Annotated in this window: 104 protein-coding genes (1 of these 104 cut by a window edge); 42 read left to right on the top strand and 62 right to left on the bottom strand. The window is 43.5% G+C overall.

Features of this window, described 5'->3' with window-relative positions; all coding sequences use genetic code 11:
• Positions 1-66 precede the first annotated feature (66 nt).
• The 7 genes from cysC to ACQ76V_RS04635 form a co-directional block, all read right to left on the bottom strand.
• Entirely contained in the window at positions 67-600 is a 534-nt protein-coding gene (gene cysC / locus ACQ76V_RS04665; protein WP_440999317.1) for an adenylyl-sulfate kinase, read from the bottom strand.
• 195 nt (positions 601-795) lie between these two features.
• Entirely contained in the window at positions 796-1026 is a 231-nt protein-coding gene (locus ACQ76V_RS04660; RefSeq protein WP_440999316.1) for a four helix bundle protein, read from the bottom strand.
• A gap of 103 nt (positions 1027-1129) precedes the next feature.
• On the bottom strand, positions 1130-1900 hold the full coding sequence (cysQ, locus tag ACQ76V_RS04655; RefSeq protein WP_440999315.1) for a 3'(2'),5'-bisphosphate nucleotidase CysQ: 771 nt from the start codon (positions 1898-1900) through the stop codon (positions 1130-1132).
• A 177-nt stretch (positions 1901-2077) separates the two neighbouring features.
• Complete coding sequence (locus ACQ76V_RS04650) at positions 2078-3847, bottom strand: SLC13 family permease (protein ID WP_440999314.1); 1770 nt, start codon at positions 3845-3847, stop codon at positions 2078-2080.
• A gap of 313 nt (positions 3848-4160) precedes the next feature.
• Positions 4161-5972, bottom strand: coding sequence for an SLC13 family permease (locus tag ACQ76V_RS04645; RefSeq protein WP_440999313.1), 1812 nt, complete (start codon positions 5970-5972; stop codon positions 4161-4163).
• Positions 5973-6278: 306 nt separating this feature from the next.
• Positions 6279-8336: a ComEA family DNA-binding protein gene (locus ACQ76V_RS04640; RefSeq protein WP_440999312.1), complete on the bottom strand. Its 2058-nt coding sequence runs from the start codon at positions 8334-8336 to the stop codon at positions 6279-6281.
• On the bottom strand, positions 8336-9181 hold the full coding sequence (locus tag ACQ76V_RS04635; RefSeq protein ID WP_440999311.1) for a hypothetical protein: 846 nt from the start codon (positions 9179-9181) through the stop codon (positions 8336-8338). The genes ACQ76V_RS04640 and ACQ76V_RS04635 overlap by 1 nt, the downstream gene beginning before the upstream one ends.
• Positions 9182-9226: 45 nt before the next feature.
• Here ACQ76V_RS04635 and ACQ76V_RS04630 point away from each other — a divergent pair, with 45 nt between their 5' ends.
• The 5 genes from ACQ76V_RS04630 to ACQ76V_RS04610 all read left to right on the top strand — a co-directional run bounded on the left by ACQ76V_RS04630 (position 9227) and on the right by ACQ76V_RS04610 (position 13916).
• On the top strand, positions 9227-10138 hold the full coding sequence (locus ACQ76V_RS04630; protein ID WP_440999310.1) for a DUF4835 family protein: 912 nt from the start codon (positions 9227-9229) through the stop codon (positions 10136-10138).
• Positions 10139-10300: 162 nt separating this feature from the next.
• Positions 10301-11071 (top strand): electron transfer flavoprotein subunit beta/FixA family protein, encoded by a 771-nt coding sequence (locus ACQ76V_RS04625; RefSeq protein WP_440999309.1) that lies wholly within the window; start codon positions 10301-10303, stop codon positions 11069-11071.
• Positions 11072-11162: 91 nt separating this feature from the next.
• Positions 11163-12137 carry an electron transfer flavoprotein subunit alpha/FixB family protein gene (locus tag ACQ76V_RS04620; protein WP_440999308.1) on the top strand — a complete coding sequence of 325 codons (975 nt, stop codon included), beginning with the start codon at positions 11163-11165 and terminating at the stop codon, positions 12135-12137.
• 77 nt (positions 12138-12214) lie between these two features.
• Complete coding sequence (locus tag ACQ76V_RS04615; protein ID WP_440999307.1) at positions 12215-13543, top strand: FAD-dependent oxidoreductase; 1329 nt, start codon at positions 12215-12217, stop codon at positions 13541-13543.
• A gap of 70 nt (positions 13544-13613) precedes the next feature.
• Positions 13614-13916, top strand: coding sequence for a ferredoxin family protein (locus ACQ76V_RS04610; protein WP_440999306.1), 303 nt, complete (start codon positions 13614-13616; stop codon positions 13914-13916).
• Positions 13917-14041: 125 nt separating this feature from the next.
• Here ACQ76V_RS04610 and ACQ76V_RS04605 read toward each other — a convergent pair whose 3' ends face one another.
• Entirely contained in the window at positions 14042-14398 is a 357-nt protein-coding gene (locus tag ACQ76V_RS04605) for a carboxypeptidase-like regulatory domain-containing protein (protein ID WP_440999305.1), read from the bottom strand.
• 299 nt (positions 14399-14697) lie between these two features.
• On the opposite strand from ACQ76V_RS04605, the gene ACQ76V_RS04600 reads away from it, so the two are divergent.
• Complete coding sequence (locus tag ACQ76V_RS04600) at positions 14698-15882, top strand: acyl-CoA dehydrogenase family protein (RefSeq protein ID WP_440999304.1); 1185 nt, start codon at positions 14698-14700, stop codon at positions 15880-15882.
• 121 nt (positions 15883-16003) lie between these two features.
• On the top strand, positions 16004-17221 hold the full coding sequence (locus tag ACQ76V_RS04595) for an acyl-CoA dehydrogenase (RefSeq protein WP_440999303.1): 1218 nt from the start codon (positions 16004-16006) through the stop codon (positions 17219-17221).
• 99 nt (positions 17222-17320) lie between these two features.
• Here the strand turns inward: ACQ76V_RS04595 and ACQ76V_RS04590 are convergent, their stop codons facing one another.
• From ACQ76V_RS04590 to ACQ76V_RS04550, 9 genes are all read right to left on the bottom strand, one after another.
• Positions 17321-19282 (bottom strand): heavy metal translocating P-type ATPase, encoded by a 1962-nt coding sequence (locus ACQ76V_RS04590; RefSeq protein ID WP_440999302.1) that lies wholly within the window; start codon positions 19280-19282, stop codon positions 17321-17323.
• A 19-nt stretch (positions 19283-19301) separates the two neighbouring features.
• On the bottom strand, positions 19302-19529 hold the full coding sequence (locus ACQ76V_RS04585; protein WP_440999301.1) for a heavy-metal-associated domain-containing protein: 228 nt from the start codon (positions 19527-19529) through the stop codon (positions 19302-19304).
• Between the two features lie 35 nt (positions 19530-19564).
• Positions 19565-20167, bottom strand: a complete 603-nt coding sequence (locus ACQ76V_RS04580) for a DUF6448 family protein (RefSeq protein ID WP_440999300.1) — start codon at positions 20165-20167, stop codon at positions 19565-19567.
• A 133-nt stretch (positions 20168-20300) separates the two neighbouring features.
• On the bottom strand, positions 20301-21047 hold the full coding sequence (locus ACQ76V_RS04575; protein WP_440999299.1) for a Crp/Fnr family transcriptional regulator: 747 nt from the start codon (positions 21045-21047) through the stop codon (positions 20301-20303).
• Between the two features lie 24 nt (positions 21048-21071).
• Positions 21072-21860: an undecaprenyl-diphosphate phosphatase gene (locus tag ACQ76V_RS04570; protein WP_440999298.1), complete on the bottom strand. Its 789-nt coding sequence runs from the start codon at positions 21858-21860 to the stop codon at positions 21072-21074.
• A gap of 55 nt (positions 21861-21915) precedes the next feature.
• Complete coding sequence (locus ACQ76V_RS04565) at positions 21916-22344, bottom strand: hypothetical protein (RefSeq protein WP_440999297.1); 429 nt, start codon at positions 22342-22344, stop codon at positions 21916-21918.
• A gap of 116 nt (positions 22345-22460) precedes the next feature.
• Positions 22461-22973, bottom strand: coding sequence for a PH domain-containing protein (locus ACQ76V_RS04560; protein WP_440999296.1), 513 nt, complete (start codon positions 22971-22973; stop codon positions 22461-22463).
• Positions 22963-23994: an Atu2307/SP_0267 family LLM class monooxygenase gene (locus ACQ76V_RS04555; RefSeq protein WP_440999295.1), complete on the bottom strand. Its 1032-nt coding sequence runs from the start codon at positions 23992-23994 to the stop codon at positions 22963-22965. Before ACQ76V_RS04555 ends, ACQ76V_RS04560 begins: the two co-directional genes overlap by 11 nt.
• Before the next feature lie 172 nt (positions 23995-24166).
• A complete protein-coding gene (locus tag ACQ76V_RS04550; RefSeq protein WP_440999294.1) occupies positions 24167-25456 on the bottom strand; it encodes a rhodanese-like domain-containing protein in 1290 nt (429 codons plus the stop codon).
• Positions 25457-25630: 174 nt separating this feature from the next.
• Between ACQ76V_RS04550 and ACQ76V_RS04545 the strand changes: the two genes are divergently transcribed.
• From ACQ76V_RS04545 to ACQ76V_RS04495, 11 genes are all read left to right on the top strand, one after another.
• On the top strand, positions 25631-26677 hold the full coding sequence (locus ACQ76V_RS04545; RefSeq protein ID WP_440999293.1) for an acyl-CoA thioesterase: 1047 nt from the start codon (positions 25631-25633) through the stop codon (positions 26675-26677).
• Between the two features lie 3 nt (positions 26678-26680).
• Positions 26681-27367: a response regulator transcription factor gene (locus ACQ76V_RS04540; RefSeq protein WP_440999292.1), complete on the top strand. Its 687-nt coding sequence runs from the start codon at positions 26681-26683 to the stop codon at positions 27365-27367.
• Entirely contained in the window at positions 27354-28673 is a 1320-nt protein-coding gene (locus ACQ76V_RS04535; protein WP_440999291.1) for a sensor histidine kinase, read from the top strand. The genes ACQ76V_RS04540 and ACQ76V_RS04535 overlap by 14 nt, the downstream gene beginning before the upstream one ends.
• Before the next feature lie 273 nt (positions 28674-28946).
• Positions 28947-30185 (top strand): TolC family protein, encoded by a 1239-nt coding sequence (locus tag ACQ76V_RS04530; protein WP_440999290.1) that lies wholly within the window; start codon positions 28947-28949, stop codon positions 30183-30185.
• Between the two features lie 15 nt (positions 30186-30200).
• Positions 30201-31430 (top strand): efflux RND transporter periplasmic adaptor subunit, encoded by a 1230-nt coding sequence (locus ACQ76V_RS04525; protein WP_440999289.1) that lies wholly within the window; start codon positions 30201-30203, stop codon positions 31428-31430.
• 18 nt (positions 31431-31448) lie between these two features.
• Positions 31449-34538: an efflux RND transporter permease subunit gene (locus ACQ76V_RS04520; protein ID WP_440999288.1), complete on the top strand. Its 3090-nt coding sequence runs from the start codon at positions 31449-31451 to the stop codon at positions 34536-34538.
• An 18-nt stretch (positions 34539-34556) separates the two neighbouring features.
• The gene (locus ACQ76V_RS04515; protein ID WP_440999287.1) at positions 34557-35063 is read left to right on the top strand and encodes a hypothetical protein; all 507 of its coding nucleotides are present in this window, start codon (positions 34557-34559) and stop codon (positions 35061-35063) included.
• A gap of 155 nt (positions 35064-35218) precedes the next feature.
• Complete coding sequence (locus ACQ76V_RS04510) at positions 35219-36538, top strand: TolC family protein (protein ID WP_440999286.1); 1320 nt, start codon at positions 35219-35221, stop codon at positions 36536-36538.
• Between the two features lie 2 nt (positions 36539-36540).
• Positions 36541-37653 carry an efflux RND transporter periplasmic adaptor subunit gene (locus tag ACQ76V_RS04505; RefSeq protein WP_440999285.1) on the top strand — a complete coding sequence of 371 codons (1113 nt, stop codon included), beginning with the start codon at positions 36541-36543 and terminating at the stop codon, positions 37651-37653.
• An 18-nt stretch (positions 37654-37671) separates the two neighbouring features.
• Entirely contained in the window at positions 37672-40398 is a 2727-nt protein-coding gene (locus ACQ76V_RS04500; RefSeq protein ID WP_440999284.1) for an efflux RND transporter permease subunit, read from the top strand.
• A gap of 10 nt (positions 40399-40408) precedes the next feature.
• A complete protein-coding gene (locus tag ACQ76V_RS04495; RefSeq protein ID WP_440999283.1) occupies positions 40409-40765 on the top strand; it encodes an efflux RND transporter permease subunit in 357 nt (118 codons plus the stop codon).
• A 397-nt stretch (positions 40766-41162) separates the two neighbouring features.
• Here the strand turns inward: ACQ76V_RS04495 and ACQ76V_RS04490 are convergent, their stop codons facing one another.
• A complete protein-coding gene (locus ACQ76V_RS04490) occupies positions 41163-41771 on the bottom strand; it encodes a TetR/AcrR family transcriptional regulator (RefSeq protein ID WP_440999282.1) in 609 nt (202 codons plus the stop codon).
• 201 nt (positions 41772-41972) lie between these two features.
• Between ACQ76V_RS04490 and ACQ76V_RS04485 the strand changes: the two genes are divergently transcribed.
• The 3 genes from ACQ76V_RS04485 to ACQ76V_RS04475 all read left to right on the top strand — a co-directional run bounded on the left by ACQ76V_RS04485 (position 41973) and on the right by ACQ76V_RS04475 (position 45195).
• A complete protein-coding gene (locus ACQ76V_RS04485) occupies positions 41973-42344 on the top strand; it encodes a hypothetical protein (RefSeq protein ID WP_440999281.1) in 372 nt (123 codons plus the stop codon).
• A 111-nt stretch (positions 42345-42455) separates the two neighbouring features.
• Positions 42456-44723, top strand: a complete 2268-nt coding sequence (locus ACQ76V_RS04480; protein WP_440999280.1) for a TonB-dependent receptor — start codon at positions 42456-42458, stop codon at positions 44721-44723.
• An 88-nt stretch (positions 44724-44811) separates the two neighbouring features.
• Positions 44812-45195: a hypothetical protein gene (locus ACQ76V_RS04475; RefSeq protein ID WP_440999279.1), complete on the top strand. Its 384-nt coding sequence runs from the start codon at positions 44812-44814 to the stop codon at positions 45193-45195.
• Positions 45196-45279: 84 nt separating this feature from the next.
• Here the strand turns inward: ACQ76V_RS04475 and ACQ76V_RS04470 are convergent, their stop codons facing one another.
• From ACQ76V_RS04470 to ACQ76V_RS04420, 11 genes are all read right to left on the bottom strand, one after another.
• Complete coding sequence (locus ACQ76V_RS04470; protein WP_095607170.1) at positions 45280-45735, bottom strand: plastocyanin/azurin family copper-binding protein; 456 nt, start codon at positions 45733-45735, stop codon at positions 45280-45282.
• A gap of 35 nt (positions 45736-45770) precedes the next feature.
• Positions 45771-46253 (bottom strand): cupredoxin domain-containing protein, encoded by a 483-nt coding sequence (locus tag ACQ76V_RS04465; RefSeq protein WP_440999278.1) that lies wholly within the window; start codon positions 46251-46253, stop codon positions 45771-45773.
• Positions 46253-46867 carry an SCO family protein gene (locus ACQ76V_RS04460; RefSeq protein WP_440999277.1) on the bottom strand — a complete coding sequence of 205 codons (615 nt, stop codon included), beginning with the start codon at positions 46865-46867 and terminating at the stop codon, positions 46253-46255. The genes ACQ76V_RS04465 and ACQ76V_RS04460 overlap by 1 nt, the downstream gene beginning before the upstream one ends.
• Entirely contained in the window at positions 46867-47661 is a 795-nt protein-coding gene (locus ACQ76V_RS04455) for a formylglycine-generating enzyme family protein (protein WP_440999276.1), read from the bottom strand. Before ACQ76V_RS04455 ends, ACQ76V_RS04460 begins: the two co-directional genes overlap by 1 nt.
• A gap of 40 nt (positions 47662-47701) precedes the next feature.
• Entirely contained in the window at positions 47702-48835 is a 1134-nt protein-coding gene (locus ACQ76V_RS04450; RefSeq protein WP_440999275.1) for a multicopper oxidase domain-containing protein, read from the bottom strand.
• Between the two features lie 227 nt (positions 48836-49062).
• Positions 49063-49809, bottom strand: coding sequence for a DUF2249 domain-containing protein (locus tag ACQ76V_RS04445; RefSeq protein WP_440999274.1), 747 nt, complete (start codon positions 49807-49809; stop codon positions 49063-49065).
• Positions 49810-49967: 158 nt separating this feature from the next.
• A complete protein-coding gene (locus ACQ76V_RS04440) occupies positions 49968-50237 on the bottom strand; it encodes a DUF488 domain-containing protein (RefSeq protein WP_440999273.1) in 270 nt (89 codons plus the stop codon).
• Positions 50238-50305: 68 nt separating this feature from the next.
• Positions 50306-51130: a phosphosulfolactate synthase gene (locus ACQ76V_RS04435; protein WP_440999272.1), complete on the bottom strand. Its 825-nt coding sequence runs from the start codon at positions 51128-51130 to the stop codon at positions 50306-50308.
• Between the two features lie 65 nt (positions 51131-51195).
• Entirely contained in the window at positions 51196-52563 is a 1368-nt protein-coding gene (locus ACQ76V_RS04430; RefSeq protein WP_440999271.1) for an MmgE/PrpD family protein, read from the bottom strand.
• Between the two features lie 119 nt (positions 52564-52682).
• Positions 52683-53312: a helix-turn-helix transcriptional regulator gene (locus ACQ76V_RS04425; protein WP_440999270.1), complete on the bottom strand. Its 630-nt coding sequence runs from the start codon at positions 53310-53312 to the stop codon at positions 52683-52685.
• A gap of 32 nt (positions 53313-53344) precedes the next feature.
• Complete coding sequence (locus ACQ76V_RS04420) at positions 53345-54100, bottom strand: hypothetical protein (RefSeq protein WP_440999269.1); 756 nt, start codon at positions 54098-54100, stop codon at positions 53345-53347.
• Positions 54101-54268: 168 nt separating this feature from the next.
• Between ACQ76V_RS04420 and ACQ76V_RS04415 the strand changes: the two genes are divergently transcribed.
• The 7 genes from ACQ76V_RS04415 (at position 54269) to ACQ76V_RS04385 (ending at position 58072) form a co-directional block, all read left to right on the top strand.
• Positions 54269-54625: a ferredoxin family protein gene (locus ACQ76V_RS04415; RefSeq protein WP_095607180.1), complete on the top strand. Its 357-nt coding sequence runs from the start codon at positions 54269-54271 to the stop codon at positions 54623-54625.
• A gap of 76 nt (positions 54626-54701) precedes the next feature.
• Positions 54702-54944: a DUF2249 domain-containing protein gene (locus tag ACQ76V_RS04410; protein ID WP_440999268.1), complete on the top strand. Its 243-nt coding sequence runs from the start codon at positions 54702-54704 to the stop codon at positions 54942-54944.
• Between the two features lie 6 nt (positions 54945-54950).
• Complete coding sequence (locus tag ACQ76V_RS04405) at positions 54951-55277, top strand: metal-sulfur cluster assembly factor (RefSeq protein ID WP_440999267.1); 327 nt, start codon at positions 54951-54953, stop codon at positions 55275-55277.
• A 12-nt stretch (positions 55278-55289) separates the two neighbouring features.
• Complete coding sequence (locus ACQ76V_RS04400) at positions 55290-56399, top strand: hypothetical protein (RefSeq protein ID WP_440999266.1); 1110 nt, start codon at positions 55290-55292, stop codon at positions 56397-56399.
• Positions 56400-56412: 13 nt separating this feature from the next.
• A complete protein-coding gene (locus tag ACQ76V_RS04395) occupies positions 56413-56850 on the top strand; it encodes an OsmC family protein (RefSeq protein ID WP_440999265.1) in 438 nt (145 codons plus the stop codon).
• Positions 56851-56917: 67 nt separating this feature from the next.
• A complete protein-coding gene (locus ACQ76V_RS04390; protein WP_440999264.1) occupies positions 56918-57484 on the top strand; it encodes a plastocyanin/azurin family copper-binding protein in 567 nt (188 codons plus the stop codon).
• A gap of 96 nt (positions 57485-57580) precedes the next feature.
• Complete coding sequence (locus ACQ76V_RS04385) at positions 57581-58072, top strand: DUF4149 domain-containing protein (protein ID WP_440999263.1); 492 nt, start codon at positions 57581-57583, stop codon at positions 58070-58072.
• A 53-nt stretch (positions 58073-58125) separates the two neighbouring features.
• Here ACQ76V_RS04385 and ACQ76V_RS04380 read toward each other — a convergent pair whose 3' ends face one another.
• From ACQ76V_RS04380 to ACQ76V_RS04345, 8 genes are all read right to left on the bottom strand, one after another.
• The gene (locus ACQ76V_RS04380) at positions 58126-58533 is read right to left on the bottom strand and encodes a cbb3-type cytochrome c oxidase subunit I (RefSeq protein ID WP_440999262.1); all 408 of its coding nucleotides are present in this window, start codon (positions 58531-58533) and stop codon (positions 58126-58128) included.
• Positions 58534-58667: 134 nt separating this feature from the next.
• The gene (locus ACQ76V_RS04375) at positions 58668-59129 is read right to left on the bottom strand and encodes a hypothetical protein (protein ID WP_440999261.1); all 462 of its coding nucleotides are present in this window, start codon (positions 59127-59129) and stop codon (positions 58668-58670) included.
• Positions 59117-59338, bottom strand: coding sequence for a DUF3565 domain-containing protein (locus tag ACQ76V_RS04370; protein ID WP_440999260.1), 222 nt, complete (start codon positions 59336-59338; stop codon positions 59117-59119). The genes ACQ76V_RS04375 and ACQ76V_RS04370 overlap by 13 nt, the downstream gene beginning before the upstream one ends.
• Positions 59339-59343: 5 nt before the next feature.
• Positions 59344-59799 (bottom strand): hypothetical protein, encoded by a 456-nt coding sequence (locus ACQ76V_RS04365; RefSeq protein ID WP_440999259.1) that lies wholly within the window; start codon positions 59797-59799, stop codon positions 59344-59346.
• Positions 59796-59993, bottom strand: a complete 198-nt coding sequence (locus ACQ76V_RS04360; RefSeq protein WP_440999258.1) for an acetyltransferase — start codon at positions 59991-59993, stop codon at positions 59796-59798. Before ACQ76V_RS04360 ends, ACQ76V_RS04365 begins: the two co-directional genes overlap by 4 nt.
• Positions 59983-60381 carry a group III truncated hemoglobin gene (locus ACQ76V_RS04355; protein ID WP_440999257.1) on the bottom strand — a complete coding sequence of 133 codons (399 nt, stop codon included), beginning with the start codon at positions 60379-60381 and terminating at the stop codon, positions 59983-59985. Before ACQ76V_RS04355 ends, ACQ76V_RS04360 begins: the two co-directional genes overlap by 11 nt.
• 8 nt (positions 60382-60389) lie before the next feature.
• On the bottom strand, positions 60390-61640 hold the full coding sequence (locus tag ACQ76V_RS04350; RefSeq protein ID WP_440999256.1) for a hypothetical protein: 1251 nt from the start codon (positions 61638-61640) through the stop codon (positions 60390-60392).
• A gap of 30 nt (positions 61641-61670) precedes the next feature.
• Entirely contained in the window at positions 61671-63758 is a 2088-nt protein-coding gene (locus ACQ76V_RS04345) for an acetate--CoA ligase family protein (protein ID WP_440999255.1), read from the bottom strand.
• 117 nt (positions 63759-63875) lie between these two features.
• Between ACQ76V_RS04345 and ACQ76V_RS04340 the strand changes: the two genes are divergently transcribed.
• Positions 63876-65279: a tryptophanase gene (locus tag ACQ76V_RS04340; protein WP_440999254.1), complete on the top strand. Its 1404-nt coding sequence runs from the start codon at positions 63876-63878 to the stop codon at positions 65277-65279.
• Between the two features lie 520 nt (positions 65280-65799).
• Here ACQ76V_RS04340 and ACQ76V_RS04335 read toward each other — a convergent pair.
• The 18 genes from ACQ76V_RS04335 to ACQ76V_RS04250 form a co-directional block, all read right to left on the bottom strand.
• Positions 65800-67188 carry a tyrosine phenol-lyase gene (locus ACQ76V_RS04335; protein WP_440999253.1) on the bottom strand — a complete coding sequence of 463 codons (1389 nt, stop codon included), beginning with the start codon at positions 67186-67188 and terminating at the stop codon, positions 65800-65802.
• A gap of 32 nt (positions 67189-67220) precedes the next feature.
• Complete coding sequence (locus ACQ76V_RS04330) at positions 67221-69035, bottom strand: hypothetical protein (protein ID WP_440999252.1); 1815 nt, start codon at positions 69033-69035, stop codon at positions 67221-67223.
• A gap of 83 nt (positions 69036-69118) precedes the next feature.
• Positions 69119-69838, bottom strand: coding sequence for an iron-sulfur cluster repair di-iron protein (gene ric, locus ACQ76V_RS04325; protein ID WP_440999251.1), 720 nt, complete (start codon positions 69836-69838; stop codon positions 69119-69121).
• 80 nt (positions 69839-69918) lie between these two features.
• A complete protein-coding gene (locus tag ACQ76V_RS04320; protein ID WP_440999250.1) occupies positions 69919-70956 on the bottom strand; it encodes a COX15/CtaA family protein in 1038 nt (345 codons plus the stop codon).
• A gap of 156 nt (positions 70957-71112) precedes the next feature.
• Positions 71113-73770 carry a pyruvate, phosphate dikinase gene (gene ppdK, locus ACQ76V_RS04315; RefSeq protein ID WP_440999249.1) on the bottom strand — a complete coding sequence of 886 codons (2658 nt, stop codon included), beginning with the start codon at positions 73768-73770 and terminating at the stop codon, positions 71113-71115.
• A gap of 13 nt (positions 73771-73783) precedes the next feature.
• Positions 73784-75160, bottom strand: coding sequence for an oxygen-independent coproporphyrinogen III oxidase (hemN, locus tag ACQ76V_RS04310; RefSeq protein WP_440999248.1), 1377 nt, complete (start codon positions 75158-75160; stop codon positions 73784-73786).
• A 265-nt stretch (positions 75161-75425) separates the two neighbouring features.
• Positions 75426-76217 carry an ABC transporter permease subunit gene (locus ACQ76V_RS04305; protein ID WP_440999247.1) on the bottom strand — a complete coding sequence of 264 codons (792 nt, stop codon included), beginning with the start codon at positions 76215-76217 and terminating at the stop codon, positions 75426-75428.
• On the bottom strand, positions 76214-76924 hold the full coding sequence (locus ACQ76V_RS04300; protein WP_440999246.1) for an ABC transporter ATP-binding protein: 711 nt from the start codon (positions 76922-76924) through the stop codon (positions 76214-76216). Before ACQ76V_RS04300 ends, ACQ76V_RS04305 begins: the two co-directional genes overlap by 4 nt.
• Positions 76921-78168, bottom strand: a complete 1248-nt coding sequence (gene nosD, locus ACQ76V_RS04295; protein WP_440999245.1) for a nitrous oxide reductase family maturation protein NosD — start codon at positions 78166-78168, stop codon at positions 76921-76923. Before nosD ends, ACQ76V_RS04300 begins: the two co-directional genes overlap by 4 nt.
• 48 nt (positions 78169-78216) lie before the next feature.
• The gene (locus ACQ76V_RS04290) at positions 78217-78666 is read right to left on the bottom strand and encodes a nitrous oxide reductase accessory protein NosL (protein ID WP_440999244.1); all 450 of its coding nucleotides are present in this window, start codon (positions 78664-78666) and stop codon (positions 78217-78219) included.
• A gap of 17 nt (positions 78667-78683) precedes the next feature.
• Positions 78684-79253, bottom strand: a complete 570-nt coding sequence (locus ACQ76V_RS04285; RefSeq protein ID WP_440999243.1) for a hypothetical protein — start codon at positions 79251-79253, stop codon at positions 78684-78686.
• Positions 79254-79335: 82 nt separating this feature from the next.
• Entirely contained in the window at positions 79336-81312 is a 1977-nt protein-coding gene (gene nosZ, locus ACQ76V_RS04280) for a Sec-dependent nitrous-oxide reductase (RefSeq protein ID WP_440999242.1), read from the bottom strand.
• A gap of 37 nt (positions 81313-81349) precedes the next feature.
• A complete protein-coding gene (locus tag ACQ76V_RS04275) occupies positions 81350-81823 on the bottom strand; it encodes a c-type cytochrome (protein ID WP_440999241.1) in 474 nt (157 codons plus the stop codon).
• A 211-nt stretch (positions 81824-82034) separates the two neighbouring features.
• Complete coding sequence (locus ACQ76V_RS04270) at positions 82035-82487, bottom strand: RrF2 family transcriptional regulator (protein WP_440999240.1); 453 nt, start codon at positions 82485-82487, stop codon at positions 82035-82037.
• A gap of 129 nt (positions 82488-82616) precedes the next feature.
• Positions 82617-83624, bottom strand: coding sequence for a dTDP-glucose 4,6-dehydratase (gene rfbB / locus ACQ76V_RS04265; RefSeq protein ID WP_440999239.1), 1008 nt, complete (start codon positions 83622-83624; stop codon positions 82617-82619).
• Positions 83624-84169 carry a dTDP-4-dehydrorhamnose 3,5-epimerase gene (gene rfbC, locus ACQ76V_RS04260; protein ID WP_440999238.1) on the bottom strand — a complete coding sequence of 182 codons (546 nt, stop codon included), beginning with the start codon at positions 84167-84169 and terminating at the stop codon, positions 83624-83626. Before rfbC ends, rfbB begins: the two co-directional genes overlap by 1 nt.
• A 56-nt stretch (positions 84170-84225) precedes the next feature.
• The gene (rfbD, locus tag ACQ76V_RS04255; RefSeq protein ID WP_440999237.1) at positions 84226-85098 is read right to left on the bottom strand and encodes a dTDP-4-dehydrorhamnose reductase; all 873 of its coding nucleotides are present in this window, start codon (positions 85096-85098) and stop codon (positions 84226-84228) included.
• The gene (locus tag ACQ76V_RS04250; RefSeq protein WP_440999236.1) at positions 85098-85802 is read right to left on the bottom strand and encodes a sugar phosphate nucleotidyltransferase; all 705 of its coding nucleotides are present in this window, start codon (positions 85800-85802) and stop codon (positions 85098-85100) included. Before ACQ76V_RS04250 ends, rfbD begins: the two co-directional genes overlap by 1 nt.
• A 248-nt stretch (positions 85803-86050) precedes the next feature.
• On the opposite strand from ACQ76V_RS04250, the gene ACQ76V_RS04245 reads away from it, so the two are divergent.
• From ACQ76V_RS04245 to ACQ76V_RS04215, 7 genes are all read left to right on the top strand, one after another.
• Entirely contained in the window at positions 86051-91222 is a 5172-nt protein-coding gene (locus ACQ76V_RS04245) for an invasin domain 3-containing protein (RefSeq protein ID WP_440999235.1), read from the top strand.
• A 190-nt stretch (positions 91223-91412) separates the two neighbouring features.
• Positions 91413-91934, top strand: a complete 522-nt coding sequence (locus ACQ76V_RS04240; RefSeq protein ID WP_440999234.1) for a hypothetical protein — start codon at positions 91413-91415, stop codon at positions 91932-91934.
• 4 nt (positions 91935-91938) lie between these two features.
• Complete coding sequence (locus ACQ76V_RS04235) at positions 91939-92541, top strand: hypothetical protein (protein WP_440999233.1); 603 nt, start codon at positions 91939-91941, stop codon at positions 92539-92541.
• Positions 92534-93070, top strand: a complete 537-nt coding sequence (locus ACQ76V_RS04230) for a hypothetical protein (RefSeq protein ID WP_440999232.1) — start codon at positions 92534-92536, stop codon at positions 93068-93070. Before ACQ76V_RS04235 ends, ACQ76V_RS04230 begins: the two co-directional genes overlap by 8 nt.
• Positions 93071-93830: 760 nt before the next feature.
• Positions 93831-94385 carry a DUF4402 domain-containing protein gene (locus tag ACQ76V_RS04225; RefSeq protein WP_440999231.1) on the top strand — a complete coding sequence of 185 codons (555 nt, stop codon included), beginning with the start codon at positions 93831-93833 and terminating at the stop codon, positions 94383-94385.
• A gap of 111 nt (positions 94386-94496) precedes the next feature.
• Entirely contained in the window at positions 94497-95345 is an 849-nt protein-coding gene (locus ACQ76V_RS04220; protein WP_440999230.1) for a hypothetical protein, read from the top strand.
• Positions 95342-99061, top strand: coding sequence for an SPOR domain-containing protein (locus ACQ76V_RS04215; RefSeq protein WP_440999229.1), 3720 nt, complete (start codon positions 95342-95344; stop codon positions 99059-99061). Before ACQ76V_RS04220 ends, ACQ76V_RS04215 begins: the two co-directional genes overlap by 4 nt.
• Positions 99062-99142: 81 nt before the next feature.
• Here the strand turns inward: ACQ76V_RS04215 and ACQ76V_RS04210 are convergent, their stop codons facing one another.
• The 5 genes from ACQ76V_RS04210 to alaS form a co-directional block, all read right to left on the bottom strand.
• On the bottom strand, positions 99143-99547 hold the full coding sequence (locus ACQ76V_RS04210) for a hypothetical protein (RefSeq protein ID WP_440999228.1): 405 nt from the start codon (positions 99545-99547) through the stop codon (positions 99143-99145).
• A gap of 326 nt (positions 99548-99873) precedes the next feature.
• Positions 99874-101127, bottom strand: coding sequence for a pyruvate dehydrogenase complex dihydrolipoamide acetyltransferase (locus ACQ76V_RS04205; RefSeq protein WP_440999227.1), 1254 nt, complete (start codon positions 101125-101127; stop codon positions 99874-99876).
• 142 nt (positions 101128-101269) lie between these two features.
• Positions 101270-102253 (bottom strand): pyruvate dehydrogenase complex E1 component subunit beta, encoded by a 984-nt coding sequence (locus ACQ76V_RS04200; protein WP_440999226.1) that lies wholly within the window; start codon positions 102251-102253, stop codon positions 101270-101272.
• A gap of 53 nt (positions 102254-102306) precedes the next feature.
• Positions 102307-103413, bottom strand: coding sequence for a pyruvate dehydrogenase (acetyl-transferring) E1 component subunit alpha (pdhA, locus tag ACQ76V_RS04195; protein WP_440999225.1), 1107 nt, complete (start codon positions 103411-103413; stop codon positions 102307-102309).
• Between the two features lie 104 nt (positions 103414-103517).
• Positions 103518-106187 (bottom strand): alanine--tRNA ligase, encoded by a 2670-nt coding sequence (gene alaS / locus ACQ76V_RS04190; RefSeq protein WP_440999224.1) that lies wholly within the window; start codon positions 106185-106187, stop codon positions 103518-103520.
• Between the two features lie 167 nt (positions 106188-106354).
• On the opposite strand from alaS, the gene ACQ76V_RS04185 reads away from it, so the two are divergent.
• Positions 106355-106930 carry a DUF502 domain-containing protein gene (locus tag ACQ76V_RS04185; protein ID WP_440999223.1) on the top strand — a complete coding sequence of 192 codons (576 nt, stop codon included), beginning with the start codon at positions 106355-106357 and terminating at the stop codon, positions 106928-106930.
• Between the two features lie 34 nt (positions 106931-106964).
• Here the strand turns inward: ACQ76V_RS04185 and ACQ76V_RS04180 are convergent, their stop codons facing one another.
• Together ACQ76V_RS04180 and ACQ76V_RS04175 are read right to left on the bottom strand one after the other, a co-directional pair.
• Positions 106965-107891 carry an FAD-binding oxidoreductase gene (locus ACQ76V_RS04180; RefSeq protein WP_440999222.1) on the bottom strand — a complete coding sequence of 309 codons (927 nt, stop codon included), beginning with the start codon at positions 107889-107891 and terminating at the stop codon, positions 106965-106967.
• A 254-nt stretch (positions 107892-108145) separates the two neighbouring features.
• The gene (locus ACQ76V_RS04175) at positions 108146-108508 is read right to left on the bottom strand and encodes a response regulator (RefSeq protein ID WP_440999221.1); all 363 of its coding nucleotides are present in this window, start codon (positions 108506-108508) and stop codon (positions 108146-108148) included.
• A gap of 223 nt (positions 108509-108731) precedes the next feature.
• Here ACQ76V_RS04175 and ACQ76V_RS04170 point away from each other — a divergent pair, with 223 nt between their 5' ends.
• The 5 genes from ACQ76V_RS04170 to ACQ76V_RS04150 form a co-directional block, all read left to right on the top strand.
• Complete coding sequence (locus tag ACQ76V_RS04170; protein WP_440999220.1) at positions 108732-109505, top strand: hypothetical protein; 774 nt, start codon at positions 108732-108734, stop codon at positions 109503-109505.
• Positions 109506-109576: 71 nt separating this feature from the next.
• Positions 109577-110263 carry an RNA polymerase sigma factor gene (locus ACQ76V_RS04165; RefSeq protein WP_440999219.1) on the top strand — a complete coding sequence of 229 codons (687 nt, stop codon included), beginning with the start codon at positions 109577-109579 and terminating at the stop codon, positions 110261-110263.
• A gap of 72 nt (positions 110264-110335) precedes the next feature.
• Positions 110336-111793: a DUF5666 domain-containing protein gene (locus tag ACQ76V_RS04160; protein WP_440999218.1), complete on the top strand. Its 1458-nt coding sequence runs from the start codon at positions 110336-110338 to the stop codon at positions 111791-111793.
• A gap of 11 nt (positions 111794-111804) precedes the next feature.
• Complete coding sequence (locus tag ACQ76V_RS04155) at positions 111805-112767, top strand: FecR family protein (protein WP_440999217.1); 963 nt, start codon at positions 111805-111807, stop codon at positions 112765-112767.
• A 3-nt stretch (positions 112768-112770) separates the two neighbouring features.
• Positions 112771-115343: the 5' portion of a TonB-dependent receptor gene (locus tag ACQ76V_RS04150; RefSeq protein WP_440999216.1), read on the top strand. The gene runs 73 nt beyond the window's last position; the window shows 2573 of its 2646 coding nt (coding positions 1-2573); its start codon is at positions 112771-112773; its stop codon lies off the right edge, out of view.

Below are 115343 nucleotides of genomic sequence, written 5' to 3'. Positions count from 1 at the left end.
ATGTTGTTTTTGTGTCAAACGAAAGCGGATTAAAGTACAAAATTTTAAATCCAAAGACTATCCGGTTTAGCTACTTCCTTGCTTCCGCAGGTAATCAAATACTTGCTCAACGCCTTCTTCAGGAGTAATATCAGTCGTATCAATGCTCAGCTCTGGGTTTTCCGGTTCTTCATAGGGATCGCTGATGCCGGTAAAGTTATCAATCTCCCCATTTCGTGCTTTTTCGTATAGCCCCTTCACATCACGCTCTTCGCAAACCTCCAGCGGGGTAGAAATGTGAATTTCGGTAAAATCTTGACACATATCGCGGACAACATCACGGGCATCCTGGTAGGGGGAGATAAACGAGGCCACCACAAATACCCCATGCTTCTGTAACAGACTGGCGATAAAGCCCACACGCTTTACGTGGTCATCCCGCTCTTTTTTTGAAAATCCCGTTTTGGGAAATACCTCCCGAACGGCATCCCCATCCAGGTGCTCCACCTCGTAACCCTGCGATTTTAACTGCGCATATACTTTTTCTGATATAGTACTCTTGCCCGATCCGGATAACCCCGTAAACCAAAGGACGGTGGGCTTTAAATTCGCTTCGCTCATAGTATTAAGTAAAAAGTTTTAAGTATTTTTTTTATACAGAGGCAGACGACAAATGACGGACGACCGCCTATCGTATTGCCTTTTAAAATGCATTAAGTTTTGCAAAGAGTTCAGTCCCCAACTCCTCAAACTTATTCAACAATTCAGAATCAGAGTGAATATAATCTCGCTTCTGAAGCAATCGAATACAAGCTATTACTTCAATATGTAATCTAATAGCATAGAGAGAAATCGTTTCTGTTCTGCATTAGTTTGGCCGGTAGAACCCTCGGCAATATTCAAGGCAATAGAAGTAGATGCTCTTCGAAGTTGGCTATTCAAATTAAATTTTTCTCTATCCGGTAATTCATGCGCTATTTCATAAGATAAGTCATTAAACTCCATCGCCAACTCCCATACTTCAAGTTTCTCAAATTTATAAGTCATTGTTTTCAGGCCTTAATTGAATTAGATTTTAGACGGTCACCCGTCTTTATAGCAAGACCACTTTGGTCAGGGAATACTTACAACCTAATTCAACGCTCAACACTCAAAATTCAACATTGCCCTCCAACCCAATCAAAAAACTACCATTCTTCAGGTCCGGCTTATTGTACGTCAGGGGCGATTCGTGAACTCCTTCCCGCGCCGAGTAGCGATACACCGCGTCCCCGGCGGCCACATCCCACTCCATGGTCGGCCCCATCCGAGGGTAAATATCCGCTTTGCCTTCAGCCACTAAACAAAATTTGATTGAGCTTCCGGCCGGAATGGTTTCTTTAACGGTCAGTCCTTTTTCTTTGAGCTGTTCCACCAGTTTATCCGAACCATGCGACCGACTTTGAACAGCTGTCAGCTCATCATCTTTACTGCTGGCCGATGAAAATATTCGCTCCGGAGCATCGGTTCCAACTTGTTTAAATGCCCCTTTTCCCTTCTCCGCATAATAGGTCGTTTCCTTATCAGGTACATATACAACACCTAATGACGGAACCCCCTCATCTATTAGCGCAATATTAACCGTAAACTCCCCATTCTTTTTGATAAATTCCTTGGTTCCATCCAGCGGATCGACAATCCAGAACGTATTCCAATGTTTACGTTCTTCGTAGTCCGGAATTCCTGACTCTTCGGAAATGATAGGCGTATCAGGGTCCAGTTCTTTTAGCGCATCAACAATAATATGGTGCGATGCTAAATCAGCCTTGGTAAGCGGAGAATCATCGTCCTTTCGACTGATCTCCACATCCTGGGCATCATGATAAATCTTGAGCATCGCCTGCCCGGCTTTCTTCGCTATTCCAATAATTTCTTTAAGCATAATCAATTTATATTTATTGGGAGTGCAACTCCCTCTTAACTTTTCAATAAAAAATATAGATCCTGAAACAAGTTCAGGTTAACACATTTAGCAAACGGTTTCTAACAATCAACATCCCCCCCGTCATCCATCGTCCGCCACTCTGGAACTTTGTCACTTAGTTACTTAATTACCATCCTAAAACGGCCAAATTTGTGGCACCAAAAATATAGTAATCGCCGCAATGATCAAATTCAAAGGCAGACCAATCTTGGTAAAATCTGTGAATTTATATCCCCCGGGACCATAGACCATTAAATTTGTTTGATAGCCAATGGGAGTAGAAAAGCTGGCTGAGGCAGCCATGATAATCGTCATCACAAATGGCATATAGCTGACCCCAAAAGAGGCCGCCATTGAAATCGCGATGGGGAAGATTAGGACCGCCGCCGCATTATTCGTGACCATCTCCGTGAGCATCCATGTAGCCAGGTATATTCCCGCCAGTGCCAAATAAGGACTACCATCAGCGTATCCTAAAAACCATTCCGCTAACACCGTTGCTCCACCGGTATATTGCAGGGCACTGCCAATCCCCAGGCTGGCCGCGATAACCAACAACACCGACCAGTCAATATAGTCTTTGGCCGTAGGGGCCCGTACACATCCGGTTCCCACCATGAGTCCGGCCGCCAAAAATGACGCCTGAAACATTGAAAGCCATCCAAAAGCTACCGTTGAAATCATGACCCCAAGAACTCCCCACGCAATACCGGACCTTTCATAGTTGGGAGGACTTGAATCACTGATACCGCTCGTTAAATAGTAATCGCTGGAATTTCTATACTGTTCCAAAAAATTGGGGTGAGCCTCCAGCAGTAGCGTATCACCGGTCTTCAGGCGAATATCACCGACTTTTTCCTTAATTCGTTCTCCATTCCGGGATACCGCCAAAACAACGGCATCGTAAATATTGCGAAACCGGCCTTTCTTAATAGTCATACCATTGACCGGATGTGAAGGAGATACCACGGCCTCAATCATCAGCCGCTCACGACGGGAGGAATTAAGTTTAAATATCTGATCGGTGGCGGGCTTTAATCCCTTTATCTGTTGCAAATCCACAATAGAATTAACAATGCCCGTAAAAATGAGACGGTCTCCAGCCTGCAGCTGCTGCTCCGGATCAACCGCAGCAATGATGTGGTCTTGTCGATAGATTTCCACCAGGTATAATCCTGGCAGGTGCCGCAGCCCCGCTTCTTCAACCGTTTTTCCCGGCAGCGGACTCCCGTCCTCAACAATCATCTCAATCGTATATTCCCGGGGATCTTTGAACGTATCAAAACCGGACCCGCGATCCGGCAACAGTTTCTTGGCAAAGATCGTCAGATATAAGAAACCAACGATGGCAGCCGGTACCCCTATCAACCCCGGCTCAAAAATGCCAATGGTATTTGTAGAAGCTTCATCTATCAATAAACCGTTAACAATGAGGTTGGTGCTGGTTCCAATGAGCGTACAGGTTCCTCCCAGAATTGCGGCATAACTAAGAGGAATTAATATTTTTGATGCGGGAATTTGATTCTTGCGCGCCCAGTCTTCCAATGCGGGAATAAATGACGCCACAACCGGCGTATTATTTAGAAAAGCACTGACCACCATCACCGGTGCCATAATGCGAACCTGCGCCCTCCTGATACTTTTAGCTTTTCCAATAATCGTGTTAACAACAAACTGGATGGCACCTGTCTCCTTCATTCCCGCTGCTACCACATAGAGTGCTGCTACGGTTAACATACCTTGATTAGAAAATCCAACAAGCGCCTCTTCGGCCGGTACTACCTGGCTCACTATCAATATCGTCAAGCCCCCAATAAATACAATATCAACCGATAAACGGGTGGTTATCAACAGGGTTAGACAAAGTAAGATAATGGCTATAACCGTCCAGCCAGCCAGGGTCATAAATACTACACTCTTGTTCGAGGATATATTTGTAGATCAAAGAAAACGATTTATCCCATGTTTTCAAATTCAAGAAAGGTATTGTATTGCGTGACATGAGCTTATCTATTAGAGCTTCTACCCATCGCAACACGGCCGTACCCTTCAAAACGATAGTGTCATAGAAAGCGTGGCGGCGAGATGGTATTTAATATTTCGTTACGATGCTCTGTGTCGTAACGAAATAATAGTTGACCAACTGACATCCGTCCTCAGACATCACACGTAGAAACACTTTTTCCAACGTTCGACATTTGAAGGTGACTCTATATCCCTACATCGGCCAAACAAACGGTATCAAAATGATGAGAACCATCCATAACGTAATTTGCAAGAGAAAACCTACTTTAAAGAAATCGGTAAATTTATAATTACCGGGACCATACACCATCAAGTTCGTTTGATATCCGATAGGCGTTATCAACGACATGGATGCCGCCAGCGTTATCCCAATGACCAATCCGCGGGCCTCAATACCTTGTGTTTCTGCCACCGATAATGCGATGGGAAACATGAGCGCTACCGCACCGTTATTCGTAATAAACTCTGTTAAAACAACGGTAATAATAACTACTCCCGCCAATGTTGCTCGGGGCCCATATGCACTTGTCAATTCAACCATCCCTTCCCCAATAATGACTGCTGCTCCACTCACTTCCATTGCTTTGCCGAGTCCCAACGCCGCTCCAATGACAATTAAAACAGTCCAGTCAATCGACTTTCGAGCCTCACCTGCTTCAATAACGTTAAAAGTTAAGAGTACAGCCACCCCTAAAATACCGGCCAATGCGATATGAAGCACCCCGCTTGCAACTAAACCAATAACGCCAAATAATACCGCTACCGAAATATATAAATCTTTGCCGCCGGGTCGCTCCTCCATTATTTCTTCGGGATCTCCGGGAGCTTCCCCCCCCGCTTCACTGGTTAAGAAAAAGTCTTCGGTATCTTCATGCGCGCCCCGGAAACCACGTCCTGTATCCAGCAAAAGAACATCTCCGGGATGCAATACAAATTTACCCAGGGGCTGATCGATTCGTTGTCCCCTGCGACGAACACCGGTAACAGCCGCCCCAAAACGTTCCAACAAATGGGCTTCACCGACGGTTGCTCCTACTAAGCGCGATCCCTCTTTTACTACTACCTGATGAAGCTCACGATTTTTTTCATTTCGTCTGATGGTACGCGGTGGCTGATAGGCTAACTTCAATCCCGGGTATCCTTCAAGCTCGGGCGTTTTTGCCGCAATGCCCCCTTGTGCCGCATAAAAAAGGTGATCCCCGGCACGCAGCTTTTCCTCATCCGGGACCGGAGCAATTTCTTGTTCATTCCGATTTATTCGCGACAAATAAAATCCTGAAATCGTTGATAACCCTGCTTCTGAAACTGTTTTTCCCACCACATCCGATCCATCTGTAATCTCCAACTCGACCAACAACTTTCGGTTCTGCTCTTCCTGATAGCGAATATCACGACGGGCCGGAGTAAGTTTCGGTGAAACTACTACCAAATACACTAAGCCCACTATAGCACAGGGGACACCGACCCAGGCCAGCTCAAAAAATGAAAATCCTTTAAAACCATGACTCTCTAATAATCCATGGGTGATCAAGTTTGTGCTGGTCCCGATTAAGGTACAGAGTCCGCCTAATATAGCTGCATACGAAAGAGGCATGAGCAGTTTTGATACGGGAATGTGATGTTTTTTTGCCCAGCTCCGTATGGCCGGTATCCCCATAGCCACAATTGGGGTATTATTCAGAAAGGCAGAATACATTGAAACGCTGGGACACAGACGCAATAGAATTCGCTGCACACTTCGAGTTTCGTTACCCAATATAAAATTACTGGCCCTATCCAGCGCCCCACTTTCACGCAGCGCAGCCCCTATTATGTATAAACTTCCTAATGCCAGCAGGGTGGTATTGCCAAATCCAAGGAAAGCCTCCTCCAGACTCATTACCCCGGTGACTGTTACAATGGCCAGCCCAGTCAACAATACAGCATCCGGGCTCCATAGATCTATCGCCAATGCCACAAACGTAAGCACCAGCACTACTAATATTATTAATATATCTACACTCATTTGTTGAACTGTTTACCCTCAGGGTTGGAAAAAGCTGTAATCCAATATAAGATAGAAGAACTCTTTAGATATACTATTGATTTTTTTGTGGGGAATAACCTGTACGGCGCTTTATAACCTTTTCTTTCCAAAAAGGTTGTCCTACTCCCCGCACCCAATGTTCTTGGAACCGCCACTTTAAAACAAGATAAAATAGTTACCATTGCAAATATAAATAATAGAGGTCTGCAATACATCGCGAGAAAAAGCATAATCACTGACGTCGAAGAGCAGCCCGGATTAAAAAAACTATCACACGCACCCATACTAAAACCGCACTCTTGCTTGAATCCCCATCTCACTTCGGCGGTCTCCTTCAATCTGATTTAGCCCACTGCCAATAAGCTGGGTATCTTCATATACGGTAATACCGAATTTGGCCCAAAGCTCCAAAAAATCGAACGGCTCGTAATTCAAAAGCACATACATTCGCTGTCCCTTATCAAATAACGATTGACTGGAAAACACATACAGCAGATCATTTTCGAACTGGTACACCCGCGTGGCAAAACTTTCGGTATCAAACACCGAAAGCCGCGTATCGAGCCTAAGCTGATCATTAATCCGCAAACGCAGATCTTGATACAGCAAATAACCAAGCTCCATATCTTCTCCGGCTTGCCGGCTGCGGACGAGCTCACCGCGCGATCGTAATCGTACGTTCGGATTCACCCAGTATTCGAGGTTTGCTCGAAAACTGCTACGCTGCGCATCCCCCAGCCTGCGCTGACTTCGACCAAAAGAATCCAATACCTCATATTCATCATCTTCAATTTCACTGCGCAACTGAACATAAAAATTAAAATTGCTGGTAAAATCTATCTCTGCCTTAGCCAACCAGTCGAACCCCTGTGTAGGCTGATTGGTGCCAAAGCGAGCACCAGGAAATCGAAACTGATCAATATACGCACTAAGTGTTACCTTCTGGCCAATAACGTGACGCATACCCAAATATACTCCTTCTTCGTTCTTTGGCTGACCGGATACCTCCCCAAATCCATTTCCCAAAATAGATTGAAACTCTTTCTGGTACTTTCGAAAGGCCAGCGCTATATCCGTATCCTTTCCAAGACTACTTTCAACGCCGGTAATCAGACCATAACCGCCATTTTCACTTTGGGCTATCTCTCCAAAAACAACCGCCGGTCCGGCTAAAAAAGTAAAATCCAAACCGTAGGCATAATTCGACATTCCCTCAAAATCGAACTTCGCATACGGTTGATTACTGGCTGCAATATATCGGTCAAAGGTCGTTTGGTAACCGGTAGCTCCAATAATGCCAAAAGGGAGCTCCATCTGAAGATGTCCGCCATAAAGCGTTTGTCCCAGATTATCCTTTTGTAAAAACTCGTTTTCGGTACGATGATAACCATCGGTTCCCGGGAAACGGGTCGTATCAGTACTGATTTCACTGGCACTGCGTCGACGACTGGAATAAAATCCGGTAAACTGGAGTTTGTTTCCATATGTGACTGCCCCACCGCGATAGTAGTTGGTTTCCTGCGCCGAGGAATACGGCTTAATCCCTCGGCCATTACGACTCACAGCGCCCACTACAGTGCTTCCTTTACCAAAAGCGGCACCGCTCCAAAGCACTAATCCCTGACCAAAAGCAAGGCTATAATCTCCACCCACCAACATCTGTAGATGACCATTGTTTTCAAGCGCCACATGCCAGGTACGATGATCAAATTGAAAGGGGCCCACTAATTCTTCTCCGGGATCTTTTTCCTGTGTCAAATTTACCGAGAGATGATCACTTTGGTATCCCATCCGTTGGTAATATTTTCCGGGACTCCCAATATATCCACCTTCCTGCGGGGGTTGTTGATACCCTTCTCCTTCGTAGAGTTCCCGTTGAAACCGCGAAAACATCTGAAACTCTCCACCAGATGTCCAGTAACGCGGATCACCGTAAACCGTTTTCCCTAATTCCAGGCCACTACCCACGGTTACATAGGGCCGTACTTGTTCCAGTGTTACTCGTCCGATGCCCGATACCTCATCCAACTCCTCAATAGTTTCAAATGGTTTTACCTTAGATCGGTATTCAATGATGGCTCGGGCAAGCTTAAGATTTAAGCCCGGTATCTGAAGCAATGCATTTACACTGGTATTATTAATGTTGATAGGGTTTTCAGCCAATTCCTGTAGAAACTGCGTCATCTGTTCGCTGTCAAACTCGGTATTCCCGGGATCAAAATTTTCAATTGCATTTTCGAGATCATCCTGCACCTCCGATCGGGTAGAGTCCTCTTGTTGTGCCAACACAACTATTGGCAGGAGAAGAACACATCCCAATATAAATAGTACCCTACTGCGCATTACCAAGTAATTTTAAAATCGATAGCGGGGCTGTATCCCAACACTCTATTTTCATGACGTTGAACAGCAATATTGACCGCCCAGAAATCTCTGCTGTATCCAAATCCCCCAGAAAATGTAAGGGGTTCAGTGGTAACACCTGCCCGTCCCATCAGGTTTTCAATAATTGATACCTCCACCCCACCCCGATATGAAATAGGAAACTGCACATCCTTGACTACATCGCTGGTAAACAATGCGATATCGGATAATTGATATGACAAGCCAATACTAAGCTCCCTGGGCAACTTTTCATTATTTTTTGATCCATATTCCGGCTGATTAATATTCGTGGCCTTGGCTCCAATCCATAAATCAGATATAATGGGAGCCGCCAATCCTATATCAACGCCAAACGCCCCGGCCGATCCGTACCCACCCCCAAACGCAACGTGGCTATAGTTAAGGATAGCCCCAAAATGAAATCCGGCAAATGAATGCTTATATCCAAGTCGCAACTTGTTTTCATTGAAAAGGTCATCTCCATAGCGATGTGCACCCACTCCCACAACGCCAAAGTTTATAGGGTATGATCCCGCAAAGGCCATATCCGAAATCTCAGCAAGACCAAAATAACGGATGCTAAAAAACGATACCGATCGTTCATTCTCCGACATCAAGGCTGGGTTGCCAAACATGGACCAAGCAGTACCCTGCAAGGCCGATGTTGTTTGGCCAACGGCTAACTCTCTTGCTCCTATTACTGTTTGTGCCTGAAGCAATGTACCGATGCCACTTACCGTCAGAAATGCTACGCTTAATATTATGAGCTTAAATCTGTGTAAATCGAATAGCTTTTGTATCATATGATAAAGTCTCTCTGATGGTTTTAAGTAATCTATAAATTCAAAATGAAAATTTCCTCTTTAAATTGGGTTACTGGATTTTTGGTGGTAATTCTACTCACAATTTGTGCTTCCCAGCCATTGTCTGCACAGGAATTAAATGCTCAGGTTACCCTAAACAAAAGCCAAATTAGCAGTACATCCCTGGATTATCTGGATAACCTCCCCCGGCAAATCGAGGAGTATATCAATCAGTTTGATTGGACCAATGCCAATTTCAGTGAAAATGAGCGCATTAATATATCCATCCAGATTAATTTATTATCAGTTGAGAATTACAATTTCGAGGCGCAAATTATTGTTCGCTCCCAGCGACCTATTTATAATACTACTCGCGGCACAGTAATCTTTCTATTTAATGATGAGCAATGGAATTTTGAATATCCTCCCAACCGAACCTTTCTTCATGACGAGCTACAATTTGATCCGCTTACAAGCTTGCTGGATTTTTACGCTTATATCCTTATAGGGTATGATTTTGACACCTTTGAAGAACTTGGAGGCACGCAATACTATCAACGGGCACAAAATATAGTCTCCCTTGCGCAATCTACTTCCGCTATCGGGTGGTCGCGCAGCAGCAATCAAACAAACAGAGCCCAGTTGCTTTCCAACCTACTACAAAATAATTATGAATCATTAAGGGCTGCCCTCTATCAATACCACAGAAAAGGGCTTGATCAGTTCTTGGATAATCCCGAAGAGGCCCGTGATCAAATTTTATCAGCATTAGAAAAAATACAGCAAGCACAGCGTAAAACGTCTGCAAACCTTCTTTTTGATATCTTTTTCAATACCAAATATCGCGAAATAGCGTCCATTTTTGAAGATGCCGCCCCACAAGTACGACTGGAAGCTTACAATTTACTCTCGAATGTTGATCAAAGTCACCTCAGCGAATACCAGAAGCTGCAATAACTTTTCAGCTTTAACATTGCTATTTAAGACTTCATACACTTTTTTATGATAAGTCTTTGTATTAGCGCGGCTACCCGCTGAATATTTAATCTCAGGTTTTGTATATTCTCGACCTAATGAGTTAAAATCTTTATCCATTCTAACCGAAAATATTTTCTTTGTATGAAATTTTACGTCTGTATTAAACAAGTCCCCGATGTGGATGCTCCCATCCAAATTAAAGACGGCAACCTGATCCAAGACACCGACCGCATGGTACTTAATGCCTACGATGCTTCGGCCGTGGAAGAAGCACTTGTTCTTGCCGAAGAACACGACGGTGAAGTGGAAGTCGTTTTGGTTGGACCTGATAAAGCCAAAGAAACCATCCGTAAAGCACTGGCTATGGGAGCCGATAAAGCCACGCATATTACTACTGAAGATGATGTTGCGTACGATTCGGCAGTATATGCCAAAATTCTGGCCACCTTTTTTAAAGATAAGGAATACGACGTACTATCCTGCGGCAAGCAGTCGCAAGACACTGATGCCGGGTTGGCAGGCAGTATGATTGCGCAACATCTCGACCTGCCCTACGCAACGAACGCGGTGGGACTGTCCGTTGAAGACAGCGAGCTTGTCGTAAAACGTCAAGGCGATTCCGGTCAAGAGATAATCGGACTTCCCCAACCCTGTCTGGTAACCTGCTCAAATGATATGAATGAGCCGCGTATTCCCAGCCTCAAAGGTATTATGCAGTCCAAGCGCAAGCCGATGGAAACGCTCTCCCTTTCGGATATGAATCTGGACGAATCGGATCTTTCTGCAAAAACAAAAGTAACCGGTTACATGGAAAAGCCGGAACGCGAACCGGGGCAAAAGTTTGAGGGAGAGCCCGATGAACTGGCCCAGAAAGTAGCACAACTGCTCGACGAAGAAGCAAATGTTATTTAGTGAGTATTGAGTAAAAAGTAATAAGTGAGAATTACTCGTTACTCATCACTCGTTCACCAAGAATTTAGACTGAAAAACAACCAATTTTACAATGAGTACTCTACTAACCCACATCGCCATAAGTGACGGAAAAATTAAAAGAGCATCGCTGGAAGTATTGTCGCACATGACCCAACTGGCCGAGGCTAATGGACATACCTCCGAAGCCGTAATTATTGATACCGAAGCTTCGGACTACGTTGATAAAGTACAAAAATATGGAGCTTCCAAAGTTTATACGGTCACAGATCCCATTTTTGAAAACCACAGAAACACTCCACTCCTTAAGGCACTTTCGAAGGTGATGGATGAAGCCGATCCCTTTGTTTTCGGCTTTGGATCAACAGAAGGCACCAAAGATATTTTAGGTGCCCTGGCAGCTAATACTGATGCAGCTGTGCTCTCGGATGTTTCGGAATTTGAGCTTACCGATAACGGTATTAAAGCTACACGCCCGGTAATGGCAGCCAAGATTTTATCTGACAATAAAGCAAGTGGCGATAACATTCTGGTGTCTGTCCGGTCCGGCTCTTATGATTTGAATGAATCTCCCACAGACGCCGAGGTGGTAAACATCGATTTCAGCTTTGATGAAAGTGATCTCAAAGCAACACTTCGTGAAATTATCGGTGCATCGGGCGATAAAATTGATCTATCCGAAGCCGAAACCATTGTAGCGGCGGGACGCGGGGCCAAGGATGATGAAGGACAAGAGTTAGTCAACGAATTAGCATCAGTCTTAAATGCTGCACTTGGTGCTTCCCGTGCTCTAACCGAAGCCGGTATTATGGATCCCAGCCTGCAAATTGGACAGACCGGAAAAGTCGTTTCTCCACAACTTTATATTGCTGTGGGAATTTCAGGTGCTATCCAACACGTAGCAGGTATGGCCAACAGTAAAGTGATTGTTGCCATTAATAAAGATCCCGATGCTCCTATTTTTGATATTGCGGATTACGGAATTGTCGGCGACCTATACAAGGTGTTACCACCTTTTATTGAAGAACTAAAAAAGATCAAAGGATAGAAATTTCAAGTTTTAAATGTTGAATTGTGAATGAACATAGCAATTCAACATTCAAAATTAATCATTCAATATTTATTATGATGGACGAAAAGTTTGACTGTATTATTGTGGGGGCGGGTATTGCCGGATTAGCAGCTGCGATGATATTAGCCCGCAATAACATGAAGTTTCTACTCATCGAAAAAGGTGAATTTGCCGGATCAAAAAATGTTTCGGGCGGGGTGCTCTGGGGCAGTGACCTGGCGAAGCTTGTCCCCGAGTACTGGAAGGAAGAAGACGGCGGCTGGGAGCGATTCATCAACCATCGCCGACTCACCTTTATGGATGAACAGTCAACCTTCTCGGTCGATTTTAAATCATCACACTTCAACGAAACACCCTATTCCGGGGTTGTAGTGCTGCGTTCAAAGTTCGATCGCTGGCTGGCCGGAAAGGTTCAGGAAGAGATCGACAACAGCGACTATGCAATGGAATCGTTCATCGCAACCAATATTAAGGTGGATGAAATCCTGATGGAAGATGACAAAGCCGTTGGTATTCGCACCGGTGAAGAAGAATTTCATGCCGATAGTGTGATCATCTCGGAAGGCGTCAACAATCTTCTTACGCGTCAGGTTGGGCTGCAGGATGACTACGTGCCGGCCGATCACATGTTAACTGGCATCAAAGAAGTCATCCGCTACGATCAAAAAGTGCTGGAAGATCGTTTTCAATTGAATGGACTCAGCGGCATGTCGAATGAGTTTGTGGGATATGCCACCGATGGTGTTGAGGGAGGAGGTTTTCTATACACCAATCGTGATACCATTTCGCTCGGCTTGGTGGCAGGCATCAAGGACATGCGCGAGAAAGAAAAAAGTCCCCATGACCTGTTAAATACTTTTAAAGAACACCCTGTTATCCAAGATACAATTAAGGGCGGGGAAGTCGTCGAATATTCTGCACATGTGGTTTCTTCAGGCGATAAGCGCGCAATGCCAAAAGAGGTTTATAAAGATGGTGTACTGTTATGCGGTGAAGCAGCTAACTTGCTGATGAATGCCGGGAAGGCTATTCAGGGTATGGATTATGCTATGCGATCGGGTATTCTGGGTGCAGAAACGATTGTTAAAGCCAAAGATCGCGGTGACTATTCGAGCAATACCTTGAAAGAATATAAAAGGGCGCTCGAGGAAAGCTACGTTATGAAAGATATTAACAGCTTTCAGGATGCTGTGCACATGCTTCATAATCCTACAATGTATCAGGATGTACCCAACCTAATATGCGATTTCGGGCGCAAGTTCTTTACCATCGATAACGAACCAACAAAGAAATCACGTGAGCTCATGAAGGAGTCTATTAAAGAGCACTCATCGTACTGGGACCTGATAAAAATCGGTTTTAAAGGAGCGAAATCGTTATAATTCAAAATGTCATATTGAATGTATTTCAGAATGACACGCGCTAATTAATGGCAAGTCATTATTTAATATTATGAAATTAATGGATCTTACAGAGCGATTAGGACTGGTCAGCTACCGCAACCAGGCAAAATCGGATATCAAGCCACATATTGAGGTGGATACCGATATCTGTAATTCAACCTGTCCGCATAAATGCACCACCTATGTTTGTCCCGCTAACTGCTATACGATGGATGAGGACGGACAAGTACATTTTCAGGTTGAGGATTGTATTGAATGTGGCACGTGCATGTATGCCTGCGATCAGGGGGCGGTAGACTGGAATTATCCCGATCCCGAAATCGGTCGTGGCGTGACGTGGAATTTCGGATAGTTTTTATTGCTAATTTCGGCGTTATATTGAAAACGGAGATGAAGTTAAAGCAGCTTGAATAAAAAAGGCCATCAATAAAAAAACTGATGGCCTTTAATCATTTTCTTAGGATTTTCGGTCTTTACTTACTCCTCATAATATTCTGATGGTTCCATTTCAATCGTAATGGTTTCTCCATCTTCACTAACCATCACACTGCTCTCCCAGGCCTGATAGCCATCAGTTTGTGCCATCACCGTGTATGTGCCTGCACTAAGTCCTTCAAAACTGAAATTACCATCAGTATCCGTTGTTGTATCCATATCTTCACCATCCAACATCACTTGCACTCCTTCTAAGGGCTGCTGGGTAGTTACATCGATCACCTGTCCTGATAATGTCACTTCTTCAGGCTGATCTTGAGCAATAGCCTCATTAGCAACTAACGTCATTCCTATTATTAGAATAAGCGCTGTAAAAAGGATCTTTTTATTAAATGTCATAACGTCCTCACTTTTTTCTTAATGAAATTTTATTGACTTGAATGAGTCAACTTTCAACATATTTAACTTGATCCTGCAACTCTTTGTTCCGTAATAACGATATATAAATAACTGTTTTTTATGTACTTAACTTTTAAAATAGTAGTGTGCCCATTAAAACCTTATTAGAATTAAATTCTGTTATCTATTTCTAATTACTGGTTTTATTAACAGCATCCATCTGCTCTTTTTTGTAAAATGCTTAACTAATTTTTTTCTATTTTAAGAAAAAGAAAATTCCAATCTATTTATTCCAGCTTATGAGTACTGAACTATTACAGGGAGCTACTGAGCTCAGTTTTGAACTTTCCGAAGAACAGCAACTGATTCGTAACAGTATCAAAGATTTTGTTGAGCGCCATGTCAAACCTGGTGTTAAAGAGCGTGATGCCAGCAAAAAATTTCCGCATGATCTTGTAAAAAAGTTAGCAGAACAAGGCTTTATGGGTATGGTCCATCCCGAAAAATTTGGCGGAGGCGGTGTGGGACACGTCAGCTTTTGCCTTGCTATTGAAGAAATTGCCCGCTGGGATGCTTCTCTGGCTTTAACAGTAGCCTCACATACTTCCCTGGGCTCCGGACATATTGCCCTGGCAGGAAATGAATCCCAAAAAGAAAAATATTTGACGCCCTTGGCCAAAGGAGAAAAACTGGGAGCCTGGTGCCTTACGGAACCCGGATCAGGCAGTGATGCTTCGGGCATGAAAACGACTGCAATAAAAAATGGAGACAAATATATTCTCAATGGCTCCAAGATTTTTATTACACAAGGCTCGGTTGGTGATATTTATGTAGTATTGGCCAAAACGGATCCCGAGAAAGGAACCAAAGGTATTAGTGCTTTTATTGTTGAAGGGAAATGGGACGGCGTGGAACCCGGCGGAAAAATGGAAAAGCTTGGTATGAACTCCAGCGATACCACAGAAGTGGTTTTTGAAGACGTGGAGGTACCGGAAGAAAATCTGCTGGGCGAACTTGGAAAAGGCTTTACTGACACGATGAAAGTACTTGACGGTGGACGCATTGGAATTGGTGCCCTGTCGGTTGGAATTGCACGCGGAGCCCTTGAGGAGTCGATGAAATATTCCGGAGAACGCAAGCAGTTTGGTTCTCCTATCGGGGACTTTCAGGCGATCGAGAACAAGATAGCAAACATGGCTACCGAAGTAGATGCCGCTCGCATGCTGGTCCACCGTGCGGCCTGGCTTAAAGACCAAGGCAAACCATTCACCAAAGAAGTTTCAATGGCGAAGCTATTTGCCTCAGAACTGGCCGTTCGTGCTGCTGATGAAGCGGTGCAAATTCACGGCGGTTATGGTTATATCAAGGAATATCACGTGGAGCGTTTTATGCGTGATGCTAAGCTGATGACCATTGGCGAAGGCACCTCCGAAGTACAACGGATGATTATCGCCCGTGAACTCAAAAAAGAGTTCTGGCGATAACCAATATTGAAAGTTAGTAAGTGAAAGGTTGAATGGTTGATACTTTTAACTTACAACCTGCAACTTTCAACCATATCACTTACCTTCGATAAAAGAAAATATCATAGAAAACAATTATCCCATGGCCAGTAACAGCTTTAACATTGACGACCCTTTTCAATTTGAATCTGAACTCTCTGAAGATGATCGCATGATCATGGAGACAGCTCGCGATTATGCGCAGAGCCAATTAGAGCCACGAGCACTAAAAGGGAATCAAGAAGAATATTTTGACAAAGATATCGCCACTGAAATGGGCGATTTGGGACTGCTCGGTTCGTATTTACCACCGAAGTATGGCGGCGTGGATGCCAGCCAAACGGCCTACGGACTCATTGCCCGTGAAGTAGAACGCGTTGATTCGGGCTATCGCTCGTTTATGTCGGTGCAGTCGTCGCTGGTAATGCTGCCTATTTTTGAATTCGGAACCGAAGAGCAGAAAGAACGTTTTCTGCCAAAATTAGCCACAGGTGAACTTATCGGTTGTTTTGGTCTTACTGAGCCGGATCACGGTTCCGATCCTGGTTCAATGAGTACCACTGCAATTAAAACGGATGACGGATGGATTTTAAACGGGGCCAAAATGTGGATTACCAATTCTCCGATTGCAGATGTAGGCATCGTGTGGGCCAAAGCCAAACAAAACAAAGACGACGAAGGAGAAATCCGTGGATTTATTGTGACCAAGGATATGGATGGTTACAGCGCACCGGCTACGAAACATAAAATGTCGCTACGTGCTTCGGAGACCGGAGAAATGGTTTTTGAGGATGTCTTTGTTCCTGATGAAAATGCTTTTCCTGATATCCGCGGGCTCAAAGGGCCGTTTACCTGTCTGAATTCTGCGCGATACGGCATTGCCTGGGGCACGGTTGGAGCGGCCGAATTCTGTTACCAGAAAGCACGAGAATATGTACTCGACCGTAAGCAGTTTGGCTACCCTATCGGGGCAAACCAGTTACCACAGACCAAGCTGGCCAACATGCTAACCGAAATTACCCAAATGCAGCTTTTGGCATGGCGGCTGGGTAAGCTAAAAGATGAGGGACGAGCTCATCACTCGATGGTATCACTGGCCAAGCGCAATAACTGCGGTACTGCGTTAGAAATAGCTCGAATATCAAGAGATATGCACGGGGCTAACGGTATCACCGGCGAATATCGCGTGATCCATCATGTAATGAATCTTGAATCCGTTAACACTTACGAAGGCACCTATGATATCCACGGCTTGATTCTGGGACGTGAAATTACTGATATCCAATCGTTTGTACCACGTGGTAATGATATGCCGGAATAATATTCTTCAGAAAAAATTTTCTGAACTTTAAAGCCTGTCAGTCCTTATAAACTGACAGGCTTTTTTCATTATTAATAACCGAGCTATTATGATTTAACTTTATATCCACCGCAATCGCATTCCGTTCAGGATAACCGCCATGACCGAGAGCTCATGAATCAACATTCCCCCTGCCATATGCACTGAGCCTAAAAACACCCCTGTCAGCAATGCTGCTACCGTAACAAGCGCTACTACCACATTTTGACGAATATTGCGCAGCGTCTTTTTAGATAGATTAAGAGCCTCCGGAATTTTCAACAGGTCGTCACTCATCAATGCTAAATCCGCCGTTTCAATTGCTACATCCGTACCTGCCACGCCCATGGCTATGCCCAAATCAGCAGTCGCCAGTGCCGGAGCATCATTGATGCCATCTCCGGTCATGGCAACTTTATGTCCTTCTTTTTGAAGTTTCTTAACCACCTCCAATTTATCTTCAGGTAGCATGCCGGCATGCACTTCATCAATTCCTGCGGCTTCAGCGACATGACATGCCGTACCAGAAGCATCCCCGGTTATCATCAACAGACGTTCGACTCCAAAATTCCGCAATTCTTGCACCATCTGTTCAGCATTGGAACGCAACGTATCCATAATGCCCAAGGCTCCAATTAACTCCCCGTTAACGGCAACCAGCACTACCGTTCTGCCAAATTCTGCCAGCTTCTCTATTTCTGCTTCAGCCTGATCATCAATGACAACTCCTTGTTCTTTGATAAACTCCGTTTGTCCAACCAGAATGTGATTTGACTGATATTCTGCTTCGATCCCCTTTCCGGTGTGAGCAGTAAACCGATCGGCTTCCAATACCTCAGAACTATTATCGGTAGCAGCTAAAATGGCATCGGCCAACGGATGTTCTGAAACTGATTCCGCTATTGCAGCCCAAGACAAGATATCTTGCTCTACATCGGAACATGATTCTTTTTCATTTTTATCAGGATTTTTTGAGCTGGCCGACAATGATTCACCTTCGAACGTTCCTCCCGCTATAACGGCAACCGGCTTAAAGTTCAACACATCTGTTACTTTTGGATTTCCTTCGGTAAGTGTCCCGGTTTTATCAAGGGCTATCGCCGTAATATTTCCGGCATTTTCAAGATACTCTCCTCCTTTGATGAGGATACCTTTCTTCGCGGCGCGACCTATGCCCGAAATAATTGAGATAGGCGTAGAAATGACAAGTGCACCGGGACAGCCAATGACCAGCAGCGTGAGGGCCAGCTCAAGATTGTGTGTTATTGCAAATGAAATTACACTTAATGCTACGATGCCCGGCGTGTACCAGATAGCAAATTGCTCAATAAATCGTTGTGTGGGTGCCTTTTCCTCCTGTGCTTCCTCTACCCGTCGGATAATTTTAGCAAGAGTCGTATCAACACCGGCATGGGTGGCACGCACTTGGATGCTCCCATTTCGGTTGATGGTCCCGGCATACACCTCGTCACCTCTCTGCTTTTCGGCCGGCATAGATTCTCCTGTGACCATGCTTTCATCTACCGTAGTGTGTCCGCTTTCCACAATACCATCCACCGGAATTTTTCCGCCCGGCTTTACCAGGATCAGTGAACCAGACTGCACTTTCCGCGCCGGAATTTCGTTCTGCTGACCATCCTCTAACACAATAGCCGTTTCCGGAGCCATATCGACGAGTTCTTTGAGCGTGCTTCGGGTTTTACTGAGCGTCCGCGCTTCGAGCCAGCCGCCCAGCAGAAATAGAAATGTTACCGCTGCCGACTCCCAATACACCCCAATTGCAAGCCCACCAACAGCTGCAATGCTCACCAGCAGCTCAATATTGGTATGCCGATTCTTCAGCCCCTGCCAGGCACGATTTACGATATCATAGCCGGCCAGCAAAGTGGCAACAATCATCATCCCATTAAAAACGACTGGAGCACTAAAAAGCCATTCGGCCGACCAGCCCATCCCAATAAATATCCCGCTTGCTATAAGTAATAGCTTCTTTCGGCTTGTCGGATTTCTGATCTTTTGCTTTAATCGATTTAATAATCTCATAACACTAATCTGTTACCCTTTAAAATTGTGATACTTTTGCTTCGTATCCCGTATCCTGAATAGCATCTATAAGATTCTGCTCAGAAACAGTCTCACTATCGTGTTCCACTTCAATTCGTCCGGTATTGAAATGGACCTTGGCCTCTTGGACACCCTTCATATTATTTAAGGTCGATTCGATGTTGCTAACACAGGATGGGCAGCTTAATTCGTCGCTTCGCAGTATTGTTTTAGTCAGTGATTCCATAGTGTTCTCGTTTTTTGATGATTAGCTTTTGTCAGTTAATTCCCGATTCCGTGTGCTGGCCCACTTTGGATGGTCTTGTACAGGCTATGGACATACACGATATATCGTACATAGGCATCCACGGCCTCACGTCCCGAAGCAACACTTTCACTCTTCTTACCTTGGGTTTCTATCGCCTGTTGATGTAGCTCCGTAACCTTTTCTTTGATCTCACTGGCAAGCATCGTGGCTACCGGTTCTACATCTCCTGACTGCAGAGCCTCTTCAGCGACGGCAATATCTTTGGGATTGGGTTGGGCCGGCTTTAATCCGGTAAAAGGCATCCCTTCGGCTTCGCGGTGTAATCGCACGGTAGTCTCCATGAAATAGCGTTCAGCTAATTCCTTGGATTCGTCGCCCTTTACATAAACCTTTCTTGCCTGTTCAAAAACTGATTTAAGTTCATCGGATTGTTTTTCCGTTACCCAGATAAGAGCGTGACCTACGTCACCGGTTTCCAGGGCTTTTCGGGCGTCCACCGCTACCGGACCGTTAATTCGATCGCAGTGTGCTTCGGCCTGTTGTGGAAACGTTAATCCCGCTAAAAAGAAAAATGCTATTAGTGCAGATAATTTTACCGTTTTTAGTTGTAACATCATGTTCTCCGTTTGTTATCATTGGTTTCTGTTCCCAATGTAACGGAGGTCTATCTGCACTAAAATGATCTGGCTCAATTAAGGGAGGATTTATTTACTATCGGGAAAAAGTAATTTTTCCTGTACTCTACCCTGACTACTCTTTGGCGATATCGGCAAGGCGATTCATATTACTAATTGCAACCCACTGACGACCTGTTTTTATTATATCGTGATCCTGAAAGTCGCTCATTATCCGACTGGCGGTCTCTGAGGAAGTTCCCGCCATATCAGCTAAATCTTTGCGTGACAGTGGAAGCTGCAGAAGCAATCCGTATGTGCTTTGTTCACCGAATTTTTCGGAAAGCATCACCAGGATATGCGCAATGCGCTTTTTAACAGTCAGAGTAGTAAGATGACGAATTTTTTCTTGGGAAGACTGTAGTCGGTCGGCCGTTATATCGAGTACGGCCACAGCAACTTTCGGATAATCATTAAGAAGCGATCGAAAGTCACTCATCCGAATAGAGAGGATACAGACATCGGTTTGCGCACGAGCGGTTTCAGAATAAATGGCCCTGCCCGTATTAGAAAGGTTCCCAAAATATTCGCCCGGTTGAAGCATATCCAACAGCACATCTTTTCCATCCATGGTGTGCCGCACCAGCTTTACGGCACCGTGGACCACAACCCGCAGCATAGTCGCCCGTTCATCCTGGTGATAAATCGTTTCTTCTGCTTGATGATGCGCTGCACTAAATTGCTGATTAATGGCTGTGAGCTCTTCTTTTTCCAAATCCTCAAAAAAGGGCACCATACTCAGCTTTTCCAGTCGCAGATCAACCGAACAGCGGTGGGAACCAAGCGAAAAATCTTTGAGAGGGGTGGTTTTGCGACCGGCCATACTTCAGGTTTAATATTTTATCTCTTAATACAAAGTAATATTAAAACCGAAAGCCAATATTAAAAACACGACCGCCAAACCGATGCGGTAATATCCAAAGTGTCGGAAACCATAGTGATCTACAATTTTGAGGAAGCCCTTAACAGCTATCCAGGCAAAGATAAAGGCAAAAACGCTTCCCAGTCCCAATAGCATAAACTGCTCCATAGAAATGGCCGAAGCCGTTTTTAAAAGGTCATACCCTGTCGCTGCTGCCATGGTAGGAATGGCCAGCAAAAAAGAAAATTCAGTTGCCTGTCGCTCGTTATAGCCAATGGCCGCGCCACCGATAATCGTTGCTGCGGCACGCGATGTACCGGGAATAAGGGCAAAACACTGAGCAATACCGATCATCAGAGCACTTTTAGTGGAGATGTCTTCCAGTTCGGCATATTGCGTTTCCCGGTTGCGGGTCCATTTATCAAGCCAGATGAGCACAAGTCCACCTAAAATAAGCATCACGCTCACTACAACGGTATTAAACAGCACCGCTTTAATCGTGTCATAAAATAGTAACCCAACAATGGAAACAGGAATAAAGGCCCAAAATAGTTTAAAGTACAACTGTAATCCGGCAAACAATTTATCTCGATACATCACCACAATGGCCAGCACCGCCGAAAGCTGGATAGAGATCTCAAATGTTTTGAGAAACTCGGTGTTTTCTAATCCTATAAGATGAGAGGCCAAGATCATGTGTCCTGTTGAGGAGATCGGTAAAAACTCGGTAATTCCCTCTATGATGCTGAGAATGATAACTTCAATGATGCTCATGCCGCCAATTATTAGATAGGAAAAGGTTTTACGTTTTAATCAGAATAAAAGAAAACTACATGCCCGGCCATGCCGACCATGGAATGCGAAGCAGGATCAGGAATAATCCCAAGCCGTAAAAAATGAGGATCTTTTTATATCGAGCGGCATCATCATCTCCACTTTTGGCCTTGGAGTAACCAATGGTAATCAACACGATACCAATAATCATGGTCAGCGGGTGCTCGAGTAAATACAGGCGCGACATGGCATCGCCCATCGCTTCCCCGGAAAATATCACATTGGGTGAGAGAAAATAGAGTACAAAGCCAATAAGTAATTGGGTATGAGCTGCAATTAAACCCACTAATGAGAGTTTACGCGAGGTTTCGCTGAATGGCTTTTTGTTGATCAAATTGATTAACGCATATCCTATAACGCCAACTAAAATAAGCAGCACCAGGTATGCAAAGCCGGAGTGCAGGTGTTGTAAACCGGTATACATATAAAAATAGGGTTTAAGTGGTTAGATTTATGAGGCTCAATGATACGAAACTGCCATTGAAACAGAAACTTAAATAAGATCAATTCTTAATAGGGATGAATTTCTCAAACCGGTTATCAACTGTCGACAAGATGATCGCCTAAAACTGACTTTATAGATGCCACAAACGCTTCTGGATCATCCGGAGAAATTACGATTTCTCCCTCTTCAGTTGTGAGCACCACCGTTTTCTCACGATGGGTCACGTACGCTTTGTAACTTTTGAGAATGCTATTTCTGAAATAGCCAACGTAGCCAAACAGTCCGCCTATCCCAAATGTTCTCACTGACCCCGTCATCGCATAAGGCTTATACGCTACACTTTTGATGTCTGATAACTCGATATCCTTCGACCAACCGAGCCGTAATATTTTGAGATGTTCATCTTCTATGTGATACCCAAATATGCCAAAACCGAGCGCTCCCAAAATAATGGACCATGTGATAAGCGTGGGAATTATTCCGGTCGAATAGTAATCGAGTCCAAGCAGCAATAATGTGACTCCACTCGTCATCAAGATAAGCAACCAGTCCCAGGGAGCTTTAAACGTCATCCTGACATCGTTCATAGTATTTAATTTATCTTTCATTAAGTGCGTTATTCACCGCCGGCTTCACTTCCGTTGCAAATAATTCAATTGATTTAAGCAATTTCTTGTGTGGAATAGAACCCACGCTCATCTGCAGCAAAAAGCGATCGTGACCAAAAATTTCGTGCTGAAACAGCACTTTGTCAATAATTTCTTGTGGATCACCAACCGCATTCGCCCCACGAAGCGTTCGGGAAGCCTCAAACTTGTCGCGCGTCATCGGTGGCCAACCGCGCTCTTCACCGATTTTATCCATCGTTACTTTGAAAGCGGGAAAAGCGATATCAGCCGCCTCCTTGGAATTTTCGGCAATAAATCCATGGGAATTGATGCTCAGTTTTGGCGGATTGTGATCGTTCTCCTCAGCTCCTCTTTTATGGATATCGGCCAGCTTCTTAAACTGCTCGGGCTGACCGCCAATAATCCCCAACGCCATCGGCAGTCCGAGTGCACCCGCCTGATAAGCTGACTTTGGCGTTCCGCCGACTGCTCTCCATACGGGAATTTTATCTTGATATGGCTGTGGATATATACCACGGCTATCGATATCGGGACGGTGCTTTCCGCTCCAAGTGACCGTTTCATTTTCACGAAGTTTCAGAAGTAGATCCAATTTTTCCTCGAATAACTCTTCATAATCCTGCAAATCGTATCCAAACAACGGAAAAGACTCCACAAAAGACCCGCGACCCACCATAATTTCAGCCCGTCCTTTGGAAAGCTGATCAATCGTCGCAAACTGCTGATACGCCCGAACGGGATCTTCGGATCCCAAAACCGTAACTGCGCTACTGAGGCCAATCTGTTTGGTGCGCGATGCTGCTGCAGCAAGAATGGTTGTCGGTGATGACGATAAATATTCCTCGCGATGGTGCTCTCCAATACCAAATAGGTCGAGCCCGGCCTCATCGGCCAATTCAATTTCTTCCATTAGGTTTTCAAACCGCGCGGCGGGCGTAAGCATGCGATCCAGCTGGGGATGCGGAGTATTTTCAACAAAAGTATAAATGCCAAACTCCATAGGTGATTCCTTGTGTCCTTAATTAATTTAATGTTAAATTAACTGTTTAGTAATGTAACCAAAAATCAGCTGTTCGAATTCCATAGATACCTTTAGATAAAACCCGAATTACTAAACTATTGGTAATGATTATCAGTTAACATTTGGGCAAAAAAAGTACACACATGCCTCCCTACTCCGGCTCACCGGTGCCTATCGGATTTTTAGGATCGCTGCTCCACTCGTACCATCCGCCATCATATACCGAAACCTTCGGCCACCCCATTAGGTATGCATTCCAGAAAGCTTCGCTTCCCCGCCAGCCGGTCCCACAGTAGAAAGCTAATTTTTTGTCGGGCGTTAGCCCCTCTTCTATCCAATTTTGTGCTACTTCCTGATATTCACGCATGGTGTGATCAAAATTTCTATAATTTTCCATGTGATAAGCATCGCTGCCACAGTTACCAAATACGGCTCCGGGAATACGTCCCTTGTTCTCAATGTAGTGATAGCCGCTACGTTCTCCGATAAATTCCGGCCAGCTCCGAACGCTAACCAGCTCTGCATCTTCCGAAGCCAAATACTCTTTGGCCTCTGGTGTGTCAATCATGATTTCCGGACGACCAGGTATTTCAATCCCAAAATCATCGATAGGTTTTGGATCTACTTCTTCAGTTGAAAGCTTATATCCTGCATCCTCCCATGAAGTAATCCCGCCATTTAAAATACGGACATCCTGAACACCGGCATAGAGCAAAATGGCAGCACTGCGCATAGCTCCCAGATGTCCCGCACTTTTCCCGGGAAAACGTTCCTCGTCATACACCGGCGCCGAAAAACGTCCATACACCACCACGGTGGTATCATAATGAATTCCCAGGCTTTCCAGCCGTGTCCGCAGTTCTTCTGGCGTACGGCGATTCCAGTTCTCCGTCGACTCCAGCCAATTCGTATCCAATGCAATCGCACCTGGGATGTGTCCCTTTTTATAATCCTCGGGATAGCCATAATGCGAATGGCAAATCACAAAATCATCATTGTCATACTCTTGGGGATTATTCCCCTCGATAAGCTGTTTCACCCACTCCGGATGCACCAGCTGTTTGTATCGTTCAAGCCGGTGTAGCGGTAAATCCTCATCAACAATCCACTCCGTCAAAAACTTATTATAAACACGAAGGTCATCATACCCCAGATCCAGTAATTTTTCCGCCATGGATCGCGCCTCCTCTTTCTCATACCCATACACCACTACGGGTGCACTTTTTTTGATATTTTTTTCATCCAGCACTTCAACCCAATCCATGTACCGGGTCCACTTCAGAGGAATACTTTTAGCGTTTGGTATATGACCGCCCCTATTTTCATCTCGAAGCCGCCAGCCGTTATAGGCAGCAATAGGTCTTACATCCAAAACCGTTCCTAAACTCTTATTGACAAACCTCTGTAACTGATCCGTTGAAACCACAGGTACGTTGTCCATATAATACATTTTACCTTAATCTTTTAAACAAGCACAGATTATTGATATCACTTTACAATAACAATCTCGAGTTATCAGGATTATTTATTCTATACATCAACACTACGTATATTTAAAAGTACCAACAGATTTCTATATTTATTCAATTCCAATGTATTAACAAAAACGATATCTATGCGCCCACTCGATACTTCCATCGAACGCACGCTCCCTTTTAGCAGAGACAAGAAGCTGCGTAAAAAATTCATGATTGTTGACAAAGATATCCCCGGTAATATCAGGTGGGGTCGTCTGCTTGAGGAGCTCGATAAAATTGCCGAAGATATCGCCCTTGATTATGTGCATCAGTTTGAGCCTGAAGGCCGTGTGGTTACCGCTGCAGTGGATGATATTGCCCTGCATGTTCCCGGAGATATCACCGAAGATGTATATTTACGTGCTCGCATCAATTATGTGGGACGAACTTCGATGGAGGTCGGTATTCGCGTGGATCAAGATAAAGAGGCCGATCAGTCGCTTGCCGCCTGCTATTTCACGATGGTAGCACGCAAAGGTGAAGGCGATGAGGCCGAAAGCCTGCCCATTCCACCACTTGAATATGAAAGCGACATTGAGAAGCAGCGATACGAGGCCGCTATTGAGCGACGCAAAAAATACCGTGAGCAGATTGATGCACTCGATGAACCGCCCAGCAAGGAAGAATATCAGATGCTCCGAGAGCTACACAAAGCCCAGGAAAGAGAAGATTTTGAGGGATTGCTGGCTGGCAAGCAGATCCGTAATAGCGTAGAACGAATGTATCCAAATTTGGAAAATGTGCCACAAAAAATATTCGGGGGCTACGTTATCCGCAGGGCGTTTGAACTTGCCCTTATTCAGGCTGAGGAAATCATGCCCGACCGCCCCATTTTTGTCCGCGTAAACCGGATCAATTTTCTGCAGCCCATCCGCATTGGGGACAAGCTCGACTTTACCAGCCGCGTCGTCTATACCGGCGATACTTCAATGACGATTGAAATTGATATCGAGCGCACCAGTATGGACAAGGTGACTAAAGCACTGTCGAACACCTGTGTGTTTACCTTTGTAAATGTGGACGAAAATCTTAATCCTAAGCCGGTGCCCGATGTCTACCCTACCACCTATGCCGAAGATGAACGCTACCTGAAAGCCCACCGGCGACGAATCGAACATCATCAAATGCAACAACAAAACAATTAACATATGCGCGCGCTGATTGTTGAAGATGAACCGCTGCTAATTGAAGACCTTGAAGAGTGTCTGCTCGAAGAACAATTTAATGTTGATTCGGCTCAAAAGCTGACCAAAGCTTCAGATCTCGTAGCAGCAGAAGAATACGATCTTATTTTATTGGATCTGGGGTTGCCCGACGGCGACGGCCTTGACCTACTCCAAACGATTAAAAGTGATCACAAAGAAACTGCTGTTATTATCATCACGGCCCGCGGGGAAACCGAGGATAAAGTTAAAGGGCTGGAGCTGGGTAGCGACGATTATCTGGCCAAACCCTTCCCCATTGCCGAATTGAGAGCCCGCATTCATGCGGTAATGCGCAGAAAATATAACCTTAGCGATAATCAAATTGCGGCGGGTCCGTTGAAACTCAATTTGGACCACATGAAGGTGCAGGTTGATGATAAACCGCTGGACGTCACAGAAACTGAGTACAAAATACTCCGCTACCTGATGCTTAATAAAAATAAAACCATCACCCGGATTGCACTTGCCGAACACATTTGGGGAAGCAAAATTGATGATCGTTTCTCCCTGAATTTTATTAATTCTCACATGAAAAATGTCCGTAAAAAATTAAATACGGCCGGGGTGGAGAATCTCATTAAAACAGTGTATGGTGTGGGATACAAACTGACGACTTATGAAACTGAATAACAAAATACTACTGAGTAATACCGCTTTAACGCTGGTTGTTTTTGCCCTTACTGTGGTCGGCATCTATTACCTTGTGAATTCTTCCGTATACGGTGAGCTCGATAATCACCTGCTGCAACACAAAATTGATATCATTAATCAAATTGACGAAAACGCCTCCAGCCTTGAAGACATCAAAAAGCTGGGCATTCTTGGCTCTTACGAATGGATCGAAATTCAAAAATATGATGGTGCTATTGCCCCACATGAAAATCAATTTTCGACAATCGATACCCTTCGAAACCCAACCAAAGAAGTGGAGGAAAAATCCTATCGGCGGCTGACCACAGCCATCAATGTCAACGATACCTATTATACCGTACGATTGTATGAGGAAGTTGCCTCTTGGGAACATATCAGCAGAACGATATTACTGAGCATACTGGCGGGATTGCTGATCTGGATTCTGCTACTCTATATCCTCAATCAATTTGTGCTGGATAAAATTCTTACGCCCTTTTACCAAACCGTTTCTACGCTCGAACATATCTCCGACCCGTCTGACCTCGAGGAATCCTTCCCCGAAACCAGTACCTATGAAATAAACGTTTTAAATCGAGCTCTTAACTCCATGATGCAGCATATTCGCTCATCGTTTGAGGATCAAAAACAGTTTATTCAGAATGCCTCCCATGAATTATTGACTCCACTTTCTATTATCCGGCAAAAAGCGGAGAAAATTCTTTCGAATGCAGATGCCCTCGATGAAAAAACCACTAAAGCAGCCGGCAATATTCAGGATACAGCCGTGCGGCTGAGTCGCCTGAGCAACGCTTTGCTACTCATAAGTCGTGTAGAAAACCGGCAGTATTCGCTCGATGAAGATGTCGAAATTACGGCTATTGCCGAAAATGTTATGAATGAGCTCAGTGATTTTATTGAGATGAAGCAACTCACGATGCATAAAGAGTTTGACTGCACGATTAAAGTAAAGGGCAACAGCGAATTAATTCAGGCGGCCATCTATAATATCATTCAGAATGCAATTAAGTATACGCCAAGCGGTGCTTCTATTATCCTCAGAACAAGCTGTGATGAGGAACAACGTATCTTTTCTGTACTGGATGAAGGCCCAGGCATTCCACAAGAGTTTATTGATTCGGTCTTTGATCGGTTTCAAAAAACACAAAATCACACCCATGGTTTTGATGATAACAGTCCCGGTTTGGGACTCTCCATTGTCCAAAGCATCTGTCGACTGCATGATTTCAATTGTTCGGCCCGTAATCGCCCGGACAAAGGAGCCAAAGTTTCCATCCAGTTTTAAATCCAAGACTATACATATAAAATCAACAATTAGTCATTGATTGGCAGCCCTCGAATTTAACTGCATCTCTTTTTTCCAAAAATTTCCCTTACCATGACTTCCATCTCTTGAGATCTCTTTCAAGAGAGCAGACCATAGTATTTCCTTGATATGGCGAATAAAGGGTCTCAAAAAGTATAGGTTCCAAATCCATATTCTCTACAGATTTGATTATTACCTTAGTCCACAGAACAACTACGCATAGTCGCGTTTAAACGGACAAAGAAATACGTAATGATTTTTTCTGTAATAATTGCACTGCTTGTTTCATTTCAACCCACTCCGCAAGATACAACGGACCTTAACAATTTGAGTGTTGGTAAGGCCCTTAATATTGCCTACGAACACAGTCCACAGGTAAACCAGCTAAAAAATAGTATTGAAGCCCAAAAACAACAGGCCGGTCTAAGTCTGGGCATTAAAAATCCTACTGTTACCTATGCCAAGGAAGGCATTGGTCAGGGTACTTTTGGAGAACAGCGCTGGATCGTTTCACAATCATTGGACTTTCCCTTAACCGGCTACTATCGGGTAAAAAGCGAACGTGCTAATACCAGTTCGCTGGAACTCCGACTACAGGCATTGAAACTTCAGCTCAAGGCCAATGTGAAATCTGCCTATACCAAGCTTGCCTATGCTATTGAATCGAGCCACCTGGCACAAGAGCGGGTGCAACTGTTAAAAAACTTGCGAAATGCGGCACAAGCTCGGTCCGATCTCGGTGAATCCTCCGAAATTGACGCCATGCAGGCCGATCTTCAGCTTACCGAAGCACAAAATAATATGGAGAAAGCCTACCAGCAGATTATGGAGGCACGCTACAATTTATTTGAGACGATTGGGCTGGATGAGGAGCAACAAACTTATGAAATCGGCTTCCCCGATACACTGCATTATGTAGAAGTAAATATTAACCAAGAGGAAGTCCTTCAACAATTAGAAAGCCATCCACAACTGCAGCAAATAAATAAAGAACAGCTTGCTGCTTCCTATCAGACAAAAGCCGCCAAAAGCAGTTATCTGCCTGACCTAAATGTTATGTACTACCGGCAGGATTTTGGCAATGGTTTTGATTTCAACGCTTTTGAAATCGGAGTGAGCGTGCCCCTTTGGTTCGGCATAAACCAGTCTAACAAAGTGCAACAGTCGAAAGCAGAATATCGCAGAGTCGAATGGAAACACCGTGAAGAACAACTTTCCATCAAAAAACAGGCTGAGCAAGCCTGGCACGGCTATGAAACTACACGCGCCAACGTAATTCGATATCGCAAATCTATCCAAGAAAAATCAAAACAGTTGGTAGATATGACACAAAAAGGGTACCGACTCGGTGAGCTGGATCTGCTTACCCTGCTGGAAGCCCAGCGAACGTACCTGCGAACACAGCAATCGTATTACGAAACACTGAGAGATTATTATCTGCAAGTGATCGAACTCGAGAAATATCTGCAAACAGATATCATATTTAATTAAAATCCAGCATCTATTATGAACGTTTTGTCATCACAAAAAATAAATTCATCCATTAAATCTGCGGGACTGATTCTGTTGTCTCTTCTTTTTCTTGGAAGTTGCAGCTCGGATACCAGTCCGGAAGGGACTACTACTGATCCGGGAACACCCCCTTCCCTTTCGGAAAAAGGAACCCAGGAGCAGGTGGTGCGGCTCACCGAGCAACAAGTCGAAGACCTCAATATTAAAGTTTATGCCGTAGAAAAAGATCAAATTAATTTCTCAATTAATGCGCCAGGACAAGTTTTTGCGGCCCCGGAACGCATTTCTGTGGTTAGCTCTCCTATTAACGGAAGGGTATCTAAAATTTATGCCCACGAGGGAGACCGGGTGCAAAAGGGAGATCCCCTACTAACTTTGGAAAGTCTGGAATTTGCCAACTTGGTTGGTGATTATTTGGAAGCAACCGCTGAAGTCACCTATCAAGAACAACAGGTAGAACGCCTGAAAGTGTTAACGGAAGAAAAGATTAGCCCGGAACGCACCCTTCAACGATCACAAGCCGACCTCCGAAGAGCAATGACGAAACAGAGTGCTTCTTTAGCTCGGCTTCGTGCTGTGGGTATTACAAGCAATGAGGTTCAAAATTGGGATCCTTTTACCTCGGACCCAAAATCTCAACTCACGATTCATGCCCCCATTTCAGGTGTATTAAATCAGCATCTGATAGATCTTGGAGAATCCGTCAACTCCTATGACAAACTCTTGGATATCATTGATAATACCGAAGTTCTTGTTAAAGGCTTTGTTTCAGCAGCAGACGCCCCCTTTGTGCGTGAGGGTACCCCCGTTGTAATTACCGAAAAAACAGAAGGCAGTACGCCTCAAAAAAAGAGAATTGAATCGACGGTTGGCTCGGTCAATCCGGCTCTGGACGAAGCAAACAAATCCATCGTGCTTAACAGCATTGTACCGACTCAGAACAACTGGCCTATCGTGGGTCAGAGTGTACGGATGAATTACGCCGCACAACCCTCAGATTCAAGTTTTACGATTCCCCTTTCTGCTATTCAATTTGAACAACAAGATGCTGCTGTTTTTGTACAGCGTTCTCCGCGAGAATATGTAAAGAGGATCGTCGAGGTTGAACGTATGACTAATGATCGTGCCGTCATAGGTTCAGGACTAAAACCGGGAGAAAAGATCGCAGTGAGCCAGGTTTTCAGCCTTAAAGCATTAGAACGTTTCGAACAATTTGCCGACTAACCTACAGTTTCGCCTACTATGTTAAACAGAGTTATCGATTTTAGTTTAAAACAGAAATTTGTAGCCCTTGCCCTGGTCTTGCTGATGGCTGTTGGGGGCGTGTTTTCATTATCAAATATCCCAATAAATTCTCAACCTGATGTTACTCCGGTTCAAGTACTGGTCATTACTAAAGCCGGTCAATACTCTCCCTATGATGTAGAACGGTTGGTGAGCTATCCCATAGAGACCTCGATGAACGGGCTTCCAAATGTTAAAGAAGTTCGCTCCATTTCACAGTTTGGCTTGTCAGCAGTAACCATATTGTTTGAAGAGGGTACAGACATTTATTTTGCCCGTCAACAGGTAAGCCAGCGTGTCCAAAGTATTGCAGGCGAACTGCCTGAAGGAGTATCCACCCCCAATTTGGGTCCCATATCTACCGCTATGGGCGAAATTGTTCAGTATGAGGTAAAAGGCAAAAACCATACTCTTACCGAACTCCGCACTATTCAGGATTGGCTGATTGCCCCTCAATTAAAAACGGTTGATGGAGTAACCGAAATCAACTCGTTCGGAGGCTTTGTAAAGCAGTATGATGTATCAGTAGATCCTGATAAGCTAAGGAACTTTGGCATTGGCCTAAAGGATGTTACCGACGCTATTAAAAACAATAACAGCGTATCCGGAGGTAATTTTCTTGAACACAACCGGGAACAGTATATTATCCGGGGTTTTGGGCAAATTTCCAATGCCGATAATATCGAGAACATCATTGTTAAACGATCGGAAGATCGTCCCATCTATGTTAAAGACATTGCAGATGTAAATATTGGCAAACAACTGCGACAAGGCGCGGTAACCCGCGATGGACAGGGAGAGATCGTCACCGGTATTGTAATGATGCTTCGCGGAGGAAATGGCCGCAAAGTAATCCAGGATATGGACCAAAAAATTGACGAGGTCAATAAAAGTTTACCCGAGGGGGTAACAATTGAAAAATTTTATGATCAATCTGATCTCGTTGACCGTACGACCGACACCATTATTACCAACCTGGTAGAGGGTGGGTTCTTTGTGATTGCCGTGTTGCTACTCTTACTCGGTGAAATTACCGGTGCCCTCATCGTTGCAGCGGTAATACCGTTGTCTATGCTCTTTGCATTTATTGGAATGGATCAGTTGGGACTTGCCGCAAACCTTATGAGTTTGGGAGCCATTGACTTTGGTATGGTCGTCGATGGATCGGTAGTGATGGTGGAGAATATTGTAGAGAAACTGAACAGCGATAAAACGGAAAAATCAAAACTGAAGATCATTCGGGAGGCCGCTCATGAAGTAGCCCGTCCTATTTTCTTTGGGGTCTTAATTATCCTGATGGTATATGTCCCCGTAATGACTTTTTCGGGAATGGAAGGTATTCTATTTCGACCCATGGCTATAACCGTGGGAGCTGCGGTTCTGGGATCGCTTATTTTAGCCTTGGTTTATGTGCCTGCTATATCAGCTCTTGTATTTCGTAATGGAGTGAAAACGCGTAAAAACTATGTCATTAACTGGCTAAAGCCTCGCTATGAAAAATTTCTCAAGCAAAGTCTGAATAAAAAGGGCATCATTGTGGGTTCTGCTGTAGCAATATTTGGTATTTCCATTGCAATAATGCCCTTCCTTGGCACCCAGTTTTTACCGGAGTTAGATGAGGGATCCATACTCATCGAGCAAATCCGCATGCCTTCGGTAACACTGGATGAATCCGTAAACAATGCCAACTGGTTGGCCGGCAAAATCAAAAAGAACATTCCTGAAGTCAAAACGGTTGTACCTAAAACAGGACGATCAGATCTTGCCAATGACTGGATGGGTATTCACCAAACGGATGTTTGGGTAGTGCTGCAGCCTCGTGAGCAGTGGCGTGATGGAATCAGTAAACAAGATATTATCGAAAGTATTCGCCCCTACCTGGAAACTGAGCCGGGTCTATCCTACAACTTTACCCAACCTATCGCCATGCGTGTGGATGAGTTAACGAGTGGGGTCAAATCTGATATTGCGGTGAAAATATTCGGTGAAAAGCTTGATACCCTCAATGCCGTGGGACAAAAAATATCAGGACTACTCAGTGACCTTAAGGGGACCGATAATTTTATCATGGAGCAGAGTAGCGGACAACCCTATTACAATATTCAAATTGATCGTGAAGCAGTAGCCACCTATGGGCTCAATGTAAATGAAGTTCAAAGTGTGATTGAAACAGGTATAGGCGGGAGTACAGCCGGGCAGATTTTTGAAGGCCAGCGCCGCTTTGATATCAGGGTGCGTCTTCCTGAAAACCTGAGAAAGGATTTTCAGGACATTATGGATGTTCCCATACAGCTACCCAACGGTGGATATATTCCGCTTAAAGAAGTCGCCAATATTAATGCTGAAGAAGGCCCCCGGCAAATTTCTCGAGAAAACGGATGGAGGCGTGCCATACTGGGAATAAATATCAAAGATATTGATATCGGTACCTACGTATCCAATTTAAGAGAGGCCATCAATGAGAATATTGATATCCCGGCCGGATACTTTCTGCAATACGGTGGAACGTTTGAAAACCAGCAGCGAGCTATGAATCACCTCTACATCGTGGTACCCATTTCGTTATTAATTATTATTGGGTTGCTTTATATGATGTTTGGCAAGTTCAGATTTACCCTGTTGATATTTCTCAACCTCCCGATGGCCTTATCCGGAGGTATTTTCATGCTCTGGATGAGAGGACTCTACCTCTCTGTATCAGCCAGCATCGGTTTTGTGGCCCTGTTCGGGGTGGCCGTGCTCAACGGTATTGTTCTGGTCTCTCATTTGAATGATCTGAGGAGAGAAGGACAAGACCTCAAAACAGCCGTCATCCAAGGAGCCAGCGACCGTTTACGTCCCGTACTGATGACCGCCCTGGTAGCCAGCCTCGGATTTATCCCGATGGCCTTTAACACTGGGCCCGGTTCCGAAGTACAACGTCCGTTGGCCTCGGTAGTGGTCGGGGGTCTTGTTACAGCAACACTGCTTACGCTGCTGGTATTACCCACCGTCTATCATTGGATGGAAAAAGGAAAAGAACTAGTATCGGAGGAGGAATCCTTCTAAACTTAAAACGGAGTTATTATGGAAGCTGATTATTTACATCTCGTCGTCAATCATATTCCCATTTTCAGTGTTGGTTTTGGCCTGCTGATCTTAGTATGGGGATTGATCAAGAAGAATACTTCTATACTGCAAATTGCCCTTACCTTCTTTCTGATCGGGGCTGTGAGCAGCTATGTAGCCATGGAAACCGGCGAAGCGGCCGAAGATATTGTAGAAGAGTTAAATGTGGCTTCTCATGATGTGATTCACGATCACGAAGAAGCGGCTGAAATTGCCTTCTGGTTCACTATTTTAACTGGGGTAATAAGTGCGGTGGGATTTTTTGCCCTCTCCTATAATATTCGCTGGCAAAACACCCTCTTTGGAATACTGGCTATCTCAGCATTAATTTCACTGGGAGCTTTGCTTTATACCGCTTATCAGGGAGGCAAGATTTTCCATCCCAAAAACCAGACGAGTAATGTTGAAATAATACCGGAACATAACTCTTATCTCTATGTACCTTTGTTCAATCAACTAACATAACTGAGCTAAGAATTCTCAAAGCAAACTTTGCCCTATTTATGGGATAATAGAGTTACAGTATTATCCCATAAATAAAATATCTGGTATTCAAATTGACTTAGAAGTTAAATAAAATTATATTGTGAGTGAACGCTCACTTATAATAAATAATTATTTTGTTACGTACACTATTAACAAGTTTTCTAATATTTTTGGGATTAGTAGCAACAGCTGTTGCCCAGGAAAAACCGATCTCCTTAGCTGAAGCAATAGAACGATCTTTAGAGCATGCTACAAATACACGTATTGCAAAAGCTGATAAAGAAGCTGCGGAAGCAGGCAGCGGTTTACTTTCTTCCGATTATATCCCAAAAATAAACAGTAGCCTATCATATACGCGGTCACAATACCCGCAAATTGTCACCCCCATTCGTAAGCAAGAGGCCTTTCCTCCCCTCGACAACCAACTATTTGAAGCCAACATTCAGGTTGAATGGAAAGTTTTTGATTTTGGTGAAAGCGGTGCATTGCGCAAAAAAACAAAAGCACTGGCCGATGCTGCTAATATAAAGTACGAACTGGCGCGGATGGAAACGATTGAGTCAACAACCTCGGCATATATTCAATTACAGCAGCTTAAGGAACTAAAGAAGGTACAAAATGAACGTGTCTATAGTCTTAAAAAGAATAAGGAGCAGCTACAAGCTCTTTACCAGAAAGGACGAATAGCAAACGTTGATCTCTTAAAAATTGAAGATACAATAGTAGAGGCAGAAACCGCTTTAATAGAAACCGAAAATACCATTGATGAGCTTTTAGAAGTACTGACTGATGACTTGGGTATAGAGCAAAAAATAAGTATAGACCTGATTGCTTCACTTCGTTTTAAAGAAGATGTGCTCTTTAATCCAGATCAAGCCTCAACCAATGACGCACCAAGCATTTCTGTAGCAAAAAAACAAAAAAAGGCAGTAGATCTTGAAGCCCGCGCTTCATATCGAGCTTTTTTACCTCAATTCAATCTTTTCGCAGTCGAACAGTTTAGAACAGGAAGTGAATTTGAAATTGATGATCAGTGGATGGTTGGAATACGATTAAACATCCCTCTTTTTGCCAGCAAAAAAGTCGTCAATAACCAAGTGAAAAAGAAGCAGGCAAAATCCAAGCAAATCCAGTTAGAGAAAACCCGACAACAATATCGCCAACAACTAAATAAACTGACCAATGCCCAATATGAAACCCAAAAACGTATTCAAGCGACCCGAACTCGTACAGAATACTTAGAAGAAACCTATCGGTTAGAATCTAAATCATATAAACAGGGACGCTCTACCCTAACTGATTTGCTTACTACAGAATCGAAATTAAACAGCGTGCGGGCAGAACTACTTGCCATGCGCGCTCAGCTTAGGATGCTAAATATTAATATTGCAGTATTAACAGGACAATTGAATAAGGAAATAGCCATTAAATTGGCAAAAGGTGAATCGTTATGAACATGAATAAGAAAGATATTTTGATCGTCTTTACTATAGCCTTGTTTGGGACTGGTGCCGTACTATGGTTGACCAGTGAAAACGCAGTTACTGATCAAGAATCAAATTACAATCAGGATACCACCGTACCTGTTGAAATTACCCAGCCAACAGTTAAAACTATTGCTGACCAACTTCCATACTTGGGAACAGTAGCTGGAACAAAAGATGGGAATCTTTCCTTTCGTATAGGCGGAACACTCAACCAAATACTCGTTGAGGAAGGTGAGAAGGTTCAACAAGGCCAACTTTTAGCTACTGTAGCTGTACCTGAACTGGATGCTCAACTCAGGCGTGCTGAAAGTGAGTTTAACAAAGCTAAATCCTCACAATCTTTCTGGGAACGAGAAGTATCAATAGACAGTGCACTGTATAAAGATGGAGCTATTTCTCAAACGGTATTCAATAAGACAGCCTTTAACTATGAACAGGCATTAAGCAGTTTCTATGCGGCAAGGGCAGCACTTGAAGAAGTCCGGGAACGTCAAAAACAGACCCGCATGCATGCACCCGCTAAAGGAACTATCGGATCAATTATGATCCGCGAAGGCAGTAATATTGGTCCCAACCAACCTATCTTCTTTTTCCACCAAGGCCAACCGACCGTTTATGCAGATGTACTGGAACAGGATATTAGGAAAGGAATCAAAGTTGGCAGTTCAGTAACAGCAAAACTTAGCAATAATACGATAGCGGGGACCGTAGAACGGATAGATTCCCAAGCTAAACCGCCTTTCCGGAGCATCCGTGTTTTCACCTCTTTTCCTGACAGCGCTTTTCATGATCGTCCCTCAGGGTCGGGTGTTACCCTTAGGTTTGCGATCAACAAACAAAAAAATGCTCTTTTAGCCCCTGTCTCATCTATTGATTTAAGAAGTGATCAACCGCGTCTGTTTAAAATTGACAACCAAACGAGGGCCAGACCGATCCCAGTAGAATTAGGCGTTCAACGCGGTGATTTTCGCCAGGTCAAAGGTGATATTTCCCCAGATGATAACATTATCAGTTCCGGAGTTAATAGTGTTGAACCCGGTGATCGTGTCGAAATCACCCGTGAAATAACATTGAATAAATAATTTTAAGATTACCAATTTATGAGCTGGGCAGCATTTTCAATAAAAAACAGGTACACCATTTATGCACTAATGCTGGCAATCCTTGTATTCGGTGCACAGTCGTACCTGACACTACCAATTTCACTTTTCCCGGAAACATCCCCCCCTGTTGTTACTATTCTCACGCAGTATCCCGGTGCTACGGCTTTAGACGTAGCCGAAAAAGTATCTGAAGATATTGAAGAGGAAGTAGCTGCACTGGATGGTATAGCCAAAGTCACTTCCAAATCGCAAGATGGGCTTTCGGTGGTTACGGCTGAATTTCACTACGATGTGAGTGTAGATTTAGCGGCAGTTGATGTGCAAAATGCAGTAAGCCGTATTAAGGGAAGCCTGCCCAAATCAATAAGCGAACCCCGTATCCTGAAAATAAATTCAAGCGACAAGCCCGTAATTACGCTTGGTGTTAGTGCTCACGATGGCAATCTCAAAAAGGTCCGCCAAATTGCTGATAATGAAATTGCTCCGGCACTGCAACGTCTCCGTGGTGTTTCTTCTGTAGATATTTTTGGCGGATACCGGCGGCAGATTAATATTTCAATTGATCGTGATCGCATGGAAGCTGCAAACTTAACGCTTTCTGCTATCAGTCAAGCTATACAGACTGCCAATATATCGAAACCGCTCGGTAGCATTGATAACAGCCGGCGTGAAGTACTGCTTCGTTTTGATGAATCTCTGACAACTGCTAATGAGGTGAAAAATATCCCTATTAGAAATGAAAACAATCAGAGACTGCTTATCGGCGACATTGCAGAAGTCGAAGATGGGGCAGCAGATCCCAAAAGTGCATTTTTAGCGAATGGAACTGAAGTAGTAGCCCTGCAAATCTTACAACAAGATGATGCTAACACCGTTGAGGTTGTTGATCGTGTTACTGCTGAGATATCAACCCTTGAGCAAGCGTATCCCGATCTAAAATTTGAAGTTGCTACCGAAGAGGGATCATTCACTGAGCAGGTAACCAGTAATATGGCTACCTCAATAGCCCTTGCACTCTTTCTGGCCTCCCTGATTATTTTCGGATTTCTCGAAAGCATTCGCCGCGCTTTTATTGTGAGTATCGCTATGCCCATGAGTTTTTTACTTGCATTTGCCCTTATGAAACTTAACGGCATGGAACTAGACCTGGTAACTCTTTCAGCCATTATTTTGGCGGTTGGTATGGTCGTTGACGGGGCTGTCGTTGTTATTGAGAATATCAGCCGACATTACGACGAAGAAGATCTTTCTGCAAAAGAAGCTGCTATTGAAGGAACCAACGAAGTTTTCTTTGCGGTTCTTGTGGGCGTTGCCACAACGATTATTGTACTTATTCCTTTTCAATTTTTAACGGGATTTATCGGCAAGGTTTTTGGCCCACTATCACTCACCATGATTTTTGCGTTCGGAGCCTCAATACTGATGGCTGTTACGCTTATTCCCCTCCTCTTTTTCTTGTTTGAACAGCATAAATCTACCATTGGAACCTATATCAAAAAATACATAGCTCCTTTCAACGCAGGAATGGACAAACTAAGAGACGGCTATTTAGTGCTGCTTGACTGGTCGCTAAAACACCGGGCCATTTTACTTACCGGGACATTACTCATTTTTATTGGCAGTATGGCCCTCTTGGCTATGCGTGGGATGGAGGTCTTGCCCAAGCTGGATTCCGGTTCTTTCTTTATATCGATGGAAGCAGAAGCAGGCAGTTCTTTTGAACAAACCAAATCGATTGTCCATGATATTGAAGATCTTCTTAATAAAGATCCGGACGTTATAAACTATACTTCACAAATAGGTTTTGAACCTGATGCAAAGTTTTTTGGTGATGCCGGTGCTATGGGCATACAACAGGCATTTATTACCGTAGATCTGGTTTCCCGAAAAGAGCGTGGCCGCTCCATTTGGGAAATAGAAGATCAATTACGCACCAAGATTAATCGCATTCCCGGTATTCGCACCGCTGTACTCAAAGCCATGGGAGGTACCGCAAAAAGTACCACTGCTGCGCCCATTAATGTACAAATTTCAGGTCCTGACCTAAATCAACTCAACACACTGGCCAAAACAGTCGCCGACCGAATACGTAAAATCGATGGTGCTGTTAACATTTATCGACAGTGGACGCTCGAACGACCTGAGGTACAATTTACGGTCGACCGACTGAACACTGCTTTCTATGGATTAACGCCGAGCTATATTGCTCAAGAAACGTTTGCTGCTGTTGATGGACTTCCAGTAACACAATTAGATGCTTCTAATGGGAGTGATCCCAATATTGTGGTTCGATACGATTCTACCCAGCGCAAAGTACTTGATGATGTGTTACAGACTAAATTAAAACCCGGTTTACCCCTATCCTCTGTTGCAAAAACGGATGTAAAACTTGCTCCCAATCTCATCACACGGGAGAATCTTGTAAGAACAGCTGATGTGTTGGGCTTTACTTATAATCGTGCTTTCAGTCATGTTATCGCTGATATTGAATCTTCGATTTCAGAAATGGAAATTCCTAAAGGCTATAATTTAAAAGTTACCGGCGAAAATTCAGATCTCAAAGAATCACGGTCCCAGATGTTATCAGCCTTACTGGCAGCCTTGGTTGGGGTCTACCTGCTGATCGTTGCGCAATTCCGTTCCTTCATCCATCCGTTTACTGTTATGCTTGCCGTTCCCCTTGTAGCCGTGGGAGCCGCCCTTGGCTTAATAAATTACAGGTAAAGTGATTTCTATGTCGGTCTTAATCGGCTTTATACTGCTAATCGGGATTGCGGTAAACAATTCGGTGATCCTTATCGATTTTATTTTGCACCAGATGGAAGGCCAAAGTCGCGAAGAGATTGTCAAAAAGTCTGTGGAGGTAAGGTTTCGCCCCATCATGATGACCACATTTTCAACAGTAATTGGAATGCTCCCTCTGGCCCTGGAACTTGCGTTAGGAACCGAACGATTTTCTCCAATGGCCATTGTTATTATCGGAGGCCTCACAGCCTCAAGCCTTCTCACTATGGTTGTGGTACCCGTTTTTTACACGCTGATTGATGATCTCACAAACCGAATTAATATCAGAATCCATGATCAAAGTTAGAAAGTTCCCTTATCCCATACCCTATATCCCTAACAAGAGATATCAGGTACCTCCGGTTGATAGCCGGAGGTACTTCTTAATTTCAAAACAAAGATCGTTATGGATGGCATAACCAAAAGTGTAGCCGTTTTGGGACTAATTCTTATTGTCAATCTCACAGCTGTTGCCCAACATACCGAAATGCAAACACGCTAAGAGCGTATCCCGGTTGCCATTGATAAAAATGGAAATATTATAGAGAAGTTCAGTATCCAGAAAAACAAACTTAATCTTTTAATAGCAGACTCTAACCTAAAAATCATAGAGTATTCCACTATTGAAGATGATCCAAATCAATTGAACACAAAGATAGACTTGATAAAAAAGTTGCAATCAGAAAATAAATAGATCGTTACAACTATCTCCTCAGCATTCGCAAGGCAGCATCTACGGTCTCATCAATAACAATTTCTGGTTCCAGGGAAGTGATATTCCGGCGGAGAAAAATAATACTCCGTTGTACCATCCCTATAATCCAGGCAACAGCGATGACAGGGTCCTCCGGCAGTTCAAAAATCCCCCGTTCTTTACCCTCCTGGAGTATTTCGACAAATACATCTTTAGGAAGGGGCTTCGAAAGCATTTCTTTGGTAATGATTTCCTCTCGATGATTTGCAATCAATATATAGGAGAACTCCTTTTTGCTATCAAAAGAAAAATCGAAAATAGTTCTAATAAGAATTACTATTTGTTCTTCGGGGTCGGAACCCTGTGCTGCGGTTTCTTTCAGCGTATTGCGAAATTGAGTAGCACAGTTTAGAAAAATCGTTCGGGCAAGATCATTTTTACTTTTAAAATGTCGATAAATATTGCCCTCAGCAGTATCAGCCCCCTCGGCTATGGAACGAATAGAGGTTGCATCAATACCCTCGGATACGAAAAGTTCTAACGCTGTTTCTAAAATCGCCTGTTTTTTTGTAATTGCCAATGGGCCAAAATGGGTTTTGATAAAAATGCGAATATTCACTCGCAATATACTAAATTTTAACCTGTTCTTGGTTAAAATTATGAAGAATTTATTTTCCGGGATTTGCATTTACGCATGGAAAAACTTGTTATTAATCTTTAAAAAAATAAGAGCAATTCGTATATTAAGACAAAATACTCTTATTATTTTAACTTGTTTCAAAAGCTAAAATACATATCGTCAGCGGTTTTATTCCTGTTCTTGGGAGCATCAATTTTGCAAGGTCTGTCTCCCATCGTAATGCAGCAGATGAACGCTCATCATGGTGGAGAAACTATGGCCTGTAGCATGGATGGCGATTGTGATAGCTCCTGTTCGCTAGATACAAAAAAAGCTTGCAGCTGCAACCATTCAACATCAGCCGACGATTCTAACGGTACAAAGCTATGCGGCTGCGATCATCATGGAAATAGACCCATAGGCACAAATGCCCCATTTCAGATCAAGGCCCCACTGGTTTCTGCTTTTGGCAGTATTACCTTTTCTCCCACTTCTTTTTTTCTAAATCTAAACCAGCATCCCCTGTTTATCTTTACGGATGATATTTTCCGTCCGCCCCGCCTTAACGCATAATCTTCTGATTTCTTAATCAAATTCAATAACCAATCTGCATCGCAGTTCAATAACGCTATTGCTATAGCGGTATCTGTTTTTGATGCGGATAAATGAGACCATATCTGAATTATGCGTATACTAAAACTTTTTTCTCTAACAATAGGATTATTGCTCCTTTTTGCCCTCTCAAATTCTACTTGGGCACAACATACTATTTCCGGTAGAATTTTAGATCAATCAAATGACAAGCCGTTGGTCGGAGCACACGTACATTGGACCGAAAGAGATCTAACCACTACTACCAATTCTAATGGTGAATTCAGTTTTACAGCTGACGTCAATGAACTTTCAATTCGAATTACCTACGTAGGATACAAGCCCAAAACTGTTAGCCTTTCTGCTAATAAATCCAAGATAATCACGCTGCGAAAATCGACGGAAGCAATGAGCCCAGTCACTATAATTGCTCGCAAAACATCCAATCAACCCGACCAGTTTATGGATGCGATTTCAACCGTTAACCTTTCCCATGATGCGGGTCAATTTCTCAAGGATTCGCCCAACATTTCAGGCATACGCAAGGGCGGCGGATTCGGCGTTGATCCTGTATTGCGCGGCTTTCAAAAGAACCAGCTGATGGTTGAAATGGACGGGGTTTTGCAATCGCAAGGAGCCTGTCCCAACCGCATGGACCCGCCTACCTCGCACGTTCAAATGGAACACATTGAAGAGGTGGAAATCCTAAAAGGTCCTTATGCCCTTAAACACGGTCCTTCGTTTGGCGGTGTCATCAACTTTAAATCACAGCAGCCGGACTATTACCGAGAACCCGTTCTCTCGAGCTATTTTACAGTGGGCTATGAAAGTAACATCGATCGTCAGCGCTATGCCGGAGGCATCAAAAAAGAAGGCGGTCGGTGGACAACCAACGTTTACGGGGCTTTTGCATCCACAGAAAATTATGAGGATGGTTCCGGAAATAGCGTTAATGCGGGAATGTCGAATGCCGAATATACGGTTGAGACATCCGTTCAGCTAAACGATGCAAATTCTATCAAAGCCAAGCTGAGCCAGAATTTTGCTCGTGACGTCCAATATCCGGCCTTGATGATGGATATGCGTGAGGATAATATCACCAATGCTACACTGACTTACACTAACACCAACCTGGAAAATGGACGTTTTGAAAGCTCGGTTTTTGGTTCGTATGTAGCACACCTGATGGATAACCTCGATCGGCAAATGTCAAACATGGTAGAGGCTGTGACCGATCTGTCTACGGAAACCTACGGCTATGATCTTTCCTATGTGCTTCCGGCGGCATCCGGCAGCTGGACGTTCGGCACCGATGCTACCCTTCGCTATATGGAGGGCTTCCGCACTCGGGATTTCAACACGGGTCCCATGGCCGGACAAAGCGTCACCGACAACGTCTGGCAGGGTGGCAAACGCAATCGCTTTGGCGGTGTGGTAGAATATCAGCCGAACATCAGCGACTGGAATGTAGTCATCTCCTCTCGCTTCGATTATTACTACTCCAATGCCAGCGATCCCGATACCTATTTTGCACAATCGCTGGGTAGCCTCGACCAGGAACATCTGGGATGGAGTACCAGCGCTGGATTTACCAAGGATCTGCATTCCAACTGGACGACCGGCTTCTGGGTGGGCCGTTCGGAGCGTTACCCCGGCATGGACGAGCTCTTCGTTAACTACCTGGCTATCGGCATGGATCCCTATGAGTACGTAGGAAATCCACAGCTAAACGCCGAAGCTAATCACCAGGTGGATACGATGCTCAACTATACAAATGAGGTAATCAGTATAGAAGGATCGCTGTTTTATAGCTATGTAACCGACTATATCAGCGCAACCGTTCGTCCCGATTTGAATCCTAAACAGATGGGTGCACCGGGCGTCAAACAATTTGTGAATGTAGATGAAGCTGCACTTTACGGCTTTGAACTGACCTTCCAAAACAACGGACGCAATAACCTGGGCTACAACTTGTCCACCGCCTATACCATTGGACGCAATTTGACCACGGAGGAAGATCTTCCACAGATCCCGGCTTATGAAGCGAATCTGAAACTGGATTACAGCTTCCTGAATAGGAAACTGATTCCTCAACTTCACCTTCGTGGTGTGGCTCAACAAAGCCGCGTGGCCGAATCGTTTGATGAGCAGTCAACGGACGGATACCTGTTAACAAACTTCAAGCTGAATTCTCAGTTAGGCCGCGGCATTCAGCTTTCGGCGGGCGTTAACAACCTATTTAATGTGACCTATCACGAACATCTGAATAGAAGTCTGCAAGGATCAACCATGCCGCTTAATGATCCCGGACGAAGCCTATTTGTGGAACTCAAATGGAACGGCATATTGTCATCACTGTAATAACCGATAATTCTTATTACGAGGGGATGCTTTATAGGCATCCCCTTTTTTATCAATCGCTATAAAAGGTTACTAAAGATTTAATCGGATGGACAAAAAAACGTTACACTCATTTATCCAAACGACATCTGCAATCATTGCCACCATTTTCGGCTTGATTACAATATGGATAAGTGGAATGACGCTTTTTGGCTTCTTCGATCCCGGGTATGTTATCTTTGTACCCTTACTGACATATAATGTCATAATGGGACTTTTCTATATAGCCATAGGAATATTAATCTGGCGACAACATCCCAAAGCAACCCAAGCGTCTAAATTTATTTTCCTATTGGATATTGTTGTGTTATTAATCATCACCCTACTATATTGGACAAACTTAGAAGTAGCTTTCGATAGTGTAAAAGCTATGTTATTTAGAACACTGGTTTGGGGAATTATTTCTTTCAGTTTATCAAAAACAGGATATTAATATAGTTACTATAACATAATTCCAATAAAAAAGGGCATCCAAATGAAATGGATGCCCTTTGAATTACTAATAGTTAGCTAAAAGTTATTCTCGAACTTGTAATACACCTTTCATACCGGCTGGATAGTGTCCGGGAAAAGTACAGATATACTCATAGTCTCCCGTTTCTTTAGGCACGGTAAAGGTTATTTCTACGGTTTCACCCCCACCGGCAAGACCTGTGGCCGCAATAATTTCATCCTTATATTCAGGAGAAATATAATCATTATCTCGGGCTCGGGCCGAAGCATTTGCAACCTCATCCACATTAGCATCTTTGTCTATAACCACAACGTTGTGTGCCATGGCCTGTTTAGGAATTTGGCTTTTTGTGGTAAGCTTAATCGTAATCTCTTCACCGGGAGAAGCCTCAATAGTAGTTACGTCAAACTTCATATTGTCCATGCCAACTATTTCTATGGTTCGCTGTGCCATAGCAGAGGACACGACCCCGGTAAAAATGAGTGCAAATATTAGCGTTATTTTTGTAAGTGATTTCATAGTAAGTAACCTCTTTTATGTTTATTGGTATGTATTTATTGATTTAAAAACTGTTCTGTCTCAGTACTCAATTTTTGTAAAACTACGTTGGGCATCCCTTCTTCGGGATAATCTATCGCAGCATCATAAGACCCTGCTATTACTCGTCCCACATGTCCCATCTTTTCATGGGGAAGGCAAAAATAATCGTACACGCCTTCTTCTTTTATATTCAAAAACCACTGGTCGCCCTGCTCCATCAGCCCCGAATCAAAAGGCTTTGCTAAATCTGGAATTCGCTTTGGTCGCCGGTTTGTGGGATGGTACGCCGTTACCGTATGTAATCCCTCGCGTACGATAAACTCTATCACATCGCCCGGATTCACCGCCACTACCACCGGGTCGAATCGCGCATCTGCATCCGTGCCTTTAACTTCTACTGTCACCGTATCTGTCTGGAAAACATCAGAAGCAATTACACGGCCCCAGCCAGTGATCAACACAAGAGTTATTAATAATGTTAGTACTGAAAATTTCATTATTTGTTCAGCCTATCCATTATTAACTCAATTGTTCCCTTAACTTCGTCCATAGGCTGATTCAATCCCTCGACCCTGTGGGCAATTCTGCCTTTCTCATCTAATACTGTTACCAAATTCGAATGCGCAAAATGTCCGTCACTTTTCTTCGAATACTGCACCCCCAACATCATGGCAAGCGTGCGTACGTCGGCATCATCGGCCGTCATAAAGTGCCACCCGGGGATATCCAACTGCTCATACTTTGCATACTCATTTAATACCTCAGGCGTATCGTTTTCTGTATCAAAACTGACGGCTAACACATTCACATCCTTTTGAACCGATTTATCAATACTGCTGTATAAACGCCAGGTATCCTGAATTAGAATCGGGCAAACATCAGTACAATTTCCGTAGAACATCACCACAATAACCGGTTTGCCCTTAAAATCATCGAGTGTTACCGTATCTCCGCGATGATCTGTCCACTTGGCATCAAGATGATACAGCGAGTGTTTTACATCTATTTCTTTAACATCAAGAGTGTTATCAGCACTATGATTGTGATTATGCTGAGCAACTAAGCTCGTAGCTGTAAATAAGAGCAGTATGATGAGGAATAATTTTTTCATTATAAACTCGCTTCTTTTTCTTCAATGGTTTCAACATCATAAGCGCAGCGAAATCCCATGGTACTGTTGGTGCTTTTGGGACTAAAACTCATGCGTGTGATATACCGGATAGACGCAGCATAGCTGTAGGCATTGCCGAGTTTTTGCATGCGTCCCACCGTGCCACAATCCAGGGAAAGATCATTGGCAATGACCGGTTTAAAATCTTGAACCCATTCCATAATCAATCCAAACTGATCTTTAACGCCATATCGATTTTCGATTCCGGTAGATCCCACGTCTCCGACATTTTCACTATCAAAAGTGGAGTACCAACTCATTAACCTATTGGCAAATTCTCGTGCATCGGCGGATGAATCAAAATCCATAAGCTGTGCCGAATACTCCCATTCATTGAGGGTAGGCAGTCGTCCACCTACCGATTGGCAATACGCATTGGCCGCATACCATGAAACACTTGTAACCGGTTCATCCGGGTTTACAACTTCATCAGAATTGGTATTTTCCCAGCCTTTCAGATATCCCTTATAAGCAAAAATGCTCGGAACGTTTCCAGGTTGCCAATCCTCATGATCTTGTAAAAACTTGTTGTATTGCTGATTAGTAATAGCCGTTGTATCCAAATAAAATGAACCTACTTCGACTGGTTCTCCTTTTACTTCGGGCATTACAGAATGAAATGATCCCGACGGAACCAGCACCTGTGCCCCTACCCAGCTGGGGAGGGTTAGCATCACCACTGCCAGTACAGTCAGCATGATTTTAACAGGTGCTATGTTCGTCAGGAGTTTCATTTCAATATTTAATAATTGTTACTAATTATTATTCTGTGATTTACTTCTCGCGTGGACCGGCTTTCAATGTTCCCGTCGCACCTTTTTCTGCATCAGCGAATTCGTGATCGATCAGGATATATTTTCCTTCTTCAGGAACAATCATATCTATTGTCGCTGAACTTGAAGCACCTAACAGTACCGTCTGCATGCCGCGCATTTCATTGAAGGGATGTCCTTCGAGCCATACTCGATCGAAGATGCCACCAATTACGTGAAAACTTGACGTTCCGCTTGGACCATTATTGGATACGTGTAAGCGAATACGATCACCGGCATTAGCTTTTAGCGGCTGATCGTGCAAGATTGTTTGGTGTCCATTAAATACGACGTGAGAAGGGTTTCGATTTTGAGCCGCCTCATAATCATACTGGAAAAGATCTCCAGACCCTTTTTTCAAGTAATATTCGGATTGTACGACTACATATTCCTTGTCCACTTCATAATCTGTGTCATAGCCATCCTTGGGCGAAACAACGACTACACCGTGCTGTCCCATAGCTGTGTGCATAAGTACACTGGGTGTTCCACAGTGATAGATATATGAGCCAGCATAGTTGGCAACCCAATCAAACTTGATGGATTGGCCCGGAGCAATAGTTCTCCACTTGTCATCTTTAGCTACCGTTCCCGCGTGGAAATCCATGGAGTGTGGCATAGGCATCGTAGCTTCTTTAGCTTTCATATAATTATTCTGGGCCACCTGCTGCATAAAAGGCGAACCTTCTTTGGTCGGCTCCGTAATGGTTACCGGCTCATCCGAACGATTCTTCATTGTAAAGGTAATGCGGTCGCCCTCTCTGACGTGCAGTACCGGACCGGGAACGGTTCCACCGAACGTCCAGGCCTCGTATTTTACCCCATCAGCCACTTCAATTTCCTGGACAATGATATCGATGCGAACTTCGTGTGTCTTGTTGCCCTCGTAATCGAGTGGCTCAAGATTCGGAAGCATACTCAAATGGTCTCCTACGACGGGAGGTCCGTCATAATCTTCGGTGAATACTTCAGCTTCAGGCATGCCAAATGTTTTGCCATCTATTTGATATTCACCACTTTGGGCATAGCTCAGGGTCGTAATCCCGGTCAGTAACAATCCTATTATAAGAGTAAAAGTAAATTTTATTGATTTCATAGCAGTTAGTTTTATTGCTAATTAAGAATTAAGACAACTTTGTCTTTTATTTGTTCTGGGTAATATGTTTACAAATTGTATGCCACAATTGAAATTATCTAAAAGAAATAAAAGCCTGTTCTCAAATGGATCTTTTTCTCTGCTATGGAAGATTATTCTACCAAGTATATGGCACCAATGAAATACTTCCAGTTTTCCGGTATTGCAACAGTGCAATACCGGGAATGTTACTCTTCAAGTTTCATCACTTTCACCTTCCACTCCTTGGGCATGGTCTCCAGATATTCCCATTTAAACGGTTCATCACTTTCAGCCTCCATCTGGTAGTACAACGGCTTGGGATCATGATCATTAATAAAGACAAATGCTTCGCCGGGATTTAGCTCATCAAAAGCGTCAAAGACCATATCGTGGCGTTTGGCAGGGGCATGCGGACGCACATCAAACGAATTTACGATCGATACATCTTCAAGCACCGGATCAGTTTCTTCTTTTTTGGTCACGTGGATCACGTATTCGCCCGGCAGATCTTTTTTATAAGTCCACGTATATTCACCGCCAAACTTTTTCTTAAATATTTTTCGAATTTCTTCCGGATCCTTCTCGGATATTATTTCCATCGTATCCCCTTTCAACATCATCCCGTAGCGGTGAAATACGGCATATTTCCAGTCTTTGGGATCCGCTTTCCTAAGATCCATTAAGGTAGAGAAATCTTCAAATTCGCGTCCTTGTGAGGCTTCAGTCCGGGTTACGCGTACCTTCCACTCTTGTCCCCCACGCTGCAGGTATTCCCAGCCGACCACATCGCCATATATCGATCGGAATTCGTAATAAAGCGGCTTGGGATCGTGGTCGTTGATAAAAACAAAACTGTCTCCCGCCGGCAGCTCCTTAAAGAGCTTTAGTAGTTTTTCATGTCTTTTGATTGGGATGAACGAACGTACATCGAGTTCTTGTTTTGTATTCTGCATGAATATTTATTTAGTTTTTTATTGTTGGAACGCAGCACGCTGCGTCCATACTTTCTTTATTAAATTTATTATGTAGTCTGCTCTTCTGAGAAACCTTTCAACACCTTCGCATGATTATACTCTTCGTCTTAAGCATCATATAGGAGCGTAACTCTCTGTTATTTAGCTACGTTAAGCAGATGATCAACCACTTTCTCCTTCTGGGTTAACTCTTCTTTGTATCGATTCTGAAACTCCTTGAACTTATCATGATCGTGGTCAAACCACTTACGCAATTCGGTAGAGGGAGCAATTTCTTTGAGCCAGTCGTCCAGCCAGGCCTCCTTTTTGGATACGCCCCGCGGCCACAGCCGATCCACCAGTACGCGATAGCCGTCATCTTCGGCACATTCCTCGTAAATCCGTTTTATATAAAATTGCTTGTCCATAATTTCTAATTGGTATTTAGACATAGGCCACCTCCGAGGTGGCCTATGTCTATTCGAATAATTCTATTTTATTCTTTATACGTCAGTACCCGTCCCCAGAGGCTTTTAGTGCCCCAGATACCGCGTCGCAACGTTTCCAGCTGCACGATCTGGCTGTGATCCACAAACATATTGACTTCGGGACCATAGTTTTTGATATACCAAGCGAACACTTCCGGATCGGCTGCTTCAAACATCAGCTTTTCCAGGCCGATTTCGTTGATAAATGCCGCTGGGACATCCGTTCTCCACGGATCAGTATTTTCGGTAATGCCTTCCGACTCAATCATGATCATATAGGCTCCGGCATCTACAAACCGTTTGGCTTGCTTGACGGCATAGCTGGTATCGAGCGTACCTTCGGATTCCAATTCTCCTTGGGCGGTATCGCCGCCGGCTCCAAACTGGATACCAATTTCGGGCTTGGCCTTAAGTCCGGCCTCCTGCACTTTCTCGATCAGACGCAGCCAGTCGTCGGTGGGCAGGGTGATAAATCCGGCCGAGAGCTCAATAATATCGAAACCGTAATCTTTGCAGGTATCGATATATTGGTCGACGGCGTCTTTACCCTGCGTAAGCACGTACTCCATGAATCCACCGGTAGATACCAACGCATTGTGATCGTGGGCAATGTCAATCAGTTCAGTTACCTTATCTTTGGGCATAATTGAAAACGATCCACCAGAAAATTTCAGTGAGTCTACATGTTCGCCCATCGTTTCCATGATATCATTGAGATACCGTTTGCCCATCACCGCGTAATACGGGCCGCGGATTTCGGTAATGCCAGTTTTTCTGGGTTTAGGTTCTCGTTCGTTTTTATTTAAGAAGTCGAATGTTTTTTCGTCGGCCATAACAGCCACCTTTTATTTATTGTTGTTGGGATACGGAAACCGTATCCGCACAATTCAAATATTCCTTAAGACTCTAATTTTACTTTTGTTAATAGGTTCATCAAATCAGATACCGAGTGCTGTTCAAAATCCTGTACGGTCTCAATAATCTGGTCACGTAATTCTTCGGAAGTATAAGGTTGAGCTAACCCTTTAAATTTTTGGATAATGGTGTCCCAGCTCATGGGACGCGTGTAAAAACCTTCGTAATCGCGCTTTTTGATGGAATGTGTTTCTCCACTCTTGAGGTGCACCGTCAGTTTGGTCGGCATCTCATCGGGAAAGCGATCGCTGTACTCCTGTTTCGGTGAGACCTTCACTTTCTGCAACAGCGACTGAATGTCATCAGCTTCAATGCGATTCTTCTGATACTGTTCCGGCATTACTTGTCCGTCTAATAGCGCTGCTGAAACCATATATTGCAGACTGTGATCGGCCTCTTCTTTGGTACGGACAATCGTTTTATCGCCTTCTTCACCACCGCCTATAATGTGATATGCTACATCAAAGATGTCGATCTCAATTTTCTCAACATTTTCCGCTGTAAAGTCGTGCTTCTCCTTCAGCTCGATCATTCCTTCAATGGAGGACTGGGAATGTATCTCGGCATTGTATTTTTTAATAATGGTATTGGTCACGCGCTCCAGATCTTCGTTGGACCAATCGATGGAAAATTCTCCGGCAATGGAATCCATAAATCCTTTGTTGCCTTCGAAAACAGCGGGTGGACCAGTAATGCCATATTTAGCAAGAAATGCAGCGTGGGTACCTCCAAAAGCGGTATGTGGATAGGCCAATCCCTTCCAGTTGGAAAGTGCACCGGTTCGGGTTACGCGCAGGGCGTTTAGTGCTGTACCTGCAATCGAAATAGCATTAGCCGTTTTATCTTCATCTAATCCCAGTGCTTTGGAAACTCCGGCTGCTACCGCATAAGAGCCCTGGGTGGTGTGGTCAAATCCCTTGTCGCGCACAGGCGCTTCATCACTCAACCGACACTGCACCTGGTAGGCGACTCCAAGGGCAGTCAAAAAATCTTTTCCACTTAAATCAGTAGTCTCACCGGCTGCTAAAATAGACCCGATATTATCGCTCGGATGGCACGTTTCGCCCTTCGCCAGGTAGCTATCGTTAAAATCAAGGTAGCGAACAAGTCCGCTATTATAAAGAGCCGCGCGATCGGATGTTGTTTTGCCGCCACCAATCAAAGTACTTTGTTCCGAACCACCAAAATCATCGAGCATCTGCCGTATTGCTTTAACCGGTGGGCCTTCAATAGCGCCAATGGCCGTACCCAGCGAATCGAGAAGCCTTATTTTAAGCTGTTTTCTGGCCTCGTTAGATAAATTACTATAAGTAGCTTGATCAGTAAAAGTTGCCAAGTCGTGTACAATCATGATACTGTGATTTACGATTCGTGATTATAAAATCATTTGATCCTGCAAATACGAGAAATTATTATGTTTAATACTATTTTATCCTTTTATATAATGAGCGCTATTTATAGACGATGCATTTAATCAGTCGGGATATTATAGGTGCAGGAATAATCACCATCGGCGATGTAGCTGGTCCGCTCTGCATTTTCGTTAAACAATTTCTTATAAAACATCTCTTCGAGTTTGCATGGTAGACGCGTCTCTTTTACAACTTCACTAAAGGGGCAGTTACACTCCTTTACCGTCAGCCACTCATCACTCTTATCAAAATCGAATTCCGGCATGAACCCCTCCTCTTCCAGCATCTGCATCAGTATATTAATCTTGGACTCCGGATCCTCGGCCGATGATTCCTTAATCCGATCTTGGGCTTCTTCGAGACGCTGATCCCAGAAATCCTCAAAAAAATCTTCCACCAACTGTTCGCTCCCTTTTGTTTTAAGATACTTGATAATATTGCGAATGAGCTTTGACTCGGATGAAGGAAACAAACTATTCCCTTTTGAGGTCAGCTGATACTGCAGGCTGGGGCGACCCGGTCCCGATCGTACGTAATCACGCTCTACATAGCCATCCCGCTCTAACTGCAAAAAGTGTTCACGCAGGGTCGTTTTAGCCAGATCAATCTCTTCCACAGCCTTATCAATAGAAAGAGTACCTCTCCGTTTTATTAAATCGATTATCTCTTTTTTTGAACCGGTAAACATAATGGGGGCTTTATATTTTTAACCTATTCAGTTTAGCTTTTGGCTTTTATCTGTTCTTTAACGCGTGGTAAAATCTGATCCTTCTCTATCTCAAACTGTTTTTCTAATTTAGAAAACAAAATTTTAAAATTCTCATTTTGAATTCGCAGTGTTGAACACGCATTTCCGGGATTTTCGAACTCATTCCCTTTCTCCCGAATCGTCTTCATCAAATTTCGCAGACGAGGCTGATCTCTTTCAATTACGCTAAACGATTTCTCTAATTTTTGGATGGTCCCGTGGTTCAGATTGTTATTACTATTATTTTTGAGGCGTTCGATTAGCGGGTAAAACTTTTCCTGTTCAAACGCATAATACATACCGAGGGCTTCTCTGAATTTGTCATAATCCCACTTCATCGTCTTAAGCCACGGATACTGATTGCCGTGTATTTTGCGGATGCGGGGAAAGTTTTCGTCTATCTCTTCCAAAAGCGATCGATTGGGGCTAATAAATGATTCTTCCAGATATGTAGTCCATTCTGGCAGTGTAGAATCTTTATCAGGCTTCTCCCTACTTTTATTTGAAACTTCCCCATTTGTCGTCGAACTGTGTTTCTTTAACCACCGGAGCACTTCTACTTCACTCCATTTACGCTGCTGACAAACCGACCGGAGCGTTTCCTGTTCATGATTGGCTGGTGATAACCCAATAGAAGAAAGCAGCTCACCCGCCTCACTATCCGAACGAACTATTTCTGTAATAGTAGCTTCAGGAGTAAGATTTGAAAGGGATTGATCAGAATTCATATCATCATTTTTATTCAAATTGGATTTGTTTCCAATCCGTCTCTAAGATATCGATGATTTTATGATTAATCAATAAAAAAGGTTAAAACCGTTTTTATAGTTGATATTCATTTTAGGGACTCCTACCTTTTAGGTGAAGCAATAAAAATCGAGTAGTATTTAGCAGCTATGGCATACGTTGTAACCGATCCATGCATCCAATGCAAACACACCAACTGCGCGGCGGTTTGCCCCGTTGATGCGTTCAGGGAAGGACCCAACTTTTTGGTGATTGATCCCATTGAATGCATTGATTGTGATGCCTGCGTAGCCGAATGTCCCGAAGAGGCAATTTATCCGGATGATGAAGTACCGATGGAGTGGGAAGATTATATCGAGTTAAATGAACGGCTTTCTGAAGAATGGGCCGATCATATCATCAACCAAGCTAAAGAGGCCCTGCCGGATGTTGATCAATGGAGCGGCCAAGAAAATAAACGCAAACACCTTATTAAAAGCTGGCAAGAAGAAAAAGCAGTGAAGTAGTTATTGGGTAATAGTTATTCGTAGGTGCAAAACCTAATAATTATTAACCAATAACTAATAACTAAAGTCAAAAACAATGCCTGATACAGTAGAAGAAATTGACGTTCGTAAAATTCCTCCTCATAAAAAGCATGCAACAATTTTTGATACCTACGATGAGCTTGATGAGGGAGAAGCTTTTATCATTATAAACGACCATGATCCCAAACCGCTGCGTTACCAAATGTCTGCCATGCACGGACAGGATAACTTCAGTTGGGATTACCTTGAAGAAGGTCCTGAGGTTTGGAAAGTACATATCGGCAAAACTACTGAATAACGAATTATGGATTCTACTCCCATAGATAGGCGCACGATAGTCCGGCAGCTCCGCGATGTCATTGATCCCGAGTTAGGGGTCAACATCGTTGATTTGGGACTGGTATATAACATCTTGATTGGCGATGACAAGGTGGTGCTTGAATATACCGTTACTACGCCGGGCTGTCCCATGCGCCGATACCTGCAGCAAGAGATCGAGAAAGCGCTGGAATCAATAGATGAAATTGATAACTACGAAGCGAAAATTGTCTGGGAGCCGGAGTGGAATGTGGATATGATAAAAGATGACGTTGAGTTTTTTGCTCATCCCCCACCCCAACAACGTGTATAATTACTCCAGAATATGAACAAAGTACCAACCTCTGTACTTGTGGGACTGCTGATTTTGGCGGCCGTAGGATTACTTGCCGGCCTATATTCCGGCTTGGTCCGCCTGGGATTGCTCTCTTTCGCAACCCCACTGGTATCGCCTATAGCCCACGGACCGCTAATGATCAATGGTTTTTTGGGCACGCTCATCGGCCTGGAACGCGCCGCTGCTCTCGAAAAAAAGTGGGCCTACGCCGCTCCGGTATTTTTAGCGGCCTCAACCATCCTGCTGCTGATTGGGTTTCCCGGCCCCTCCAACGGTGCGCTGATCCTGGGATCGGTAGGACTTACGTTCGTCATGGGATACCTGTACTACCTACAGCCCAAAATCTATCATTTAATTATGGCGCTGGGGGCCTTTTCACTGTTAGTAGGTAATCTACTCTTTGTGTCTGGTACCCCCATTTACTCGATTGTTGGTTGGTGGGCGGCCTTTCCCATGCTCACTATTTTTGGCGAACGACTCGAGCTCAACCGCATCATGCGTCCGCCCAAGCGAGCTCAGCATATTTTTACAGTGCTCATTTTAGGATGGCTGGCCTCCCTGTCTATCACTCATATTGATCACACAATTGGCTGGCGTATGGCCTCTCTCCTGCTCATCGGTATCGCGGGATGGCTCATCAAATACGACATTGCTCGTAAGACCATTAAATCTGTAGAATGGACGAAATACAGTGCTATCTGCCTGCTCACTGGTTACGGATGGCTAATCCTTGCCGGACTTTTTGGTCTGCGGTATGGTCTTCCTACGGCCGGACCTATCTACGACGGACTGCTGCACATGCTTTTTGTGGGATTTGTATTCAGCATGATCTTCGCTCATGCCTCGGTCATTATCCCTTCGCTTTCGGGCAAACTGGTGCCCTGGCACACTTATTTCTACCTGCCGCTTATACTGTTACACGGATTTTTATTAGTACGGATAGCCGGCGATATACTGGAACTTCATCAAGTGAGAATTATTGGCAGCTATGGAAATGTGGCGGCTATTATCTTGTTTTTAGGTGGAATTATGTACCAATTAACGAAAGAAATTTTTTCTCAGAAATCTGAATCAATATCAACAAAAACACAATCTTAAATAATACAACATTATGCCTACACGTAAAGCAAATGCACAATGGAATGGAGATTTAAAAGACGGAAAAGGAACAATGGAGCTGGAAAGCGGTTCCTATAAAGGTGCATATTCATTCGCTTCAAGGTTCAAAAATGGAGATGGAACTAATCCCGAAGAACTTATTGGGGCCGCTCATGCCGGATGTTATTCCATGGCGTTATCTAATGAGCTTGCCAAGGCGGGATACGATCCACAGTCGGTAGAAACCGAAGCGAATGTGACATTTGAAGTTACCGATGATGGACCAACAATTACCAAAGTTAAACTTATCACAGAAGCTAATATCTCTGATATTGATGAAGATACTTTTCACGAATTTGCCAACGGCGCCAAAGAAGCATGTCCCATTTCTAAAGCGTTGTCGGGCACAGAAATATTACTTGATGCCACACTGCTTACTACAGCAAAATAATGTGTAATCACATAAATACTTTCGTATCTTATATACTTAATTTTTAACCTAAGAATAACTCACATTTATGACACGTTTTGCACCTTATTTATTCTCATTGATGTTGCTTTTTGTCACTGCCTGCGGCGGTGGTTCCGAACAACAAGCCGAAGATCAAACAGCCGAGACTGAAGTTACTGAACAGGCTGATGACATCCGTACTATTGAGGTAGTCGGTATTGACCGCATGAAATTTGTTGTTGACGGCCAAGAGGAAGGAATTACTACCGGCGAAAAAATGGGAGATTATGTATTGCTAAAAACAATCTCAGCTGAACCCGGCGAAGAGATTCGTATTCGGTTGCATACTGAGAGCGATCTACCTGCTTCGGCTATGGCGCACAACTTTATACTACTTACCATGAACGCTGATGCCGCAGCCTTTGCCAATGCCGCATCCAAGGCCCGGGATAATGATTACATCCCTACTGATTTAGAAGATCAAATCATTGCTCATACCGACCTTGCTGCCGGTGGAGAAACTGTTGAGGTTACTTTTACCGCTCCCGAAAAAACTGGAGAATATGAGTATATCTGTAGTTTCCCCGGCCACTATTCAGGCGGAATGAAGGGTATCCTTAACGTAGAAGAATAACCTTTATTAACGTTTTATTTTTATTACCAAAGGCGGCTGAACAGATCAGTCGCCTTTTTTATTTCTATCATTTTCTCAAAACAGCAAATGATAACTATGTATTATCTCTCAGTTTTTATTCACATAACTTCGGCTATTTTCTGGATTGGCGGCATGCTGTTTACAGCCGGTGTGTTAGTTCCGGCAACACGTCACGAGTTACTTAAAAACAAGAAGGGCGAATTTTTCACGCTTGTCGGTAAAAAGTTCAGCCGTATCTCTTGGGTATTATTTATCGTCTTAATAGTAACTGGTATTACCAATTTATTAACTCGGGGATATACGATTGAACAACTTCTTACCGGATCGTTCTGGATAGAGGTCTTTGGCGGATATCTATTTATAAAATTATTGGTATTTGGATTGGTGATAATCGTCAGCGGTATACACGATTTTTATGCCGGTCCTAAAGCGGCCGAACTCATGGATGAGCAGCCTGACCATTCCCAAACAAAACAAATGCGCAAAATTTCAAGCTGGCTGGGGCGCCTTAACTTGATCCTGGGATTAGTCATTTTGTATTATGCCATACGCTTACTGAGAGGATAAAAAGTATCAAGTAATGGAGTAGAGTAATAAGTTATTTTTTTACTTCTTACTCATCACGTATTATAACTAACGGCCCGGTTCCAGTGCAGAACAATAAACAGTGCAACAGCTCCCACTTCCAACAGACGTCCGATTATCGTAGCAGTTGAATTTAGTATATCCAGACAGGATGCTACATTGATTAAAATACCAAGATTTAACAACCCGACCATTGCCAGTGCAAGTCTGGGATTTCCTCTCGATTTCGTTTTCAGGTAGCGCGGTAAAATCCAGTAGGCTGTTCCCATCGTCAGCTGGATAATCCACCCGAAAATACTCACTTCGATATGAACTGAAAGCAAGCTCCATACTGAAGAATACTCGGGATACACCTTGCTGATTAAAATCAGCGCCCCAATAGTGAATCCTACCAGCATGTACAGCATCGAAGCTTTGATCATCCAGCGACTGGGTGTAGGCATAGAGTTGTTAGTAGGTAATTAGTATTGTATTCATGCTTAAAAACTATCGGTGTTATGCTGAAATCGTTTCAGCATCTGTAATACAAAATTTTTAAGTAGACCCTGAAACAAGTTCAGGGTGACACAGTAATTTATTATTTATTTTTTGAATTCTTCTGTTTTCGCTTCTTCTTGCGTTGCCGGCGGCGCTGTTCTTTCGATTGGATGCGTGGCCACAGCTCGGTGATGTAGGTCAGTGCTGCCAATACTTGACTTACCGCCGAAATTACAATCAAGACATCCCATAATAACCCCGTTGCCAAATACGTGGCAGGTTCAGCAATTACGCGCAGCAATAATCCTCCATTCAGAAAAATATACGTCAGCCAACCCCACAATTGAGCTTGAAATCCTTCTTCCCGTGTCCGGCCGGGAAACATCCACATGGATACGCCAAAAATAATCTGCGTAATCCAGCCAACCATCAGCAAGTGCCAAAAGAGCGGCACTATTCCCGAAAATTGCAGCCAGTTGAACTCCGAAGCCAATCCCAGCAATAGTGAAGCCAAAAAGTAAACGAGTCCTGTTTTAATAAATACGCGCGCTATTCTCGGCATGACGGATCAAAGTCTTGAGGTTCGTTACGATCACATTTTTTACAGTTCAGTTCTTTTCCAAGTCGGCTTTTTCGTCCCTCTTCTGTTGTAACCCAGGGGCGCAGGATCCACGGTGGATTATGCCGTACGTGCTGATTGTGTCCGCACGCCAGTTCGGCCACCCAATCGTCTTCTTCATCTTTGTGAAAACCAACAATCGGTTGCTTCATGAACACTAATCCCTTTCTAAACGGGCCGTGGATATAGACTCCCGATAATTCGAATGACAATCCACACAGCCCTGCTGGGTTATGCGATAATGTTTAAGCACTTTCTGCATATTTTGCTCAACAGCTGCCATCCGCATCGAATCAGCATGATGATGCACTACCATATCAAACTCCACAAATTGTTTCATCTCTTTACCTAATGTTTTCTTCACCAACTTCTTGTCCTCGACTGTCATTGTGGGATGTCCAGATATATTTCCCGCTCCTTCTTCGATCATTAAAAAATCCTCAGTGTAAATTCCACGGTCAACCTGCTGAATATCATTCAGTAGTTGCTGCATCATCGGCACCAGCGACAAGGTTTCGGGCTGATTGGATTTATCCTGGGGATACCATGTCCACCCCATTACAATGATAGAAAGTCCTAAAAGTACTGTAAATACCATTATCGATTTTTTCATTTTTCCATTCTTTTTTGAATTACGTTTTCAATATTGAGTTGTTGAATAGAGCTAACAGCCGCCTCCATTGCTCCTTCGGCACATAATCCGCTCATCAACGCATCTTTAAAACCTTCACGAGCTGCTTCTATACAAGCTTTACGCACAGATTCAGCTAATCCTATTCGGCTATATTTATGATCCTCATTTGCCATAATTAGTCCCATTCTTTTGATCAAACTTTCCTTCCATCGCCAGTCGCGTGCTGAATGAGTTTGCAATATTCACAGCCAACTCTTTTGCATATTCAGCTCTATTACCTTTAAAATGCTCATCAACGGTTTCGGTAAACAGACTTACCCACCGTCCAAAATCTTCTTGTTCAATCGGCAGGGGCAGATGTTGTCTAAACGGACGTCCTTTATATCGTTTCGTGCGAAACAACATCTTTGACCAAAAATCTACCATCTTGGGAAGGTGCTCATCCCAATCTACATCGGCAACCTCATTAAAAACATACCCCAAACGCTCATCCTTCTCTACTTTTGCATAGAAGGAATGCACCAAGGTAGTAATATCTTCTTCATTTCGAATATCGTGCATAGAATAAATTATACTTTTTTTCTTTGGGATTGTATCAACATCGTCCAATATACAAGTACCGTTAAAATTGGAAGGATCGCCCCCAACGCCAAAGCATCGACAATCCAAGCCCCTGAAAGTGCCCGGGACCAAACTCCGGTAAACATTAGTAAGGTGATGAGGGTAACTAAAATAGCCACTCCTATAAGATGGAAAAAGCTTTTTGAAACTGATGTCCTGTTATTGAACCAGGCAAAAGCCGACAATGTTAATCCACCTAATAAAAGAATATGTAGGTAAAGTACGCGTAATCCGGGATCTGAGAGCCAAAAAGAACTTGGCACTACCGAAGCGCCCAACTGCATAGCTCCTTTCAGAGTCAAAAGTGCTACAGGCCAAATCCAAATTGGATGGTTCCATTTTCCGGATCTGAATACAACAGCCAACATCAACAACAAACCAATTGCTGCCAAGCCGCCGCCAAAGCGCGCCGTACCTAACAGCATGGGTGTCAATAGTGATTCTGAAATTCCGTAGGGAAATGTCAATGGTGCCCCTATGGCAATAGCTCCCAGTGCAAAATGCGGAGAAGTCCACCAGTTTTGCACACTAATTTCAAGTTCACTGATCAAAATGGTGCAGAGTACCAACACTACCCACCCTTCGGTAAACGAAGCAAGAAAAAAGTGGGTCATGCTTTTCATTAGCAGGTGTGATTGCGGAGCCAGCTCCTGAATAACAGCCACGCCCCAGGCACCAAACGAGCAGACCACCAGAAAAACAAGTGCTCCATCCATCCATGGAAGGCTTTCATCACCTTGCAAAGCAGTTCGACTTTTCCAATAACCGACCACAAATCCATACCAGCCAATCATCACAAATCCGGAAAAGATAACCGACAATGGAAGTGTGGCGGATCTGAAAGCCACCGGACGATATCCATAGAACAAGAAAAAAGGATAGGCCAATAAGCCGAAAAATATAATTGCGGTAATGGAATATTTCATCCAGACAGCACCTTTTGTCATCCCTTTAGTTTGGTTAATAACCTTTTGCATGATGATATACAATGGAAGCGGTACCGCCCATCCAAAAAACATGAGATGAGAATGAGCGTGGCGAATATTACCCAGCGACAACTCTCCCGGCACCCATCCCATCATGCCCAACCGATACAAAAAACCCGTTAGACCCGCCAACACAAAACAGGCTATGGAAGCGTGCCATAACCATTGATTACTCAAATAGTTGTTATCAGAAGAAATGTTTTGTTCAATCACGGGTTCTAAAAACTTACAATTTTTCTTTCCTCAAATAGTGGGCTTTGAAGGTACTTTTTCGTCCTCAATAACAGTACCTCTTACATCTACTGCATAGGCCCCCTCTCCTTCGGATAACACATATAACGGATTTATTTCCAGCTCATCAATGTTGGGTAAATCATTGCCGAGTTGAGACAGCCGCATTAAGTAACGGATGACCGTTTCGCGATCGGCCGGAGACTGATTTCGCCAACCCTTTAGCTTAATGCCGGCCCGGGTAGCATCCACAAGTTTTTCGGCTTGAAGACGATTCAAGGGGGCAATCGCTGATTCTACATCCTGCAGTAGCTCTACATCCGTACCCCCTGTCCCAAATAATATCATTGCTCCAAATTGCGGATCACGCCGAAGCCCCATAATCACTTCCTGCCCACCGGTCAGCATTTTCTGAACCTGCACGCCTTCCATATCAATGCCCGCTAATTCAGCTGACTGTTTGATCTCCTTCCATGCTGATTGTACATCTTCAGCATTACGAAGTCCCAGCTTTACCCCATTAACTTCTGTTTTATGCGAAACCGATTCAGAAACCAACTTTAATACTACGGGATAGCCAATTGACTCGGAGGCCGTAACAGCAACTTCCTTAGTTTTAGCAAGCTGCTCCTCGGGAAAAGCAATACCATACTCTTCGAGCAGCGATTTCCAATCTTTTTCCAAGACACTTCTTTGCACTTCCTGTTCATTAAAATCAGGAAATCGCTCGGGCGTTTGCTGAGGAGTATCGAGCCATTCTTTCCGTTTAACCATGGCTCCCAATACTGACGCCACACGCTCCGGGAAAGCCACATTCGGTATTTTTCGCTTATGTAAAATTTTAAGCGCCTCATCCACTGAGGCCTTCCCCATAATTGAAGCAATGACCGGCTTTTTGTGTGTACCGGCTACTTCGCCCACCACTTCGGCCAAGCTGGCTGGTAAAAACCAATCCTGGGGAGCCTGAATAACAACGACTGAATCTACTGTTTCATCGGTAAGCAGAGCATCCAATGCCACCGCATAAGTACCCGGACCGGAACCCGCCAACACATCTACGGGATTGCTAACGCTGGCTGCTTTTGGCAGACGCGATTCTAAATAATTTTTGGTCTCTGCAGTTAACTCTGCCAGCTCCAACCCGGCTTTTTCTAAAGCATCAACAGCCAGGATTGCCGGTCCGCCGGCATTGGTTAATACTGCTACATTTTTCCCTTCGGGAAGCGGTTGCCAAGCCAAGGCCCGTGCCCAGTCAAACATCTCTTCCATCGTTTCTGCTTGTAAAACGCCGCTACGCTCAAAAGCTGCTCCATACGCCTCGGCACTGCCGGCCAGCGCTCCGGTATGGGATGCCACCGCACGGGCTCCGCTTTCTCCTCGACCTCCTTTTAGAGCCACTACCGGTTTATCTTTAGCTGCTTTTTGAGCCACTTCCATAAACTCTTTTCCATTTGAAACCCCCTCAATATAGGCCGTAATCACCTGGGTTTGGTTATCCTCATGCAGTGCTTTAATCATCTGCGTTTCGTTGACATCAACCTGATTACCTAAACTCACAATTCTCGAAAATCCTACCCCCGCTCCACGTGCCCAATCAATCACCGACGCCACCATTGCCCCCGATTGCGAACAAAACCCAATTTCTCCTGATTCGGGCATGCCCGTTACAAAAGTTGTATTCACCGGAGTATGCGTATCGATGGTACCAATACAGTTGGGGCCAATAAAATTGACATCCCATTCCTTTGCTACTCTTGTCAGTTCTTCTTCCAGCCGCCGACCTTCTTCACCGGTCTCACTAAAACCACCGCTAATTACGATTGCATGTTTGATGCCTCGCTCTCCACATTGGGTAATAACTTTTGGAACAACCGGTGCCGGCACAATAATTATAGCTAAATCCACGGGATCAGGGACTTCATCAACCGAAGGATAGCACGGCAAATCCAAGATTTCAGTTGCTGATTTGTTAACCGGATATATCCCGCCCTGGTACCGATATTCTTTGAGATTTCGAACCACACCGTAACCCAGTTTATGGGGATTACGAGAAGCACCTATAACTGCAACACCCTGTGGCTTGAAGAATGGATTTAGCATTGTAAATGGAATTCTAATTTAAGAGTTATTTGTCTTATTTTACCGTTAATATTATACTTTGTCAAAGACAAAACCTTCTTTTTATTCGAATAATATTAACTGAAATTCAACATTATTATGACTCCATCGTCCCTTTCTCCTTTTCATACTGATACAATCATCGAACCTTTTCGTATCCGTTCGGTAGAACCCATCCGTTTTACCACGATGGAAGAACGCGAGCGACTGCTTAAAGAGGCAGGATATAACCCGTTTTTATTGAAAGCAAAAGACGTGCTTATTGATCTGCTTACCGACAGCGGCACCGGAGCGATGTCATCCAAACAGTGGGCGGGTATGATTGAAAGTGATGAGTCTTACGCAGGTTCTTCTTCGTTCTACAAGCTGGAATCAGCCGTGCAGGATATTACCGGTTTTAAACATCTCATTCCTACCCACCAGGGACGTGCTGCTGAAAATATTTTCTTTACTACCATTGCAAAAGAAGGTGATGTAATTCCCAGTAATACTCATTTCGATACTACTCGCGCCCACGTTGAACATGCCGGGGCCGAAGCACGCGATCTCGTTATTGATGAAGGAAAACAGCCTCAAAGCAATCATCCCTTTAAAGGAAATATGAATCTTGAAAAACTTGATCAAACTATTCAGGAAGTAGGTCCAGAAAATATCCCCGTAATTATGATTACCGTCACAAATAATTCGGGTGGCGGACAACCGGTAAGCATGGCCAATATCAAAGGCGTTTCAGAAATCGCTAAAAGACATAACATCCCGTTCTTTATTGATGCCTGTCGTTTTGCGGAAAACGCCTGGTTCATCAAAATAAGAGAAGACGGTTTCGCGGATAAAAAGCCGATCGATATTGCCCGGGAGATGTTTAATTATGCCGATGGTTGTACCATGAGCGCCAAAAAAGATGGAATGGCAAATATTGGCGGTTTCTTAGCACTCAACAGTGATGAGTTGGCATCAGAATGCCGTAATCTTGAAATTTTGACCGAAGGATTTCCCACCTATGGCGGCATGGCCGGCTATGATATGGAGGCAGTCGCCCGCGGACTTTATGAAGCCCTTGATCCCGACTATCTCCGCTATCGCATTCGTTCTATCAGCTACCTTGGGGATAAGCTGACTAATGCTGGTATTCCTATTGTAAAACCTACTGGCGGACATGCCGTGTACCTTGATGCCAAACAGATTCTTTCCCATATCCCGCCGACGGAATATCCCGCTTGGTCGTTTAATAATGCTCTCTATTTATTGGGTGGCGTTCGTGGCGTAGAAATTGGAACGGTGATGTTCGGTAAACAACCCGACGGATCTGAAAAACCGGCGGCTATGGAATTGGTGCGCTTGGCCTTCCCGCGACGCATGTATACCCAAAGTCACGTGGATTACCTGGCTGAAGTGATTATATCAGCTTATGAACAGCGTAATAAGTTAAGCGGATACAACATTGTTGACAGCCCGGAAGTGCTGCGACATTTCTCCGCACGACTGCAACCTATTGATGAGTAGTGATAAAAGCTATCCACATTCGTCAAGGGAATCCTTATACATTTATGGATAACTTTTTTTAAAGGACTACAGGTATTCCTGTGTTAGGATGATGGTGGAGAAACTGTGAATATGCTGATAAAGAAGGGCTAAAAACTAAAAAAGCCCTGCGGTTGCAGAGCTCTTTTTTGATCAACTGTTTGTAATATACGATGATTACCCTATACGGAACAAGCTTTTCTTCTATATACTAAATAATATATAAGTAATCTGTAATTAATAATATATAAAGTATAACTATTAAGGTGTTCTTATTGGAAATAAGATAGAAGAAAATATAAAATTTCATGTCATAAATATAACTTTTTGTGCTTATTAGTTGTAGTTCACAGATAGAATTACTGATTAAACTTTTTTTCTATCTATCAGGAAGGCATAAAAATAACCCACCCCAAGCAGAGCCTGGGATGGGGAAAAGGATATAACTAATTAAGAAATATTTCTCACTCCGAACGAGAGGTGCGGAACGAGATTCATGCCATTACTTCAATTTCTTGAAGCGTGACTGGAAGAATCGCAGGTATTCCGGCTCGTAATCGAAGGCAAGTCCGGTAATGTCCTCCCGCTGTTGGTAAACCGCGTCGACCGACTCAGCTACCACATCCATATGCGCCTGGGTATACACGCGCCGTGGAATTGTTAGACGTACCAGTTCAAGCTCGGGATAATTATGTTTGCCCGTTTCTGGATTACGTCCGGCCGAAACAACGCCGCGCTCCATACTACGGATACCGGCATCAAGATATAACTCGGCAGCCAGCGTCTGGGCGGGCAGCTCATCCTGACTCAAATGCGGCAATATTTTCTTTGCATTCAAAAATACGCCATGACTTCCAATAGGTCGCACTACGGGAACACCCATATCTAAAAGATTTTCTCCCAGGTACTGCACCTGCCCAACGCGAGCACGAATATGATCTTCGTCCACTGATTCGGTAATACCAATTGCCAGGGCCTCCATATCACGTCCGGCCATACCGCCGTAAGTATGCAGCCCTTCGTAGACCACTACCATATTTTGCGCCTTGCGGAACAGCTCCTCGTCATTAAGCGCCAAGAATCCACCAATATTTACCAGCGCATCCTTCTTGGCACTCATTGTGGCTCCGTCAGTAAGCGAACAAATCTCTTTGACAATTTCTTTGATGGGCGTATCCTCGTAGCCTTCCTCACGTTGTTTGATGAAATACGCATTTTCGGCCACCCTCGTCATATCATGGATAATGGGAATATCATACTTATTCGTCAACTTCCTGACTTTTTTCAGATTACCCAGCGAAATCGGTTGTCCTCCAGCCATATTAACAGAAGTTGCTATAGACACATAAGGTATTTTATCTGCCCCTTTATCTTTGATGAGGTCTTCAAGCTTATTAAGATCCACATTCGCCTTAAACGGATGCTCATTTTCTGGATCATGCGCCTCATCAATAATTACATCCACAAAGGTACCGCCGGCCAGTTCTTGATGCAGCTTGGTTGTGGTGAAATACATATTACCGGGTACAAAATCGCCCTCGTCAATCATCAGCTGAGAAATCATGTGTTCGGCACCACGTCCCTGATGTGTCGGAACCACATGCTCGTACCCATAATATTTTTGGATCGCTTCCTCGAGATGATAGAAATTGTCACTGCCGGCATAGGCTTCATCGCCCATCATCATACCCGCCCATTGCCGATCGCTCATGGCAGACGTACCGCTGTCGGTTAGTAGATCGATATACACATCGCGCGATCGTAATAAAAATGTATTATAACCGGCTTCTTTAATTGCTTTTTCTCGTTCTTCACGACTGATCATCCGAACCGGTTCTACCATCTTAATCTTGTACGGTTCGGCCCATGATCGTTCATTCTTATCTGCCATAATTAAAATCTATTTTATATTTTGTTTCTGATTTATACCTTCACAGAAATGCGTTCTTCATAATTGCTTATAATAGAATGCAGACGCTCTTTCTGTTTGGATACAGTAAAGGAAATTGACGACAAATTTTCATCCTGATAAGGGATAGAATCAGCGATTTCCAAACAATAGGCCATTCCCCTATCCAAGTTCTTTTGAAACTTTTGCAATTTCTTCAAACCGGATTCACCATCCAGCTGCTCAGCCAGCTCTTCTACATAATCAACGTATAGGGTAATTTCCTTGGCAAACATGTGGGGACGTTGTTCATCGGCCAGCGACTCATTTCGTCCATAGATATGATCAACCATATCACGGAGTGTATACTCACCCTCATAATAAGCGATATTCGGTCCCGGACAGATCGCCTGCGGCGCACGGTGTTCAGCCAGAATTCCCAAATTGATAAGCGCTCCATTACCCAGATGATCACATAAACAAGCCTTATTAAGCACTTTTTGACGCTTCTGCTCTTTTTCATCCTCAGCCATTTCACTTTGTGCTATCTGATCAAGTTTTAACAGCTGATATTGGGTTGAAGCTGTACAAATGGGCTGCTCGGTAAATTCGGTATTAGATTTCAGGTATCCTTTGGGGCAGGGCGAACCAGGCTTTTCTTTGTTTATGCGCTCTTGATGCCACTGCTCGGATCCTGTATCTCTTACATTATTAAAGGGTACCCCCAACGGTGATACTCCGCTGAGATACAGCTCTTTTTCGCCCGCATCCTCCAACAGCTGACGCGTAGGCTTATCCACGGTTGTAGCTTCGGGCACTAATAGAAATGGACTGCCCCATCCGGTGGCATCCATCTCAAAATCACTCAACAAGCGCTCTGCTTCACCGCTTACTCCGATACCGCCCTGAACCGTAAGACGGGGCTCAGTAATTTTCCAGTCATCCGAAAAACCATCTTCGTTTTCTTCATAATATTTTTCTATCAGTGGTTGAACAGCGTTGGTCAACTGATCACGCTTCTCGCGGAATTCCCGAAGTAGACTCGGCATCAAATGTCCATCGGAAGGAAATGCATGTCCCCCGCAATTCAATCCAGATTCAATACGATATTCAAAAACCTCAAGTCCCTTTTTTGCCAGGTACTTGCCTTGTATCAAGGCTGAGCGAAAATCACTCACCTTGAGGATGATTTTCTTCTTAATCTCCCCTTTTGTATCCCGATAAAAATCCTTGAATTCCGTAATATAGTTATAAAGACGAGGATTAAATCCTGCGGATAAAATCAGGCTGGACGACACTTTACTTTTAGCGTATCCACGGAGGGCCGCACTGGCATCACTGAACTCTTTACTCATAGGCGCACCGCCTTTGCTATAATTCAGCTTATCCACCTTGGCCATAATATTCACGTCAATCGATCCAGGCTTCATCATCCGTGACAATTCACAAGATAGACGATCCCGCATACTGCCCTCATCAGTGCTCATAAGTTGATTGTATTTTTCCTTAATGGCACTTCTATCAGGAAGCATCTCGAAATATTTGGCCTTGTCATTCTTCTCAAAAAATGGCTGGTTTTTAATAGCAGAAAACTTCTTTCCTACAATTTCTTTCACCGTATCCAAATAAGCGGTGATGCGTCGAGCACGTCCATCTTCGGCAGTACGTCCAATGTTGTCGTATTCAAAATCGTACTTTTGGCAGTAATACTTGCGGATTTTTTCGACCAGCAGATCATCCACAATAGAAATTACCGAGTTAATACCGTACGGTCCAACCCGGATTGGAGAATCGATAGAGTGACCAGTCCCCATTACGGGGATTGAAAAATTATGAGGGGAATGAGACATGAATTTACTGTTCTTTTATTTAAAACTTCTCTACAATGATGAAACAGGTACCACACAATAATGTAGAGAAATAGTAATTGGATTTAGTTTAATCGTTGTTCGAGTTCAAGTGCTTTTGGAAATAAAATATTGTTCTCCAGGTGCACGTGTTTATGCAGGTCCTGCTCAAAAGCTTCTAAATTTTTAAATAGAATTCGATAGGTTGTACATGCATCTTCAGGAGGCGTAAAATCGTTGCTTAATTTTCTAATCTTTGCTATCGATGTACCGGCTTCGTCATGCTCTTCTTCCATCATCGCAATAGGATTAGCGGCCTCTTCAAATTCCGGCTTTTCCGGCTTCGTCCCATTTTTCTCAGCTTCTACCAATTCTTTGATGTAGGGAAAAAGGATGCGCTCTTCTTTATCCAAGTGATTGAATATCTCAGTGTGTAGCATCGTGAATTCATAATAAATCTCGTGCAGTTCTTCATGTCTATCCCCATGAACCTTGGCAACCTTTTTTGCGTACTTACCAATTTCAGGCAGTTTGTTTCTGGTAAATTCATGATGATTGTTGACGATATAGTCCACCAAAAAATCCAGTGACCATTGATCATAATTGTCATCCTTCTGTCCATCACTATTTAACTCTTCCAACGCGGAATACACTACACTCGGATCTATATCATTTTTAGCACATGCTTCCTCAATCGTATGATTGCCGCCACAGCAGAAATCCAACTTGTATTGCTGAAAAATCTGTGCTGTTCTATAATCATCCTTAACAATCTGTCCGACTGTTCGTTCTTCTGTATTATTCATAAGAATGCTTTGTTTTCGTAGGGAAAGGCTCCCCATTAATTTAGTATTTAAGACTATCTTGTCTTAAAATAAGAATAATATTAGAGAGTTGTCCAATTAGATTTAAGGTCGCGGTGATACCATATCCAGAAGAATAAAACTACCAGTGCACCGGCCTGGTGAACTACCCCTATCAGAAGTTCTACATGAGTAATAACCGTTAAAATACCAAGCACATATTGCGTGAGTATCATCCCAAGCAGTATTCGTGCTTTTTGTTTCATCAGGTGGCTTACATCGGAATGATCACTTTTCCACCAAAGTCCGATAGCAACTAATCCCAGCAGGGTACCTAAAATACGGTGGGTCCATTGCACGGTTCCGGGATTTTCAACTAAGTTAGCAATTACCGGCTGATACCCCCATGCATTTTGCGGTAACCACTCACCGTTCATCAAGGGAAAGGTATTATAGATATATCCCGCATCAAGTCCGGCGGTAAAGGCGCCCCAAATAACCTGAATAACAAAAAGTACTAACAACCCAACGGACCATCGACGTAATGACGGTACGTCTGAACTTTCTTGAACTGGATCATCATCGTAAAGATCAAGAGCATACCAAATACAAAAGCTAAATAACAACATGGCTAAAATAAGGTGAGCAGCCAATCGATAATGACTTACATACGGTACATCAACAAGACCGCTTTTTACCATAATCCAACCCATGGCCCCCTGCAGGGCTCCCAACCCAAATAACACCCATGCACAACGCAAGGTCTTGGCGTTGAAATATCCGCGTATCCAGAAAAAAGCAAAAGGTATCAAAAAGACCAGTCCGATCATTCTTCCCAGAAGACGATGCAGATATTCCCAAAAGAAAATCTCTTTAAATTCGCCCAGCGACATACCCGCATTGAGCTGCTGATACTGCGGAAATTCCTTATAACGTTCAAAGGCAGCCAACCAATCGGCTTCGTTCATTGGTGGAATAGCCCCCATAATCAAGCTCCAGTCAGACATCGAAAGCCCGGAATCGGTAAGACGGGTGATACCGCCTACAACTACCATCAGAAAAATGAGTACCGCACCAGACCAGAACCAAACTCTTACAGCCTTTCTTTCAAATGAATTCACAAAAAATGTATTGCCGTCTGTTAATGATTTTAATTGTATTAGAAGTTATTTAATGGCTTCAATCCTCTCAAATAAAAGTCACAAAACCTTACGAATTAGAAAGCTGTTCCCCCAATTATATGAGGGAACAGCGGATGATATCAGTTGATCATGAAGTTATGATGAAACGACTTCTTTTCCTGATCGCAAAAAGGCCTGTGCCGCGGCAAGTCGTGCAATGGGCACACGGTAAGGTGAACAGGATACGTAATTCAATCCAAGGTTGTAACAGAATGCCACACTGCTTGGGTCACCGCCATGCTCACCACAAATACCAACTTTGAGATCTGATTTTGCTCCTCGTCCTTTTTCAACGCCCATTTGCACAAGCTGACCAACGCCTTCTTCATCGAGCACCTGGAAGGGATCATTTTTGAGGATACCTTCATTCAGATAGTACTCAAGAAATTTACCGGCATCGTCACGACTATATCCGAATGTCATCTGCGTAAGATCGTTGGTACCGAATGAGAAAAAGTCGGCCTCTTCAGCAATTTTATCAGCAGTCAGCGCCGCGCGGGGAATTTCAATCATCGTGCCCACTTTATAATCGACCGAACTGCCCTTTTCGGAGAATACCAGTTCGGCAATTTCATCAACCACATGCTGTTCATGGATAAATTCCTCGGCCGTTCCCACCAACGGAATCATAATCTCGGGATACACCTCTTTACCGCGATTTTGCACCTCAACAGCCGCTTCCAGGATAGCTCGAGCCTGCATTTCGGTAATTTCGGGATAGGTTATTCCGAGTCGACATCCACGGTGACCCAGCATGGGATTAAACTCACTGAGTAATCGAATTTTGCGCTTGAGCTCAATTGTTTTAATACCGAGTTCTTTGGCAAGTGCTTCAACCTCTTCTTCCTCATCCGGCAGAAATTCGTGTAGCGGCGGATCTAACAGTCGAACCGTAACCGGCAGACCATCCATCGCCTCAAAAATCTCTATAAAATCCTCCCGCTGATACGGAAGTAGGTTTTCCAAGGCACTGCGTCGCTCTTCTTCACTTTCCGAGATAATCATTCGGCGCATTTCGCGAATTCGCTCTTCGCCAAAAAACATGTGTTCAGTACGAGTGAGACCTATGCCCTGTGCCCCGTATTCTCGAGCTCGCAAGGCATCTTCCGGAGTATCGGCATTGGTACGTACTTTCATATCGCGGTACTCATCCACCCAGCTCATAAAAGTTCGGAAGTTATCACCAAACTGTGGTGCTTCCACCTCCTTTTTACCGTTGATCACCGTTCCGCGTGCACCGTCAATCGAGATCCAGTCGCCCGCTTTAACAGTCACGTCACCGGCAATAAATTGTTGGTGGTCGTAATCGATATTGATACTGTCGCAACCGGCCACACAGGGCTTGCCCCATCCGCGGGCTACTACAGCAGCGTGACTGGTCATTCCTCCACGAGACGTAAGAATACCTTCGGCTGCCGACATGCCGCCCACATCTTCGGGGCTTGTTTCTATACGGACCAAAATTACCGGATTTCCTTTGCCGTGCTCCTCCTCAGCCTTATCAGAATCAAAAACGACTTTACCTACTGCAGCACCGGGCGATGCCGGTAACCCTTCGCCAAGGATGTCGTTCTCATCAATTTCGTCTTCTTTTAGCTGTGGGTGTAACAGCTGATCCAGGTGACCCGGTTCAACCAAGTTAGCTACCGCATTATCTTTTTCAAGAATGCCCTCATCTACCATATCGATTGCAATTTTAACAGCAGCTGCTCCGGTTCGCTTGCCGTTGCGCGTTTGGAGAATAAACAACTTGCCCTGCTGAACAGTAAATTCTATATCCTGCATATCTTGGTAATGCACTTCAAGCTGATTGGTCAGCTCGAGCAGTTCGTCATACGATTCAGGCATCACCTCTTTAAGCTCGTTGATATCGCGAGGCGTACGGATACCGGCTACTACATCTTCACCTTGGGCATTAATTAAAAACTCCCCATACAATTCATTAGTCCCGTCGGAGGGATTCCGGGTAAAACAAACGCCTGTGGCACTATCGTTACCCATATTTCCATAAACCATCGCCTGGACATTTACTGCCGTGCCCAGTAATCCAGTTATCTTATTTATCTTGCGATACTTAATGGCACGCTTGGCATTCCATGACCCAAACACGCCATTAATAGAAAGTCGTAGCTGATCATCGGGCTGCTGGGGAAAATCTTCTTCCGTATTATCTTTATATACTTTTTTATATCGATCGACCAGCTCTTTGAGATCGTCCACATCCAGCTGGGTATCGAGTTCAACCGATTTCTCATCCTTTAGCTCCTGCAGTGCTTCCTCAAACTTTTCATGAGCTACGCCCATCACCACATCCCCAAACATATCGATAAACCGACGATAGCAATCGTAGGCAAATCGTTCGTTCCCTGTTTTCTGCGCCAATCCCTTTACTGACTGATCCGTCAAACCAAGATTTAACACCGTATCCATCATACCTGGCATCGAAATGGCCGCACCCGACCGAACCGAGACAAGGAGCGGATCTTCGGGATCACCAAATTGCTGATTCATCAATTCTTCAAGGTGCTGAATGCTGTCTTGTATCTCATACTCAAGTCCTTCGGGCCAACGGCCGTCGTTCTCATTATAAAACTTGCACACTTTTGTGGAGAGCGTAAATCCCGGAGGGATGGGCATACCAATGCTGCTCATTTCCGCAAGATTTGCTCCTTTACCACCCAGCAAATCTTTCATTGATTTATCGCCTTCTGCTGTACCGCCGCCAAAATTAAATACCTGGTTCTTAGCATCCATAACTAACACCTTTTTATACTGTTTTGGAAAATGAGCGATCAGATTTTTTCTGATTTAAATATTTATCGAAACACATGGCAATATTGCGTAGAAAAAGTCGGCCACGCTCAGTTATCGTAATTTTATTTTCGGATACTTCCACAAATCCATCAGTCTGCAATTCGGACAGACGTTCAAGACTGCTACTAAAGTAATCCTCAAAAACTATGCCCCATTTATCCTCGATTTCATCAAATGAGAGCCCCATCTTGCACATAATTTGCATTATTACATGATGGCGCAGCTTGTCATCCTTGCAAAGCTGCAATACTTTGGCAACCGGACGTTTATCGCTATCCAGCTGTTTATAATAATCGCCGAGTTCTTTGGTGTTCTGCCAGTAGTAATCCCCCACATTAGAGATGCCAGACATGCCAAAAGCATACAGGTCAGCACCGGCCAACGTACTGTATCCCTGAAAGTTACGCTGCAGTGTTCCGTTTTCCATGGCTTTCGTCAGCTCTTCATCTTCGCGCGAAAAGTGATCCATCCCAATAAATCGGTAGCCGTTGTTGGTCAGGTATGAGATGCTGAGCTGCAACATGGCCAGTTTTTCGTTCGTCGTGGGCATATCCTCTTCGTTAAGCAGTTTTTGTGCCGGCATCATGCTGGGAATATGCGCGTAGCTGTACACAGCCAGGCGATCGGGCTGCAGGCTCAGAACATCGTCCATGGTACTCCGAAATGTTTTGAGCGTCTGCAGCGGAAGTCCATAAATAAGATCAAAATTGATAGCGTTAATACCTGCTTCGCGGAGCCATTCGGTAACCTGCTTTGTTTGCTCAAAGGGTTGGATGCGATGGATCGCTTTCTGCACCTCTCCATTTGTATCCTGCACACCCAGTGAAGCGCGATTACAGCCAATATCAGCCAGCGTTTGGATATGCTCTTCCGTACATTTGCGCGGATCAATCTCCACGCCAAACTCTGTCTCTTCGGTCACATTAAATCGACCGCGGATGGCCTTGCCCAGTCGTTGTAGCTGCTTGGGTTTTAAAAAGGTAGGCGTACCTCCGCCAAAGTGAATTTGTACGACTTTAGAATCAGGGTGCAGTAATTCAGCCACTTGGTCCATCTCTTTCTCCAGATAATCGAGGTAGAGGTCGCCGCGATCCTGATCTTTGGTGATCACTTTCGTACAGCCGCAATACCAGCAAAGCGAAAAACAAAATGGAATATGGAAATAAAGCGATATGGGATGCGGCTCAGCATTGCGTTCAATCAGGTAATGATGTAAAGAGGCTACGTCAACCTCGTCGGCCTCCTGAAACTGTACCGCCGTGGGATACGACGTATAGCGCGGTCCCTGTACATTATATTTCTTAATGAGATCAAGGCTTACATCTTCCATAATTACCAAATCTATTTCTGCATTGTATGGCGAAAGCGTCCGCTTGTGCCATAAGTCTACTGATAACACGAGCAGATGCTCGCGCGATTTTATTATTGCTGGAACCTTTGAAACTACACGCTCTGAAAGGGTTAAACTCCTAAAGCGGGAGTATAACTCCCTTAGAGTCATGGCTCTTATAAAGTTTTATTTTCCGCTAAACGGATGTAATTATTCAACTAAATATTCGGTTCTGTTTAAATCCGTGGAAATCTGTGGTGGTGCATTAAAAATCTTTCTTTTCGAACTGCCGCTGGCATCTCCACAGCGGGATACCAAGCCACAGCATCAGACAACTTAATGCAACGCTAATACCCATCATGCTGCCAAAAAAGCGATTGAATACTGCTCCGGTATACCCCATCAGCGCCGAAATATCAAACTCTAATAGTACTGTAATACGCGCCAGATCAATTGGGTTGGCCAGAGCAAGCGCAAGCATGGGTTTTTCAATAGGATAATCCCCGAAAGCAAATACTGCGAGCAGCACCAATCCATCATAGAGTACCGCCAAAAAGAGCCAGCTTACCAAAGCAAATCCGAGTCCTTTTACGCGGTCTTCGAAAAACCTGAGTCCAAACCAGAAACCGAGCCCGGTAAACAACAGCGTCAAGGCAATACCCAGCAACAAAATCAACAAAATGGACTGCAAATTTGCGGTGACAATCATGCCGGAATAAATCATGGGAAGTGCCGTCCCTACGGTAAATGCTAATGCCAGCGGAATAGCCAAGCCGCCAAATAATCCCCAAAACAATGATGGGCGATCGATTGGTTGGGCCAGCAGTAATTCGGTAAATTCACGCGACTGATACAGATACAGTGCGCCATAAATCATCCCCACGAGTGGTATCAGCAACAACATAATGTTTGAAATGCTGAGCATCGCTTTGGGACCGGCATTACCGAACCGTATCATTGCGTCGGAAATAAGCAGGTAAATAAGTCCATATCCGACAATCCACTTGCCGCGGAGCAGATCTTTCCATTGATATCTTAAAATCGTTAGTGTTTTCATGCTGCTGATTCCTCCATCATTTTTGCTACGGCGCCTTCAAGCCGCTGTTCTTGTTGTCGCTCCATGAGCTCGCGCATTGGTCCGTCATATCGAATATTTCCTTCTACAATAAAGATCAGATGGTCAGTCAATTCCTCGATCTCACTCATAATATGGGAGGTGAGCAATACCGTTTTACCCTTCTCCTTCTCTTCGTGCACCAGCTTCTTAAACTGTACGCTTGACTTGGGATCCAATCCGGCGGTAGGTTCATCAAAAATCAGGATCTCCGGATCAAACATCATAGCCAGAATAGCACCCACCTTTTGACGCATTCCCCCAGAAAGGGCTCGCATTCGTTTGTTGATCTCATCATCCAACTCAAAATATTCGAGTAATTCTTGGTCACGATTAGTATTACTGCCCCGCATGTTTTTGATAAACTGAAAGAGTTCACCAATCGTCATATTTTCGGGATACCGAGCTACTTGCGGCATATAACCAATTTTGTTGCGGTACTCCCATTGTCCTTTAATTGATTGTCCATCAACAAAGATCTTTCCGGACGTAGGTTTTACAAGGCCCAATAATGCTTTAATCGTTGTTGTTTTTCCCGATCCGTTAGGTCCAACGATGCCGGTAGCCTGTCCAGCCGGTATTTCTACATCCAGCTCGTTCAGTACGGTACGGCCACCAAAATCCTTGCGTAACTTTTGTATTGAAATCATAGCACAGGTTCCATTTTCGGTTTAGAATCAATGAGCGTTTCCGGAGTAAGTGCCGGCATGAATTTTTCGGCAGCATCCAGTATATCGATAAGCAGGCTTCGCAAAAGCAGTAGCGACTGCGGTTGCTTTTCAACCAGAATTGAAAACAGGCGCACCGGACGATGCGGTACATCGCCTATTCCATCTCGATCCAGATCATAACCCTCATACTGACTCCAGTAATTTTCATCAAAATTATTACTGTAATTCATTCTACTGTTTGTAGATACTTCAAAAGAGTTGGCAACAAAATTATTTTCACGGAAGGTGTTATCCGTTGAATTCGCCATTAATTTTACAGCCCACCCATTTTGGTTAAACTTGTTGCCTTCAATGCGGTTTCGACTGGATGCTTCCATGTAAAGCCCAACAGAATTATCCGAAAAAGTATTTCCGGTTACAACACTTCTGTTGATCTCTTTTAGCAGCATCCCGTAGGCCGAGGAACCCCAGTTATCAGCAAAATGATTATTCACAATCTCTACATTCGAGGTATACATTACTGCTACACCTCCACCATTATCCCGAAAAGTATTACCTTCGTAACGGCAATTATCAGAATACATAAAGTGGATACCGTAGCGAATGTTATTTTCACTTTCATTACCGGCAATAAAAGCTCCTTCTACAAACTCAAAATAAAGCCCGTCGCGGTGGCCACTAACATAGTTATTAATAATTTCTACATCTTTTGTGTACCAGAGATGAATACCATTGCCAGAGTTCGTTTCGCGCTGACGTGAGGCCGTAATGTAATTCCCTTTAATAGTTGAGCCCTCCGATTTTGCAAGGTATATCCCAAAAAAGTTATTGATCAACCTTACATTTTCGATGCGAACGTAGTCGGCGCCTTCAACAGCAATACCTGCATAATCATCCATGAATCCGGCTTTGCTGTTGTGGACTTCAATATTCTTAATGATCGCGCTATCGGCTTCTACAACCACAACAAAGCCCTGCTCATCACCATCGATAATGGCGTTCTCTTCTCCCAACAATGTGATTCTTTTGTTTACACGGATGTCGTACTCGACATATCGCCCTTCCTTGACTAACACAGTGTCGCCGGGTTGAGCATGATCAATTCCTGCCTGTACAGAAGTGATATCACCGTCTTTAGATACAGTGACCTGCCCAGCATAACTCAGCGGAGCCATGAGCAACAGACCTACGAAAATTGCTAATATTTTTGATATCACGTTCATTGCCTCAATCCTTTTTTTGAGCAAATTAAATTGTACGGTACTACGTGCTTACATTTCTACTTGGGATACCTTAGCCCAATCCAATAATTGCCCCGGTCTTTCAGTTAGATGTTTATTTGCTTCTTCTTTAGTTGGAAAAGCCAATAACGATTCGCCCATTGGGCTATTTACGACTTTACTTTTTACAAACTGGGCCTCTTTGGCATTTAACCAATTACCGGGCTCATCATAATTACTCACATAAAGCTTCGCACCGTCCAGTTCATTTTCATTCATCCGATAATAAACAGCCATACACTCTATAGCATCAAATTTGTAGGCTTTACCTTTATCAGTAACAATTTGTGACGCAAATTGGGCATCCGTTATCATCATCTTGCAATGCATACATTCATCGCTGCCGTAGTGCACTTCTGCCGGTTCCTGACTACACGCTATAGCAAATAGCAACAGCCCGATAACAGCAATAATTTTTATAATCTTAGAAAGATACGTCATAATAAACCTCTTCTCTGTCAATCCTGTTTGCTTTTCCACCATACCGTTCCGGCTATACCCATTGAGAGTAGTGAGATATAAAATCCAATATGTGGTACAGAAGTAGCATTAATATTCAACAGTTGCTTGCTACCTAAAAGCGGAGGCTGATAGGTCATTCCCGGCACTTTTATGGGAGCGTTGGGATCCAAATTGTGCCCATAGTCGTATCCCCAGATGTAAAAGTCTACCAGGCCGGCAATAGCAAACAGCGCAAATATCCCCAACCAGTATAAAATCCATTTTTCATTACCAACACCGGCAATCACTAATCCACTGATAATCAAAAAGCCAAAGATGAACGGCATAACCTTGAGCTCAGGTATTGAATCGGGATTAATCTCTTTCATCCCGATGTAGTGATTCAATCCGTTAATATTTTGCAAATCGTTTTTCTGCTTACCCTGAATATTATCCACCGTAATATTCATTCCAATACCTTCGGGATACTGCGGAGCTTCCATGCTGATGCTCCAAATGGGGAAAAAGTAAATCCCAATCAGTATCAGTGCAGCAACGGCCATCCAAACTCTTTTTTGTTTGTCCATACTATTCAAGTCAAAATTAATGTTCTATTGCGATAAGAAGAGAGGAGGCTTCACCCTCCTCTCCCCAAGGATTGAGGTCACTTTACTGACCTGTGCTATAAGAGATCGGTGTGTCTGAACTTTCTGGCGATACCCGTACATAACCCTGCATCTCTTGGTGCAGAGCTGAACAGAAGTCGGTGCAATAGAATGGAAAAACACCCACTTTTTTAGGTTGCCACTTCAATGTCAACGTTTCGCCCGGCATAATAAGCAGTTCAGCATTATTGGCACCTTTCATCGCGAAACCGTGTGGTACGTCCCAGTCCTGCTCCAGATTTGTTACATGGAAGTACACTTCGTCACCCACTTTAATACCCTCAATATTATCAGGCGCAAAGTGGCTTCGGATAGTGGTCATATATACATGCACTTCGTTGCCATTACGCTCTACGCGTGTTTCTTTTTCACTTTTAGCTGCACGAGGGTGATTATTATCATCGATTTCGTAGAATCGTTTCTGACGCTTCTTCACCTTGTCAGCCGTAATACCCTGGGCGTAGTGCGGTTCACCTTCGGTTGGGAAGTCGAGCAACAACTGCATCTTATCACCGGAAATATCAATCAGCTGTGCCGAGTGGAACATCTCTGGTCCTGTTGGCAGATAGCGGTCTTTGGTAATTTTATTCAATGCTACCAAGTATTTACCATCGGGATTCCGACTGTCACCACCTGGAATCATCAAGTGACCGGGTGAGTAATACACATCGATACGATCAACAACTTCTGTTTTTTCAATATCCCATTTAACAATTTCTGATGAGATAAAGGCTGTTGTATAGGCATATCCTTTGCCGTCAAACTCGGTGTGGAGTGGTCCCAAGCCCGGGTTTTCAACCTCACCGTGCAGAATTGAATCGTAATTTAATACCGGGATGCCTTGTTCTTCGCCTTCGAAGTCTTCATTCTCGATAGCAGTCATCATTTTGTCAAATGAGTGTACCGGAATCACCGTTGATAGCTTACCACCGGCCGCGATATATTGTCCCGTAGGATCTACATCAACACCGTGTGGTGATTTAGGCGTAGGCAAGAAATATACAATGCCTTCCAGTTTACGCGGATCAAGCACGCGTACTTCTTCAATAACTTCACTTTTGGCAACACCACCTTCTTCATGATCGATATAGTTGCGATAGTGCTCACCGGGAATCATTTTACCCTTGCCTTCTTTGGCATATTCGGCCGCTTTCTTCCAGTTAATAGCTGCGATATAGTCCTTGTCATTCCTTGAAGCATTGATTTCCAGCATCGTATTTGCTTCTTCACTGTTGTACGAAGTAAAGAACGACCAACCGTCAGAAGGGCCTTTTCCTGCGTGGGAAAGATCATAGTTGAAGCCCGGCATCATAATTTGGAAATCGATATTCATCTTTCCTTCGTCAGACACCTTGATAAAAGAGATGGTTCCTTTGAAATTCTCTTTATAACTGTCAATGCTCACATCCATATTCTGCAGATCATCCTCGTTCATAGGTATACTAAACCGCGTAGCGGCAGATACGTACTCGGTGTTTGGCGTCACAAAAGATGATGCATGGTTACCCGCTGAATTAGGGATCTCAATTATCTCTTGTGTTTTAAACTCATCCAAACCAATACGAGCAACACGCGGAGTATTATTTTCATTAATAAATACCCAGCGCCCATCGGTTTCTCCTTCCGTTTGAGAAAGCTCAGGGTGGTGTGCATCTCCCCATGGTACAAATCCGTCGGTGGTCTGCAACATGGCTTTTGTTTCTTCAGAATATCCATATCCATTTACTGCAGCCTGTGAAAAGACCGGAATGGTAAAGATATGTCGACCAGAAGGCAGTCCATAAACGCCCAACTGACCATTGTATCCCCCGGAAAAGAAACCGTAAAATTCATCATGCTCTCCCGGAGCTACATAAACCTTCTCTGCAGCGTCAGAAGAGGAACCAAACTCCCCGTTCGAGCTACATCCCATAGATATAAAACCCATTGCTGTTATTGCCGCAAGCGACCACAGCAACGATTTTTTTAACAGTTTATTCATAGTAGTGTGTATTTGATTGTTATGTATTAGCGATTATTTATTGTGATTCCTGTGCCAGGTATTCTACCACGGCTCGTGCCTTTTCTCTTGTCAATTGCTGATTCGTCATCCGGGTCGGATATTCCGTGACTAATGACTTTGCAACAGGATGTTTCTTTAACATTTCATCCGGATTTAAAATCATATTCATTACATAGGCAGGACTACGCGCATTCATAATCCCTCCCAACGGAGGCCCTACATAGCGCTTGTCCAACTTGTGACACGCACCGCACTTCATATCAAAAACGCGCATCCCTTCTTTAGCCAGCTCGGCATCGATTTCGCCGATAGTAATTTCTTCTTTAACCGGACCGATACCATGCGTAATTTCAAATTCGGTCAGCTCCTGCTCCTTTTTTTGAGCGTTATCATTCTCGGAATTATTATCCGAATTTCCTCCACAGCCAATGAGCAATACTGCCGTTAGCATAAGCAATCCGGCCACTTTTGTAATCGTTGATTTCATCATCCTTTTCTTTTTAAGAGTTTCTTGTCTTCTATTAATAATCATGCAATATGGGTGCCAACTTTGTTTAGGGTTTCATTTTCAGTTTTAAAAAGGTTAAATCATCATTTTAGCTGAATATGGATATCCAAGTATTGCGTTAATATCTCCATACTTTGCACTGATGCAATGAGTATTTTGTATTTACTTGCAAGCATGCAATACCGTCTCATACTCAACTCCATATAAACTTTCCATCCGGGGTTATTCTCAAATCCTTTGCTTTCCCTTCTTTCGACATATCCTCTAAACTTGTAGTTGTAAATACCTGGTTTATTTTATCTCGAGTCCCTTCCCACATGTCATGCATGGGACATGGTTTATCGTGTCCACATCCAGGCAGCCCTAACACACACTCGGTAAAAATGGCCGGGCCGTCAATCGCTTCAACCACTTCTTTCAGCGTAATTTCACTACCCGGTCGAGATAACCGCACACCGCCCTTAGGCCCCTTCATAGATTCCAGTAGGTTAGCGGCAGTCAATTCCTGAAGTATCTTTGTCAAAAAGTGAAATGAAATATCCAACTTATCACTCAATCCTTTGATAGAGATATACTCCTCTCCCGAAATCGATGCCAGATAGATTGAAGCTCGGAGCCCATAAACACACGATTTCGAGAAGATCATAGGTTAATTTCTGAATTAAGACAATTTTATCTTAATATATGTCAGAAATAAAAGACCTTCAACTATTTTTTATCAAAACTTGCTCTCTTAAAAGAAAGGAACTAACTATTTAATCAAGAGAGGAAAAAGCTATTTTCGATATCGGTGAATATACCACCTTACGGTTTCTCTCAATCGCTGCTCAAATGATTCTTCACTCTTCCAACCCAGCTCTTCTCTAATTTTTGAGGCGTCAATGGCATAGCGAAAATCATGTCCCGGGCGATCAGTAACAAAGGTAATCAACTTTTTAAAGTCTGAGTCCGGGGCATCTCCCACTTCTTGATTAAGGATATCACAAATCTCATTGACCAGATCGATATTCTTCCACTCGTTGTCTCCTCCTACAATATAGGTTTCTCCCGATTCCCCCTCGTTGAAAACCAGATCCAGGGCTCGACAATGATCCTGAACATAAAGCCAGTCACGTACGTTTTCGCCCTTCCCGTACACGGGAATATCTTCATGATTTAAAGCAGTTCGAATAACGGTGGGTATCAGCTTTTCGTCGTGCTGATGCGGACCAAAATTATTGGAGCAGTTCGTAGTTACCACATTCATTCCATAAGTATGAAAGTACGACCGGATAATAAAATCACTGCCTGCCTTGGATGCCGAATATGGAGAATTAGGAGCGTAAGGAGAATCCTCGGAAAAAGCACCCTGTTCTCCCAGTTCCCCATAAACTTCGTCCGTAGAAACATGCAAAAACCGGTTGTTCTGCCACTGTTTTTCATCCTCTTTCCAAAGCTGGCGGCACTCCTCAACCAAGTTAAATGTCCCCAGCACGTTGGACTTAATAAACGGTTCCGGACCTTTGATCGAGTTATCTACATGCGACTCTGCGGCAAGGTGAAACACCCCCTCGGGTTTATAGCTGCGGATAATATCCCTTACGGCCTCCCGATCAACCAGATCCAGTTTTTTAAAGGTATATCGATTGGAGTTCTTAATATCGCTCAAATATGATAGGTCTGATGCATAGCTAAGTTTATCGATGTTGAGCAACTCATAGTCGGGATAATTCTCGTGCAGATATAAAAGCAAATTAGACCCGATGAATCCCGCACCACCTGTAACTAATATTCGTTTCTTCATCAGAATAAGTCTTTATTTCTAATTTCATGTAATTGGGGCTGATCCTGATCTTTCTCAGAAATGATGGGATCGCTAACCTTCCAGTCAATATCCAGTTCCGGATCATCCCAAAACAGTCCCCGCTCACCCTCGGGGTAATAATAGTCGCTGCACTTATAGTAAACAAGGGCCTCATCAGAAAGGACCGAAAATCCGTGAGCAAATCCTTTCGGGATAAACATCTGGTGTTTGTTCTCGGCCGACAACTCCATCGCCACATACTCCCCAAACGTAGGCGAATCCTTACGTAAATCCACCGCTACATCCAAAATAGCTCCCTGCATCACCATCAACAGTTTATCTTGTTGGCACTCAATCTGATAATGCAATCCCCTTACGGTATTCTTCTGAGATTTTGAGAGGTTATCCTGTACAAAATGGACATCAATATTTTTCGATTGCAGATGTTCCTCGCGATAGGTTTCCAGAAAAAATCCCCGATCATCCTTATAAACTTCCGGTTTCAGCAGTAACACATCGGGAATAGTTGTTTCAACAATCTCCATTAAAAAAGCTGTTACGATTAAAATTTAAAATCTAATATAATGATTTATAGAGGAGTTTACTGTAACTGACCTAACAACTTTCGCAATCCCTTTTTCCAATCAATCAGTTCACTTCCCGGCACTCCTTCAATCTTATTTGTATTCAACTTCGAGAAGTACGGACGCTGAGCCTTGGTGGGAAATGCATCCGAGGTAACTTTCTCTAATGAAACCTCGATATCACTTATTGTAAAAATAGCTTCGGCAAAATCGTACCATGTGATGAGCCCCTTAGATGTGACATGGTAGGTTCCATTTGCCTGTTGATGAAGCAAGTTCAGACAATTTGTGACAACATTTTCAGCAAAGGTGGGACTGCCCCATTGGTCATTGACCACCTGAAGCTCATCGCGCTCTTTTCCCAATCGCAGCATCGTCTTCACAAAGTTAGATCCATCTCTTCCGCATAACCAAGACACCCGAATAACAAGGTGATTTTTAGTCGTCTGACGAATAGCCTGTTCGCCCTCCCATTTGGTCTTGCCGTACCAGTTGATGGGATCAGCCGAATATGTTTCGGGATAACCCTCCGGAAATTCTCTCTTGTTAAGCTTTATCCCGGGAAATACATAATCGGTCGAATAGTGAATAAGGGTAAAATCCAGTTCGTTGCTTAGCTCCGCCAAATATAAAACCGCCTCGGTATTCACTTTACGTGTCAACTTGCGATGGTTCTCCGCTCCATCAACATCGGTATAGGCGGCACAATTTATGACCACATCCGGTTTCTGCTCGCGAAACTCATCCGAAACCTTTTGGTAATGCGTAATATCCAAATCACTGGAAGTATACGGCAGTAACTTAATCTCATCCGAGTGATCTTGTTCAACAATACGTTGCCACTCCTTCCCCAATTGTCCTGATGCCCCAAGTAGTATTGCTTTTATCATTATTCAGAATCAACCAGTTTGTTCGCTCGCTTATATGATGATAGTGTTCCTGCATCAGTCCACCAACCTTCCATCACTGAAAATCGCATGGCCTTTTCCCGGATATAGTGATTGTTCACATCCGTAATTTCTAACTCCCCTCGGTCTGAAGGTTCCAAATCCCGAATAAAATCGAATACCCGGGCATCAAACATATAAACACCGGTCACCGCTAAATTGCTTTTAGGCTGCTCGGGTTTTTCTTCAATACCCACAATTTTATCTCCCTCAACCTCGGCTACCCCAAAACGTTCGGGATCATTCACTTCTTTTAGTAATATCTGTGCGCCATTGCCGGGATATGCATTTATTGCTTTCTTCAGGGAAGTTTGAAAAATATTATCCCCCAAAATTACGGTCATAGAATCATCACCCACAAAATTTTCCGCCAGCCCCAATGCCTGGGCGATACCACCGGCCTCATCCTGGACTTTATAAGTGAACCGGCAGTCAAAATCCTTACCCGATCCCAACAGGTTTACCACATCCCCCATATGCTCGGTACCGGTAACAATCAGTATTTCGTCAATACCTGCTTCCGTCAATTTTTGAATGGGATAATAGATCATCGGTTGATTACCCACCGGCAATAAATGCTTGTTGGTTACTTTCGTCAGTGGATATAATCGTGATCCTGTGCCGCCTGCTAAAATAATACCTTTCATAAATGGATTATCCGTACAGTTAAAAGAGATTAGTAAATTATAATTTATCAACGCCAAATAGAGCACAATATAGCCGCTTTGATCTGATCTTTAAAGCTTTTTAATTCAATCTTTGTTATCGTACTTTCTATTTTAAGATCAGTTATCATTGACAGGCAATAGACATCTATTAATACGGCGGCTTGAATAGGAGTAATGACATATCATTTATGAAGGGGTATTTATTCCCAATCATTGGGAGTGTAATAATGCTTCTGTTATTCTCACCCTCTAAAACATTTGGACAAGATGTTATCAAAGCTTCAGGAGGCACCAATCTTTCTATTGATTCGGTAGCCACCCAGGGATTTACACCTATTGACGGCCCAACCATTCGTGAAACCGCATCAGGCCAGCTAAATGGTGGAGGAACTATTGCTTTGTCACTACCCAGTGGTTTTGTATGGAATGATGCTCTAACTGCCGATGATATAACTATTACTATTGAACCAACCGGATCTGCTGCCACTCAATTACAAGCAAGTTTTAGTAGTATTTCTACACAAACTGTAACCTTCTCTATTGATAAAGAGAGCAAAACTGGTGGAAATGGTTCAGGTCCTGGGCGAATTGAAATTCAAGGGCTTGAATTAAGACCCAATACTACTAACGTGCCTACCACTGGACAAATTTCAAACACTGGTTCAACGGGTCCGGATACAAATTACGGAAACCTTAGCACTGCTGTTGGTGCCATCTCAAACGTTCAGGTAGAAACTAAAGCTGATGGAACCGGACAGATAGTTCAAAGTGACAATTTATTGGCAGGTAACTCTATTACTGTCTATGCTGTTGCACGTGATGTGGGAGAAAATTTCATACGGAACATTGCCTTGAATGATGAGGCCGACTGGATACTAACTGGAGGTAATGGTACAATTCCCCAAACGGCGCTCACCCCTTCGGGAGATCTAAAAAGTGCTACCTTCTCTTCCACCATAACAGGAACCACAACGATACAGGCAAACTATTCCGGCGTTACATTGGTGCCTTCTCAACTGATTACCGTTGATCCGCGCCCGGCTACCTCTATGACCGTTGAAACACAGCCCTCAGGTAGCGTTACCGCCGGTCAGATATTTCCACAACAACCGGTCCTTTTTCTGTGGGATCAGTTCGGGAATAAAGTCACAACTGACAACTCAACTCAAGTAACGGCAAGCCTCAATTCGGGCAATGCTGATATCGGCACCCAAACGATACAAGCCAGTGGAGGTGAAATTATCTATACAGGGTTGAGTAGCACCATCGCAGATACCATCAGTCTAAAATTCGAAAGTTCCGGACTTTCCACGGTCGCTTCTGATGAAATCATAGTACTTCCTGCTTCAGCTTCAGATTTAAAATTTATCCAGCAACCCACCAATACCGGCTCTAACAGTAGAACCATTGAACCCCCTGTTACCCTACAACTATTGGATCAATATGGGAACAACGTATCTGAGTCAGGCACCACCATTAACATTAATAATGAAAATTTTATAAAAGATAACAGTACACTTGCGACTCAAACTAATTCAAATGGTATTGCAACTTTTGACAACATAATCATCGACTCCAATAATACTGGTGTTAATGTCCAGTTAACCGCCCAGTTTTCTGGGATCGCTCAAGCCGTAAGTAGCGAGTCTTTCTTAATAATTGGCCAAAATGATTTAGCCGGATACGAAATAAAAACTTCTACAGACACAGATATCGGTGAACAACAAGCCGGAACATCATTTGATATTACCATTACTGCTTTAAATGGCAGTGGTAATGACTTCACTTTTTCATCTGACTCAACATTGACCATAACAGCTGACAATATTATCCAGGGGGGGAGTTTTGATGTCACAATTCTAAATGGCAATTCAAGTGTGAGTACTCCCATCATGTTGACCTCAACGGGCAGTACCAAAATTTATGCTGATGCGATCGAAGACATTAATGGAGAAAGTAACTCCTTTAATGTTATTCCTTCCGGTACAATTTCAACCTCCAATTCAACGATTTCGGCTGAACCCACATCCATTACCGCCAACGGTACCTCCATCTCTCAGATAACTGTACAGCTTAAAGATGAGTTTGGTAATAACCTCGTTACCGGTGGAGAAACTGTTAGCCTTACTACTACGGCTGGAACTTTCAGTAATGGAAACACAACGATCACAGCCAATGACAAAGGAAACGGCACGTACACAGCAGTTCTCACTTCCTCCTCAATCGCCGGAGAAACGGCGAATGTTTCAGCAACGGTCAATGGCAATACCATCAGTAATACAGCAACTGTTAATTTCGAAGCGGGTAAAGTAACAAACTTTGATATTACACTACCCACCCCCACCCAACAAACGGCGGGACAACAATTTACGATTGATATTGAGGCCGTTGATGCCCAAGGAAACAAAGTACAGGATTTTAATGGCAACGCTACCCTTTCTTCGAGTGCAACGTTAAGTTCAAGTACTAACACGACGATCAATTTTTCGAGTGGTGCTGCGAGTCAGTCGGTAACCGTAAATGAGGCTGACTCAGCTGTAACTCTCACCCTTACCGCTGATAATCTGTACAACGTTTCCTCCACGACCGGTTCATTCATCGTACTTCCCGGGCCCCCTTCCGCTTCGACCTCAACCGTTACGGCTGTTCCCGATGTCATTCAAAACGACAACAGTTCCCAATCAGCAATTAGTGTTATTTTACGTGACCAGTTTGGAAACCGTGTTTATCAGTCTAATACCGTTTCTCTCAACTTGGAACAGCTCGAAGCAAACAATGCAGCAACCGGAGGCGTATCTCCTGACGCTACGCTATCGAATGGTTCAAATATACCTTATGATGCTTCAAAAGGCGTTTATCGTGACACGCTCATTTCTTCCGGTACCGTTGAACTGGTGCAACTTACTGCAGAATTTGGGTCCGGACCTACGACAGTCAATCAAACAGCTACCATAGATATCGTTGTGCCCAATACTTGGACAGCTGGTGGCAAAGGGAAAACAAATACAGACTGGACCAATCCCGAAAACTGGTCTCAAGGCACTGTTCCAACTCCCCAAGACTATGTTATAATTCCTAATATTGGCGATTTACCCGTTTTGGACCTCAATATTGAGATGGGAAGTTTTGAAATTCAGTCAGGAGTATCACTTACCCTTTTTGGCGGTAACTCAATAACGGTATCAGGTAATACCACCGTTGATGGTAATCTGGATATTGAAGACAATACTGAATTATCGATAGGCGGTAATTTTATGGGCTCAGGCAGTTTTACGGCCGGTGAATCAACGACTATTGAGGTTGGTGGAGATGTCAGCCTTAACAGCTTTTTGGCAAGAACCACTGATTCTCAAATTACTTTAAATGGCGAAAGTCCTCAAACAATATCAACTACCAATTTCCTTGCTCAAAAACTGAACATCCTTAATGATGTAACCGTAACTTCCGGAAACCTTATTGATACATCGGAACTAACTATCACAGATGGAAATACGTTGGAAATTGCACAAGATGCGGGTATCACCGTTGATAATATTAAAAGCTTAACCGGTGACGGACAATTTATCCTTAACAATAATACACTGGTCGTTTCGGGTGATTTAAGCCTTCTAAACATTGATACAAGCCAAGGAACTGTAATCTTTGGCATTCGGCAAGGGGAGAATTTCGCAGATTATCCCAACCTGCAAAGACAACAAATTAACAGCCTGAGCCAAGTGCAAAATGCTGTAATTAACAACATTAATGGAGTTCGCACTACTGAAGATATTATTGTCGATGGTAACCTGACATTAGAAAATGGAGAGCTGATTATCTCATCCGGCAAAAGCTTAATTGCTCCCAACCAGACCTACAACAACGGATCACTTCGAATCCGGCGTTCAATTAACAATAAGGGTTGGATTATGATGGGATCGCCCATAAATTCCACTTTTTCAGATCTTTTTGATGAACTTGAAACGCAGGGCATAGCAAATTCCGATTATCCCAACAAACAACCAAATCTTCTTTACTATCTTGAGAATGCACAGTGTACCGATCAAGATGGCAATAGCACTCCCTGCACCGATAACCAACGCTGGCGAAAACCTGCTGATATCAATAATAATGTCCATCTTGCTAATGCTGATTCCACAGGCAGGGGATATTTCTTCTATGCCTTTGGCAATGTTGATGGAGATAATAATTACAATACCTCCCTCCCCAAAACACTTAGCATTAGCGGCGAAGAATATCAGTACCAAAATACTACCTTTAATTTTAGCGCTGTAACCTATACCGCTTCGGCGGATACCATTGAGTCCATGGTGGGTTGGAATTTACTTGCCAACCCCTGGGCAGCCAGTATCGACTGGGATGATACCAACTGGACAAAAACAAATATCGATAATGTAATCTATGTTTGGGACCCATCTACCAACAGCTATCAAACCTGGAATGGTATTGATGGATCCTTAGAAAATGGACTCATTGCTCCTTTCCAAGCATTCTGGGTTAAAGCAAACGGGGCTACTCCCGAACTAACGGCAAATAAATCAGCAAAAACAACCGGCGCCAAGTTCTATGGGAAATCGCAAAAGAAACCAGCCTCGATAGGATTTAAGCTTGAAGCTGATACCCTTGAAACGGAAACCCACATCACGCTAACCCCCGACGGCAGTAATGACAAAGATCGGCGTGACGGCTACCGATTGCTACCCTTCGAAACGGAAACCTATTTAGAGCTTTTTACCACATTTGATGATGGTACCGAATTAGCGATTAATAACCTGGCACGCTCGTTTGGAAAAGAAGTTTCCATCCCGCTGCATGTAGGTGGATTCAAAGATGGTCAAGCGATTAATGGCGAATATACCCTCTCCTGGCCGAAATTTGGCGATGTGCCTGAGGAATGGACTATTATCCTGGAAGACCGCAAAAGTGGCGAAAAAATCGATCTCCGAAAAAATACCTTCTACAGTTTTAATCTGTCACAGTCGAAGGCGAAAACGCCCCTCCAGAATACCGTAGAAAATTTTAAGTTGGTTAATAATCCAAAACCAGATGTACAGGCAAAGTCACAACAGAAAAGTAGTGACGAAGAAAGCCGATTTGTCATTCGCATCTCACCCGGTGCCGACGGTTCGGATGTGCCCAACGAGTATTCGCTTGGCAAAAACTATCCAAATCCGTTCACCGAAAAAACAACCATCGAGTATAATACCCCGGTTGAGAGTGAAGTACAAATCCATGTCTATGATATATTGGGACGTAAAGTAAAAACCATTTTGGACGAACGACGTCCGGCCGATTATCATGAAATTGACTGGACGCCCAATCAGCTGGCCAGCGGCATTTATATTGTTGTAATGCGGGCCGAAGGAAAACAGTTTTCTAAGAAAATTACGTACATCAAGTAACCGCAAGGCTTAACCCCACTTCGCAAGGGGTCTTACTGATTTAGAATCCACTTATCTACCTTAAGATTTACTAATGCAGAGGGAACCTCTCCTCCGCATTTTTTATTTTATGTTATAAACAAATATTATGACACCTGCTTTAGGTTGCTCATTTTATAATCTAATTCTGTAGACGGCTAAATAATCTCACATGATGAAAAGTAGATCTGTTGTTGCAATCCTGATTGGGTTCATATTCATTTTTTTTCCTTACGGCTCTATGTTGGCGCAACAAAACAGAAGTGGGACTGATGTAAACATTAATGTTTCGGCACGGGTGATCAGCAGTATTGAGATGATCACTATACAATCAATGAACTTATCAGAAGCTGAATCAGACAATGACCAGATCCGCATAAACCCACTGAACAGTACCAACGCCGGTAAGATGATCGCCATCGGAAGTGCAAATTCCGAAATACGTATAAGCTACCTCAAGCAGCGCGAACTTACTCAACTGAATGGGGCTGAAACATTGATTTTTAATTACCAGGTAGCCGGTAATACCGAAGATGATCAATCTTCGGCCGAACTGCTGGACCGCGAAAACCGCGACTTTCAGTTTAATGAGGAAGGTCGCTTTTATCTCTGGATTGGCGGCAGCGTAGATGTTTCAACGGCCAGTCCCGGCAACTATCAAGGTGAATTCACGGTAGATATTGAGTATATATAAGGAGATGAAAAAAATACTATGCTATATATCGCTCCTATTTCTTATTCCATCGGCTGGGTATGGACAAATTAATTTTAGTGCCTATGCCGACTACGGTTTGGAAGTTATCAACACCCCGCAGGATCTTGATTTCAATGATGTGGGTCCCCTAATCGCTGATGGAAGTACTTATTCTCTGGATGTCCATGAGGGCAATTATACCATCATTGAGATTGTAGGCGTAAAATACCTGGATATTTACATTGACGTATCTGGTCCGCAAAATTTGACAAACACTAATAACGAAGCCATTGATTTCACCCTTAAGGCGGCTTATAGTAATCAGCTGGGAGACGTTAAAACACCGGCTAGTGTCCCGCTAAAATATATCAATGTCACTAATAATGGATTTAACATCCGGGTACCCGTTTTAGAACGACAAAGCCAACCGCCTAATCCTCCGCCTACCCCACCCACCAATGCAACTGATCTAGATCCCAAAAGTGACTATTCCAACCCTATATATGAAACCTTTTATCTTTATTTATATGGGGATATAACAGTGCCAAATAATACGTCTGCAGGATCTTATACCGGTAATTATACGATTACAATCAGCTATGACTAAGCATGACCAAGATTTACCCGCAATTTTAAAAACCCTCTTTTGTGGGATAGTCTTTTTCTTTGTTGGGACAATCAATACCCAAGCTCAATTCATCGATCTTCGACTCGATATTGACTCGGAAATTACTGCTCAAACGGAACAACCGCTCGATTTTGGCACCTTGATGACCAACACCGGTAGACGCATGATTGAATTGGGAAGTATCAACATGGGGATATTCAGTATTACCGCTCTTGAAAACCAAATGCTTTTGGTAACACTCGATAAACCCACCGAGCTTCGCCATAACAATCCTGCTGTTGATGATGTTATTCCGCTGGAACTCTTTTCTCGATACGGCTATTCGACTCAAAATTATGAAAACTCCAATCCGCTACCTGATGCGACCAGTAATATTAAAGTGGAACCCAACCCCAAACCCGGCCCGTGGAATTCCATCTATATTTTTATATACGGTTCGGTAGATATTGGGGATGTCCAGGATGGCACCTACGCCAACGAAATCGTGTTAAATGTGGAGTACATTTAGGATTTTTGGCTATTGCTGGATAAAGGGAGGCCTTTGTAACATTCATAAGCTATTTCACAGAGATTGCTACTATAAAAGCAGTGTCATTACGAAGGAGGCCTGCCGACCGACGTAATGTCCCCGAGAAGGCTCGCATAGTATCAAAGGGAGAACCACTTAGCCACCTGTTACTCGTATCATGGAGATTACCACACTTCGCTCATTCCATTCGCTTGTTCGTAATGACAGCCGTTGGTTTTTAAAAAACAGTGTCACTGCGAAAAGTAGCCATAAAAGAACGTCATTCCGACCAACGTGGAGGAATCTCCTTATACGAGGATCGCGTAGCATCTAAAGGTTCATCTCCCATGCATTCGAAAGTCATTTCATGGAGATTGCTTCACTACGTTCGCAAGGACAGTCTTTGTTAAATGAAGGTTACTTCTACGCCGGCTGGCAGACCGTAATGACACCATTATTGGAGTGTAATATTAACGATTTGTAATTTGCGAAGCGACAACTATTTATTAGTTTCACGGGCGGAACTTCAACCCTTTTAAAAGCGCTACCAAACTTGAATTCCTTATTTATATCATCTATAGCAACTATTTGCAATGGCTTCACAAACCAAAAGGAATACAATACATTAAAGGGCATTAATGCAGATTAAAAGGTTCTTAATTAATAGAACTTAATTTTAAGGCTCACAGAATCCCCTTAAGTTTCAACTGAAGAAAGAAATTAAACGGTTATTACTCGAAACAATTAAACAACGAATATCATGAAACGGTCAATCTCTTTACTCTCGGCTTTAGCTTTCGTTTTAATGTTCAGCGGAAGCGTTTTTGGACAAGCAGTTACTACTACTGCTGATGTAATTTCAGAAGTAACTTATTCAACTGATAGTGCCCTTGATTTTGGTACTTTTACAACTAGTTTTAGTGGCGCTACTCTAGATCCTAAAAATACAAGTGGTGACTCAAACTTAAATGGTTCTGCAGGCACCGACTATACCGCTGGGCGATATAATATCACTGGTTCAGGCAGTCAACAAGTGAAAGTTACGTTAGACAATTCAAGTGTTGATTTAACTCATTCTTCATCAACTGATATACTATCACTAACTGCTACACTGTCCTCAGCTACAGACGACATTAATACGGACCGAGGCGGATCTTCCTTTACAAGTGGATCTAATGTAACACTCACTAATGGTTCTGCGACTATTTGGATAGGTGGAACACTATCTGCAACAGATAATGATGGTGGCGGATTAGCAAGCGGAACTTATGACAATACTACTGATCTTACTTTATCAGTAGAATACACTTTCTAGGCATTGAATAAAAAAATGCCAAGCTCCAAGCGTAATTGCTTGGAGCTTTTTTTATACAATGCAACTTTCTATATATTGTAGCTGACTTATCGGGATCAAATATTATCTATCATGACATTATTGACATCTACCGACCTTAAAAAAGCTGCAATATTTTTTGTTTTTTGTTTTAGCTTGATCTTTGCTACCCAATCAATTGCGCAGGTCAGCATTGCCCCCACTTCCCTGTTTTTTGACAATCAGAACCGGTTTGGATCACTGACCATCAGTAATGGCGGGCAACAGGCACAGGAAATTTCTATCAGCACGGAATTTGGATATCCCACTACAAAAGATGGGAGCTTAACAATTGTGAATGATTCGACGCTGGCCGAGACCAAGTCTATTGCCGACTGGGTGAAAGTATTTCCACAAAATTTTACACTGCAACCCAATCAGCGACAGACGGTGCGCTTTGTTGCACGCCCACCCAATAGCTTAGAACCTGGCGGGTACTGGTCACGTGTCAAAATTCGGTCAAACCCTGTATCCCCTCCAATTGAATCAGTAGAAGAGGGACAAGTGGGAGCACAAATTAATCTGGTGGTCAACCAGGTTATTGCCGCGCACTTTCGTACCCAAAATGCTGAAACAGGGGTAAAAGTTTCTTCTGTCGATTTTAATCAGGAAAATAACACCGGTCAAATTGCGGTAAGCATGGAACAAACCGGCAATGCGCCCTTTGTAGGTTCTATCAGTTTGGAGGTATCAAATAGCAACGGCGAAACCGTTTGGGACACCAATACGACTAACTCGGTATATACAACCATTACGCGAACCTTCAACATAGATCTTTCAGAGTTAGATCCCGGCCAGTATACCATTTCCGGTGAAATCACATCACAGCGGCGTGACATTAATCAAGACAAGCTCTTGCAAATACAGCCCGTATCATTTGAAAAGCAGATAACGATTGAGTGAACAACCAATGGCTATCGATTAAAACACTTGCCTTTTCGGCAACAGTTTGGCTGCTGTGTGCCCTTGCATCGGTAGCTCAGGCTCAACAAAACGAAAACGGCACCGAGGTGTATCTTACCTTTCAATACCGTGGTGTCGTCAGTAACTACGTAACCGCCTACTATAAAGACAATCAGTTTTACCTGCCGGTTCGTGAACTGTTTTCACTTCTTGAAATTAATCACACGGTCGATCAAGGGACGCTCTCCATTTCGGGCGTCTATCTCGGTGAAACCGATTATCAGCTGGACTTCCGTAATCAGATAGCAAAAGCCGGTGGTGCAGAATTAGAACTGCAGGCTGAGGATTTCCTAATTAAAGAAATCGATTACTTTCTCAAACCGGAAGTTTTTAAAAAATTATTCGGCCTTACCTTTACCACTAACTTTAATAATCTTACGCTCGACCTGGAAACTACCGACAAGATGCCGGTGGTAGCCGCCTATGAACGTAAGCAAGAGCGTAAGCGATTGGATCGGGACGAGCCCCTTTTTGACCGCAGCTACTATCCTCTACAATACGATCGCAATTATCAAACGCTCAACGGGGCATTTCTTGACTATAACTTATCAGCGGTCTATTCCAATAATTCCCAACTCTTTACTTTTAGTAATAGCCTTGGTGCAGAAGTTATGGCCGGTGACGTTCAGGGAAATATTTTTGGGGCTTTTTCTGATCAGCAGAGTCAACTAACTACACAGGGATTGCGCTGGCGTTATGTACAGCGGGATAATAATTATTTTAGCAGTGTTATTGCCGGACAAACGAATTCCGAAGGCATAAGCAGTCGAGCCATTACGGGCATCAAAATATCTAACAAACCCATAGAACCGCGTCGTCTTTTTGACCGTTACCCCATTGAGGGCAATGTACCTCCACAATCCGAGGTGGAACTTTATCTCAACAACCGCTTGGTCGATTTCCAGAAAGCGGACGAATCCGGCAACTACCGATTTTTAGTTCCCCTAACTTACGGAAGTACGAATTACTCTGTACAAATTTATACTCCTGCCGGCCAGTCAATGCAGCGCAGTTCTCGTATTCAAGTCCCTTTCGATTATTTACCACCGGGAGAAGTGGACTACAGCCTTAGCGGCGGCCAGCTTGAAAATCCTGTTCTGGGGTCCAGTGAGCGCGGATATTTGGGAGAGGCCAGTTTATCGGCAGGTATCACCAACTGGCTCACCGCTTCAGGATCTACCGAGTATTTGACTAATTACCATAGCTCATTACCTTCTTTTACCGGCACCCTGAATGCCCGACTTTTCACCAAGTATTTGGTTAGTGCCAGTGCTAATTCCGAAAATTTCTACAGGTTATCATCCAGCGTCGTATATAATAGTGGCGCCAGCTGGAATTTGTCGTATGATTATAATCCAGGGGAAAGTCGTCTTTATAACACCGGAGGCAGCGACCACCTTGGACGCGTATCTCTGTTTACCCCCTTCCAACTTGGAGAGGTACCGCTTAACATGCGATGGTCTTCTACCTACCAAACCAGAGGATCTGCGACCCTTATTCGGTATCGTGCAGACCTAAGTTCCAGGTTGGGGCGTCTCAATATCCGTCTGGGATACCAGGATCAACAATCGGGGAATATTCAGTGGCAAACAACGTCCTCGTCTCGCATTACGAATTCCTACACTTACTCGATGGGTCGTTTTAATGACGTGCCCGCACTCTTGCGAGGAATGTTTATTCGCGGACAGCTTTCTTACCTGCCCGGCCTTCAAGAGCTGGAAGAGATGGAGTTTCAGCTTTCCCGTGATCTTTTTCAAACGGGTCGGCTGCAACTAACCTATGGACGTAATTTTCTGGGTGGATTTAATTCGCTTAGTCTCAACGTAACCATTGATTTCAATAAAGTGCGCAGCAACACCTCCGCTCGAACTACCGGATCTGATGTTACCCTTAACCAAAGCCTGCGTGGTTCCATAGGATATGACTCTTATGGAGACCAACTCTTACTTAATAACCGACAACAGGTGGGACAAGCCGGTGCAGCGGTGCGCTTGTTTGTGGATAATAATAATGATGGCAGCTATCAGGATAGTACCGATGATGTGATTACTGATCCTGCTGTTCGCATGAATCGGGCCGGCGGCCAAACAAAGGTAAACAAAGGCATTAATTACATTTCTCAACTTTTGCCCTACTACCGTTACGATCTTGAAATAAACAAGGGGGCCTTAAGTAACCCACTACTGGTCCCGGATGTCGAAAACTTTTCAATGATCACTGATCCCAATCAGTACAAAACCATTGAAATCCCTTTTTATTTGTCGGGCGTTATTTCGGGCCGTGTTGATCGAAAACGGGGGAAAGAACTGGAGGGACTCAGTGGCGTACGGCTTTACCTTAAGTCAAATTTTGATGATAGCTCTAAACGGGAGCCCTTCAGCAAAGAAATGCGTACCTTTTCCGACGGTTCCTTCTATACGTATGAGGTTCCGCCCGGAAAATACCAGCTGTTTATTGATCCTAACCAGTTAGACTTCCTTCAATCGGAGGCTGAACCCGACACCATGGGCATTGAGGTAGAAGCCCTTGCTGAGGGAGATTTTGTGGAAGGATTACATTTTGTGGTAACCCCTGCCAAAGATACCTCAGAAACGCAGCAGCCACCGAACATCACTGAGGATACGACTAAATTGGAGCAAAGAAAGGAAGAGATTGCTGAACAAAATCAATTTTATAAAATTCAGCTTGCCAGTTTTAAAACTGAGAAAAAAGCCAAACGTATTGCGCTTGAAGCGGCCAAACAACTGGGCGGATCTTTTTCAGTAGTCTATAATACGAATACCGAACTTTATGGAATTAGAAGTGTGCCCCTTCAAAGCCGAAGACAAGCTATAGAGACCATATTATCCTATCATAATAGCCAATACAAACAGGCGGCTTTGGTTGTTGTTAGTAATGGCAATAAAAAGTCACCCAACGTTCAGGGAAAATTTATTCAAATTGGAGCCTTTAGCACAAAGGAACATGCAGAGCAGTTTGCCCAGAACTCTTCAAAAAAACTCCACCAAGAAATTGCTGTCACTTATAATCAGAAACTGAACCTATATAAGGTTTATATAAATCAAAAATTCAACTCTGAGCAACAACGTAAAAATGTACTTTCATCAATCCGGTCACAGTATGCTTTTGACACGGCCTTTATAAATGAAGAGCAGCGTATCCAAATTGGAGCCTTTAGCAGCAGAGAATCTGCCCAACTGTTTGCCGACCAAGCCCAAATAACCCTTCAAAAAGATATATCCGTAAGCTTTGATGAAGTAAAACAACTACACCAAGTCTATGTAGATGAAAAAGCCAATACTCAAAATAAACTCCGGAGCCAATTAAGTACCATCCGCAACACTCGATCTCCATTTAATGATGCGTTTGTAACCGTATTTAATGATACGCTTCCTTCAACAGATCAAACCGAGCACAGAGCTCTGGAATTTACGTATCAAGTTGAGATAGAAGGCGTTACGGAAGATTCAGAACAAGCTTTTATATCTTCAATTACTGATGGCAATGCGGATACCAACCTAAAAAAGCCTGACAAGGACAGGATTCGTTTTGAAAATGTAACCTCCTGGACCGAAGCCCAACAGTTACAACAAAAGCTATCTAAAATATCCACTATTGGCCGCCCTATTGTTATTCTTATTGAGAAATCAGAATAACCTCTGCTCATCACCGTCATTGGGTTTACAACCAATAATGCTCCCTTCTTTTGGATACAATTATAACTGTATATGAAACAGTTATAAGTATACAATAGAAGTGGTAAGCTCTCCTTGATACATATTACTCAAGAACTGTCCTTCAGACGTTCCTTCAAACCGAATGCTGTTACTTTCTTCATCTTCTTTTTTGTGTGTGTTGATGCTCATCGTTACTTGATTGCCACTCTTGTCAGTCAAGAAAATTTTATCAGCATTCTTAACAAAAACACCCTCTTTATCAATGCCTTTAAAATTAATGGTTCCCAGATCTGACTTTTCATTGTTTGATAAATGAACAATTTCTGGCTTTTCGATATCAAAACTGGAACCACTGACAACAGTAACACTTATACGCATTGTTGCTTGTGCAGAACCTTGACCAACTGATGAATAAGAAAAGAGCCCAATTAAAAGAATTGTCGATATGTATATTTTCTTGATCACTGTGTTCTTTGTTCTTGACTGAGTCTGTGATCAAAATATTAATATTTCTTAATATTAAAAAATTCTAATGTTTATTAGTGTATTCTAATTTTATAAGATTGTGCCTGGGACATGCTGGGCCGTATTTTACAAATATTAGAATTCTAATAAGGCAGTTTTTTTACAAATAAAGGGGCAATTCAGGCAACTTTTAGCCCTTCAATCAGGGAAACTGAAAAACTAATCCCAAGAAGTTATTTTAGGAAGGAAAAAATGATCAACAAAAAAAGCCCCGAACCTCACGATTCAGGGCTTTTCCGTATTTAGTTAAAAATCTGAGTCTGCCTTTATAGCACCATCCCCAGTGGATTCTCAAGTAACCTCTTGAGGGTATTGAGGAACTTCGCTGCTACCACACCATCAACAATACGGTGATCGCTCGAAAGCGTAACCTTCATCCTCTTGCCGGGCACCACTTCCCCATCTTCGACCACGGGGACTTCGCGTATTGCCCCTACGGCAAGAATAGATGCATTCGGAGGATTAATAATTGCGGTAAACTCCTCAATACCAAACATCCCGAGGTTACTGACCGTAAAGGTACTGCCTTCCATCTGTTCGGGCTGCAGGTCGCGGTTCTGCGCTTTTTCAATGAGCTCTTTGCCCTCAACCGCAATCTGCTGCAACCCTTTCTGATCAGTATTCTCAATAACCGGGGTAAGCAATCCTTCATCAATACCTACAGCAACAGCAACATTTACATCACCATGCTCCACGATCTTGTCTCCATGCCATGAGCTGTTCACTTGCGGATGCTGACGCAACGCTGTAGCACAGGCCTTAACAACAATATCGTTAAAGCTGATCTTGCTTTCACTAATCTCGTTAAGTTGTTTCCGCGCATCCCAAACTGCACTCATGTCGATTTCAATAGTCTCGTAGAAATGCGGACTGCTAAACTTACTTTCAGAAAGTCTGCGAGCAATAGTCTTGCGCATTTGCGATACGCGATGCTCTTTATCTTCATGTGATACCGGAGCTGCAGGGGCTGCGACCGGAACTTGTGAAGGTTCATAACTTTCAATATCTCGCTTGATAATCCTTCCGTGCGGGCCACTGCCCTCTACATTAGCAAGCTTGATACCTTGCTCTTCGGCCATCTTACGAGCCAGGGGAGAAGCTTTAATGCGACGGTCATCCGCTTGGCCATTCCCTTTTTCCTCAAGGTCACCGAATACAGGGTCAAAACTCTCATCTTCATCCTGCTCGGTTTTTTGATCATCAGCTTTATCCTTCTCAGAAGATTTATGATCAGCACCGCCGGACGATTTAGCCTGTTCCAACATATCACTAATATCTTCCCCTTCTTCGCCAATAACGGCAATCAATCCACCGAGCGGCACTGCATCCCCCTCATCAACAAGAATTTTAAGAATGGTTCCGGCATCAAAAACCTCAACCTCCATCGTAGCCTTATCGGTTTCCACCTCGGCAATAACATCACCGGATTCTACCGTATCTCCTTCTTCCACATTCCACGCAGCGATAACGCCTTCTTCCATCGTATCGCTTAGCTTGGGCATTTCAACCTTAACTGCCATAGTAGTTAATTTTAAATCGGTTACGAATTGTGATTTTATTCAATAAAATAAATTTTGAAATTCAGTGTCTTCCTGAATTTAGTTCAGGATATTACTTTCATCTATTATAGACTCTGAAACAAGTTCAGAATGACACCGGGCGTTACTTGCGATAAGTAACGGTATTAATTGCATCGATCACCTGGTCGGGACTGGGCAACCATTCATCAAACAGATTCTTCGCAAAGGGCGCATTTGTGTCCGGCAACGTCACACGCTGTACCGGTGCATCCAGGTAGTCAAACGCCTCGCGCTGAATCAAGTATCCAACTTCGGCCGCAAGCCCGCCAAACGGATGTGCTTCATCAACAATTACACATCTATTCGTTTTGCGGATAGACTTTACAATCGTTTCAATATCCAGCGGCTTCACTGTACGAGGATCAACAATCTCTACGTCCACATCTTCCTTGGCCAACTTTTCGGCCGCCTGGGTGGCCACATGATACATCTTGCCATGTGCGATCACCGTAACGTCACTTCCTTCACGCTTAACTTTGGCCTTTCCGATCGGAATCGTAAAATCATCCTCTTCAGGGACTTCCCCTTTAAGGCCATACATCTGCTCGGATTCCATAAAAAGCACCGGATTATCATCACGGATAGCCGATTTCAAAAGTCCCTTCGCGTCGGCCGGTTCAGAGGTATAAATCACTTTAAGACCGGGAAAGTGCGCATACATCGAATCATACGAAACCGAGTGCGTAGCACTTAATTGCCCCGCCGATGCGTTAGGCCCGCGAAAAACAATGGGAATTTCAACCTGTCCGCCCGTCATATACCGCGCTTTGGAAGCGTGATTGATGATCTGATCAGCAGCCAGTACAGCAAAGTTAAAGGTCATAAACTCAACAATAGGTCGTAAGCCATTCATGGCGGCTCCCACCCCAATGCCGGCAAAGCCAAGCTCCGAAATAGGAGTGTCGATCATTCGTTTTGATCCATATTTATCAAGCAGACCTTCGGTTACCTTATAGGCTCCGTCATATTCGGCGACTTCTTCACCCATCACAAAAATATCTTCATCCTGGGACATCTCTTCATCAATTGCTTCCCGGATTGCTTCTCTGAATTGTAACTCAGCCATTTTTATGTACTTATTTCAAAAATTGTCAATTCGCAGTTAATCTGTTCTATGCCTTACCTATGGAAAGGATAGTCATCTTCGGCAAACATGTGATCGTAAAGCGCGTCCTTTTCGGGGAAATCACTTTCCTCTGCAAAGTCGATCGCTTCCATCACCGTATCTTCTACACCATCTTCAATTTCTTCTGCCTTGTCTTCATCAATAATATCTTCATCCAACAAGTAGTTTTTAATGCGCGCTACCGGATCGAGCTTTTCGTATTCCTCAAGCTCTTCTTTCGTCCGATACTTCATCGGGTCCGACATCGAGTGACCGCGATAACGGTAAGTGCGAATCTCTACAAACCACGGTTCTGAATTCTTACGCACATCCTCGGAAATTTCCTTCATTTTCTCATAAACGGTAAATACGTCCATGCCGTTGATGACCATCTTCTTCATGTCAAAACCATCCGCGCGATCTACAATTTCACCCGTTGAGTGGCGGTGAACAGCGGTACCCATTGCGTAGCCGTTATTTTCCACAGCATAAATGCAAGGAAGTCCCCAGTTCTTGCTCATATTCAACGTTTCGTGTAACGCACCTTGTGGCACAGCGCCATCCCCTAAAAAGCAAGCAGTAACACGTCCATTCTGCTTGTACTTGTTGGCAAAAGCGATTCCACCGCCTAATGGGATATGACCGCCTACAATTCCGTATCCGCCCCAAAAATGCTCTTTCACATTGGCAAAGTGCATCGATCCGCCTTTGCCCTTAGAGCAGCCGGTCACTTTTCCATAGAGCTCAGCCATCCCTTCTTTGGGAGATACTCCTCGAACCAAGCCCCAGCCGTGATCACGATAAGCTGTAATAATATCGTCATCATCGTTCAAGGCGTAGGTCGTTCCGGTAGAAATAGCCTCCTGCCCCATATAAAGATGCAGAAATCCACCAAATTTTCCTTTTTGATACATCTGCATCGCGCGCTCTTCAAACCGGCGCTGCAAATACATCTGTTCAAACATATCCACGACATCCTCATCCGTAAGCCCAAGGTCGTCATGATTTTTATCTGTGGGATCAGGCAGCTCCGTACTTCGGACAATTTCTCCATTGGTACGGATACCGGTTCCCGCTGGGGTAAACGTAACTTCTTCTGCGTTTTTTTCTTTTTTAGCCATAATATCTTTTACAGCAGATTAGCTGTTACACGTTTCTATTGAAATTTCACCTGAATCAGGGTCAGAAAATATACCTAAAATTATGGAAGATTACAGGTAATCTGTTAATCTAAATATTTGCTGATAATTGACGGTAGCTGATCAAATAATTCTTTCAGCTTTTCGGGTTTTCGTCCACCGGCTGTAGCCAGATTTGGTTGCCCTCCGCCTCCTCCGCCGAGCATTTGTCCCAGCTCACCAACCAACGCACCGGCCTTTAATTCCTTTTCTTTGATGAGATCTTCAGTTACGGCTGCCATCACATATACTTTGCCTTCTTCAGAATCTTTTGCCCCAAGCACCGTCACGGTATTTTCTGATTGTTTATCAAGGGATTCATACCCCAACTGTTTGAGCAGATCCATATCCGCATGAGGTATTTCGCCAGATACCAGCGTAACACCGCTTCCGATTTTTTGGGCATTTTGGATAAGTCCATCCAACTTAGAAGCACTTTGCTGCTTACGAAGATCTTCCAGCTCCTTTTCAAGCTCTTTACGTTCTTCAATAAGCTGATGGATATCGCGCACCAAATCCTGACTTTGTCCAATTTCGGACCTGATTTTTTGCACCAGTTCATTCTCTTGGCGCAGATACTCATCCACACTTTTACCTACTTTCGCTTCTATTCGACGGATTCCCGCTGCAGCCGATGATTCACCCGTAAAACGAAAATAGCCAATTTCTCCGGTGGCATCTACATGAGTACCACCGCAAAGCTCCATCGAATAATCGGGATCAAACGAAATGACCCGAACTTTATCTCCGTATTTTTCTCCAAAGAGCATAGTTGCACCACGTTCTTTTGCATCATCAATAGGCACATCCCGATCTTCTTGTTTAGGGATATTCTGCTGAATGCGATCATTCACAATTTCTTCAATCTGATCAAGTTCTTTGCCGGTAATTTGCTCATAATGCGAAAAGTCGAACCGCAGGTGATTTTCATCTACCAGCGACCCTTTTTGTGCAATATGATCGCCCAATACTTGCTTCAAGGCCGCGTGCACCAGGTGCGTAGCGGAATGGTGTTTTCGGACTTCCCGGCGCCGTTCTCCGTTGACCATAGCCTCCCATTCTCCTTCCGGATCTTCGGGCAATTTATCAACAATATGAATGTAACCGTCCGGCGATTGCTGCACATCCAGTACCCGCAGATGCTCATCCCCATTACTGATAATTCCGGTATCAGCTACCTGTCCACCACTTTCAGCATAAAAGGGGGTTTTTTTCAAAATAAGCGCATTCTGGTCACCGCCTTTACGCATCGACTTAATAGTACTCCACGTTGACAGTAAATCATATCCTACAAACTCAAAATCCTCAGTATCGTTAACGGTAATCCATTCTTTCTGGGAGGACTGATCTATGTTGAATTTGCCGGCTGCCCGCGCACGCTCTTTCTGCTCCTTCATTCGCTTGGTAAAGCCTTCTTCATCAACCTCTACTCCACGCTCACGAGCCATAAGCTGCGTCAAATCAATGGGAAATCCATAGGTATCGTGCAGCTTGAATGCATCCTCACCGGACAGCTCATCTTTACCTTCAACCATCTCATTGAACAGCTCAATGCCCTGCCCCAGTGTATTCAAAAAGCTCTTTTCTTCGGATTGAATCACATTCTGCACGTAATCCTGCTGGTTAATCAATACCGGGAACACCTCCTTAAACTGCTCGGCCAGTACCGGTACCAACTTATAGAAAAACGGCTTCTTTAAATCTAACTTATCCCAACCATAGCGAATAGCGCGCCGTAAAATCCTGCGAATCACATAGCCACGTCCGTCATTGCCGGGCGATGCTCCATCTGCAATGGAAAAGCTTACCGCGCGAATATGATCGGCAATAACACGCATAGCGATATCGATTTCTTCATCGTCCCCATAGGTTACATCAGCCAACTCACCAATTTTTTTGAGCAGCGGAGCAAAAAGGTCGGTATCATAATTCGATTTTTTATCCTGCAGAACCGCACAAATGCGCTCAAATCCCATTCCCGTATCAACGTGTTGAGCCGGAAGCTTTTCGAGCGAACCGTCGGGCTGACGATTAAACTGAATAAAAACGAGATTCCAAATCTCCATTACCCTCGGATCATCCATATTTACGAGCTCCGCACCGTCTTTCTCTTTGCGCTCCTCGTCAGGCCGAATATCCACATGTACCTCGGAGCATGGGCCGCAGGGCCCCGTTTCTCCCATCTCCCAGAAGTTGTCGGTTTTATCAAACTTTAAAATATGATCCGGATTGATATTGGTCTCTTCTTCCCAAAGTTCTATAGATTCCTTATCAACCGGCAGGCCATCATCCTCATCGCCTTCAAAAACCGTAGCGTACAGCCGGTCAGGCTCCAGTCCCCATTCGTCAACCAGCAGCTCCCATCCCCAGCGGATTGCTTCACGCTTAAAATAGTCGCCAAACGACCAGTTGCCGAGCATCTCAAAAAGGGTATGGTGGTAAGTATCGTGTCCGACTTCCTCAAGATCATTATGCTTGCCACTTACGCGAATGCAACGTTGACTGTCTACCGCACGTTGCCAGGTTTCTCCATCTTTTTGATAGCCGGATTGCTCTCCCAAAAAAATCGGTTTGAACTGATTCATTCCCGCATTTGTAAACAACAACGTAGGATCGTTTTGTGGAACGACCGGCGCACTCGGTACGATCAAGTGATCTTTTTCTTTAAAAAAATCCAGAAACTCCTGGCGTATTTGGGCAGAACTCTTGTGGGACATCAGTTTTATTTACCTAAATTGTAGATTATTCAGACCGTTGAAAATAGCAAAAAATAGTGTTGAACTCATCTTAAAAACCGGTTGAAATTACAGTTCTTTTGCACACTATTAATTATGATTATAGATTTTGTTCATGCATTCTTCTAATCAACCAAATATTTACCGTTATGCGTCCCATTATCAATAATTTTCTGCGTGGGTTATTACTTGTATTTCCAATTGGAGCGACCATTTATGTTATTTATGCGGCCATCAGATGGTCGAACAATTTTTTTAACGATCTGCTTTTTGAATGGCTTAATATCGATATTCCCGGCTTGGGCATCGTCACCGTTTTCTTCGGGATTTCGGCCATTGGTTATGTCTTTTCCAGAGCCATTACTCGTCCTATCGTGACCTACTTTGAAGGGTTCATGAAAAAGGTTCCGCTAATCAAAATTATTTACACCTCTCTAAAGGAACTTACCGAAGCGTTTGTTGGGGATAAAAAACGCTTTAATAAACCGGTAATTATTGATTTTGGCGGCATTGAAGCCAAGCGAATTGGTTTTGTAACGCAGAAAAACCTCAGTGCCTTGGATATTGAGGATATGGTTGCCGTCTATTGTCCCCACTCTTATAACTTTTCAGGCAACTTATTTCTGGTACCTGCCCAAAACGTAACTCCCATTGATTACAATTCTTCTGACGTGATGAAGTATATTGTATCAGGTGGAGCTACCAATATAGCTGATACCAACTGAGCAGGTTATAACTGATAAACAAAATTATGGCCTATTAATAAACTTCAACAAAAGTACGAGCAGAAGATTTAACGTATCTCTTAAGATCTCTTTCGTCCCATTCATCCGGTGTTTTGCCAGAGGCCGGCTCCCGGACATCCAGATACTGCGTTAATCCTTTTTTAGCAAGCGAACGGTATATGCCGCTTTCCATTCCTTTTAGTCCACAAATATACATGAGCGTATTTTCTTGCTCCATGATGGGATCCAGCAGCTCGGCATCATCCCAAAGTGTAGTTTGAACATATTTTTTAGACCCGTCAGCGCGGCGATCTTCCCGTGATACCCGCGGCAGGTAATGAAAATTTTCATGCTTCTCATCAAGCGACTCAAAATAATCGGCATACAGCAAATCGGTGCGATAAGCGCAACCGAATACTAACACAAGTTCATTTTCAAAACCGTTATCAAACAGTTCTTGAATCATTCCCCGGTAGGGCGCAATACCGGTGCCCGTTGCAAAAAACACATAGTTGAAATCAGTAGCATTTTCAGGCAGCAAAAAACGGCGGCCGCTGGGTCCCGTCATCTTAACTTTGTCGCCAGGCTCAAGATCTGCCAAATAATTAGAGCACACGCCCAAGTACAGCTCGTTATTATCAAACTCTTCAATCGTCCGCTTAACAGTCGTAGATATCAGGTGCGACTTACCGCCTTCTCCTTTGGTTGGAGAAGCCACCGAATAAAGTCGCAACTTATAATCACGTCCCTTCTCATTTTTACCGGGTGGTAATATCCCAATTGATTGTCCTACGCGAACATGACCTTCCAACTCGGTGCCCGAAATATCAAAGGTAACATGACGGACAAAATTAGGGCTACTTTCCTTGGTACAAATCCTATTTTCTACTATTGGCACTTCAACAGGATCTTTGGGCGTATAGATATTTAATTCTACTTCAGGGAGCTTTATCTCCGGCATATCACTACTTGTAATGCGTTATTTAGATCTGATTTAAACGGCTATGAACTTGTGAATGTTCTGCCAAAATTACAAGCATATTTTTGTTTTCAGTCAACCCCTCAACAAAGAAAAGCCCACCGAATAAAAGCGGACTTTGAGGATGCTACAAGTTAATATCTTAAACCGGCCTTCTTATCCTGTAAATAAAAAGAGTTATAAGAAATCAGCTGTGCTTTTGGATCATGAAATGACTAAGAAGGTATACTTAAAAGTTATGACGCAACATTAAACGATTTGCTTAAATCAGATTGAGTGATAGGCTTTGAAAGAAAATCGATATAGTCAGTCATTTCTATTTTTTCAAGGTGTGCCAAATCAGAATTACCGGATATGTAGATCACCGGAATTTTCATCTTTTCTTGAATTTTACACATAGCATCTATTCCGTCAATCTCTCCTTTTAAACGAATATCCATTAAAATAAGATCGGGGCTATGTTCTAATGCTTTATTTATAGCATCTTCCCCAGAGGATACTTTGTCAATAACCTGATGACCCATATTGGTAACCATTCGTTCAATTAGCATCGCAATAATCATCTCATCCTCAACGATTAACACTTTTTTAGTTTCCATAGAAGCCGTGTGTAGATCAATAATTCTTATAACTTTTGTTTTCGTTAACAAGAGTATCATTCAACTCCGTTGTTACAAATCGGAACTTTAAATATTGATATAAGTTTCATTAATGTTTCTTAATAATTTTCTCAAAAAGAATTAGGGGTACCCCCATAGGGTATGTGTATAACCAACAGAAGTTGAATGCATTAAAAAAATCCCACAAAAAAGAGATATCATTATGAATTTACGTAACAGACTTTCACTACTTGTTTTAGCACCAACATTATTATTTGCAGTAAGCTGCAGCGTTTCTGATTCCAGTTCAGGCGGCGAAAAACAGGTGGCCGTAAAAATGAAGTTAAACACGAACTCATCAACTGCTGCAAAGCAACTCTCATCATCCCCTACTACACAATCAGTAGATTCGCTAACACAAATTAAACTGTTGGTTGATGAGCTCGAGCTGGAAAGCGCCATGGATGAAGATTCCCTCGATTTTGAGGTGAATGACTTTGTTGTGGACCTACCGCTCGACGGCAGTGAAATCGAACTTTCTACAGCGAATGTACCGGCCGGTGTCTATGATGAGTTCGAAATGGAAATTGAACACGACGATGACACTAATGTAAATGATCCGGATTTTATTAATGAATCCGGCGATGACGATGGCTATTCTATCGTAATTAAGGGCGTTTATAATGGTGAAGACTTCATGTATCGCTCCGATGAAGATTTTGAAATCGAATTGGAATTCAATCCTCCATTAGAAATTAATGACAGCTCTTCTCCCTCTATTGCAATTAATATAGATCCAACCGGCTGGTTTAAAGATTCGTCAGGGAATGATCTGGACCCCACAGATTCTGCTAATTGGGAGCAAATTGAAGAGAATATCGAAAAATCATTTGATGTAGAAGAAGATCATGATGATGACGACAATGGTGATGATGAAGATGACGATGACGACAACGATGATAGCAACAATGACGACAGTAATAATGACGATGATTAGTCAACAACGTCAAAGATAGTACATCTCTAATTAACTGAGGGGCAAGCCTTCTACAGGTTTGCCCTTTTTTTATGATCTTATTACTAACAACAAACTTTTTGCCAAAAGAAAGCTTAAGAGTTCGTACTTTTGAAGGAATTCTTCGTTTTAACTTTTTGCTCATGATTGATCCCGCAAGTATACAACTTGTTCTATTTGCATTGGCCACTGCTTCAACCAAAGTGGAAGATGAAAATAAAATTGCCTCACAAATAAAAGCGGGCGATCATGATGCATTCAAAGATTTTTATGACCTTCACTACGACTCCCTATTTCGTTTTTTAGTAAGCAAAAACACTTCCCGGGAAGCTGCCAAAGATCTCATTCAAAAAGCGTTCATCTATATCTGGGAACACCGCAAAAATATAGATCCACAAAAATCCTTGCGGGCATATATTTTTCAAATTGCTTATACGCGAATGCTGAATCACCATCGGGATAACAAGAAGTTTGATATCGAAGAAACTGTTCCGGAACAACATACTTCTCACACTCCCGAAGATTCTGCGAGAGCCAGTGATTTAAAAAGCGCAATCAATCAAGCCATTGAAGAAATGCCTAAAAAGCGTAGTGCAGTATTTCAACTCTGTTTTATTGAGGATTTTACCTACAAAGAAGCGGCCGAGACATTAGAAGTAAGCCCTAAAACAATTGAAAACCATATGGGATTAGCACTCAAAGATATGCGCAAATATCTTCAAAATTTCGTTAACTATTAGGGGTACCCCCCATCCCGATGTGTACTATAACTGAAAGCCTGATATACTATTAACTCTACACATTATTCCAAGATGAAAATCTACCATACATTTTTAATTACTGTAGCGACCTTAGCTATTCTTGTTGCTGCGGCGGGCTGCACACTCGATGATGTGAGTAGTTCTAATAGTGAGACCATCACCCAGGAAGACTTACAGGCGGCGGGAGAAATTTTAGGGGAATCGCTTTCCAGTGACAACAGCGGTATTTTATTAAGTTTAACGGATGCATTAACAAACTTTTCGAGCACCAACTTCAACTCATCTCTAAATAAAACCGGAACACCCACTACACAGAATGATCGCAGTGGTCGCGGCGGAGAAACAAACTACAACTATTCCTACGATCAACAGACGGGCATTCATACCATTTCCTTCCGCCGAGAGGTTAATCGCCCTCTTTTTAACAAAACGGTCATTGATTCACTTAATTATATTTTCAAAGATGGCAATGGTACGTTGATCGAATCTCCTAACAATGAGACAGAACGTATTGAATCTATAAACTTTAACGGCAATCGTGAAGGAGAAATCCTAACCCCGCGCAAAAACTCCTATTTTGTTCGCAGTGATACTTTTCTTATTGATGGCGTTTCTGATGCAACGCCCGTGCTCTCAATCGATGGCGTTCATAATAGCAACGGGCACATGCAAATCGACAGACCGGCCGAAAACCAGGTTCTTGAACGAAATTATGAGCTGGAAATAAATTTTTTAAGTATTGAGATAGAAAAACCCACCACCGGCCCGATCGATTTTAGCCGAGGCGTAACAGGTACGCTAAGCTGGGAGATGACTATCCAAAAAAACGCCAATGGCAACTCCTCGTCAAAAACGCTTCGCGGTACTGTTGAGATGAGTGGCGACGGAACCGCACTGCTGCGATTCCAAAACCTGTTTAAACGGTTTCAGGTTAATCTTACCAACGGAGATGTCAAAGATCAGGACGAAGAATTTGAAGGGCGCGTCCAGTCTGTCAACATAAGTGAACAGTCTGTAACACTTGTGAACGGTCGAACAATTTATCTTACCGAAAATACTGAAATTGATGACGATGACTTTACTTCTTTAGATGCCGTTCAAGAAGCGGTTAACCGTAACACTTTTGTCTGGGCCGAAGGGGAAGGATATGTCAATGATAATCGTTTCTATGCCGAAGAAATTGAATTTGAACGAGAAGATGATGAAGATGATACTGAAGGAGAAATTGAATTCAAAGAATGGGTTTCTTCCGTTGACCTTGCAAATCAAACATTTACGCTTGCTCAAAATGTAGTCGTGCAAGTAACTGAAAACACAAATATTGAAGATGGAGGCGACTACATCACCCTACAAGAAGTAGCCGAGGCGTTGCAAAATGGCGTGCTTGTTGAAGCTGACGGAAGTGCTTTGGAAGAAACTGAAAACCCCGATATTGATCTCAGCGCAATAACCGTTGAGTTTGAGGGTGAAGAACAAGAAAGTGATGATGGCAACAGTGAGGAGGATTAAACTATAATCTAATGACCGACCAACTACCACATAACGACCCGAATCTGCAATTAGCACGCCAAATGGGTAATCAACGGGCAGATAACAGCCCACTGTCAGACATTGACGATCCGCTCATCGATCAGCTACTGACTTATAAAAAACAAAAGATCAGTGATATCACCATCGACACTGATGACAAAAAGCAAGTTTGGGATCGCATTGCTTCTGCAACACAATCCAAGTCGCAGAGCGCAAAGGTAACACCTCTGTTTAGTGCCAAAGCTATTCGATGGGCCTCTGCAGCTATACTCCTTATTGGTGCTATATTCAGTTTTGTCTACCTGAATTACCTCAACCAACCACAAATAATTGCCCAGTCGCAGTCAGCTATACAAACGGTAACACTTAGTGATGGAAGCTCAGTAACTTTACGTCCCCACTCTACGCTACTTGAAATTGAAAAATCCGCAACTTCACACCAATATCGGCTCAAAGGTGAAGCCATATTTGATGTTACCTCTGAGCCGGACCGTACCTTTCAGGTTGAAACAGCATTAGGTAAAGTCACAGTTTTAGGTACGCGCTTTTCGGTGAGCTCATGGGGTGAACAAATGCAGGTTTTTTTGGATGAGGGATCGATAGAAATAATCCCCGCCCAAACACAAAAGCCTATTGTATTATCACCGGGACAATCCGTCTCTATCAACAGTAACAAACAAGTAACGGTATTCAAGGAAGCTAATCCCAATGAATATTTCGACTGGATCGATGGTGAATTGATTTTTGAAAATAAAGCGGCAAAAGATATCACTGCTGAACTTGAGCAACAGTTCAATATCACCATTACGTTGCCTAAATCTATTGCCGACGACTCTCTTTCCGGCCAGCTATCGCTGAATAATCTTGAATTGGCTCTGCAGGATCTTGAACTTGTACTAAATGGAACATTCTCAAAAACCGGCGATCAAAGCTATATTTTTGAAGCAAATTAACGCATGACCGCACATAAGCTTTTATTCAAGAGTTTTGTTATTTCGGGGTTATTAATCATCGGGATCACCCAGCTGGCCCGGGCCCAATATCAGTATGACGATAAACCCCTGCTTCAGATTATCAGTAATATAGAACAGCAAACGGCTTTCCGATTTCTCTATCGTGATGCTCTTGTTTCCGATATCGAGCTCAGCTTTAACGCATCAGAAGCAAACCTATTCTCAGCATTTCGTACGGCCTTGGCTGATCATCAACTATCACTTGATGTTGACAGCACACGATCGCAAGCTATCATCTATCAAGAAAAAACAGCCGCTGCAAATAGTCATACCATTACCATACGCGGGCAGGTGGTTGATGCAGAAACCGGCGAACGACTCCCTTTTGCAACTATTCGCTGGCAACACCAGAGCAAAACAAAAGGAACCAGTGCTAATGAAAGCGGGGCCTTTTCTTTTCGTAGATCATTTAACCAACAAACCATTGAAATTACCGGTTCTTATGTAGGCTATAATGCCAAGACTATCCGCGTAAATTTAGCCCCAAATAATGACGTCAGTGAACTTACATTCCGCCTACAACCCCAACGTATTGACGGAAATGAACTCATTATCACAGGCACCAATTCCTATAATGATATCAACCGCCAAGTTACCGGACTTGTTGATATGGGGTCCTTTAGCCCGATGGGGGAAACCAATACCCTGAGAGCTTTGCAAAACCTTCCCTCTGTTTCCCTGGCACCGGCCTTGAGTGACGGCCTGAACATCCGCGGCAGTACCACTGATGGATTTCAGGTATTGGTTGATAACATCACCATTTATAATCAAAGCCATCTTTTTGGTCTTGTTGATAGCTTTAATGCTGATATCTTAAAACGAAGTGGTTTTTTTTATGATATAGCCCCTGCCCAGTTCCAGGCTCCTCCCGGTGGAACGCTCTCCCTATTAACTAAAACAGGATCATTGGATCGGTTCTCAGGATCAGCAGGTCTCAGTAATACTTCGGCTCGTATTTCGCTTGAGGGACCCATACAACAAGGGGAAAGCAGCTGGCTTATTTCAGGTCGCACCTCGTATATGAATACGATTAACTGGTTCAACAACACCGATCTTGTTGAATGGGGGCTCAATGTTGATCGCAATGGCACTGTATTGGATGAGGATCTTATCGATTTTGAATCCCGACTGGCTAGGCCCGATCAAACGGATGCTTCATTCTTTGACCTACACGCTAAAACCTACTTCGAAACACAAAGTGGAAATCGGTTTATTATTAGCGGCTATTGGGGTGGAGATGATACACGGCAACAAGCCAATCGACTTTATCGGTCTTTTTCAACGAATAACCCCGAAAACCTGGAAGAACGTCCTGTAACGACAACCAACGATTGGCAAAATGCAACGGCAAGTGTCAAATATCAGCGTTGGCTTGGCAATCAACTCTATTCAAATACCACCGTTGGTGCCAGCATTTATGAAACCTCATTTTCAAAAGATGATTTCACTTATATCGACATTACCCAAGCCCAAAGAGCCCTGCAAGCCTTTGTTTTTCCATTTGAAAATCAAAGTATCCTCAACGAAATAAAAACTGAACAGCAGCTGCAACTCTCGAACGAGCGTTGGTTTGCAACCGGAGGCGTTTCGTATCATTATTACCTGGGAGAATATTTTGAAGATTCTTTTGAACGGCCCGGCTATTTTTCTACCCAGTCATCCCATCAGGTTGACACCTACCTTCAACTTGATTACAGCGGATTTGAGAGGGTAGATATTAACGGAGGGATGCGATTGCATTACTTCAGCAACGGCCATTTTCTAAAATGGTCTCCTCGGGTAAAAATCACTCTTTTCCCTGATTCTGACTTCTCTTTGTCCGGCGGATACAGCAAAAACCATCAATTCTTAAACAAAATTTCACTCAGTAATACCGTTACCTCCGATATTTGGATTTTAGCCAATACCAATCAACCCCCAACATCGGTAGACTACTTTTCATCCGGGATTAAATACTCTCCATCCGATCGACTCTATTTTCAGGCAGAGGCATATCACAAAGAATTTAATAACATTCGCCTACACGAGATCAACACCTTCTCATTAAGTAATACCTTTAATAGCAGTCCCTGGTATACACAAAATAATGGGATCGGAAAAGGGTTGGAGTTTCTACTGCGAAATCAATTCCGGTACTTTACAATTAACCAGACGTTGACCATTTCTGAGATCACCTTATCCAATCCGGAGATTAATAACGGTGTTCCCTTTTATGCAGACTGGGATCGGACCTACCGATATGCAGCATCTGCAGAAATAAATCCTACGACAAATTTATCATTATATCTCTCTTGGATGTATGCCAGCGGAACGCCCAACAAATTGGCTACCTTTGGGCCACAAAACGATCAGCGGCTTGGAAATTATTATCGCACCGATATTTCTGCCGAATATAGTCAATCATTGGGCGGTACCAATCTCACCATTTCGCTAAGCGTTTATAATCTTCTAAACAGGAACAACCCCTGGTACCGCGATCTCACTTTTGTAATAGATCAAAGTTCTCCACAAAACCA

The organism is Fodinibius sp. SL11, from assembly GCF_052060035.1.
Classification (GTDB): Bacteria; Bacteroidota; Rhodothermia; order Balneolales; family Balneolaceae; genus Fodinibius.
This window is presented reverse-complemented; position numbering and strand designations above follow the sequence as displayed.

Bases quoted from the DNA above. Each gene is read 5' to 3' on its own strand.
- cysC (WP_440999317.1), bottom strand. From the start codon at position 600: ATGAGCGAAGCGAATTTAAAGCCCACCGTCCTTTGGTTTACGGGGTTA.
- ACQ76V_RS04660 (WP_440999316.1), bottom strand. From the start codon at position 1,026: ATGACTTATAAATTTGAGAAACTTGAAGTATGGGAGTTGGCGATGGAG.
- cysQ (WP_440999315.1), bottom strand. From the start codon at position 1,900: ATGCTTAAAGAAATTATTGGAATAGCGAAGAAAGCCGGGCAGGCGATG.
- ACQ76V_RS04650 (WP_440999314.1), bottom strand. From the start codon at position 3,847: ATGACCCTGGCTGGCTGGACGGTTATAGCCATTATCTTACTTTGTCTA.
- ACQ76V_RS04645 (WP_440999313.1), bottom strand. From the start codon at position 5,972: ATGAGTGTAGATATATTAATAATATTAGTAGTGCTGGTGCTTACGTTT.
- ACQ76V_RS04640 (WP_440999312.1), bottom strand. From the start codon at position 8,336: ATGCGCAGTAGGGTACTATTTATATTGGGATGTGTTCTTCTCCTGCCA.
- ACQ76V_RS04635 (WP_440999311.1), bottom strand. From the start codon at position 9,181: ATGATACAAAAGCTATTCGATTTACACAGATTTAAGCTCATAATATTA.
- ACQ76V_RS04630 (WP_440999310.1), top strand. From the start codon at position 9,227: ATGAAAATTTCCTCTTTAAATTGGGTTACTGGATTTTTGGTGGTAATT.
- ACQ76V_RS04625 (WP_440999309.1), top strand. From the start codon at position 10,301: ATGAAATTTTACGTCTGTATTAAACAAGTCCCCGATGTGGATGCTCCC.
- ACQ76V_RS04620 (WP_440999308.1), top strand. From the start codon at position 11,163: ATGAGTACTCTACTAACCCACATCGCCATAAGTGACGGAAAAATTAAA.
- ACQ76V_RS04615 (WP_440999307.1), top strand. From the start codon at position 12,215: ATGATGGACGAAAAGTTTGACTGTATTATTGTGGGGGCGGGTATTGCC.
- ACQ76V_RS04610 (WP_440999306.1), top strand. From the start codon at position 13,614: ATGAAATTAATGGATCTTACAGAGCGATTAGGACTGGTCAGCTACCGC.
- ACQ76V_RS04605 (WP_440999305.1), bottom strand. From the start codon at position 14,398: ATGACATTTAATAAAAAGATCCTTTTTACAGCGCTTATTCTAATAATA.
- ACQ76V_RS04600 (WP_440999304.1), top strand. From the start codon at position 14,698: ATGAGTACTGAACTATTACAGGGAGCTACTGAGCTCAGTTTTGAACTT.
- ACQ76V_RS04595 (WP_440999303.1), top strand. From the start codon at position 16,004: ATGGCCAGTAACAGCTTTAACATTGACGACCCTTTTCAATTTGAATCT.
- ACQ76V_RS04590 (WP_440999302.1), bottom strand. From the start codon at position 19,282: ATGAGATTATTAAATCGATTAAAGCAAAAGATCAGAAATCCGACAAGC.
- ACQ76V_RS04585 (WP_440999301.1), bottom strand. From the start codon at position 19,529: ATGGAATCACTGACTAAAACAATACTGCGAAGCGACGAATTAAGCTGC.
- ACQ76V_RS04580 (WP_440999300.1), bottom strand. From the start codon at position 20,167: ATGATGTTACAACTAAAAACGGTAAAATTATCTGCACTAATAGCATTT.
- ACQ76V_RS04575 (WP_440999299.1), bottom strand. From the start codon at position 21,047: ATGGCCGGTCGCAAAACCACCCCTCTCAAAGATTTTTCGCTTGGTTCC.
- ACQ76V_RS04570 (WP_440999298.1), bottom strand. From the start codon at position 21,860: ATGAGCATCATTGAAGTTATCATTCTCAGCATCATAGAGGGAATTACC.
- ACQ76V_RS04565 (WP_440999297.1), bottom strand. From the start codon at position 22,344: ATGTATACCGGTTTACAACACCTGCACTCCGGCTTTGCATACCTGGTG.
- ACQ76V_RS04560 (WP_440999296.1), bottom strand. From the start codon at position 22,973: ATGAAAGATAAATTAAATACTATGAACGATGTCAGGATGACGTTTAAA.
- ACQ76V_RS04555 (WP_440999295.1), bottom strand. From the start codon at position 23,994: ATGGAGTTTGGCATTTATACTTTTGTTGAAAATACTCCGCATCCCCAG.
- ACQ76V_RS04550 (WP_440999294.1), bottom strand. From the start codon at position 25,456: ATGGACAACGTACCTGTGGTTTCAACGGATCAGTTACAGAGGTTTGTC.
- ACQ76V_RS04545 (WP_440999293.1), top strand. From the start codon at position 25,631: ATGCGCCCACTCGATACTTCCATCGAACGCACGCTCCCTTTTAGCAGA.
- ACQ76V_RS04540 (WP_440999292.1), top strand. From the start codon at position 26,681: ATGCGCGCGCTGATTGTTGAAGATGAACCGCTGCTAATTGAAGACCTT.
- ACQ76V_RS04535 (WP_440999291.1), top strand. From the start codon at position 27,354: ATGAAACTGAATAACAAAATACTACTGAGTAATACCGCTTTAACGCTG.
- ACQ76V_RS04530 (WP_440999290.1), top strand. From the start codon at position 28,947: ATGATTTTTTCTGTAATAATTGCACTGCTTGTTTCATTTCAACCCACT.
- ACQ76V_RS04525 (WP_440999289.1), top strand. From the start codon at position 30,201: ATGAACGTTTTGTCATCACAAAAAATAAATTCATCCATTAAATCTGCG.
- ACQ76V_RS04520 (WP_440999288.1), top strand. From the start codon at position 31,449: ATGTTAAACAGAGTTATCGATTTTAGTTTAAAACAGAAATTTGTAGCC.
- ACQ76V_RS04515 (WP_440999287.1), top strand. From the start codon at position 34,557: ATGGAAGCTGATTATTTACATCTCGTCGTCAATCATATTCCCATTTTC.
- ACQ76V_RS04505 (WP_440999285.1), top strand. From the start codon at position 36,541: ATGAATAAGAAAGATATTTTGATCGTCTTTACTATAGCCTTGTTTGGG.
- ACQ76V_RS04500 (WP_440999284.1), top strand. From the start codon at position 37,672: ATGAGCTGGGCAGCATTTTCAATAAAAAACAGGTACACCATTTATGCA.
- ACQ76V_RS04495 (WP_440999283.1), top strand. From the start codon at position 40,409: ATGTCGGTCTTAATCGGCTTTATACTGCTAATCGGGATTGCGGTAAAC.
- ACQ76V_RS04480 (WP_440999280.1), top strand. From the start codon at position 42,456: ATGCGTATACTAAAACTTTTTTCTCTAACAATAGGATTATTGCTCCTT.
- ACQ76V_RS04475 (WP_440999279.1), top strand. From the start codon at position 44,812: ATGGACAAAAAAACGTTACACTCATTTATCCAAACGACATCTGCAATC.
- ACQ76V_RS04470 (WP_095607170.1), bottom strand. From the start codon at position 45,735: ATGAAATCACTTACAAAAATAACGCTAATATTTGCACTCATTTTTACC.
- ACQ76V_RS04465 (WP_440999278.1), bottom strand. From the start codon at position 46,253: ATGAAATTTTCAGTACTAACATTATTAATAACTCTTGTGTTGATCACT.
- ACQ76V_RS04460 (WP_440999277.1), bottom strand. From the start codon at position 46,867: ATGAAAAAATTATTCCTCATCATACTGCTCTTATTTACAGCTACGAGC.
- ACQ76V_RS04455 (WP_440999276.1), bottom strand. From the start codon at position 47,661: ATGAAACTCCTGACGAACATAGCACCTGTTAAAATCATGCTGACTGTA.
- ACQ76V_RS04450 (WP_440999275.1), bottom strand. From the start codon at position 48,835: ATGAAATCAATAAAATTTACTTTTACTCTTATAATAGGATTGTTACTG.
- ACQ76V_RS04445 (WP_440999274.1), bottom strand. From the start codon at position 49,809: ATGCAGAATACAAAACAAGAACTCGATGTACGTTCGTTCATCCCAATC.
- ACQ76V_RS04440 (WP_440999273.1), bottom strand. From the start codon at position 50,237: ATGGACAAGCAATTTTATATAAAACGGATTTACGAGGAATGTGCCGAA.
- ACQ76V_RS04435 (WP_440999272.1), bottom strand. From the start codon at position 51,130: ATGGCCGACGAAAAAACATTCGACTTCTTAAATAAAAACGAACGAGAA.
- ACQ76V_RS04430 (WP_440999271.1), bottom strand. From the start codon at position 52,563: ATGATTGTACACGACTTGGCAACTTTTACTGATCAAGCTACTTATAGT.
- ACQ76V_RS04425 (WP_440999270.1), bottom strand. From the start codon at position 53,312: ATGTTTACCGGTTCAAAAAAAGAGATAATCGATTTAATAAAACGGAGA.
- ACQ76V_RS04420 (WP_440999269.1), bottom strand. From the start codon at position 54,100: ATGAATTCTGATCAATCCCTTTCAAATCTTACTCCTGAAGCTACTATT.
- ACQ76V_RS04415 (WP_095607180.1), top strand. From the start codon at position 54,269: ATGGCATACGTTGTAACCGATCCATGCATCCAATGCAAACACACCAAC.
- ACQ76V_RS04410 (WP_440999268.1), top strand. From the start codon at position 54,702: ATGCCTGATACAGTAGAAGAAATTGACGTTCGTAAAATTCCTCCTCAT.
- ACQ76V_RS04405 (WP_440999267.1), top strand. From the start codon at position 54,951: ATGGATTCTACTCCCATAGATAGGCGCACGATAGTCCGGCAGCTCCGC.
- ACQ76V_RS04400 (WP_440999266.1), top strand. From the start codon at position 55,290: ATGAACAAAGTACCAACCTCTGTACTTGTGGGACTGCTGATTTTGGCG.
- ACQ76V_RS04395 (WP_440999265.1), top strand. From the start codon at position 56,413: ATGCCTACACGTAAAGCAAATGCACAATGGAATGGAGATTTAAAAGAC.
- ACQ76V_RS04390 (WP_440999264.1), top strand. From the start codon at position 56,918: ATGACACGTTTTGCACCTTATTTATTCTCATTGATGTTGCTTTTTGTC.
- ACQ76V_RS04385 (WP_440999263.1), top strand. From the start codon at position 57,581: ATGTATTATCTCTCAGTTTTTATTCACATAACTTCGGCTATTTTCTGG.
- ACQ76V_RS04380 (WP_440999262.1), bottom strand. From the start codon at position 58,533: ATGCCTACACCCAGTCGCTGGATGATCAAAGCTTCGATGCTGTACATG.
- ACQ76V_RS04375 (WP_440999261.1), bottom strand. From the start codon at position 59,129: ATGCCGAGAATAGCGCGCGTATTTATTAAAACAGGACTCGTTTACTTT.
- ACQ76V_RS04370 (WP_440999260.1), bottom strand. From the start codon at position 59,338: ATGAAGCAACCGATTGTTGGTTTTCACAAAGATGAAGAAGACGATTGG.
- ACQ76V_RS04365 (WP_440999259.1), bottom strand. From the start codon at position 59,799: ATGAAAAAATCGATAATGGTATTTACAGTACTTTTAGGACTTTCTATC.
- ACQ76V_RS04360 (WP_440999258.1), bottom strand. From the start codon at position 59,993: ATGGCAAATGAGGATCATAAATATAGCCGAATAGGATTAGCTGAATCT.
- ACQ76V_RS04355 (WP_440999257.1), bottom strand. From the start codon at position 60,381: ATGCACGATATTCGAAATGAAGAAGATATTACTACCTTGGTGCATTCC.
- ACQ76V_RS04345 (WP_440999255.1), bottom strand. From the start codon at position 63,758: ATGCTAAATCCATTCTTCAAGCCACAGGGTGTTGCAGTTATAGGTGCT.
- ACQ76V_RS04340 (WP_440999254.1), top strand. From the start codon at position 63,876: ATGACTCCATCGTCCCTTTCTCCTTTTCATACTGATACAATCATCGAA.
- ACQ76V_RS04335 (WP_440999253.1), bottom strand. From the start codon at position 67,188: ATGGCAGATAAGAATGAACGATCATGGGCCGAACCGTACAAGATTAAG.
- ACQ76V_RS04330 (WP_440999252.1), bottom strand. From the start codon at position 69,035: ATGTCTCATTCCCCTCATAATTTTTCAATCCCCGTAATGGGGACTGGT.
- ric (WP_440999251.1), bottom strand. From the start codon at position 69,838: ATGAATAATACAGAAGAACGAACAGTCGGACAGATTGTTAAGGATGAT.
- ppdK (WP_440999249.1), bottom strand. From the start codon at position 73,770: ATGGATGCTAAGAACCAGGTATTTAATTTTGGCGGCGGTACAGCAGAA.
- hemN (WP_440999248.1), bottom strand. From the start codon at position 75,160: ATGGAAGATGTAAGCCTTGATCTCATTAAGAAATATAATGTACAGGGA.
- ACQ76V_RS04305 (WP_440999247.1), bottom strand. From the start codon at position 76,217: ATGAAAACACTAACGATTTTAAGATATCAATGGAAAGATCTGCTCCGC.
- ACQ76V_RS04300 (WP_440999246.1), bottom strand. From the start codon at position 76,924: ATGATTTCAATACAAAAGTTACGCAAGGATTTTGGTGGCCGTACCGTA.
- nosD (WP_440999245.1), bottom strand. From the start codon at position 78,168: ATGAACGTGATATCAAAAATATTAGCAATTTTCGTAGGTCTGTTGCTC.
- ACQ76V_RS04290 (WP_440999244.1), bottom strand. From the start codon at position 78,666: ATGACGTATCTTTCTAAGATTATAAAAATTATTGCTGTTATCGGGCTG.
- ACQ76V_RS04285 (WP_440999243.1), bottom strand. From the start codon at position 79,253: ATGGACAAACAAAAAAGAGTTTGGATGGCCGTTGCTGCACTGATACTG.
- nosZ (WP_440999242.1), bottom strand. From the start codon at position 81,312: ATGAATAAACTGTTAAAAAAATCGTTGCTGTGGTCGCTTGCGGCAATA.
- ACQ76V_RS04275 (WP_440999241.1), bottom strand. From the start codon at position 81,823: ATGATGAAATCAACGATTACAAAAGTGGCCGGATTGCTTATGCTAACG.
- ACQ76V_RS04270 (WP_440999240.1), bottom strand. From the start codon at position 82,487: ATGATCTTCTCGAAATCGTGTGTTTATGGGCTCCGAGCTTCAATCTAT.
- rfbB (WP_440999239.1), bottom strand. From the start codon at position 83,624: ATGAAGAAACGAATATTAGTTACAGGTGGTGCGGGATTCATCGGGTCT.
- rfbC (WP_440999238.1), bottom strand. From the start codon at position 84,169: ATGGAGATTGTTGAAACAACTATTCCCGATGTGTTACTGCTGAAACCG.
- rfbD (WP_440999237.1), bottom strand. From the start codon at position 85,098: ATGATAAAAGCAATACTACTTGGGGCATCAGGACAATTGGGGAAGGAG.
- ACQ76V_RS04250 (WP_440999236.1), bottom strand. From the start codon at position 85,802: ATGAAAGGTATTATTTTAGCAGGCGGCACAGGATCACGATTATATCCA.
- ACQ76V_RS04245 (WP_440999235.1), top strand. From the start codon at position 86,051: ATGCTTCTGTTATTCTCACCCTCTAAAACATTTGGACAAGATGTTATC.
- ACQ76V_RS04240 (WP_440999234.1), top strand. From the start codon at position 91,413: ATGATGAAAAGTAGATCTGTTGTTGCAATCCTGATTGGGTTCATATTC.
- ACQ76V_RS04235 (WP_440999233.1), top strand. From the start codon at position 91,939: ATGAAAAAAATACTATGCTATATATCGCTCCTATTTCTTATTCCATCG.
- ACQ76V_RS04230 (WP_440999232.1), top strand. From the start codon at position 92,534: ATGACTAAGCATGACCAAGATTTACCCGCAATTTTAAAAACCCTCTTT.
- ACQ76V_RS04225 (WP_440999231.1), top strand. From the start codon at position 93,831: ATGAAACGGTCAATCTCTTTACTCTCGGCTTTAGCTTTCGTTTTAATG.
- ACQ76V_RS04220 (WP_440999230.1), top strand. From the start codon at position 94,497: ATGACATTATTGACATCTACCGACCTTAAAAAAGCTGCAATATTTTTT.
- ACQ76V_RS04205 (WP_440999227.1), bottom strand. From the start codon at position 101,127: ATGGCAGTTAAGGTTGAAATGCCCAAGCTAAGCGATACGATGGAAGAA.
- ACQ76V_RS04200 (WP_440999226.1), bottom strand. From the start codon at position 102,253: ATGGCTGAGTTACAATTCAGAGAAGCAATCCGGGAAGCAATTGATGAA.
- pdhA (WP_440999225.1), bottom strand. From the start codon at position 103,413: ATGGCTAAAAAAGAAAAAAACGCAGAAGAAGTTACGTTTACCCCAGCG.
- alaS (WP_440999224.1), bottom strand. From the start codon at position 106,187: ATGTCCCACAAGAGTTCTGCCCAAATACGCCAGGAGTTTCTGGATTTT.
- ACQ76V_RS04185 (WP_440999223.1), top strand. From the start codon at position 106,355: ATGCGTCCCATTATCAATAATTTTCTGCGTGGGTTATTACTTGTATTT.
- ACQ76V_RS04180 (WP_440999222.1), bottom strand. From the start codon at position 107,891: ATGCCGGAGATAAAGCTCCCTGAAGTAGAATTAAATATCTATACGCCC.
- ACQ76V_RS04175 (WP_440999221.1), bottom strand. From the start codon at position 108,508: ATGGAAACTAAAAAAGTGTTAATCGTTGAGGATGAGATGATTATTGCG.
- ACQ76V_RS04170 (WP_440999220.1), top strand. From the start codon at position 108,732: ATGAATTTACGTAACAGACTTTCACTACTTGTTTTAGCACCAACATTA.
- ACQ76V_RS04165 (WP_440999219.1), top strand. From the start codon at position 109,577: ATGATCTTATTACTAACAACAAACTTTTTGCCAAAAGAAAGCTTAAGA.
- ACQ76V_RS04160 (WP_440999218.1), top strand. From the start codon at position 110,336: ATGAAAATCTACCATACATTTTTAATTACTGTAGCGACCTTAGCTATT.
- ACQ76V_RS04155 (WP_440999217.1), top strand. From the start codon at position 111,805: ATGACCGACCAACTACCACATAACGACCCGAATCTGCAATTAGCACGC.